An 85,914-nucleotide genomic window follows, 5' to 3' on the forward strand; every position below is an offset into this window, starting at 1 on the left:
AAGCCCCCACCACGCTCGAAGGCGCCATCGCCCAGCTCGAACGCCGCCTGGCCGACGAACCCGGCAGCGTCGAGGGCTGGGTGCTGCTCGGCCGCAGCCGCATGGCGCAGCAGCGCTGGACCGAGGCGCGCGACGCCTTCGCGCGGGCCTACGCGATCTTGCCCAACGAACCGGACCTGATGGTCGAGTACGCCGACGCGCAGATGCGCGCCGCGCCCGACGGCCGTTTCCCCGACAGCGCCACGCGCCTGCTGGAGCAGGTCGTCGCCGCCGCGCCGTCGCACCAGCGCGGCCTGTTCTTCCTCGGCGCACAGCGCCTGCAGGCAGGCCAGCCGGCCGAGGCCGCCGAGGTGTGGGGCCGCCTGCTGCCGCTGCTCGACCCGCAAACCGCGCTGGCGCTGAAGCCGCAGCTGGACCAGGCACGCGAACTGGCCGGCCTGGCGCCGCTCGAGGACGCGCCCGTTGCCGCGGGCCCCACGATCACGGTCACCGTCGCGCTCGCGCCCGCCCTGGCCGAACAGGTGGGTGACGGCAGCGTGCTCTACGTCTTCGCCCGCACCGCCGATGGCGCGGGCCTGCCGGTGGCGGTGAAGCGGCTGCCGGCCACCGGTTTCCCGCTCACGCTGACGCTGTCGGACGCCGACGGCCTGATGCCAGCGCAGAAGCTTTCGATGCAGTCGGAAGTCCGCGTCCTGGCGCGCATCTCGAAGTCGGGTGACGCGGCCGCCGCGCCGGGCGACCTCGAGGCCACCGCCGTGACGCTGGCCGTCGCCGACGGCGCCCGCGCCGAGCTGGTGATCGACCAGGTGCTGCCGTGAGCGAGGCGATCCCGCCGGGTACGCGCTTCGTCGCCCTGCCCTCGCCGTTTCCGTTCAAGCGCGGCGGCGCGCTGCACGGCGCGCGCATGGCCTGCGAAACCTGGGGTGAATTGAACGCCGCGCGCGACAACGCGGTGCTGATCTTCACCGGGCTGTCGCCGAACGCGCACGCCGCGTCGAACGCGGGCAACCACGAGCCGGGCTGGTGGGAAGCGATGCTGGGGCCGGGCAAGCCGATCGACACCGACCGCTGGTTCGTCGTCTGCGTGAACGCGCTCGGCAGCTGCAAGGGCTCCACCGGCGCGGCGTCGATCAACCCGGCCACCGGCCAGCCCTACCGCCTCGACTTCCCCGACCTCTCGATCGAGGACGGCGCCCGCGCGGCCCACCACGTCGTGCAGTCGCTGGGCATCGAGCGCCTGGCCTGCGTGATCGGCAACTCGATGGGCGGCATGACCGCGCTGGCCTTCCTGCTGCTGCACCCGGGCGCGGCGCGCACGCACATCAATGTCTCGGGCAGCGCGCAGGCGCTGCCGTTCTCGATCGCCATCCGCTCGCTGCAGCGCGAGGCGATCCGGCTCGATCCGAACTGGAACCAGGGCCTCTACGACGAGCACGCGTATCCGGAGAACGGCATGCGCATCGCGCGCAAGCTGGGCGTGGTGACGTACCGCTCGGCGATGGAGTGGGACGGCCGTTTCGGCCGCGTGCGCCTGGACAGCGAGTGCCGCGAGGACGATCCCTTCGGGCAGGAGTTCGAGGTCGAGCGCTACCTCGAGGGCCACGCGCGCCGCTTCGTGCGCAGCTTCGACCCGAACTGCTACCTGTACCTGGGCCGTTCGATGGACTGGTTCGACGTGGCCGAGTACGGCAACGGCGATGTTCTGCGCGGGCTGGCGAACATCAAGCTCGAACGCGCGCTCGCGATCGGCGTCCACACCGACATCCTCTTCCCCCTGCAGCAGCAGGAGCAGGTCGCCGACGGCCTGCGCGCCGGCGGCGCCGATTCGGAGTTCCTGCCCCTGCCCTCGCCGCAGGGCCATGATGCGTTCCTGGTCGACATCGACCGCTTCGGGCCCGCCATCGCCGGGTTCCTCGCGAAGATCTAGCGTTACTAGTTTGAACGCGGATCAAAGCGGAAAAGGCACGATCAGAGCGGATGAGGGAGCCTGGATTGGATTGAGGCCAGTGCCTGACCAGGTCGCTGGCTCCAATTTCAGTTAATCCGCTTTTATCCTGCGTTTTCCGCTTTGATCCGCGTTCAAAAAAGAAGGCCCGCTTTCGCGGGCCCCTTCGATCACAAATGAACCTGGTTCATTTGGGTGGTACCGGTGATAGGACTCGAACCTACACGACATCGCTGCCAAGGGATTTTGAGTCCCCCGCGTCTACCATTCCGCCACACCGGCACGTTGGCGCGGGGATTATAGCTCAGGCCGCTTCGTCGAGGCCGAGCTGGCGGTCGGCCTTGGTGTACCAGCCGTCGGCCGCGGGGTGGAAGTGCGCGCAGCAGGTCAGGGCCTGCTTGTAGATGTGCAGGGACACCGCGATGTCGGTGGCGCTGGGGTTGCGGATGGTGTGGTACTCGTGCGGCGGGATCAGGCTGCCGGCCGAGCCGGCGCCGGCCAGCGTGGTGCCCACGGGCTCGAACTGGAACCGGTCGCCGTCGCGGCCGCGCAGGTCGTACTGGGTGATCTCCAGCTGGCCCTCGACGATGCCCTCGACGCACCACACGCCGGAATGATCGTGGATGGCGGTGCCCTGCCCCGGGCCCCAGGTCATGGCCACCACGCTGAAGCCGGTCAGCTCGCAGCGGTAGAGCTCGCGGCGGGCGTAGTGGTCGGCCACGGGCTCGAGCACGCAGGCCGGCAGGGTCATGGCGCGCTTGCGGATCAGCTCGGAGAGGCCGTTGCGGATGCAGTCGGTGGTCTGGCGCTGGCAGTCACCGGTGACCGCCGCGTTGATCATCGCGATCAGCTTGTCGCTGCCGGGGAATTCGAGGGCCAACATGGCATCACCAGGGGTTTCGGGATGGCCGGCAGTTTACCACCGCCCTTTCACGCCGCCTTGAGGGGCGTCAAAGCCGCCCGGGCCGCGGCCAGGGCCACCAGCCGCGCCCGGTCAGGGCGTAGCGGTCGGCCGCCTGCTCGAAACGGTTGCGGTGGCTGATGCCGCCGCAGGCGAAGTACAGCGGCAGGAACAGCGGCCCCAGCGCCAGGTACTGCAGCACGTGGGCGCGCTCGTGGTCGCCCAGCCTCACCTGCTGGTCGCGGCCGCCGCGGGCGCGGCAGGCGTAGGTCACGGCCGGCTCGTCCAGGCTGCCGCCGGTGTGCAGGATCACGTTGCCCAGGGTCAGCGCCCCGCCCGGGCCCCAGGGATAGCGGTGGAACACCAGCGCCGCATCGGAGAACCGGGCGCGGGCCCCGAAGGGCACCCCGGCCAGGCCCGCCAGCAGGCCCGCCGCCGTCACCGGGCTGGCCCAGGCCAGCCCCAGCGTGGCGAGCAGCATCCGCGCGAGGCCGACCAGCAAGGGCACGGCCTTACTGGCCGCCCCAGATCAGCCGGGCCAGCGCTTCCGCGTGGTCGGGCGACAGCTGGGTGGCGTTGTGCGTGAACGCATTGATGGCCCAGCAGGCGTCGGCGTCGGGCGCCGAAAGGGGGTCCTGCAGCACGCGCTGCAGGCGCGCGACGTCGTTCTGGTTGAAGCGGCCGCCCAGCTCCATCAGCGCGCGCTCGCGCGCCGGCTGGTCGACCGGGCGCTCGGGCAGGTCGTTGACCTCGGCCTTGAGCGCCGCCAGGTAGAAGCGCCAGAAGTTGAGGTGGTGGCGCGGCGGCAGGCGCTCGAGGGCGCTCTGGACGTCGGCGCCCAGCACCCGGTCGAAATCGTCCTTGGGCCGCATCAGCTTGGCGCAGTTGGCCTGCTGCAGGCGCGGGATCACGGCCGCCATGGCCCGGGTCACCGAGATCAGCTGCGCGGAATCCAGCGAACGGGCGCCCCGGCGCAGCGCGGCGTCCATTTCCGCGTACAGGCCCTTGCTGGTGAACGTGCCGGCGAAGCGCTCGCGCAGCTGCGGATCGGCGTTGAACTGGTCGACGAACTCCTGCTGCTGCGCATGCAGCGCCGAGCCGGGCGCATACGGGTTCCTTACCTCGCCGCTGGAGATGAGCAGCACCGGCTGGTCCTTGAGCAGCGACTTGCCCACCACGGCGGCACCGACCACCAGCGCCAGGATCAACAGCAGCTTCTTCATGCCTTGCCCGCCTTGCGCGCGTTCGAATGAGGGCGCCGATGCTACCACCGCGCGCTTGTCCCGGACCGCCGCGGTCTGCCAACCTAGCCGCTTGGTACAAGGGGACTAACATGGACCAGCCCGACGCCGCGGCCACGCCCGGCACCGACGATCCGCTGCAGCTTCCCAAGCGCACCACCCCGACCTGGGACATGGAGCTGCTGATCTCGGGCGCCACGGTGTTCGGCCTGCTGCAGCTGCCGGCGCTCACCGATCGCTTCATGTTCAACATGAGCAACGGCAGCGCCATGGAGCTCGGCGGGCTGGTGATGGCGCTGTGGGTTTATGCCAAGTTCGCGCTGCTGACCCTGATCGGCACCTTCATCGCCCACCTGGCCCTGCGCGGGCACTGGGTGGCGCTGGTGGGCCTGAATTCGGTCTATCCGGGCGGCATCCGCTGGGAAAACATGGCCAAGCGCATGGGCCCGCACTACATCGAGGCCAGCCGTGACAAGTGCGGCGAGATGTCGGAGCTCATCGAGCAGGCCGACAACCGCGCCAGCCGCGTGTTCGGCGTGGGCTTCGGGCTGGCGGTGGTGATGCTGATGCCCATGGTGATCGTGACCCTGGGCGCCGCCCTGATCTGGATCTTCCTGGCGCTGGGCGGGCCGCGCGGCAACGCCACGTTTTACGCGGTGGTCGCCGTTTTCCTGCTGCTGTTCCTGCCCTTCGGCGCGCTGGTGGCCTGGGACCGGCGGCGCGGTGCGCGCGCGCCCGCGGGGTCCCGCGAGGCCCGCTGGCTGCAGCGCGGCTTCCGGTTCTATGTGGCGCTGGGGTTCAACCGCGGCAACAACCCGCTGCTGATGCTCTTCGTCAGCAACGAAGGCGGCCGCCTCACCGGCTGGCTGGTGGGCATCACGATGGCGCTGATGATGGCGGTGGTGAGCTACCAGGCCTTCGCGGCGCGCGTCGGCTGGGGCTTCGGTGACTACCCGGGACTGCCGGACGACCGGGTCATGACGCCCAACACCCTGCTGCCCATGCACTACGCCAGCCAGCGCGGCGACGCGGTGATCCTGGTGCCGCCGCCCTACATCCCCGATCCGCTGGTGCGCGGCCCCTACCTGCGCGTGTTCATTCCCTACCTGCCCTCGCGCCACACGCTGGGGATGCAGCGGCGCTGCCCCGACGCGCTGGCGCGGGACGATGCCGGCGGCGATCGTGCGCGGCTCGACTGCCTCGCGCGCATCCTCGACCTGCGCATCGACGGCCAGCCGGCCGCGGTACCGCTCGATGCCGCCGAGGATCCGCAAACGGGACAGCGCGGGCTGCTGGCGATGATCCCGGTGTCGGGGCTGGCCGCCGGCCGCCACGAGCTCACGGTGATGCCGCCAACCGGAAAGGAGCGGGCCCCGGTCGACGCGGACACTAAGCCCTACCGCATCCCGTTCTGGCGCTGATCAGGCCTCGCGCGCGGGATCGGCCAGGGCCAGCGCGCCCAGCAGCACGCCGGCCTGGGTGCGGTTGCGCACGCCCAGCTTCTCGAAGATGGCGCTCATGTGCGCCTTCACCGTGCGCTCCTGGATGCCGAGTTCGTCGGCGATCTGCTTGTTGAGCCGGCCTTCCGCAACGCGCGCCAGCACCTTGAACTGCTGCGGGCTGAGCGTGGCCAGACGCGCGGCGGTCTCGCGGTCGCCCGCTTCGGCCGGGGCGCCCTTCACCGCCTCGCGCAGCGCGGGCGGCAGCCATTCCTCACAGGCCAGCACGGCGCGCAGGCCGGCCTGGAGCTCCGACAGGTCGGCGCGCTTGGTGAGGTAGCCAGCGGCACCGTAGGCGAGCGCGCGGCGAATGGTGACGGGGTCGTCGTGCGCCGAGATCATCGCCACGGCCACGCCCGGATGCTCGGCGCGCAGCGAGGCCAGGCCGACCAGGCCGTGGCTGCCGGGCATGTGCAGATCCAGCAGCACGAGGTCGGTGTCGGGGTGCGCGGCGAGTGCCGCCTGCACGCCCGGCAGGTCTTCGGCCTCGTGGATCGTCGCTTCGGGCAGCACGCCGCGCACCGCCTGCGTCAGCGCGAGGCGATACAGCGGATGGTCATCGGCAATCAACAGTCGCGTCATGGTCCGATTCTATCCGCATCCCTGGCCCGCGCCCTGTGGGAGGGACTTCAGTCCCGAGGCTTTCCGGCGAAAGGCTTCGGGACTGAAGTCCCTCCCACAAGGAAGGCTGAACGCAAGTTCGAGGTTCACCGAGCGTTCGGGGTGCCGGCGGCAGGGTCGTGTGCACATTCCTTTCCCGGAGATCCCGCCATGAAGACCCTGCTCTCGCTCGCCCTGCTGGGCACGCTTTCGGCCGGCGCCGCCGTCGCGCAGCAAACCACGGGCGCGCGCGTCGATTTCGAGGCCAGCACCGGCCCCGTCACCGTGCAGTCGGTGCAGCCGCCGCTGCCCAACGCCAGCGACTACGACGCGACCGTGGCGCAGCTGGACAAGAACGGCGACGGCGTCGTGGTGCGTTCGGAAGTGCCCGAAACCCACGCCCTGGCCAGCGAGTTCCGCCTGGTGGACACCGACCGCAACGGTCGCATCACCGACGCCGAACTCGCCAGCTGGAAGTAGCCCTTCTTTTCATTGCGCGGTCCAGCCGCCGTCGATGGGGATGGCGGCGCCGGTGAGGTTGTGCGACTGGCGGCGGCAGAGCCATAGCACCGTGTCGGCGATTTCGGCGGGCAGCGACATGCGGCCGCTGGGCTGCTTCTCGCGCAGCAGTTCGCGCACGCCGGCGTCGCGGTCGCCGCCGATGGCTTCGGCGCGGGCGGCGATCTGCGGTTCAATCAGCGGCGTCTCGACCCAGCCGGGGCAGACGCAGTTCACCGTCACGCCGCCGGTGTCGCGCGAACCGGCGCCGGCGTACTCGAGCCCGGCCACCTTGCTCATGCCCACCAGGCCGAACTTGCTGGCGACGTAGGGCGATTTGTTCACCGACGCCACCAGGCCGTGCACCGAGGCGATGTTCACCACCCGCCCGTAGCCGCGCGCGGCCATGCCCGGCAGCGCGAGGCGCATGGTGTGGAAGGCGGCGCTGAGGTTGATGGCGATCAGCTTGTCCCAGGTGGCCGCCGGCATCTCGGCGATCGGCGCCGTGTGCTGCACGCCGGCGCAGTTGACCACGATGTCGGCGGGGCCCCAGTCGGCCAGCGCCGCCATCATCGTTTCGATGGCGCCGGCATCGGACAAATCGGCGTCGAAGTGGCGCGCGTCCGGTGCACCCGCCAGGCGCACGGCATCCACCGCGGCGGCCACCTGCGCGGCGCTGCCCAATCCATTCACCGCCACCCGCGCGCCGGCGGCGCCGAGGCCCTGGGCAATGGCCAGGCCAATGCCCGAGGTGGAGCCGGTGACGAGGGCGACGCGGCCCTCGAGGAAGCGATCGGTCATGGCGGGCTCCTGGCGGCGTAGGCGAACCGCCACCCTAGCAGTGCCCGCACGGCCGGCGCGTCGTACCAAGGTACGATGCCCCGCCCGGTCGCCGTTGCTAAGGTCGGTGCATGAACGCCAAGACCACCCTGCCCTCCCGCCCCCTGCCCGCGCGCACGCCGCCGGCCTGGGACCGCCGCCGCCGCGCGACGCTGGCCTCGCTGCTGGCCCTGGGGCTGGCGGGCTGCGCCGGCCACGCCGCACGCACGCCCTCGCTGGACCTTGATGCCGGCATCGCGATGCAAACGCATCGCGACGGCGATGACCTGCTGACCGCCGGCCTCGGCGAAACCGGCTTGCGCACCGCGACGCCACCCGCGTTCGCCGACCCGGCGCAGCCGACCGCGGCCGAGCTGCGCCGGCGCGCGATCTGGACCAACTGGCGCGGCATCGCCGACCTGTCGCCGGGCGGCGGCTACGCAGAGGTCTACGGCGCGCTGGCACCGGTGCCCGGCCGCGAGTACCACGCGCTGGTGCGCCTGCCGGGCCGGAACCAGCCGCACCGCGTGATGGTGCAGGTGCCCGATGGCTTCGATGCCGGGGCGCGCTGCGTGGTGGTCACCGCGTCCTCCGGCTCGCGCGGCATCTACGGCGCGATCGCGCTGGCCGGCGCCTGGGGCCTGCCGCGCGGCTGCGCGGTGGCCTACACGGACAAGGGTGCGGGCACCGGTTACGTGGACACCCGCGATGGCCGCGGCTTCGGCCTGGACGGCCGGCTGGCCGAAGGCGACACACCGGTCGAGTTCCGCGTGCCCGCGACCAGCGTCGCTTCCGGCGCCAGTATCGAGGACGACACGGCGGCCCCGGGGTCGGCGATTGCCACCAGCAGCGCCGCGGATATCGGGCTGCCGATCGCGGTCAAGCATGCCCACTCCGGCGACAACCCGGAGGCCGACTGGGGCCGCCACGTGGCGCAGGCCGCCGAGTTCTCGCTGCAGGTGCTCTCGCTGGCGTATCCGGACGCCGGCCCCTGGACCTTCGACACCACGCGCGTGATCGCGGTCGGCGTTTCCAACGGCGGTGGCGCGGTGCTGCGTGCGGGCGAACGGGACGGGCCGCACTTCGATGCGGTCGTGGCCGTGTCGCCGAACATCCTGCCCGGCGACGGCGGCCGCGCGCTTTACGACTATTCGAGCGATGCCGCGATCTGGATGCCTTGCGCGCTCAATGCCCGCGCCTACGACGGCGTGATGCTGGCGCGGCCCGGCGGCGCACCGGCGCCGGCCGGCTTCGCGCGCTGCACCTCGCTGCGCGCGGCGGGCCTCGTCGACACCGACGACTCCGCTGCGCAGGCCGAGGCCGCGCGCCGGCACCTGCTGGCCGGCGGCTGGACCGACGAGGCCATCGCCGCGGGCGTGCTGAGCAGCAACTTCGACCTCTGGCGCGCGGTGAATGCCACCTACGCGTCGGCGTACGCGCGCACCGGCCCGGACGCCATGCCCTGCGGCTTCTCCTTCGCCATGCTCGACGCGTCGGGCCAGCCGCGCGCAGCCACCGCCGCCGAACGCGCGGCCTGGTGGAGCGACGGCAGCGGGATCCCGCCCGGCAACGGCATCGTGCTGCGCGACCCGCGGGCCGAAGGCGGCGACCCGACGCACGCGGGCAACCTCTGCCTGCGCGGCCTTTGGGATGACGCCGAAGGCCCGGTGCGCGCCGGCATCGAACAGACCCGCGCCGCGCCGCCGCGCCCTGGCCTGCCGGTGATCGTGGTGCACGGCGCCGACGACGGCCTGGTGCCGGAAGCGTTCAGCGGTGCGGCCTACGCCCGCTGGGCAGCCCAGGACGGCGGCACGGTCCGCTACTGGCGCGTGCGCAACGCCCAGCACTTCGACGCCTTCCTCGGCCTGCCGGTGCTGGCCATGCGCTACGTCCCGATGCTGCCCTACGGCTACCGCGCGCTGGATGCCGCGTGGGCGCACATCGCGGAAGGCAAGGCGCTGCCGGCCAATGCCGACATCGCCACCACGCCCCGCGCCTTCGTCGATGGCGCCGTGCAGCCGCTGCGCGCCGAGAACCTCGGCGAAATGCCGTAACCCCCTGTGGGAGGGACTTCAGTCCCGATGCGTTTCGACGAGAAGCATCGGGACTGAAGTCCCTCCCACAGGACGCCGGGTCAGCGGGCGAGCAGGCGGGCCATGACGGACTTCAGCGCGAGCGGCTTCAGCGGCTTGTGCAGCAACACGCAGCCCGCGGCCGCCACCGCCTCGCGCACGTCGGTGCCATGGTCGGCGGTGATGACCACGCAGGGGCGCGGCGGCATCACCGCGGCCAGGCGTTCGCGCAGCATCAGGCCGGTCTGGTGGTCGCCGAGGTGGAAGTCGAGCAGCACCAGGTCGGGCGTGGCGGCCGCGACCAGGCGCAGCGCTTCGTCCGCGTCGCGGGCGGCCAGCACTTCGCACTGCCAGCCCTGCAGCAGGGCCTGCATGCCGCGCAACACGTCGGCGTCGTTGTCCACCACCAGCACGCGGCTGCGCGGCGGCTCGGGCGCCGGCGGCTCAGGCCTCGCGGCGGGCGCCGGTGCCGGCGCGGCGCGCGGCACTTCGATCGAGAACACCGTGCCCTTGCCGGGCCATGAGCGCAGTTTGAGCGGCAGGCCGAGCAGCCGGGCGACGCGCTCGGCGATGGCGAGGCCCAGGCCCAGGCCCTGCCCGCCGCGGTCGAGGCGGCGGAACTCCTCGAAGATCACCGCCTGGTCGGCCTCGGCGATACCCGGGCCGGTGTCCCAGACCTCGATCGCGAGGCAGTCGCCGCGCCGGCGGCAGCCGATCAGGATGCGGCCGCGCGCGGTGTAGCGCACCGCGTTGCCGAGGAAGTTCTGCAGCACGCGCCGCAGCAGCTGCGGATCGGTGTGCACCCAGGCGCGGCAGGCCACGGTGTCGAGCGGCAGCGACTTCTCCGCCGCCAGCACCCGGAACTCCGCGGCCAGCGGCAGCACCAGTTCGTCGAGGCGGAAGGCCTGCGGCTTGGGCGCCATGCCGCCGGCGTCGAGCCGCGAGATGTCGAGCAGCCCGCCCAGCAGCGATTCGGCCGAGCCGAGCGCGCCGTCGATGTTGGCCAGCGCCGCCTGGTGCCCCGGCTCCGAGAGCTGCGGCGAGAGCGCATGCACGAACAGGTGCGCCGCGTTCAACGGCTGCGCGAGGTCGTGGCTGACCGCGGCCAGGAAGCGGGTCTTGGCGCGGTTGGCGCGCTCGGCCTCGGCCTTGGCGCCGGCCAGCTCGGCGGTGCGCTCGGCGACGCGCTGCTCGAGCGTCTCGGCCACCGACTTGAGCTCGGCCTCGCTGCGCCGGAACGCGGTGACGTCGGTGAAAGTCGCCACGAAGCCGCCGCCCGGCATCGGCGTGCCGCGGATCTCGACCACGGTCTCGCCCAGGCGGCGTTCGGTGACGTAGGGCGTGCCCGCGCGCATGTGCGCCAGCCGGCGCTGCACGGCGTCGCCCGCTTCGCTGGCCTGCACCCGGCCGCGGGCGACGTTGTGCGCCACCAGCTCGGACACCGGCACCCCGACCTGCAGCAATTCGGGCGGGTAGTCGAAGAGTTCGGCATACGGCCGGTTCCAGGCCACCAGCCGCAGTTCGGCGTCCACCACGCTGATGCCCTGGCTCATGTTCTCCAGCGCCGCCTCCAGCACGCGCTGGTTGAAGCGCAGCGCCTGCGAGGCCTCGCCGACGATGGTGGCCACGGTATCGAGGTCGCGGCCCTGCTCGCGGCGCGCGGCGTCGAGTAGCAGCCGTGCCGACGCCGCGCCCAGCACGGCCGCCAGTTCGCGTTCGACCCGCTGCTGCACCTCGGCGGCCACCGCACCGTCGCCGCTGGCGCCGGCCAGCGCCGCTTCGACCCGCGGCTGCGGCAGGAACCGCGTGGCGACGGCGCGCAGCCCGTCGCGCGTCAGCGTCGCGCCCTGGCCGCGGTCCGGCAGCACATCCAGCCGCGAGGCCAGCGCCCAGGTCACCAGCGCCCCCGCGACCAGGCTCAGCACCGTCGCACGCGCGATCCGGCTCCACTCGCCCAGCCCGAACATCGCGTCCGGCGCCAGCCACGCCAGCCCGAACGGACCGTCGACCAGCCAGCCGCCGCGATGCGCCGCGGCCTCCGCCAGCGCCGGCACCAGCAGCACCCAGATCCACATCGCCACTGCGGCCAGCAGGCCCACCAGCACCGCGCGCGGCGGCGTCTGCGGCCGCCACACCGCGAAACCGACCGCGGGTGCCAGCGTCGCCAGCCCCGAGAACGACAGCGCGCCGATGTCGGCCAGCGCATCGCTGCCGGCGATCGCGCGGCTGTACAGCCAGGCCAGCAGCACCACCACCAGGATGCCCACGCGCCGCTGCATCAGCACCGCGCCGCGCAGGTCGGCGCCGCGGCCCCCGCCCAGGCCCCAGGCGCCGCGCACCAGCAGCGGCGCCAGCCAGTGGTTGGAGATCATCACGCTCAGCGCCAGCGTCGACAGGATCACCATGCCGGTGGCCGCGCTCAGGCCGCCGAGGAAGGCCAGCAGCGCCAGCCCTTCCTGGCCCTGCGCCAGCGGCAGCGCCAGCACGTACAGGTCGGAGGGCACGCCCATCGGCGCCAGCAGCGCATCACCGGCGCGCGCCAGCGGCAGGATCGGCAGCGCGATCAGCAGCATGTACAGCGGGAACAGCCAGCGCGCCGTGCGCAGCTGGCCCTCGTCGCGGCACTCGACCACGCCGACGTGGAACTGGTGCGGCAGCGTGAACATCGCCAGCGCCCCCAGCAGCACCAGCGCCGGGAACCCGCTGGCGCCGTCGGCCGGCGGCGGCACCGGCGGCACGTCCGGCAGGTCGAGCCCGAACCCGACGAAGGCGCCCAGCGCCAGCATCGCGCCCAGCTTGAGCAGCGACTCCACCGCCATCGCCAGCACCAGCCCGCGGTTGTGCTCGACCGCCGAGGCGCGGCGCGCGCCGAACAGCATCGCGAACAGCGCCATCGCCAGCGCCACGTACAGCGCGCTGTCCTGCCACGGCGGCGGCGACAGGTCGGAGGCGCGCGTGAGCAGCCCGTAGCTCATCGCCACCGCCTTCAGCTGCAGCGCGATGTAGGGAACGATGCCCAGCATCGCCACGAAGGTGACCACCGCGGCCAGCCACGAATTCTTGCCCAGCCGCGTGGCGACGAGATCGGCAAGCGATGTGGAGTTGTGCTCGCGCGCCAGCCGCAGCAGCTTCAGCAGGAAACCGAAGCCGAACACGTAAAGCAGGATCGTGCCGAGGAAGGTGGGCGGGATCGGCCAGCCCGAGCGCTGCGCCTGCGTCACCGTGCCGTAGAAGGTCCACGAGGTGCAGTAGACCGCCAGCGACAGGCTGTACACCGCCGGCCACTGTTTCGCGAGCAGGCCGGGCCGGCGCTCGGCCCACAGCGCGGTGCCGAACAGCAGGCCGAGCCAGACCAGGCCCGCGCCGATGACGAAGGCGTCGGTCAGCACGGCGCGCTACCCGCGGCTACGGCATCGCCACGGCGAAAGCCCACCCGCGCGACCGCTGGCCGCGCCGGCCGTCGTGATCCGGCCCCGTGTAACCCCCTCCGTCCGAGCATGCCTTGGTATTCAGCCGCAGATCGTTTGATCGCTTTCGAGGATACCGCACTGCCCGCCGGGGCAGGTCGGCCAGGCGTGCGCGGTGCGGTCCGCGGGCGAAAAAAGACGGGCCGCTTGCGCGGCCCGTTGGGATATTCCCCGGGGAAACCGATGCCTCAGAAGTCGTAGCGGGCCGACAGGCTGTACTGGCGCGGCGGGCCGTAGAAGCCGGTGACGACGCCGAGGGCCGCGTTGAGGTTGTAGCCAGTGGTCCGGTATTCCTTGTCGGTGAGGTTGGTGCCCTGCAGCGAGAAGGACCAGCTGCCGCCGGTGTTCCAGATCACGCCGGCGTTCACCAGGCCGTAGCCATCCTGGGTGATCGGCAGCGCGCCGGTGCGGACGATCTCGGTGGTGGCGACCACGTCGTCCTGGTAGCTGTAGCCCACGCGCGCGGCCAGGTTGCCGCCGTTGGCCAGGTCGGTGCGGTACTCGACGTTGATGGCGCCCGAGAACTCGGGGGCGTTGGTGAACTCCTGCTCGTCGGCGATGTTCAGGCCGGCGTAGATGAATTCGTCGTACTCGGCGTCGAGGAAGGCCAGGTTGCCGCTGACGAGCCAGTTACGGGTCGGCAGCCACTGGTACTCGACCTCCAGGCCCTGCACCGTGCCCTTGCCGGCGTTGGTGAAGTCGCCGAAGAAGGCATCGTTGGTGCCGTCGCCGTTGCTGTCGTAGCTGGTGAACACCGACAGCTGGATATCCTCGTACTTGTTGTGGAAGGCCGAGAGGTTCAGGAACAGGCGCTGGTCGAGGAAGGACATCTTGGTGCCCACCTCGAAGCTGTCCACGACCTCGTCGTCGAAGGGCTCGGCCGAGCGCGGCACCGCCGTGGCCTGGGCGCGGATGTTGTAGCCGCCCGACTTGAAGCCGCGGGTGGCCAGGCCGTACACGAGGATATCGTCGGTGGCCTGGTAGCCCAGCGAGACCTTCGGCGCGACGTTGGTGAAGTTGATGGTGCGGTCGAAGTCGGCCACCACCGAGATCGGCGTGGTGTAGGTGTTGTTGCTGTAGCCGCGGTTGAGCACGTCGGCGCGCTTGTCCTCGTCGGTCCAGCGCACGCCGGCGTCGAGCTTCCACTTGTCGCTGATGTCGAAGCTCCAGTCGCCGTAGACCGCGATGGAGTCGGTGTAGACCGTGCCCTGGGTGTCGCCGAACAGCAGGCCGAAGAAGTTGTTCAGGACCTGGCCGCCGGCCTCGCCGTCGAAGTAGTACACGCCCATCACGCCGCGGGCGCGGCCGCCGCCGTCGTAGTTGAACTGCAGCTCGTGGCTGATTTGCTCGTCGCTGTAGAACGCCTTGACGTCAGCGATGGTGGCCTGGGTGGTGTCGAAGTCGATGTTGGTCTCGGTATCCGACTCGCGGCGGGCGCTGACGAACTTGAAGCCCCAGTCGTCGCTGATGCGCCAGTTGGCCACGGCCGAGACGCCGGTCATCGAGGTGTCGTTGACGTTGGGCATGCCGTTGCGCACGTCGTAGCGGCTGGCCATCGGCGGCGCGCCCGGCACGAAGCGGTTGGCCGACAGCATCTTGGCGCCGCGCACGCCGGACTGGTCGTCCATCCAGTCGAAGGCCACCTGGATATTGAAGTCGTCGCTGATGAAGGCGCCGACCTGGGCGCGGGCCGCCAGGATTTCCTTGTCGCTGACGTCCTGGCCGGTGACGGTGTTCTCGCCGAAGCCGTCGCGGTGCAGGCTGGCGACCGCGACCCGGGCGCGCAGCGCGTCGGAACCCAGCGAACCGCCGATGGCGCCCTTCACGTCGAGCTGGCCGTAGTTGCCCACGGTGGCCTGGGCCATGCCCGTGGTGTCGGCCGAGAGGCCGCGCGAGATGTACTTGATGGCGCCGCCGACGGTGTTCTTGCCGTACAGCGTGCCCTGCGGGCCGCGCAGCACCTCCACGCGCTCGACGTCGAACACGTCCAGCAGCGCGCCCTGCGGGCGGGCGATGTAGACGTCGTCGAGGTAGATGCCCACGCCCGGGTCCACGCCCCACAGCGGGTCGGACTGGCCGACGCCGCGGATGTAGGCGGTGACGGTGCTGCTCGAGCCGCGGGCGGCGTAGACGGTGAGATTGGGCACCTGCGCGTCGAGGTCGCCGAGGTCGCGGATGTTGAGCTTGTCGATGCTCTCGGCGGTGAAGGCGGTGACCGCCACCGGCACTTCCTGCAGCGTCTCCTCGCGCTTGCGGGCCGTGACCTGCACCGCATCGAGGGTCACCGCCTCGCTGGACGGCGCCGCGGCCGGGGCCGACTGGGCCTGCGCCTGCGCGGCGGCCAGGGAAAGGGTGAGGCCGATGGCCAGGCTGAGGTGGTTGCGCTTCATTCGTTATCCCCTTGCAACGCGGTGGGCAGGCCGGGATGGCCGGATGCCGTGAAGACTATGCGTCGGCCCGGGCGGCCGGCACTGTACCTTGGTACAAGTGGCCGGCGCGGCGGCGGCTGGGGACACTCGGGGCCTTGCTTGGAACCGGGAACCGAAGGCATGTCCTTCCTGATCGTGCTCGCCGCGCTGTGCTTCCTGATGCTGGTCGCCTACCGCGGCTACAGCGTCATCCTGTTCGCGCCGGTGGCGGCGCTGGGCGCGGTGCTGCTGACCGACCCGAGCCTGGTGGCGCCGATGTTCACCGGGCTGTTCATGGACAAGATGGTGGGCTTCCTGAAGCTCTACTTCCCGGTGTTCCTGCTGGGCGCGATCTTCGGCAAGCTGATCGAGGTCTCGGGCTTCTCGAAGTCGATCGTGGCCGCGACCATCCGCCTGTTCGGGCCGGACCGGGCGATGCTGTCGATCGTGGCGGTGTGCGCCGTGCTGACCTATGGCGGCGTGTCGCTGTTCGTGGTGGTGTTCGCGGTGTATCCGTTCGCGGCGGAGCTCTTTCGCCAGGCCGACATCCCCAAGCGCCTGATCCCCGGCACCATCGCGCTCGGCGCCTTCACCTTCACCATGGATGCGCTGCCCGGCACGCCGCAGATCCAGAACATCATCCCGACCGGCTTCTTCGGCACCGACACCTGGGCCGCGCCGGTGCTGGGCACGATCGGCGGCCTGTTCATCCTGGCGCTGGGCATGGTGTACCTGGAATCGCGCCGCCGCGCCGCGCGCCGCGCCGGCGAGGGCTACGGAACCGACCTGAAGAACGAACCCACGCCCTTCGCCGGCGACCGGCTGGCCAATCCCTGGGTCGCGCTGCTGCCGCTGGTGCTGGTGGGCGTGAGCAACAAGGTCTACACCGTGCTCATTCCGCGCATCTACGGCGACAGCCACGAATTCGCGCCCTCGGTGATCGGCAACGCCGCGCCGGTGGTGCAAGAAGTCAGCCGCATCGCCGCGATCTGGGCGGTGGAGGGCGCGCTGCTGACCGGCATCGCCGCGGTGCTGGTGCTGGCCTGGAAGCCGGTGACCGCCCACTTCGCCGAAAGCACCCAGCCCGCCATCGGCGGTGCACTGCTGGCCTCGATGAACACGGCCTCCGAGTATGGTTTCGGCGCCGTCATCGCCGCCCTGCCCGGCTTCCTGGTGGTGGCGAACGCGCTGGGCTCGATCCCGAACCCGCTGGTCAACGAAGCCATCACCGTGACCGCCCTGGCCGGCATCACCGGCTCCGCGTCGGGCGGCATGTCCATCGCCCTGGCCGCGATGGCCGACACCTTCATCACCAATGCCAACGCCGCCGGCATCCCGATGGAGGTGCTGCACCGCGTGGCCTCCATGGCCAGCGGCGGCATGGACACCCTGCCCCACAACGGCGCCGTGATCACCCTGCTGGCCGTGACCGGCCTGACCCACCGCCAGGCCTACAAGGACATCTTCGCCATCACGATCATCAAGACGTTGGCGGTGTTCGTGATCATCGGCGTGTTCTACGCCACCGGGTGGGTGTGAGCCCCGGACCTGACGACACCCGAGGCCTCGTGCTAGCTTCCTAGCCCAATGCGACGGGCAGGAAGCGTGGAGCACCCGCGATGATCGACTGGCAGCGAGGCGACGCAGGGCACCCGGCCCGGGAGGCGAAGCGTGGCCCCGTGGAACCGCCCGCCGAAGCGGCGGCCCGGCGACACCGGCAGGGACGCCGCGTCACCATGATGCTGGTGTCCGCCCTGTTGCTGTCCCCGGCGCTACCGGGATGCACGGTCGACATCGGCACCTCCGCCGATGTGGCGCCGAAAATGCGCGAAGCCACGACCGATGAGCAATTGGCGGCGCACGCGGCCGCCGACCTGATCATCGCCGCGATCGACGATGAGGACTGGGACCGCGTCTGGAACCAAGCATCGACGGTACTGAAGAAGCAGACGTCGAAGTTCGCGCTCAAGGCCGTGCCGCTGGCTGCGCGGGGAATGTTCGGGGACTTCCTGGGCAGGAAGCCGCTCGGATACGCATTCCCGGAGACCATCGAGGGATTCCCGCCCGGCCGGTTCGCCGTCGTCGTCTACGCGGCTGACTTTTCCCGGGTGCGAGGCACCCACGAAAGCGTCGTCCTGGTCTGGGAGGACGACACCTGGCGTCTGGGTGGCTACTGGGTCAGGCAGGTGCCAGGGGCCGGCAAGACCCCCTGAGCCAAGGGCGAGCGAAAAAGGCCGCGACATGCCAAGTTCGGGTTGGTTGGAATGCGGGTGGTCATGCCCGACAAGGACAGAGCAATGAAGTCGAACTCGACCGGGGCGGCAAGGCCATGCCCCTGATAGTCCTGATGCTTTGCGTCGGCGTCGCCTCGACGCTGCCCGTGCTGGTGACGGCGCTGGTCGCGCGTGCGCTGGGCGTGGGCGTGCCGCAGATCGCCGCCGGTGTGGGCCGTCCCCGGCTGGAGTGGACGCTGGGAGGCACCGCGGTCTTGGTGACGCCCTGGCTATTCGCCTCCTCATGCACGTTCAAGGACCACGACGATCCGGACCTGGCCGCGGACGCCCCGGGGCGTCCCTTCGGCGAGGTGCATCCCGTGCTTCGCGCGCTGGTGGTCCTCTCGGGTCCGCTGGTGGTATTGGCGCTGTGCCTTGCGGCCGCGGGACCGGCGGCAGGCGCGGCCTTCGCGCAGGGCTTCGGGCAGATCACCGACGGCGCCCTGGATCCGCTTGGCCAGGCACAGGCCTACCTCGGCCGCTACGGACAGGCAGCCGACGCCGCGCCCTTCGCAACCGGCGTGCTGCTGCTGGCCAAGCTGATGGCATTCTCGCTGCTGCCACTGCCGCTGCTCGCGGGCGGCAACAGCCTGCTGCAGCTGGTGCGGTGGAAGCGCCTGGCGCTGCCGCCCTGGGTCGGTCCGGTGCTGCAGGTCAGCCTGCTGCTGATCCTGGCGATGGTCGTTTCCTGGACGGTCGCCTTGGCCGTTTTCCTGTTCGGCTGAGGCCGTCGCCATGAAGCAATCCCTTGCCCTGGTCAGCCTGCTCGTGCCGGACTACGACGAAGCCATCGCCTTCTACGTCGGCGTCTTGGGCTTCACGCTGGTGGAGGATACCTACCGGCCCGAGCAGGACAAGCGCTGGGTGGTGGTGGCGCCGCCGGGCTCGTCCGGGACCGGCCTGCTGCTGGCGCGGGCGGCCAACGACGAGCAGGCGGCGCGCATCGGCAACCAGGCCGGCGGCCGGGTTTTCCTGTTCCTTTGCACCGATGATTTCGACCGCGACTTCGACGCCTACCGGGCGCGCGGGGTCGAGTTCGTGCGGGCGCCGAGGCAAGAGGACTACGGCAAGGTGGCGGTGTTCCGGGACGCGTGGGGCAACCTTTGGGACCTGCTGCAGCCGTCGTGAACCGCGGCCAACGGCGCGGCGCGTCCGCTTGTCGCCCCTTTGCGCGGGATCGTCCGCCCCGGCATCCGCGCTTGCCGCTCAGCCAGTCGCCGCCGATCCAGGTTTCGGCTAGTCCTTGGTGCGCGTCTTCGATACGGCGGCCATGATGCCCACACCCAGCACGATGAGGCAGGTGATGCCGATGTAGAGCGTCGGGATGCCCGCGGTGACCATCGCCCAGGCGATGCCGGCGACGACCAGCGCGAGGCCAATGAGGAACAGTGCGAATGACATGGTGCCCTCTCCAGTCTGGAAGCCCGGGCACGGAGCCGGTTCCTTCGCCGTCTTGGCGGCGTGCGACGTTTATCGCAGCCCCGGCCTGAACGGACCGGGAGTCGCCCGGGGCGCGGGTCGGCGAGGGTTCAGCAGATGCGCCTTGCAACCGAAGGTGCCGGGCGGCCGGTCGCGCTGGCTACTCCGGCGGCCGGGCCACCGGCAGGGTCCAGCCGCGCCGGATCGCGAACAGGCGCAGGCCGGTGCAGGTCACGATGCCGGCGGTGACCACCCAGGCCACGGGCCAGCCCAGCGCCGTGCCCAACACCACCACGCCCGCGCCCGCCAGCGCGGCGATCGCGTAGAGCTCGGCCTTGAGCACGGTCGGCACCTGGGCCACCAGCACGTCGCGGATCATGCCGCCGCCGATGCCGGTGAGCATGCCCAGCAGCATCGCGCCGACCGGGCCGAGGCCGAAAGCCTGCGCCTTCAGCGCGCCCGCCACCGCGAACACGCCCAGGCCCAGCGCGTCGATGCTCTGCACCGGGTTGCGCCAGCGCTCGATCGCGCCCGCGCGCCAGAACGTGAGCAGCCCCGCTGCGATCGAGATCGCCACGTAGCGCCAGTCCTGCAGCGCCGCCGGCGGCGTCGCGCCGATCATCGTGTCGCGCATCACGCCGCCGCCGTTGGCCGCCACGAAGGACAGCACCAGCACGCCGAACAGGTCGAGCCGGTGGCGCACGCCGACCAGCGCGCCGCTGAGCGCGAACACGAAGGTGCCGACCAGGTCGAGCGTGACGAGCAGATAGTCCATGCGGGCCTCCCTTGGCCGGGCACTTTACCAGCGCGGCGCGGGCCGGGCTCAGTCGGGCACGTGGATGCGCGCCTTGATGTGCTTGAGGTTGGCGACGATGGTGAAGGTCATCACCACCAGCAGCGCCCACGAGCTCCACTTGCCCACGTGCACCGCGGCCCAGGCCCCGAGCTGGTTCGGGTAGCTCCAGACGCGGAAGAAGGTGCTGATGTTCTCGGCGATCCAGATGAAGAAGCCGATCAGCACGAAGGCCAGCAGCAGCGGCATGCGGCGGTCGCGGTCGAGCGGGCGGAACACGACGGTCGAGCGTGCGTATAGCCCCAGCGCCGCGGCCGCGAGGTACCAGCGGTAGTCGCCGATGTAGTGGTGGGTGAAGAAGTTGGCGTAGATCAGGCTCGCCACCAGCGCCGCCATCCAGTGCGGCGGATGGTGCAGCACGCGCAGGTCGAACAGCCGCCAGGCCTGGATGATGTAGCTGCCCACCGCCGCGTACATGAAGCCCGCGAACAGCGGCACGCCCAGCACCTTGGTCACGCCGGCGTCGGGATAGCTCCAGGAGCCGATCGACGGCGAGGTCTTGAACACCTCCAGCGCGAAGCCCACGGCGTGGAACAGGCAGATCGCCTTGAGCTCGTCCCAGGTCTCGAGCTTCGCGACCAGCATGAACGCCTGGATCGCCAGCGCCGCGACCAGTAGCACGTCGTAGCGGGCGATGCCGAACAGCCCCTCGCGCGGCACGGTGAACACGGCGGCGAAGAACAGCACGACGAACAGGCAGGCGCGCGCTTCCTTGATGCCGAAGTACAGGAACTCGCGCAAGAAGCGCGGCAACCTTTCGAGCCAGGGGTGCGGGCGCTGGCCCGTCAGGTGGTCATCGATGGCGGCCAGCGTGGGGAGGTTCACGGGACGCGGGGGCTCAGGGCTTGGGGATGCGGATGGTCTTGCTGATCATCAGCGATCCCGACACGGCGTACAGCAGCACCAGCGGATGCAGCTCCCAGCCCAGGCGCACGCTGCCGAACCAGAGCGCGTCGCCGATGTGGCCCTGCCAGGTGGCCACCGCCAGCACGATCACCAGCGCCAGACTGGTCGGGATCGGCGTGCCTTCGAAGTAGCGCACCTTGCCCTCGTCGCCGGTAAGCGACTCGGCGGTGACGTTGTAGCGCGCCAGCCGGCTGACGCCGCAACAGACGAAGTAGGAAAGCACCACCCAGTCCCAGCCGCCCTGCATGCCGCAGGCGTAGGCCAGCGCGGCGGGCGCGACGCCGAAGGAAATCACGTCCGACAGCGAGTCGAGCTCGCGCCCGAGCGTGGACGCGGTGTGCCGGTGCCGCGCGACCCAGCCGTCGAGCGCGTCGAAGATGAAGGCCAGCGGGATCAGCGCCATGCCCCACAGCAGGTCGGCCTGGCGGCCATCCTGCAGGAAGCGCATCGCGGCGAAGACCGCACCCGTGCCGCAGAACGCATTGCCCAGCGTCAGCCAGTCGGCCAGGTGGAACCCGCGGATCATCGAGAAATGGCGCTTCATGCCCCGACTCTACCAGCGCCCGCTACCCTGTAGGAGAGACTTCAGTCCCGAAGCTTTTCGGCGAAGGGCTTCGGGACTGAAGTCCCTCCTACAGGGACCGGGCAAAGAAAAAGCGGGCCGAAGCCCGCTTTTTCGTTCAGCCAGGGGAAGCGAAGGCTTAGACGCCCTCGCCCTCTTCCACGGCCTTGATGGACAGGCGGATGCGGCCCTGCTTGTCCACTTCCAGCACCTTGACCTTGACCACGTCGCCTTCCTTGAGCTTGTCGGAGACCTTCTCGACGCGCTCGTTGGAGATCTGCGACACATGCACCAGGCCGTCCTTGCCCGGGGCGATGGTCACGAACGCACCGAAGTCCATGATCTTGGCGACCTTGCCTTCGTAGATGCGGCCCGGCTCGACGTCGGACGTGATCTGCTCGATGCGCGCCTTCGCGGCCTGGGCGGCGGCGGCGTTGACCGAGGCGATGACGATGGTGCCGTCGTCCTGGATGTCGATCTGGGTGCCGGTTTCCTTGGTGATGCCCTGGATGGTGGCACCGCCCTTGCCGATCACTTCGCGGATCTTGTCCGGGTGGATCTTGATGGTCAGCAGGCGCGGCGCGTACTCGGACAGCTCCGAGCGCGGCGCGGTGATGGCCTTGGCCATCTCGCCGAGGATGTGCAGGCGGCCCTGCTTGGCCTGGGCCAGTGCGACCTTCATGATCTCTTCGGTGATGCCGTCGATCTTGATGTCCATCTGCAGCGCGGAGATGCCGCCCTGCGTACCGGCCACCTTGAAGTCCATGTCGCCGAGGTGGTCTTCGTCACCCAGGATGTCGGACAGCACGACGTAGTCGGCGCCTTCCTTGACCAGGCCCATCGCGATGCCGGCAACCGGCGCCTTGATCGGCACGCCGGCGTCCATCAGGGCCAGCGAGGAACCGCAGACCGAGGCCATCGACGAGGAACCGTTGGACTCGGTGATCTCCGAGACGACGCGGATGGTGTACGGGAACGACTCCATCGACGGCATCACGGCCTGGACGCCGCGGCGGGCGAGGCGGCCGTGGCCGATCTCGCGGCGCTTCGGGCCCATCATGCGGCCGGCTTCACCGACCGAGTACGGCGGGAAGTTGTAGTGGAACAGGAAGTGGTCCTTCGACTCGCCTTCGACGGCGTCGATGATCTGGCCGTCGCGCGCGGTGCCGAGGGTGGCGACCACGATGGCCTGGGTCTCGCCGCGGGTGAACAGCGAGGAGCCGTGGGTGCGCGGCAGCACGCCGGTCTTCACGGTGATCGGGCGCACGGTGTCGAGCGCGCGGCCGTCGATGCGGACCTTGGTCTTGAGCACCGACTCACGCATGGTGCTGTACTCGAACTCGCCGAATTCCTTCGACAGCTCGGCCAGGTTCCAGCCGTTGGCCTCGGCCTGCGGCTTCAGCGACTCGATGACTTCCTTCTTGAGCGCCGAGATGGCGTCGCGACGGGCCAGCTTGTCCTTGATCTGGAACGCGGCGGCCAGCTTGTCGCCGATGGCGGCCTTGAGCGCGTCGATCGGGGCCTGCGCCTTTTCCGGCGCCTTCCAGTCCCAGCGGGTGACGCCGACTTCGGCGACCAGCTCGTTGATGGCCTTGATGACGGTCTGCAGCTGCTGGTGGCCGAACATCACGGCGCCCAGCATCACGTCTTCGCTCAGCTCCTTGGCCTCGGACTCGACCATCAGCACGGCGCCCGCGGTGCCGGCGACGACCAGCTCGAGGTCGGAGGTCTTGAGTTCGGTGGTGGACGGGTTGAGCAGGTACTTGCCGTTGGCGTAGCCCACCTTGGCGGCGCCGATCGGGCCCGCGAACGGGATGCCCGACAGGGCCAGCGCGGCGGAGGCGCCGATCAGGGCCGGGATGTCGCCGTGGATCTCGGGGTTCATCGACATCACGGTGGCGATGACCTGGACTTCATTGCGGAAGCCCTCGGGGAACAGCGGGCGGATCGGGCGATCGATCAGGCGGGAAACCAGGGTCTCGCGCTCGGTCTGGCGGCCTTCGCGCTTGAAGAAGCCACCCGGGATGCGGCCACCGGCGTAGAACTTCTCGATGTAGTCGACGGTGAGCGGGAAGAAGTCCATGCCTTCCTTCGCGTTCTTGTTGCCGACCGCCGTCACCAGCACGACGGTGTCGTCGAACTTGACGATGACCGAGCCACTGGCCTGGCGGGCGATCTCGCCCGTCTCGAGGGTGACCTGGTGCTGACCGTACTGGAACGTCTTGGTTACTTTCGCCACGATGATGTATTCCTCTTTTCGGATTCAGTCCGACGGGCACCCTGCCCGGCGGTGGCGCATCCGGGGAATTCAAAGCCCCCAAATGCAACGCGGCGCATCACTGCGCCGCGTCTTTATTGCTTGCCTTAGCGGCGCAGGCCCAAGCGCTCGATCAGCGTCTGGTAGCGCGCCTGGTCCTTCTTCTTCAGGTAGCCCAGCAGCGAACGGCGCTGGTTGACCATCTTGAGCAGGCCGCGGCGGGAGTGGTGGTCCTGCTTGTGCGACTTGAAGTGGTCGGTCAGGTGGTCGATGCGGGCGGAGAGCAGGGCGACCTGGACTTCCGGCGAGCCGGTGTCGTTGGGGACGCGCTTGAACTCTTCGATGATCTTGGCGGAATCGATGGACATGGTGTTTTCTTCTCGGTGATGCGCAGCCTGCAGGAACGTCGCCAGGATTGGCGCCGCACCGCGTGGCCCGCCGGTTGGGAGGTGCTCGTGAAAGCCGCGAAAGTTTAACGGAAGGCGCCTTTGCGGACAAGGCTTTAGGCGGCACGGACGCGGCCGGGCGCGGGCTTCAGGAGGCCGAAGCCCAGCGGAACAGGCGCTTGGGCCAGAGCTGGCCGTCTTCACGCCACTCGCCGAGGCCGAGGGAGCGGCCGTTTTCGTCCAGCAGGTTCACGGTGAACGGCTTCGGGACTGAAGTCCCTCCCACAGGGGGCTCGCCGGGCCCCTGTGGGAGGGACTTGAGTCCGGAAACGGCCTGGCCCTGCCCCAGCCGGCGCGCCTCGTCCGGGCCGACCACGGCCGCCGGCCAGTGCGCCAGGCCGGCCTCGACCGGCAGCAAGCGTGACTCCAGCGCGCCCTCCCCGCCCGCCGCGGCCGTGGTCTCGAGGGCCTCGAAGGTGTGCATCACAGGCGGGTTGAAGGGTTCGACCCAGGTCCGGCGCAGCGCGGTGATGTGGGCGCCGCAGCCGAGGGCCTCGCCCAGGTCGCGGGCCAGGCTGCGGATGTAGGTGCCCGAGCCGCAGGTCACGGCCAGGCGCAGGCGGTCGCCGTCCAGGGCCAACAGGTCGATGGCTTCGACGTCCACCTCGCGCTCGGCGACCTCGATGGTCTCGCCGCGGCGGGCCTTGGCGTACAGCGGTTCCCCGCCCTGCTTCAGGGCCGAATAGATCGGAGGACGCTGCAGTATCCTGCCCAGGAAGGGCTGGAGCGCCGCCTGCACGGTGGCGTGGTCCAGCGCCGGCACCGGCCGCTCGCGCAGCACCTGGCCATCGGCGTCGTCGGTGTCGGTGACCTGGCCCAGCCGCACTTCGGCCTCGTAGGCCTTGCGGCCGCCCAGCAGCAGGCCGGCGATCTTGGTGGCTTCGCCGAAGCACAGCGGCAGCAGGCCGGTGGCCAGCGGATCGAGCGCGCCGGTGTGGCCGCCCTTCTCGGCGCGGTACAGGTGGCGCACGCGTTGCAGGGCCTGGTTCGAGCTCAGGCCGGCGGGCTTGTCGAGCAGCAGGATGCCGTCGAGCGGGCGGAAGACGGTGCGGCCCACGCGCGGGCCTCAGTCCTCGGCGGGGCCGGGCGGGTTGTCGCGCAGCAGCTGGTCGATGCGCTCGCCCTTGTCGACCGAATCGTCGTAGAAGAAATGGATCTCGGGCACGTGGCGCATGCGCACGGCCTGGCCCAGGCGATAGCGCAGCTCGGGCGCGATCTCCTTCAGGCCCTTGACCGCGGCCGGGCCCTGCTCGCCGATCAGCGCGGTCACGAAGACCTTGGCGTGGGCCAGGTCGCGCGTGACCTCGACGTCGGACACGCTGACCGAGGGCAGGCCGAACTCACGCACGGCCTGGTGCACGATCTGGCCGATGTCGCGCCGCAGCTGGGCCGCGACGCGGTCGGTGCGATGGAAGCTCTTCTTCGCCATGGGCTCGCGCGCGCCTTACAGCGTGCGCTGGACCTCGATGCGCTCGAAGCATTCGATCTGGTCGCCCGGCTGCACGTCGTTGTAGGCCTTCACCGCGATGCCGCACTCGGTGCCCGAGCGGACTTCCTCGACGTTGTCCTTGAAGCGGCGCAGCGACTCCAGTTCGCCCTCGAACACAACGACCGAGTTGCGCAGCACGCGGATCGGCTTGTTCTTGCGCACGGTGCCCTCGACCACGAGCGAACCGGCGACGGCGCCGAACTTGGAGCTGCGGAACACGTCGCGCACTTCGGCGATGCCGAGGATCTCTTCGCGGATCTCCACGCCCAGCAGGCCGGACGCGACCTGCTTCACCTGGTCGATGACGTCGTAGATGATCGAGAAGTAGCGCAGGTCGAGGCCATTGGTCTCGATGATGCGGCGGGCGCTGGCGTCGGCGCGGACGTTGAAGCCGATGATCACGGCCTTGGAGGTCGCGGCCAGGGTGGCGTCGGACTCGGTGATGCCGCCGACGCCCGAGCTGATCACGTTGATCTTGATCAGGTCGTTCGACAGCGCCACGAGGGCCTGGCGCAGCGCCTCGACCGAACCCTGCACGTCGGCCTTGACCAGCAGGTTGAGGTTGGCCTGGTCCTTGTCCTGGCCCATCGAGGCCATGATGTCTTCCATGCGCGAACCGGCGGTGGCGACCAGGCGCGACTCGCGGCGCTTGGCGTCGCGCTGCTGCGCGACTTCCTTGGCCAGGCGCTCGTCGGCCACGACCACGAAGTCGTCGCCGGCGTCGGGCACGCCCGACAGGCCCAGCACCTGCACCGGGATCGACGGCTCGGCCTGGTCGGTCTGCTTGCCGTTCTCGTCGAACAGCGCGCGGACGCGGCCGTAGTGCACGCCGCAAACCAGGTAGTCGCCCTTCTTGAGCGTGCCCTGCTGCACCAGCACGGTGGCGACCGGGCCGCGACCCTTGTCGAGCGCGGATTCGATGACCACGCCGGTGGCGCGGGCGTCGTACACCGCGGTGAGTTCCATCACCTCGGCCTGCACGGCGATGGCTTCCAGCAGCGCGTCCACGCCCATGCCGGTCTTGGCCGAGATCGGCACGAACTGCACGTCGCCGCCCCACTCTTCCGGCACCACTTCAAGCTTGACCAGGCCCTGCTTGACGTTGTCCGGGTTGGCTTCCGGCTTGTCCATCTTGTTCACGGCGATCAGCAGCGGCACCTTGGCCGCGCGCGCGTGGTTCACCGCTTCCACCGTCTGCGGCATCACGCCGTCGTCGGCCGCGACCACCAGCACCACGATGTCGGTGAGCTTGGCGCCGCGGGCGCGCATGGCCGAGAACGCCGAGTGGCCCGGGGTGTCGAGGAAGCTGATGACGCCCTTGTCGGTCTCGACGTGGTAGGCGCCGATGTGCTGGGTGATGCCGCCGGCTTCGCCGGTGGCCACCTTGGTGCGGCGGATGTAGTCGAGCAGCGAGGTCTTGCCGTGGTCGACGTGGCCCATGATGGTGACTACCGGCGGGCGGGTCTTGCGCTCGCCCTGCACGTCTTCCTGGTGCGCGACCAGCGCGACCTCGGCGTCGTCCTCGTTGGCCTTGCTGGCGCGGTGGCCGAGCTCCTCGGTCACCAGCACCGCGGTGTCGTGGTCGATGACCTGGTTGATGGTGGCCATCACGCCCATCTTGAACAGCGCGCGCACCACTTCGCCGCCCTTCATGGCCAGCTTCACGGCCAGGTCGGCCACGGTGATCGAATCACCGATGTAGACGTCGCGGACGATCGGCGCGGTCGGGCGCGAGAAGCCGTGGGCACCGCTGGCGGTGCGCGAGGGCTCCGGGCCGCGGACCTTGCTCTTCTTGCGGTTGCCGGCGGCGCCGCGGCGGGCGCGCTCGGAATCGGTGAGGTGCAGCTGGCCGGCCGCGAAGCGGCTGGCCTGGCCCTCGTCGCCCTCGTTGTCGACCATCGCGTGCGAACCGCGCACGGTCTTGCCCTTGGGCGGCGTCTGCTTGGCGGCGCCGGGACCCGGCTTGTTCGGGCCGGTCGGGGCCGGGCGCGCGGGCGCGGGCGCCGGCTTGGGCGCAACCGGACGGGCCTTGCGCGGCTCGTGGATGATGATCTGGCCGACCGGGCCCGGCGCGGCGGCGCGCGGCGACGGCTTGGGCGGCGCGACTTCGATTTCCTCTTCGAACTCCGGCTCCTCGGGCTCGACGGCCACCGGCGCGTTGCGCGCGGCTTCCTCGGCCTTCAGGCGGGCTTCCTCGGCGTCGCGCTCGAGCTTGCGCTTGCGGTCGGCTTCGCTGAGCGCGGCCAGTTCGGCGTCGTTGCGGGCCTTGGATTCCTCGAGCTTGCGCAGGGCCTCCTGGCGCTCGTCGGTCACCGGCGCCTCGGTCTCGTCGCGCTTGACGTAGGTGCGCTTCTGGCGGACCTCGACGGTGACCGTGGACTTGGTCTTGCCGGCGCTGACGGTCAGCTCTTCCTGCTTGCGTCGCTGCAGGGTGATCTTCTTGGGCACGGCTGCTTCCGCCGGCTTGTCGTCCTTGCCGTGGGTGCGGCGCAGGAAGCCGAGCAGCTTCATCTTCTCGGTGCTGCTGACCACCTGGTCCGGCCCGCTGAAGGTCATGCCCGCACCCGCGAGCTGCTCGAGCAGCTTCTCGGTGGGCATACCCAGCACTTTGGCCAGCGAAGCAACGGTGACTTCAGACATTGGTTGGTGATTCCTTGGGGCGGCGCGCCGGGGCGCGCGTGGTGGTGCGGGGAACGACTTGGAACAAACGCAGGCGGGGCGATTACTCGAACCAGTGTGCGCGCGCGGCCATGATCAGCTTGGCGGCGCGATCGGCGTCCATGTCCTCGATGTCCGTGAGGTCGTCGGTGGCCAGGTCGGCGAGGTCGTCGCGGGTGACGATGCCGCGGCCGGCCAGGGTGTAGGCCAGCGCTTCGTCCATGCCGTCGAGCGACAGCAGGTCGTCGGCCGGCTTGTGCTCCTCGATCTCTTCCTCGACCGCCAGCGCCTCGGTGAGCAGCGCGTCGCGGGCGCGGGCGCGCAGCTCCTCGACGATGTCGTCGTCGAAGCCTTCCACCGCCAGCAGCTCGGCGGCCGGCACGTAGGCGATTTCCTCGACCGTGCTGAAGCCTTCGGCGACCAGGATGCCGGCGATTTCCTCGTCGACCTCCAGCTTGTCCATGAACAGCTGGCGCGCGGTGGCCTGCTCGGTCTCGGACTTGGCGGTGACCTGGTCCTGGGTCATCACGTTGAGCTGCCAGCCGGTCAGGCGGCTGGCGAGGCGGACGTTCTGGCCGCCCTTGCCGATGGCCTGGGCCAGCTTGTCCTCGGCGACCGCGAGGTCCATCGAGTGCTTCTCTTCGTCGACGATGATCGACTGCACCTCGGCCGGGGCCATGGCGTTGATCACGAACTGCGCCGGGTTGTCCGACCACAGCACGATGTCGATGCGCTCGCCGTTGAGCTCGTTGCTCACGGCCTGCACGCGCGAACCGCGCATGCCGATGCAGGCGCCGATGGGATCGGTGCGGTGGTCGTGGGCGAGCACGGCGATCTTGGCGCGGTCACCCGGGTCGCGGGCGGCGGCCTTGATCTCGACCAGGCCCTGGCCGACTTCCGGCACCTCGAGCTTGAACAGCTCGATCATGAATTCCGGCGCGGTGCGGCTGATGAACAGCTGCGGGCCGCGCTGCTCGGCGCGCACGTCGAGCAGGTAGCCGCGCACGCGGTCGCCCGGGCGCAGCACGTCGCGCGGGATGGCCTTGTCCTTCGGGATGAAGGCTTCGGCGTTGCCGCCGAGGTCGACGAACACGTTGCCGCGCTCGACGCGCTTGACGATGCCGTTCACCAGCTCGCCGACGCGGTCGCGCCAGGCGTCTAGCACCTGCGCGCGCTCGGCCTCGCGGACGCGCTGGACGATGACCTGCTTGGCGGCCTGGGCGGCGATGCGGCCGAACTCGGCGTTCTCGACCTGCTCCTCGATGAAGTCGCCGACCTGGGCGCCTTCCTTCTCGTCGACCGCGTCCATCAGGCGGATCTGGCGCTCGGGCGACTCCATCACGACGTCGTCGGCCACCACTTCCCAGCGGCGGAAGGTCTCGTAGCTGCCGTCCTTGGGGTCGATGGACACGCGCACGGACACGTCCTGCTCGTGGTAGCGCTTCTTGGCGGCCGAGGCCAGCGCGGCCTCCATCGCCTCGATGATCACGGCGCGCGGCACGCCCTTCTCGTTGGCCACCGCTTCCATCACCAGCAACAGTTCCTTGCTCATCTTTTCCAGCTCCGTCAGGGGTGGTTCGACCGCCCCGGGGTTTTGATCAGGATTCTTTCTTGGCCTTGCGGCGGGTGCCGCCCGGGCCGGTGGGCTTGGGCTGGGCCGCCAGGCCCAGGGCGACCAGGTCCGGGACCAGGCGCGCCTTCTCGATGTTGTCGTGCGGCACGCGCATGTCGCCCGCCTCGTGCGCCAGCAGCACCACGTCGCCTTCGACGCCGGTGATGCGGGCGATGAAGCGGCGGCGGCCGTCCTGGGCCATGCGCAGGGTCAGCTTGGCCTGCTCGCCGACGAAACGGCCGAACTGCTCGGCGGTGAACAGCGGGCGGTCGATGCCGGGCGAGGACACTTCCAGCGTGTACTGCGAGGCGATCGGGTCCTCGACGTCGAGCACCGCGGCCACTTCGCGGCTCACCGCCTCGCAGTCCTCGATGCCGACCAGGCGGCCGGGCGCATCGATGTACAGGCGCAGCAGCGCGCTGTGGCCGGTGGGCGCGAACTCGATGCCCAGCAGCTCCAGGCCGAGGGCCTCGACCGTGGGTGCGAGCAGATCGCCGATTTCAGTCGCCTTGCCGGTCATCGGGTCGGTCCTGTGCCTTTGCGTTTGCGGAATTTCGAAAACAAAAAAGGGCCGTGAGGCCCTTTTCCGGTACATCCAGGTTCCGGCTTCCCGGGGCCGCCAACTGGGCCGACCCGAGGGAAAAAGCCTTGGCAATGAGTCCTTTCGGTTCAAGGCCAGAAACTGGTAGCGGGGGCAGGATTTGAACCTGCGACCTTCGGGTTATGAGCCCGACGAGCTGCCAGACTGCTCCACCCCGCAGCAGTAGACGCGCATTATAGGGGGGCCGGCGAAGCCGGCGCAAGCCCAATGATGATCGAGCGGTTCAGGCGACCGGGAACGCGACCCGGCACCAGGCCAGGATCCACTCCGCGAACAGGCCCAGCACCAGCAGCGCCACCGCGTTCACCGCGAACAGTACGCGCACGTGGCCGTCCGGATGGATGCGGGCGCCCTCGCCTTCCGGCTCGTCGAAGAACATCACCTTGACCAGGCGCAGGTAGTAGAAGGCGCCGACCACGGCCGCCACCACGCCGACGATGGCCAGCCACAGCAGGCCGGCATCCACCGCCGCGCGCAGCACCTCGAGCTTGGCCCAGAAGCCCAGGAAGGGCGGCACGCCGGCCAGCGAGGCCATCACGAACATCACCAGCGTGGCCTGGGTCGGGTTGCGCGCCCACAGGCCCTTGAAGTCGGCGATGTCCTCGGCCTCGAAGCCCTTGCGAGACAGCAGCAGGATGGCGCCGAAGGCGGCGGTGGACATCACCGCGTAGCTGATGGCGTAGAACATCGCCGCCGAATAGCCCACCTGCCCGCCCTGGGCCAGGCCCATGAACAGGAACCCGACGTGCGAGATGGTCGAGTACGCCAGCATGCGCTTGAGGTTGGTTTGCACCAGCGCCACCAGGTTGCCGATCACCAGCGACAGCGCCGCCAGCCAGGCCACCATGTCCTGCCAGTAGGCATCGACCGGACCGACGCCGGACTCGAGCAGGCGGTAGGCCATGCCGAAAGCGGCCAGCTTGGGCGCCGAGCCGATGAACAGGGTGATCGCGGTCGGGGCGCCGTGGTAGACGTCCGGCAGCCACATGTGGAACGGCGCCGCGCCGAACTTGAAGGCGATGCCGACCAGCATGAACACCACGCCGAACAGCAGCAGCGTGCGGTCGCCGGTGCTGGCCGCGGCGGCATGGATCTCGCCCAGCTGCAGGCTGCCGGTGGCGCCGTACACCATGGACATGCCGTAGAGCAGCATGCCCGAGGCCAGCGAACCGAGCACGATGTACTTCATCGCCGCCTCGGACGAGCGCGGGTTGTCGCGGTCCATGCCGACCAGGCCGTAGCTGCTCAGGGCCAGCAGCTCCAGGCCCAGGTACAGCACCAGCATGCTGTTGGCCGAGATCATCAGCATCATGCCCAGCACCGAGAACAGGCCGAGCGCGTAGAACTCGCCCTTGAACAGCCCGCGGTCCTGCAGGTAGGGCTTGGCGTAGACGAAGGACGCGCCGGCCACCACGTACACGGCGAGCTTGAGCACGTCGCTGGCGGTGTCGCGCACGAACAGGTCGGCGAAGCCGTACACCGGCGCCATCGCCATGTCGCGCGCGGTCAGCACCGCCGCCGCGGCCAGGATGAACAGGGCCAGGAAGTGGGTCAGGCCGCGGCGCTGGTCGGACAGGAACAGGTCCACCATCAGCAGCGCGAAGGCCGCGCCGCAGACGAAGATTTCCGGTCCCAGCGGTACCAGGTCGGCGAGGGTGGGCATCGGCAAGGCCATTCGGGTTCCCTTACAGCTTGGTGGCGGCGAGCTGGGTGAGCAGCTGCGCGATCGGTGCTTCCATGAGGTCGGTCAGCGGCTTGGGGTAGACGCCCAGCGCCAGCGTGCCGAGCGCGAACACGCCCAGCACCAGGACCTCGCGGCCGTTGACGTCGGTCAGCTCGGCGACGTGGTGGTTGGCCACCTCGCCGAAGATCACGCGCTTGACCATCCACAGCGTGTAGGCGGCGCCCAGGATCAGCGTGAAGCCGGCCGCGAAGGCCACCCACACGTTGTGCTGGAACGCGGCCAGGATGACCATGAACTCGCCGACGAAGCCGGACGTGCCCGGCAGGCCCGAGTTGGCCATCGCGAAGAACACGAAGAAGGCGGCGAACCAGGGCATGGTGTTGGCCACGCCGCCGTAGTCGCGGATCATGCGGCTGTGCATGCGGTCGTAGACCACGCCCACGCACGAGAACATCGCGCCGGAGATGAAGCCGTGCGAGATCATCTGCACCATCGCGCCCTGCAGGCCCAGCTGCGCCGCGTCGGTGCTGCCCAGCTCGCGCACCAGCGCGAAGGCGATGAAGGTGCCGAGGGTGACGAAACCCATGTGCGCGATCGACGAGTACGCGATCAGCTTCTTCATGTCCTCCTGCACCAGCGCCACCAGGCCGATGTAGACCACGGCCGCCAGCGAAAGCGCGATCACCAGCCAGGCCCACTCCTGCCCCGCGTCGGGGACGATCGGCAGGGTGAAGCGCAGGAAGCCGTAGCCACCGATCTTGAGCATGATCGCCGCCAGGATCACCGAGCCGCCGGTCGGCGCCTCGACGTGGGCGTCCGGCAACCAGGTGTGCACCGGGAACATCGGCACCTTGACCGCGAACGCGGCGAGGAAGGCGAAGAACAGCCAGGCCTGCTCGGTGGCGGTGAGCTTGAGGGTGTAGAGGTCGGCCAGCATGAAGCTGGGGTCGCCCGCCTCCACCGTGCGCAGGTACAGGTACACCAGGCCGATCAGCATGAAGACCGAGCCCAGGAACGTGTACAGGAAGAACTTGATCGACGCGTACACGCGCTTCGGGCCGCCCCAGACGCCGATGATGATGAACATCGGGATCAGCATGCCTTCGAAGAACACGTAGAACAGCATGGCGTCGAGCGCGGCGAACACGCCGACCATCAGGCCCTCGAGCACCAGGAAGGCGGCGAAGTACTGGTGCGCGCGGCGGTCGATCGACGTCCACGAGCCCACCAGCACCAGCACCGAGGTCAGCGTGGTCAGGGCGATCAGCGCGATCGAGATGCCGTCCACGCCCAGGGCGTAGCGGATGTCGAAGCTGGGGATCCAGGCGCGGTCCTCGACGAAGCGCATCGCCGGCGACGAGACGTCGTGGCCGGCGAACAGCAGCAGGCTGGCGGCGAAGGTCGCCAGCGCCACCACGAGGGCGAACACCTTGCCCTGGTTCGCACGCGCGTCGCCGAAGGCCAGCGTGAGCAGGCCGCCGAGGATCGGCAGCCAGATCAGCACGCTCAGCAGGGGCCAGTTGGCATCCATCAGGTCTTCCTTGTGGGTCTCAGGCGCCGATCGTCCGCACCAGCACCGCCAGCAGGACGATGAGGCCGATGATCATGGCGAAGGCATAGTTGTAGAGGCGGCCGGTCTGGACGTGGCGGACGATGCCGGCGATGCGGTCGACCAGCACCGCCGAGCCGTTCACCAGCAGGCCGTCGATCAGGCCGGCGTCGCCGCGCTTCCAGGAGAACTTGCCGAGCTTGATGCCGCCGCCCGCGAAGCCCTTGATCCACAGGTCGTCGAAGCCGTACTTGTTGTCCAGGATGCGGGTGAGGAAGGCGCCGGGCTTGCTGGCGCGCATCTTCGTGGCGGTGTCCGGGAAGTACAGGTACAGCACCGTGGCGGCGGCGAAGCCGGCGAAGGCGATCCAGAACACCGGCGAGGCGTAGAAGTGCATGCCGAAGCCGACCGCGGCCGACAGCCAGCCGTGCTCGTCGTGCCACAGCGAGTTCGCGGCCAGGGCGACGGTGTCGTGCGCCGGCAGCACCTCGATGGCACCGCGGAAGAAATCGCCGAACAGCATCGGGCCGACCGTGAAGAAGCCGATCAGGATCGAGGGGATGGCCAGCAGGATCAGCGGGATCGTGACGACCTTGGGCGACTCGTGCGGCTCGACCGGGCCGTGGTGGCCGTGGTCGTCGTGCGCATCGCCATGGTGGGCGTCGGCATGGGCGTCGTGGCCGTGGTCGTCGTGGCCATGGGCCTCGACCTCGCGGAAACGCTCCTTGCCGTGGAAGGTCAGGTAAAGCAGGCGGAAGCTGTAGAAGGCCGTGACGAACACGCCCAGCATCACCGCCCAGTAGCCGTAGGTCTGCACCCAGCCGCCGGTCTTGGCCGCCTCGCCCGCCGCCACGATGATCGTGTCCTTGGAGAAGTAGCCCGAGAAGAACGGCGTGCCGACCAGGGCCAGCGTGCCGATCAGGCTGGTGACGTAGGTGATCGGCATGTACTTGCGCAGGCCGCCCATCTTCCGCATGTCCTGCTCATGGTGCATGCCGATGATCACCGAGCCCGCCGCCAGGAACAGCAGCGCCTTGAAGAAGGCGTGGGTCATCAGGTGGAACACCGCGGCCGAGTAGGCCGACACGCCCAGCGCGACGGTCATGTAGCCCAGCTGCGACAGGGTGGAGTACGCGACCACGCGCTTGATGTCGTTCTGCACGATGCCGATCAGGCCGGTGAACAGGGCCGTGGTGGCGCCGATGAACAGCACGAAGGCCAGCGCCGCCTCGCTCTGCTCGAACAGCGGGGACATGCGCGCGACCATGAAGATGCCGGCCGTCACCATGGTGGCGGCGTGGATCAGGGCCGAGATCGGCGTCGGGCCTTCCATCGAGTCCGGCAGCCAGACGTGCAGCGGCACCTGGGCCGACTTGCCCATCGCGCCGATGAACAGGCAGATGCAGATGAAGCTGATGATCTGGACCTGCACCGGGTTCGCCAGCACCTGCCAGGTGTGGCCGAACAGCGCCACCTGCCCCGACCACAGGGTGAAGGTGTCGTTGAGCGAGGCGTTGGAGGCCTGGGCGAAGGCGGTGGCGTAGTCGAGCGTGCCCAGCCACATCAGCACGCCGGCGATGCCCAGCAGGAAGCCGAAGTCGCCGACGCGGTTGACCAGGAAGGCCTTGAGGTTGGCGAAGATCGCGGTCGGCCGCTTGAACCAGAAGCCGATCAGCAGGTAGGACACCAGGCCCACTGCTTCCCAGCCGAAGAACAGCTGCAGGAAGTTGTTGCTCATCACCAGCATCAGCATGCTGAAGGTGAACAGCGAGATGTAGCTGAAGAAGCGCTGGTAGCCCGGGTCCTCGGCCATGTAGCCGATGGTGTAGACATGCACCAGCAGCGACACGAAGGTCACCACCACCATCATCATCGCGGTGAGGCTGTCGACCATGAAGCCGACGTGCGCCGCATAGCCGCCCACCTGGAAGAAGGTGTAGACGTTCTCGTTGAACGGCGCGGCGCCGCCCACGGCGAACTGCCAGAGCACCTGGCACGACAACGCGCAGCTGACCGCGACGCCGAGGATGGTGGCCCAGTGCGCGCCCGCGCGGCCCACCTGCTTGCCGAACAGGCCGGCGATGGCGGCGCCGACCAGCGGCGCCAGGGCGATGACCAGGAGCGTGTTCATGGAGATCATGGCGCGCTCAGCCCTTCAGGGAATCGAGTTCGGCGACGTTGATGGTCCGCTTGTTGCGGAACAGCGTCACCAAGATGGCCAGGCCGATGGCGGCCTCGGCGGCGGCCACGGTCAGGATGAAGAACACGAAGATCTGGCCCGAGACGTCGCCGAGGAAGCGCGAGAAGGCCACGAAGTTGATGTTCACCGCCAGCAGCATCAGCTCGATGCACATCAGCAGCACGATGACGTTCTTGCGGTTGATGAAGATGCCGGCGACGCTGATGCAGAACAGCACCGCGCCCAGCGCGAGGTAGTGGCCGAGGCTGATCACGGGTTGCCCTCCTGGCGGGGTTCGGACGGCACCTTGACCAGGCGCACGCGGTCCTCGGCGCGCACCGCCACCTGGCGGCTGGCGTCCTGGTGCTTGGTGCCCGGGCGGCGGCGCAGGGTCAGCATCACCGCCACCACCAGGGCCACGGTCAGGATCACGGCCGCGATCTCGAACGGCAGGATGTACTTGCTGAACAGGGTCTCGCCGATCCACTGCAGGTTGGTCTTGCCGGCCGCGGCCGCCGGGTCCACCGACGACAGGCCGACTTCGAAGCGCTTGCCGCCGATAAGCAGCACCATCTCGGCCGCCATCACCACCACCACCGCGCCGGTCAGCGGCAGGTAGCGGGTGAAGCCCTCGCGCATCGGCGTGGTGTTGATGTCGAGCATCATCACCACGAACAGGAACAGCACCATCACGGCGCCGATGTACACCAGCACTAGCACCACGCCCAGGAACTCGGCCTGCAGTAGCAGCCACAGGCAGGCGGTGGAGAAGAAGGCGAGCACCAGGCTGAGCACCGCGTGCACCGGGTTGCGCGCCAGGATCACGCCTAGCGCCGCCAGCACGGTGATGGCGGCGAAGGCGTAGAAAGCGAAGAGTTGGTAGGTCATGGGTTCGTCCCCTGCCTCAGCGGTAGGCCGCGTCGACGGCGCGCCGCTCGGCGATTTCCGCTTCGAAGCGGTCGCCGATGGCCAGCAGCTGCAGCTTGCCGACCACGTTCTCGCCGCGCTTCTCGAAGTGGTATTCGTGGATGTGGGTCTCGACGATCGAGTCCACCGGGCAGCTTTCCTCGCAGAAGCCGCAGTAGATGCACTTGAACAGGTCGATCTCGTAGCGCGTGGTGCGGCGCGAGCCGTCCGCGCGCGGCTCCGAATCGATGGTGATCGCCAGCGCCGGGCAAACCGCCTCGCACAGCTTGCAGGCGATGCAGCGCTCTTCGCCGTTCGGGTAGCGGCGCAGGGCGTGCAGGCCGCGGAAGCGCGGCGACTGCGGCGTCTTCTCGTACGGGTAGTTGAGCGTGTAGGTGGGCTTGAACATGTAGCCCAGGGTCAGCTTCAGCCCGGCCAGCAGCTCCAGCAGCAGCAGGCTCTTGAGGTAGTTCTTGATCTGGTTCATAGCGTCCTCAGGCCCCGACCGTGAACCAATTGTTGTAGGCCATGATGGCGGTCACGAAGATCCAGGTGATCGTGATCGGAATGAAGATCTTCCAGCCCAGGCGCATGATCTGGTCGTAGCGGTAGCGCGGGAACGAGGCGCGGAACCAGACGAAGCAGAAGGCGAAGAACGCGAACTTGAGCGCCAGCCACCACCAGCCCGGCTCGCCCAGGAAGCCCCAGGACGGCGGGAACGGCGACAGCCAGCCGCCCATGAACAGGATCGAGGTCAGCAGGCTGACCAGCATCATGTTGGCGTACTCGGCCAGGAAGAAGATCGCGAAGGCCGAACCGGAGTACTCGACGTGGAAGCCGGCGACGATCTCGGACTCGCCCTCGGCGACGTCGAAGGGCGCGCGGTTGGTCTCGGCCACGCCGGAGATGAAGTAGATGACGAACAGCGGGAACAGCGGCCACATGAACCACTCGCCGATGCCGAGGCTGCCCTGCTGCGCGTGCACGATCTGGGTGAGGTTCATGGTGCCGGCGGCGACCAGGACACCGACCAGGGCGAAGCCCATCGCGATCTCGTAGCTCACCACCTGGGCCGCGGAACGCAGCGAACCGAGGATGGCGTACTTGGAGTTCGACGCCCAGCCGCCGACGATGATGCCGTACACGCCCATCGAGGTCAGGGCCAGCAGCACCAGCAGGCCGGCATCGACGTCGGCCAGCACCACGCCCTCGTCGAAGGGGATGACCGCCCAGGCCGCGAACGCCGGCGCCAGCGCGAGCAGCGGCGCGAGGCGGAACAGCAGCGGGCTGGCGTTGGCCGGGATCACCAGCTCCTTGAACAGCATCTTGAACACGTCGGCGAAGGCCTGGATGACGCCGATGCCCAGGAAGCCGCCGATGTACTGCGGGCCCTGGCGCACGTGCATCCAGCCGATCACCTTGCGCTCGAACAGGGTGAAGAAAGCCACGCCGATGGTGATCGGCAGGACGATGACGATGATCTTGGCCAGGGTCCAGGCCACCAGGCCCAGGTCGCCGTAGGCCAGGAGGAAGTCGCGGATCGCGTCGATCATCTCAGGCTCCCACCACCGCGAGGCGCGCGGTCGGCGACATCGGTGCCGTGGCCTCGTAGCCGTTCTCGATCCACACCGCGCCCTTGGCCACGCGCGCGCTGATGGCCACCGGCAGCGCCGCGCTGCCGATGCCGTCGCCGACCTTGGCCATGCCGCCCTCGGACAGGCCGCGCGACAGCGCCTCTTCCGGGTGCAGCACGATACGGGCGCCGTGGGTCAGCGGGTGCGCGTTGAGCGCCGCGGCGCGACGCAGCACCGCGTCGCCGCGGTAGATCGGCGTGCTGGCGATGCGCTCGAGGCCTGGGTCGGCCTTGCCGGCTTCGGCCAGGCCGCTGCCCTGCCCCGGCGCCTGCGGCGCCAGCGCGGCGCGCAGGCCGTGCAGGTCGGTGAATTCGAAGCCCGGCAAGCCCAGCTGGCCGCCGAAGGCGCGCAGCACGCGCCAGCCGGCGCGCGCCTCGCCCGGCAGCTTGCCGCCGGCCTGGGTCGCCTGGTCGGTGCCGTCGAGGTTGGTGAGCGTGGCTTCGATTTCGGGGAGCAGGCCGATCGGGAGGATGACGTGCGCGAGTTTCTTCAGCTCGTCGCTGGCGTAGGCGGCGAACGCGAGCACCTGGGCCGAGGCCAGCGCCTTGAGCGCCTGCGCGCCGTGCGCGAAGTCGTACTGCGGCTCGATGCCGTACAGCACGTAGGCCGGCAGCGGCTGCGCCAGCATGGCGCCGGCGTGCTTGCCCTGCCCCGTCGGACGCACGCCGTGGCGCGCCAGGCCGATGGCATTGGCGCCCTGCGGGATGCGGTTGAGCTTCGCGCCCGTGGCGGTCGCCAGCGCGCGCGCGGCGGCGCGCAGCCAGGAGGCCTGGGCGTGGTTCTCGGCCAGCTCGCCCAGCACGATCACGGCGTTGCCGCCGGCCTTGGCCAGCGCCTCGGCCATGGCCTTGGCGGCGTCGTGGTCCTGCGCCGCGATGGCGGCGGGCAGCGAGGCCCCGGCCGCCTGCGCGACCGCGGCAAGCGCGCCCGGCAGCTGCGAGGGCGCGACGATACGCTTGCCGGCGACGGCAAAGGTGGTCTCGAAATCAACCGGGTTGATGGCGAACACCTTGGCGCCGCGCTTGCCGGCCTTGTGCAGGCGCTGGTGCAGCAGCGGCAGTTCGTGGCGCAGGTTGCAGCCGACCAGCAGCACGGCGTCGACGGTGTCGAAGGCGGCGGCGGGCAGTTCGAAGGTTTCAGCGAAGGCGGCGTCGGCGAAGTCGAGCGCCTTCAGGCGATGGTCGACGTGGCCGGTGCCCATGCCCTTGGCCAGCGCGGCCAGCAGCGCGCCTTCCTCGTTCGAAGTGGCGGGATGCGCCAGCACGCCCAGCGATTCGCCGGCGTTCTTCACCAGCTTGGCGGCCTGCGCCAGCGCCTCGTCCCACGAGGCTTCGCGCCAGGCGTCGCCCTCGCGCAGCAGCGGGCGGGTGACGCGGTCGGCGGCGCCCAGGCCCTGGTGCGAATAGCGGTCGCGGTCCGACAGCCAGCACTCGTTCACGGCCTCGTTGTCGCGCGGCACGGTGCGCAGCACTTCGCCGCGGCGGGCGTGCAGGTAGAGGTTCGAACCCAGCGCGTCGTGGTAGCCCAGCGATTCGCGGGCGACCAGCTCCCAGGCGCGGGCGCGGTAGCGGAAGACCTTGTTGGTGAGCGCGCCGACCGGGCAGACGTCGATGACGTTGCCCGAGAGTTCGGTCATCAGCGGCTTGCCGTCGTAGGTGCCGATCTGCAGGTGCTCGCCGCGGTTCATGCCGCCGAGCTCGAAGGTGCCGGCGACGTCGGCCGTGAAGCGGACGCAGCGCGTGCACTGGATGCAGCGGGTCATGTCGGTGGCGACCAGCGGGCCCAGGTCCTCGTCGGCGACCACGCGCTTGCGGTCGACGTAGCGCGAGACCGAGCGGCCGTAGCCCATCGAGACGTCCTGCAGCTCGCACTCGCCGCCCTGGTCGCAGATCGGGCAATCGAGCGGGTGGTTGATCAGCAGGAACTCCATGACGTTGCGCTGCGCATCGAGCGCGCGCTTGGTCTGGGTGGTGACCTTCATGCCTTCCATCACCGGCGTGGCGCAGGCCGGCGCGGGCTTGGGCATCTTCTCGACGTCCACCAGGCACATGCGGCAGTTGGCGGCGATCGGCAGCTTCTCGTGGTAGCAGAAGCGCGGCACCGGGATGCCGGCCTTGTCGGCGGCCTGGATGATCATCGAGCCCTTCGGCGCGGTCATCGCGACGCCGTTGATCTCGATGTTCACCACGTCCGGCGCGGCGTTCGGGGCGGTCGGCTGGGCGCTCATGCGGCCTGCTCCGTGGCGGCGGCGACCTGGCCCTTGGCGAGGTCATCCACGTAGAAACGCTTGTTGACGATGGCGTACTCGAACTCGCTCCAGAAGTGGCGGAGCATGCCCTGCACCGGCCACGCCGCGGCTTCGCCGAAGGCGCAGATGGTGTGGCCTTCGATCTGGCCGGCCGCGCCCTTGAGCATGTGCAGGTCGTCCAGCGTGGCCTTGCCTTCGACGATGCGGGTCAGCACGCGGTACATCCAGCCGGTGCCCTCGCGGCAGGGCGTGCACTGGCCGCAGGACTCGGCGTAGTAGAAGCGCGAGATGCGGTGGCAGGCGCGCACCATGCAGGTGGTCTCGTCCATCACCACCACCGCGCCCGAACCGAGGCCCGAACCGGCCTTCTGGATCGAGTCGTAGTCCATGGTGCAGGCCATCATGGTGTCGGCCGGCAGCACCGGCATCGACGAACCGCCCGGGATCACGGCCTTGAGCTTGCGGCCGCCCTTGACGCCGCCGGCCATCGCCAGCAGCTCGGAGAACGGGGTGCCGAGCCGGATCTCGAAGTTGCCCGGGTTGTTGACGTGGCCGGAGACCGAGAAGATCTTCGGGCCGCCGTTGTTGGGCTTGCCCAGGCCCAGGAACCACTCGGCGCCGTTGCGCACGATGGCCGGCACCGAGGCGTAGGTCTCGGTGTTGTTGATGGTGGTCGGGCGGCCGAACAGGCCGTAGTTGGCCGGGAACGGCGGCTTGAAGCGCGGCTGGCCCTTCTTGCCCTCGAGCGACTCCATCATCGCGGTCTCTTCGCCGCAGATGTAGGCGCCGGCGCCCAGCGCGGCGTGGATGTCCACGTCGACGCCCGAGCCCAGGATGTCCTTGCCGAGCCAGCCGTGGGCGTAGGCTTCCTTCAGCGCCTCCTCGAAGTGCTCGAAGGGCTCGTGGTGGAACTCGCCGCGCAGGTAGTTGTAGCCCACGGTGCAGCCGGTGGCGTAGCAGGCGATGGCCATGCCCTCGATCACCGAATGCGGGTTGTAGCGCAGGATGTCGCGGTCCTTGCAGGTGCCCGGCTCGGACTCGTCCGAGTTGCACAGGATGTACTTCTGGCCGGGCGCGCTGCGCGGCATGAAGCTCCACTTCAGGCCGGTGGGGAAGCCCGCGCCGCCGCGGCCGCGCAGGCCCGACTGCTTGACCATCTCGACCACGGCCGCCGGATCCATCTTCTCGCTCAGGATCTTGCGCCAGGCGGCGTAGCCGCCGGTCTTGAGGTAGTTCTCGTGCGACCAGGGCTTGTCGAAGTGCAGCGTCGTGTAGACGACGTTGTGCTCCTGCGGCGCCGGACCGACCGGGCCGTAGCCTTCCGAATAGTGGGAGTGGTGCGCCATGGCCCGACTTACTCCAGTCCGTCCAGAAGCGCATCCACCTGGGCGGTGGTGAGCTTCTCGTGGTAATGCCCGTCGATCAGCATGACCGGCGCGGCGGCGCAGGCGGCCACGCACTCTTCCTCGATCTTCAGGAAGATGCGGCCGTCGGGGGTGGACTCGCCGTGCTTGATGCCGAGCTTGCGCTCGCAGTGACGGACCATGTCCTCGGCGCCGTTGAGCCAGCAGCTGATGTTGGTGCAGATCGCGACCTTGTGCCGGCCGACCGGCTCGAGGTCGAACATCGAATAGAACGTCGCCACTTCGTAGGCCCACACCGGCGGCAGGCCCAGGTACTTGGCGGTGGCGGCGATGATCTCGTCGCTCAGCCAGCCGCCGTTCTGCTCCTGCGCGGCCATCAGGCCCTGGATGACGGCGGAGCGCTTGCGGTCGGGCGGGAACTTGGCGACCCAGTGGTCGATGTGCGCGCGCGTGCCGTCGGACAGCGCGACCATCGGGTCGACGTCCTGGCAGGCAGCGAAGTTTCCGGTTGCTTTCATCGGTCAGGTAACCCTTAGCGGTCGATTTCGCCGAAGACGATGTCGTAGGTACCGATCATCGCCACGACGTCGGGCAGCATGTGGCCGCGCACGATCGCGTCCATGGACGAGAGGTGGGCGAAGCCGGGGGCGCGCAGCTTCAGGCGGAAGGGCTTGTTGGCGCCGTCGGAGACGATGTACGCGCCGAACTCGCCCTTGGGCGCCTCGACCGCGGCATAGGCCTCGCCGGCCGGCACGCTGTAGCCCTCGGTGAAGAGCTTGAAGTGGTGGATCAGCGCTTCCATGTCGTCCTTCATTTCCGCGCGCGACGGCGGCGCGACCTTGAAGTTCTTCACCATCACCGGGCCCGGGTTGGCGCGCAGCCACTGCACGCACTGGGCGATGATGCGGTTGGACTGGCGCATTTCCTCGACGCGCACCAGGTAGCGGTCGTAGCAGTCGCCCTGCACGCCGACCGGGATGTCGAAGTCGACACGGTCATAGGCGGCGTACGGCTGCTTCTTGCGCAGGTCCCAGGCCAGGCCGGAGCCGCGCAGCATCGGGCCGGTCATGCCCCAGGCCAGGGCCATGTCCACCGGCACCACGCCGATGCCGACGGTGCGCTGCTTCCAGATGCGGTTGTCGGTGAGCAGGGTCTCGTACTCGTCGACGCGCTTCGGGAAATCCTTGGTGAAGGCGTCGAGGAAATCGAGCAGCGAGCCCTCGCGCCATTCGTTGACGCGCTTGAGCTCGGCGCCCTTGCGCCACGGCGACTCGCGGTACTTGGGCATCGCGTCCGGCAGGTCGCGGGCGACGCCGCCGGGGCGGTAGTAGGTGGCGTGCATGCGCGCGCCCGAGACCGCCTCGTAGCAATCCATCAGCTCTTCGCGCTCGCGGAAGGCATAAAGGAACACCGCCATCGCGCCGAGGTCGAGGCCGTTCGAGCCGATCCACATCAGGTGGTTCAGGATGCGGGTGATCTCGTCGAACATCGTGCGGATGTACTGCGCGCGGATCGGCGCCTCGACGCCCAGCAGCTTCTCGATGGCGCGCACGTAGGCGTGCTCGTTGCACATCATCGAGACGTAGTCGAGGCGATCCATGTAGCCGATCGACTGGTTGAACGGCTTGGACTCGGCCAGCTTCTCGGTGCCGCGGTGCAGCAGGCCCACGTGCGGGTCGGCGCGCTGCACGACCTCGCCGTCCATCTCCAGCACCAGGCGCAGCACGCCGTGCGCGGCCGGGTGCTGGGGGCCGAAGTTGAGGGTGTAGTTGCGGATTTCCTGGGTCATGGCCGGGTCAGTCCTTGCTCGGCCGCTCGGAGGCGGCCTGCTGCCAGCGCGAGTCCTCGCGCACGACGCGCGGCACGCCCACGCGGGGCTCGATCGAGACCGGCTCGTACACCACGCGCTGGCGCTCGGCGTCGTAGCGGACCTCGACGTTGCCGGTCAGCGGGAAGTCCTTGCGGAACGGGTGGCCGACGAAGCCGTAGTCGGTGAGGATGCGGCGCAGGTCCGGGTGGCCTTCGAAGACGATGCCGAACAGGTCGAAGCACTCTCGCTCGAACCAATTTGCCACGGGATAAACGTCCACCAGCGACGGCACCACGGGCAGGCTGTTGTCGGCGGCGAAGCAGCGCAGGCGCAGGCGCTTGTTGGTGCGCACCGACAGCAGGTGCACCACCACCGCGAAGCGGCGCTCGGGACCGTTGCCGCGCGGGCGGTCTTCCCAGTTGAAGCGACCAGGACCGGCGTTGCCCTCGATGCCGCGCGAGAAGCCCTCGTCGGTGACGTCGGTGGTGTCCCACTCGTCGGTGCCGTAGCCGAGGTAATCGACGCCGCAGAGGTCGCTGAGCTGCTCGAACGAGAGTTCCGGGTCGTCGCGCAGCAGGCGCGCGGCGTCGGCGAAGGAATCCGGCGTCACTTCGACGGTGGTCTCGCCCAGCGCCTCGTGCACCGACACCAGCCGGTCCTGCAGGCGCGCCTTGAGGCGCTCGGTGAAGCTCGTGGTGGTTTCGACCATGGCGTCGGCTGGGTCCTTAGCGGGCGATGGTGTTGGTGCGGCGGATCTTCTTCTGCAGCTGCAGGATGCCGTACACGAGCGCCTCGGCGGTGGGCGGGCAGCCCGGCACGTAGATGTCCACCGGCACCACGCGGTCGCAGCCGCGCACCACCGAGTACGAGTAGTGGTAGTAGCCGCCGCCGTTGGCGCAGCTGCCCATGGAGATCACCCACTTCGGGTCGGGCATCTGGTCGTAGACCTTGCGCAGCGCCGGGGCCATCTTGTTGACCAGGGTGCCCGCGACGATCATCACGTCGGACTGGCGCGGCGACGGGCGGAAGATCACGCCGTAGCGGTCGAGGTCCAGGCGCGAGGCGCCGGCGTGCATCATCTCGACCGCGCAGCAGGCCAGGCCGAAGGTCATCGGCCACATCGAGCCGGTGCGGGCCCAGTTGACCAGCGTGTCGACATTGGTGGTGACGAAGCCGCGCTCGAGCAGCGGGTTGTCGCCTTCCGGGCGCAGGATGTCGTCCACCGAGCCGATCGGCTCGGGGTTGTTCATCACGCGCTTGATGGTGGAGGTCACTCCCATTCCAGCGCTCCCTTCTTCCAGACGTAGATGAAGCCCAGCACCAGCAGGCCGATGAAGATGCCCATCTCGGTGAGGCCGACGATGCCCAGCTGGCGGAAGTTCACCGCCCACGGGAAGACGAAGGCGATTTCCAGGTCGAAGATGATGAACTGGATGGCGATGAGGTAGTAGCGCACGTCGAACTGCATGCGCGCGTCCTCGAAGGCCTCGAAGCCGCATTCGTACGGAGAGAGTTTTTCGCTCGAGGGGCGCTTCGGGCCGAGGGCCCAGCCCAGCACCAGCAGGACGATGCCCAGGCCGGTGGAGACGAAAAGGAAAAGCAGGATCGGCAGATATTCGCCCAGCACGCGCGCTTCCTCACCATGCGCCCGTGGGCGCGTTCGCGCCGCCGCTCCAGCTTCGCCGGGCGGCAGCCCGTCCATCAGATTGGTGCCCAAGGGGGGACTCGAACCCCCACGACTTACGTCGCTACCACCTCAAGGTAGTGCGTCTACCAATTCCGCCACCTGGGCAGGTGTGCCTCGAACCGGCGTGGCCGGTGCGAAGGCGAGAGATTGTACCAGCCGATCAGCCGCCTTGGCTGCTTTTTTCGGCGTTTTCGACCGGCTTTTCTTCCACCGGGGCGGCGTCGGCCGGAGCGGCCTCCACCGGCGCGGCATCGGCCGCGGGAACTTCGGCCGGGACGTCCGCCGCCGGGATCACGGGGACTTCACCCGCCGGCGCATCGGCCGACGGGATCGCGCCGGTGGCCGGCACTTCCGACATCACGCCGAGGTCGTCTTCGACCGGGGCGACGTCGATGGTACGGGTGGCGTTCCAGGCCATGCCCAGGCTCATCGCCATGAAGATGGTGGCGAGCCACTTGGTCGCGGTCGAGAGGAAGTTCGCCGAACCGCGCGCGCCGAACACCGTGGCCGAGGCGCCGCCGCCGAAGCCGGAGCCGGCCGCCGCGCCCGAGCCGCGCTGCATGAGGATGAGCACGATCATGGCGATCGCGACCAGCACGTAGATGACACTGACGATGGTGAGCAGCATGGTCTTGGTCTGTTACCTCGCCGCCGCGGCGACGATTGCCAGGAAATCCTGGGCCACGAGGGACGCGCCCCCGATCAGGCCGCCATCGACATCGGGCTGGGAAAACAGCTCGGCGGCGTTGGCGGGTTTGACGCTGCCGCCGTACAGCAGCGGGAGCGAGCCGGCGATTCTAGCATCGAGTGCACGCAGTTCGCCACGGAGGAAGGCGTGGACCTCCTGGGCCTGCTCCGGGCTGGCGGTCCGGCCGGTGCCGATGGCCCAGACCGGCTCGTAAGCCAGCACCGCGCCCTCGAAGCCGGCGATGCCGACCAGGTCCAGCACCGGCTGCAGCTGGCGCTGCAGGGCCCACTCGGTATGGCCGGCCTCGCGCTGGCCCAGGGTTTCGCCCACGCACAGCACCGGCACCAGGCCGGCCTGGCGGGCGGCCTGGAATTTCTCGGCCACGCGCTCGCTGTCTTCCTCGTGGTACTGCCGGCGCTCGGAATGGCCGACCAGGACGTAGCGGCCGCCGACGTCGCGGATCATCCGGCCGGCGGTCTCGCCGGTGTAGGCGCCCTGGTCGTTCACGTCCAGGTCCTGGGCGCCGAAGGCGAGGCCGGAGCCGGCGTAGCGGTCGGCCAGTTCGCCCAGGTAGGGCACGGGCGGCATCACCACCACGTCCACGCCGGCCGGTCGCGGGGCCGCGGCCAGGGCGTCCACCAGGCCGCGGGCGAAGGCGCGGTCGCCATGGAGCTTCCAGTTGCCGGCAACGATTCTCTGGCGCATCGGGGCTTCCTGCGTCGGGAAAGGCCGCAAGGATACCGCGCCCGGCTAGGGGCTGACGATGTCCCGGTGCATCGGCGCCAGCCGCCGCAGCAGCTGGTTCTGGGCGCGGAACGGGATGCCGCGCGCGTCCATCGCGTCCTGCAGGTCTTCCACCAGGGCGTTGAAGTCGGCCTCGGTGATGCCAAGCCCGGCATGCGATTCGGCCATGCTGCGGCCGGTGTAGATGCAGGGCCCGCCGAGTTCGACGCAAAGCTGCTCGACCAGGCGGTCGTTGAGGTTCACCAGGTCGGTTTCGACGAAGCCGGCGTTGATGCGCTCGTCCTCGAGGATGCGCACCAGCAGCTCCTCGACCAGGGCCTCCACGCCGGCCTGGCCGCCGAACTGTTCGTACAGCGAGGTGCGCGGCGTGGTGGCGCAGGCCGCCAGCAGCAGCAAGGGAAGCGCGAGGGCGAGTCGGTTCATGCGCCTACCACACCACAGCCCTGCCCCGGGCTCAAGCCTCGGCCGCGTCGAAGCGCCGGCACCAGGCGTACAGCTCGGCGCCCGCCAGCGGCGCGCTGAACAGGTAGCCCTGCACCATGTCGCAGCGGTACTTCGCCAGCAACGCCAGGCTGGAGTCGCTCTCCACGCCCTCGGCGATCACCGACAGGCCCATGTTGTGGCCCAGCTCGATGGTGGAGCGCACGATCACCGCGTCGTCGCTGCCCTCGGTCATCTGCATCACGAAGCTCTTGTCGATCTTGAGTTCGTCCACCGGCATGCGCTTGAGCTGCGCCAGCGAGGAATAGCCGGTGCCGAAGTCGTCGATCGACAGCCGGATGCCGCCCGCGCGCAACCGGTGCAGCATGCGCACGGCGTAGTCCACGTCGCGCATCAGCGCGCCCTCAGTGACCTCGAGGATGATCTTCGCCGGCGGCACCTTGTGCCGGCGCTGGCAGTCGTGGATGAATTCCGGCAGGTCGGCGTCCATCAGGTCCATGGCCGAAAGATTGATCGCGACCCCGAGGTCCAGGCCGTCGGCGCGCCAGGCGGCGTTCTGGCGCAGCGCCTCCTCGAGCACGAAGCGCGTGAGCTCGTGCACGAAGCCCGAGCGCTCTGCCAGCGGGATGAATTCGTCCGGCGGCACCTGGCCCAGGGTCGGATGTTGCCAGCGCAGCAGTGCCTCGACGTGCCGCACCCGGCGGCTGGCGAGGTCGACCTTGGGCTGGAACTTCAGGCTCAGCTCGCGGCGCACGACCGACTGCCGCAGGTCGCCCATCAGCGCCAGCTGGCGCAGGTGCACCTCGTCGCGCCCGGGCTGGTACACGGCGACGCCGCTGCGCGTTTCCTTGGCGTCGTAGAGCGCGATGTCGGCGCGGCGCAGCAGGGTCTGGGCGTCGTCGCCGTGGTCGGGCGAGAGCACCAGGCCGATGCTGCAGTCGAGGTTGATGCGGGTGCTGGGCAGGTCCAGCGGCTCGCGCAGCTGCGCCAGCAGGGCGCGGGCGCGGCGCGGGGCGTGCCCGAGCTCGACCTCGCCCATGATCACCATGAACTCGTCGCCGCCCAGGCGCGCCACCAGGTCGTCCGGGCGCACGGCCAGGCGCAGGCGCTTGCCCACTTCCTGCAGCACCTGGTCGCCGAAGCCGTGGCCCAGGGTGTCGTTGATTTCCTTGAAGCGGTCGAGGTCGAGCATCAGCACCGCGCAGGCGTGGCCGTCGGGGCGCGGCGCGGCGAGGGTCTGCTCCAGGTGGTCGCGGGCGCGGGCGCGATTGGGCAGGCCGGTCAGGGCGTCGTGGTTGGCCTGGTGCAGGATGCGCTCCTCGCGCGCGGCGATGCCCTGCTGCATGTGGCCCAGGGCGCTGGCCAGCCCGGCGATTTCGTCCTTGCCGCGGGCTTCGATGGGCTGGCTGTAGTCGCCGGCCTGGATGCGCTGGGCCGCTTCGGCCAGGCGGACCACCGGCCGGCTGATGCCTCGCCCCAGCACGCCCGCCAGGCCCAGGGCGATCAGCGCCGAGAGGCCAGAAAGCAGCAGGATGCGGTCCTGCAGGGTTGCGTACGGCGCCATCGCTTCGTCCAACGAACCCTGCAGCACCACCCGCACCGAATCCGCGCCGGACACCGGCTCGGACAGGGCGAAGTAGCGGTCCCCGGCCAGGTCCATCGGGCGGATGCGGCGGTCCGGCGCCAGCGCGGCCGGCGCCACGCCGGCGAGCGCGGCGCGCGCGGCCGGGTCGAGGCTGGAGGCGTGCACCACCAGCGCCCCGCCCTCTTCCCGCGCGAAACTGGCGTGGATGCCGGTGAGGCCGCGGAAATCGCCGGCGTAGGCATCGCCGAAGGTGGAGCCGATCGCGACCCAGCCGATCTGGTCGGGCGCCAGCACCGGCAGCAGCGCCACCACCTGCAGGCCGTCGCCGAAATCCACCACCGACAGCGCGAAGCCCTCCTCCCGCGCCTGCGCCACCAGCGGCGCCAACGCCCGGGCCTGAGCGGCGGCGTCGGCGCCCTCGAGGCCGGCGCGCCAGTCGCCGTCCGGACCGAGCAGCACGGCCGCGTCCGCGCCGATGCGCGCGGCCTGGTTGCGGAGCGCCGAGGCCATCGTGGCGGCATCGCCGCTGGCGACCGCGGCCTTGAAGCCGAAGTCATCCGCCAGCACCAGGGTCGATTCCAGCAGCTGGCGGCTGCGGGCGTCGAAGAAGCGCTGCCACACGCGTTCGGCCACCGCCAGCTCGTCCGCGAGCTGCGTGCTGACGCTGCGGCCAGTGGCCACGTGCACCACCGCGAAGGTGGCCAGCTGCGCCGCCAGCACCACCAGGATCAGCAGCGCGACGATCCGCGATTGCAGGCGCCAGCGCATCAGTCGTCCTGGCGCAAACTGCGCAGGCGATCCTGCAGGGCGCGCAGGCGGTCGCTGCCGCGGCGGTCGGGCGGCGGCGGGCCGAGGGCCAGGGTGATCGCCAGTCCATTGCCGCCGGCACGCAGTTCGACCGGCCGTTCGACCGGCGCGGCCAGGCGCGCGTGCCAGACCCGCAGGGTGTAGCGGCCGGGCGGCGCCGACAGCGTGAGCGCGCCATCGGCGCCGGACTTGCCGAAGTGCGGGGTGTCGAGCACCACGATGTAGCCGATCATCCAGTCGTGGATGTTGCAGCCCACCACCACCACGCCGGGCTTGTCGAACAGGATCGGCGCCCGCGGGGTGCCCGCGTACAGCGGCAGCTCGAAGGGTTTGGGCGTCGAGAAGGAATAGACCTGGTGCTGCACCTGGTCGGAGTTCGGGAAACTGACCGCGGTGCCCACCTGCACCGGCAGCACGCCGGGCACGAAGGCGGAGTCGCGCTGGTCCATCACCGCGAAGGCGCCGGGCGCCTCGCGGGCGGTGGCGTGCAGGCTGGCGACGGCGTCGGCAACCGGCTGGGTGCCGTCGCCGAGGGTGAGCGCGAGGTCGGCGGCGCGGGCGGCCGGGCTGATCGGGACGGCGACGAGCGCCGCGGCAGCGAGCGCCGCGGAGAGGTAGTGCCGGATATTCATAACGCCCCCTTCCGCCGGCGAGCCGCGCCGGATGACGCGATTAGCTGCCAGTCCCGGTGATAATGGCGCGAAACCAGGCCAGCCGGCCGCCACGGAGTCCACGAAACATGACGCAGTCCCCGGTTCGCGGCCACGCCCTGGTCACCGGCGCCTCCAGCGGCATCGGCGCCGCCATCGCCCGCGAATACGCCGCGCGCGGCGTGCCCCTGGTCCTGGTCGCGCGCCGCGCCGAGCGCCTGCAGGCGCTGGCGGCGGAACTATCGGCCAGGGTGGACTGCGTGGTGATCGCCGCCGACCTGGCCGACCCCGCCACGCCGGCCCGCCTGTTCGAAGAGACGACGTCGCGCGGGCTGTTCATCTCGACCCTGGTCAACAACGCCGGCTACGGCGTCCCCGGCCGCTACCTGTCGGCCGACTGGAAGACCCACGCCGACTTCATCCAGGTGCTGATGACCTCGGTGGCCGAACTCACGCACCGCTACCTGCCGGCGATGGAAGCCGCGGGCCACGGCCGCATCCTCAACGTCGCCTCGCTGGCCGGGCTGGTCCCGGCCACCGCCGGCCACACGCTCTACGGCGCGACCAAGCTGTGGCTGGTGCGTTTCTCGGAGTCACTGGACCTGGAAATGAAGAAACACGGCGTGCACGTCACCGCCGTCTGCCCCGGCATGACCTACACCGAATTCCACGACGTCAACGGCATGCGCGAGAAGGTCAACCAGCTTCCTAAGGGCATCTGGCTCACCAGCGCCAAGGTCGCCAAGCTCGCCGTCGATGCCGTCGAAGCCGGCCGTCCGCGCGTGATCACCGGCCGCACGAACAAGCTCCTGGCGGCCCTGTCGAAGTACCTCCCCGACCGCCTCGCCAGCGCCCTGATTGCGTCGCGTTCGAAGGATTTCCGCGATGCGGAGTGAAGATCGGAACGCGCTAAAAGAAGAAGGAACTAGTGAAGAGGAACCAGGAACTAGAGAAGAGCGGCCGGACCGCGCCGCTTCTACTAGTTCCTAGTTCCTCTTAACTAGTTCCCAAAAAAAGGGGTCAGAGTGAATATTCGTTTGAAACGAATATTCACTCTGACCCCTTTTTCCGCTCTGCCCCCTTTTTCCGGTCTTCAGACCAGTTTGATCTCGCGCAGTCTCTCCAGCAAATACTCGTGCGCGGTAATCGGCGTCGGATAGCGATCCGGGTTGCCGGCGTCCACGCAGCCCGGCAGGGTCTTGATCAGGAAGTCCGGGTTCGGGTGCAGGAAATACGGGGTGGAGTACCGCGGCTTGCGCGCGGCCTCGCCCGGCGGGTTCACCACGCGGTGGGTGGTGGACGGGTACACGTGGTTGCTCAGGCGCTGCAGCATGTCGCCGATGTTGACGACGATGGTGTCGGCGTCGGCGGTGAACGGCACCCACTCGCCCTTGCGCGACAGCACTTCCAGGCCGGCGGCGCTGGCGCCGACCAGCAGGGTGATGAAGTTGATGTCCTCGTGGGCGCCGGCGCGCACGTTCGGGATGTCGTCGGCGGTGATCGGCGGGTAGTGGATCGGGCGCAGGATCGAGTTGCCGAAATTGGTCTTGTCGGCGAAGAAGTCGGCCGGCAGGTTGATGTGCAGGGCCAGCGCCGAGAGCACGCGCGAACCCAGCTGGTCGAGCGCGGTGTACAGGCCGTAGGCCACTTCCTTGAACTCGGGGATCTCGGCCGGCCACAGGTTCGGCGGCATCACGTCGGCGTACTTCGAGTCGCGCGCGATCTCGCGGCCCACGTGCCAGAACTCCTTCAGGTCGAAGTGCTTGGCGCCCTTCGCGGTCTCGATGCCGAACGGCGTATAGCCGCGGGCACCGCCGCCGCCGGGCACGTGGTACTTCTTCTTGACGTCCTCGGGCAGCGCGAAGAAGCGCTGGAACACCTCGTAGGCGCGGTCGATCTGCGCCTGCGGGATGCCGTGGTTGCGGATGCCGGCGAAGCCCCACTCCCGGTAGGCGGCGCCGAGCTCGGCGACGAAGGCGTCGCGGTCGGTGTCGAAGCGCTGGATGTCGAGGGTGGGGATGCTGGCGGTCACGGTCGGGATTCCGGAAAGTGGCGTGGGGTGGATTCTAGGCCCGGCGGCGTGAGCCGGGCATTGACGCGGCTCAAGTGGCGGCGCGGACGACCTCGGCCAGGCGCTCGAGCACCTGCCGCATCAGGCCGTCGTCGTCGGCCTCGACGGTGACGCGCACCACCGGCTCGGTGCCGGACGGGCGCAGTACCAGGCGGCCGCGGCCGGCCAGGGCGGCCTCGGCCTCGGCGCGCGCGGCCTGCACGGCGGCGCTGTCGAGCGGCTTCACGCCCGGGGCGACCCGGACGTTGACGGTCTGCTGCGGCAGCGGCTGGTAGCCGGCCAGGGCCTGCTGCAGGGACTTGCCGCGGCGGCGCAGCACTTCGATCACCTGCAGCGCGCTGACGATGGCGTCGCCGGTGCTGGCGCGGTCCAGGCACAGGATGTGGCCCGAGGCCTCGCCGCCGAGCACGCCGTCGTGCTCGACCAGGGCCTGGTGCACGTAGCGGTCGCCGACCCGGGCGCGCAGGAAACCAATGCCCTGCTCGCCCAGCGATCGCTCCATCGCGTAATTCGTCATCAGGGTGCCGACCACCGGACCGCGCAGGCGGCCGCTGGCGTGCCAGTCGCGCGCAAGCAACCAGATCAGGCCGTCGCCGTCCACCAGCTGGCCCTGCCCGTCCACCATCAGCACGCGGTCGCCGTCGCCGTCGAAGGCGATGCCCAGGTCGGCGCCGGTCTCGCGCACCCGCGCCATCAGCGCCGCCGGGTGGGTGGAGCCAACGCCGTCGTTGATGTTCAGGCCGTCGGGCGCGTTGCCGATGCACTCGACCACCGCGCCGAGTTCGGAGAACACGCGCGGGGCGACCTGGTAGGTGGCGCCGTGGGCGCAGTCGAGCACCACGCGCATGCCCGAGAGCACGAAGTCGTCGGGCACGGTGGACTTGCAGAATTCGGCGTAGCGGGCCATCGCGTCGGTGACGCGCGAGGCCTTGCCCAGCGACGCCGAGCCAACCGTGGCGAAAGGCTTGTCGAGCTCGGCCTCGATCGCGGCTTCGAGCGCGTCGCCGAGCTTCTCGCCCTGGGCCGAGAAGAACTTGATGCCGTTGTCGTGGTGCGGGTTGTGCGAGGCGCTGATGACGATGCCGGCATCGGCGCGCAGCGAGCGCGTCAGGTAGGCCACCGCCGGGGTCGGCATCGGTCCGAGCAGGCGCACGTCGGCACCGGCGGCGACCAGGCCGGCCTCCAGCGCCGCCTCGAACATGTAGCCGGAGATGCGCGTGTCCTTGCCGATCACCACGGTGACGCCGTCGCGGCCCTGCGCCGCCAGCACCCGGCCCGCGGCCGCGCCCAGGCGCAGCATGAAATCGGCCGAGACCGGCCATTCGCCGACCCGGCCGCGGATGCCGTCGGTGCCGAAATACTTGCGGTCCGCCATCCCGGTCAGGCCGCGCCGTTGCCGTTGGCGGGCGCGTCGGGCGCCGGCATCGGCTGGCGCATCATCAGCGCCAGCAAGGCGGAAAGTTTTTCACGCATCTGGCGGCGGTCGATGATCAGGTCCACCGCGCCGTGCTCGACCAGGAACTCCGAGCGCTGGAAGCCCTCGGGCAGCGTCTCGCGCACGGTCTGCTCGATCACGCGCGGGCCCGCGAAGCCTATCAGGGCCTGCGGCTCGCCGACGTTGATGTCGCCCAGCATGCCCAGCGAGGCCGACACGCCGCCGGTGGTCGGGTGCGTGAGCACCGACACGAAGGGCAGCCCCGCCGCGCGCAGGCGGCCCAGCGCCGCCGAGGTCTTGGCCATCTGCATGAGCGAGAACAGGCCCTCCTGCATGCGCGCGCCGCCGGTGGCCGAGAAACACACCAGCGGGCAGCCGATCGCCAGCGCGCGCTCGGCGGCGAGGGTGAACTTCTCGCCCACCACGGAGCCCATCGAGCCGCCCATGTACTTGAACTCGAACGCGGCCACGCAGATGTCGTGGCCCTTGAGCTTGCCCTGCACCGCGACCAGCGCGTCGCGCTCGCCCGTGGCCTTCTGAGCGGCCTTGATGCGGTCGGCGTACTTCTTCTGGTCCTTGAAGTGCAGCGCGTCCACCGGGCCGAGCGCGGCGCCGATCTCCTCGCCGCTGTCGTCGTCCAGGAACGCGACCAGGCGCTCGCGGGCGCCGATGGCCATGTGGTGGCTGCACTTGGGGCAGACCCGCAGGTTCTTTTCCAGCTCGGGGCCGTAGAGGGCGGCGCCGCAGCGGTCGCATTTCTCCCACAGGCCCTCGGGCACGGCGCGCTTGCCGCCGCCCTCGGTGCGGATGCGGGACGGCATCAGTTTGGTCAGCCAGCTCATTCAGCCACCGGTCTTGTTCGGGTCGGGAAGTTTAGCCCGAATGGCCCCGGCCGGAAGGCCCCCGCCCGGCCGCGCTCAGGCGTGGGCGTCCAGGGCGGCACGCAGCGGGGCCAGGAAGGCGCCCGCGCGGCTCGCGGCGTCCCCGGGCGAGGCCGCGCCCGCCAGGGCATCCACCAGCGCGCTGCCGACCACGATGCCGTCGGCGGCCGGCGCCAGCGCCGCGGCCGAGGCGGCGTCGCGGATGCCGAAACCGACCAGCACCGGCACGTTCGCCTGCCGGCGCAGGTCGCCGGCCTTGGCCAGCACGGCCGCGGTGTCGAGCTGGCCGCCGCCGGTGACGCCGGCGAAGGACACGTAGTACAGGTAGCCCTGCGACTCGGTCGCCAGCCGCGCGAGGCGGTCGGGCGTGGTGGTGGGCGCGGCCAGCGAGATCAGGTCGAGCCCGGCGGCGTTGAAGGCGGCGCGGGTCGGCCCGGCCTCTTCCGGCGGCAGGTCGACCAGCAGCACGCCGTCCACGCCCGCGTCGGCCGCGGCCTTCGCGAAGCGCTCGGCGCCCCACATCTCGACCGGGTTCAGGTAACCCATCAGCACGACAGGCGTGTCGGCATCACGGCCGCGGAACTCGGCGACCGCGGCCAGGATGTAGCGCAGCCCCGCACCGCGCTCGATCGCCCGCTCCGAGCTGCGCTGGATCACCGGCCCGTCGGCCATCGGATCCGAAAACGGCACGCCCAGCTCGATCACGTCGGCGCCGGCCGCGACCAGCGCGTGCATCACCGGCACGGTCGCTTCCAGCGAGGGATCGCCGGCGGTGACGAACGGCACCAGCGCCTTGCGCTTGGCGGCCTTGAGACGGGCGAACTGGGTGCTGATGCGGGTCATCGGAGGTGAGTCCAGGAGAAGGGAGGACGGAGAGACGGGCGGGAGAGGAGATGAGGCAGAGATGAGGAGCCAGGAAATAGTGGGTAGGAGGTAGGAGGTAGGAGGTAGTGGGAGCGGTGCCGACGCGAGCCCGCCTTTCACTATTTCCTATCTCCTATTCACTATTTCCTGCTCTTCTAACGCGCTCAGTCGGCCCTCAAAGCGCAATGCCCTCGCGGCGGGCGATCGTGAAGATGTCCTTGTCGCCGCGGCCGGACAGGTTGCACAAGACCAGCGCGTCCTTCGGCAGGCCACGCGCGATCTTCATCGCCTGGGCGACGGCGTGGCTGGACTCGAGCGCCGCGAGGATGCCCTCGGTGCGCGCCAGCAGGTGGAAGGCTTCCATCGCCTCGTCGTCGGTGATGCCGGCGTAGGTGGCGCGGCCGCTGTCCTTGAGGAAGGCGTGCTCGGGGCCGACGCCGGGGTAGTCGAGGCCGGCGGAGATCGAGTGCGTCTCGGTGATCTGGCCGTCGTCGTCGCAGATCACGTAGGTGCGGTTGCCGTGCAGCACGCCCGGGCGGCCCGCGACCAGGGAGGCCGAGTGGCGGCCGGTCTCGACGCCGTCGCCCGCGGCTTCGGCGCCGACCAGGGCCACGCCCTTGTCGTTGAGGAACGCATGGAACATGCCGATGGCGTTGCTGCCGCCGCCGACGCAGGCGGTGACCGCGTCGGGCAGCCGGCCGTATTCCTCGAGCATCTGCGCCCGCGACTCCTGGCCCACCACCGCGTTGAAGTCGCGCACGAGCTTGGGATACGGGTGCGGGCCGGCGACGGTGCCGATGATGTAGAAGGTGTCGTGCACGTTGGTGACCCAGTCGCGCATCGCCTCGTTGAGCGCGTCCTTGAGCGTCTTGCTGCCCGAGGTCACCGGCACCACGGTGGCGCCCAGCAGCTTCATGCGGAACACGTTCGGCGCCTGGCGCTCGACGTCGGTGGCGCCCATGTACACCACGCATTCCAGGCCCAGGCGCGCCGCCACCGTGGCCGAGGCCACGCCGTGCTGGCCCGCGCCGGTCTCGGCGATGATGCGGGTCTTGCCCATGCGCTTGGCCAGCATGCCCTGGCCGATGGTGTTGTTGATCTTGTGCGCGCCGGTGTGGTTGAGGTCCTCGCGCTTGAGCAGGATGCGCGCTCCGCCGACGTGGGCGCTCAGCCGCGCCGCTTCGTAGATGGGGCTGGGGCGGCCGACGTAGTGGCGGTAGTCGTGGCGCAGCTCGGCCAGGAACTCCGGGTCCTTGCGGTACTTCTCGTACGCCGCCTCGAGCTCGCGCAGCGGGCCGATCAGCGTTTCGGAGACGAACACGCCACCGTAGCGCCCGAAGTGCCCGGCCGCGTCGGGCCAGGCGCCGAAATCGGCGATGTCTTCGGCCCGGGGGATGTCATTCATGGCTGCTGCGGTCTGCACGTCTAACCTCGTCTACGAATTGCTGCATCTTGTCGCCGTCCTTGGTGCCCGGCGCGCTCTCGATCCCGCTCGACACATCGACGGCGTAGGGCCGCGCGGTGCGGATGGCCTGGGCCACGTTTGCGGCCGACAGGCCGCCGGCCAGGAAGACCGGCTTGCCCAGCGGCGGGATGGTGGTCCAGTCGAAGCGCTCGCCGCGGCCGCCGGCCTGGCCGGGGCCGTGGCCGTCGAGCAGGAAGGCACTGGCCGAAGGGTAGCGTTTCCGCGCCATCGCCGCATCGTCGGCGCCCTGCCCCATCGGCACGGTCTTGATGAAAGGCAGGCCGAAACCGCGGCAGAACGCGTCGTCCTCGCTGCCGTGGAACTGCAGCAGCGTGGGCCGAAGGATCTTGATGGCGGCGGCCACTTCGCTGCCGGGGTTGTCCATGAACAGCGCCACCGCATCCACCAGCGGCGGCACCGCCTGGCGCAGGCCCTCGAGCTGCTCGAGCCCGAGCCGGCGCGGGCTGTTGGCCGCGAACACGAAGCCCAGCGCATCCACGCCCAGCTCGACCGCCAGCCGCACGTCGCCGGGCCGGGTCATGCCGCAGAATTTGATGCGCGTCCTCATGCCGGCATTGTAAGCCCGCCACGTGCGTGCGCCGTGTACGCCCGCTGTGGGAGGGACTTCAGTCCCGAAGCTTTCGGGCAAGAAGCTTCGGGACTGAAGTCCCTCCTACAGGGGGCGGGTCCGGGTCAAAGCGTCACTTCGGGGGGCAGTCCCCACTCGGCGGGATAGCGGGGGCCGAGGAAGACGAGGCCGCTCGAGGGCGCGGTGGGCCCGGCGACCGTGCGGTCGCGGCCGGCCAGCAGTTCGGCGACCCAGGCCTCGGGCTGCTCGCCGCGGCCCACCAGCAGCAAGCTGCCGACGAAGTTGCGCACCATGTGGTGCAGGAAGGCATTGGCCTGCACTTCCATGATCACCCGGTCGTCCTCGCGCCAGACCCGGATAGCGTGCACGTTGCGGTTCGGGTGCGGCGCCTGGCAGTGCACGGTGCGGAAGGCGCTGAAGTCATGCTCGCCGACCAGGGCCTGCGCCGCGCGGTGCATCGCGTCGGCATCGAGCGGCTGGCGCTCCCAGGTGAGGTACTCGCGCTGCATGGCCGGGCGCATGCCCCGGTTGAGGATCGTGTAGCGGTAGCGCCGCGCGCGCGCCGAGTAGCGGGCGTGGAAGTCCTGCGGCATTTCCTGGCACCACAGCACCGCGATGCTGCCCGGCAAGCGGCTGTTGGCCCCCTGCCGGAACGCGAACGGCGTGCGTCCGGAATCGGAATCCAGGTGCACCACCTGGCAGCGCGCGTGCACGCCGCTGTCGGTGCGACCCGCGCAGACCACGTCGAGCGGATGGTTGGCGACGAAGGACAACGCCTTCTCCACCTCGGCCTGCACCGAGGCACCGTGCGACAGCCGCTGCCATCCCTGGAAGCCGCTGCCGTCGTACTCGATGCCCAGTGCGTAGCGCAGTTAGCCGATGTCCTTGAGCAGGCGGGCGGCCTCGGCGCGACCGGCCGGACCGGCCTCGGCCAGCACTTCCTCGAGCATGCCCTTGGCACCCTCGACGTCGCCGATGTCGAGGTAGGCCTTGGCCAGCTCGATCTTGGTGGCGCTGCCGTCGTCGTCGCCGTCTGCGGCCGGGTCGGTCGCGAATTCGGCGGTGAAGTCGGGCTCGGCGCTGAAATCAGGCTCGGGCTCGAACGCGGGTTCCGGCGCGGGCGTCGGTTCGGGGGCCGTGAGGCGGACGCCGGCGCCGCCGCTGGTGATGCGGGCCCAGTCCTCGTCTTCGTCGACGGGCGCGGCCGGCGCGGGCGCGGCCGGCGCGATCGACCCCAGGTCGTCCAGGTCGGCAGCGGACGCGGGCGCCGGCGGCGCGGCGGACGCGGGCTTCGCGGTCGCGGCCATCACGCCGGTGTCGCCGAAGCGCGGCGTGTTCCACCCCGCCTGGCTGAACAGCGCATTGCCCGGCGCCAGCGAGGCGCCCATCACCACGGCCTCGCGCCAGCGCGGGTCGAGCGTGCTGCGCACCTGGATGCGCATGGCCTGCGCCGCGCGCTCGTACTCGGCGGCTTCACCGCGCGAGTAGTGGTAGCGCAGCAGGCCGATGTGGGCCTCGAGGTCGTTGGGGCGTTCGCGCAGGGCCTTCTGCAGGCGCTGCAGGTTCTCGTCCACCACGACGTCGGACGCCGCTTCGTCGGCAGGCTCCGGCTCGGCCGCGGCGGGGCCGGGGCGCGCAGCGCCCGGCAGGCTGGCGCGCACCGCGTCATCGTCGGAGATGCGCCGCGACGGCACCGGCAGCGGCGCCTTGCTGCGGCGGCCGCGCAGGGCCAGCACCAGGCCGCCGAGCAGGACCAGGCCGGCGCCGGCCAGCACCAGCGGATTCAGGTACCAGGGCGTCGGTGCCGGCGCCGCGGGGGCCGGTTCGGCCGCGGCGGTGTCGGCGGCCGGGGCGGGCGTGGGCTCCGGCGCGGGGGCCGGGGCCACCGGCTCGGGCTGGCCCAGACGCTCCTGCAGGGCCTTGAGCTGGCTGTCCTGGAGTTCGACCAGGCGCTCGCTGTCGGCCTGTTGCTCGTCGAGTTCGGTGAGCTGGGAGCGCAGTTCGGCGACTTCCGACTGGCGGGCCGCGAGGTCTTCGCGGGCCTGGGTCAGCTCGGCGCGCAGCTCGGCGCCGGTGCCGGCGCCGCTGGCGCCCGACTGGAGGCCGCGGGCGGCCTGCTCTTCACCCGAGGGCGGGACGATTTCGAGGCGGCCGTCGGCGGGCGCGCTGGCGCCGGGACGCGGCGCGGGACGCGACGGCGCCTCGGCCACCGACTCGGCCGGCTGCGGCACCGGCTGGCGACGCGCCTGCCAGGCACTGGCCTGCTCGCGCACCAGCGCGGCGGCTTCCTCGGCCCCGAGCTGCAAGGCCTCTTCGCGCGCCGGGATGCGGAGCACGGCGCCGCGTTTGAGCTGGTTGATGTTGTCGTCGATGAAGGCTTCGGGGTTGGCCCGCTGCAGCGCCAGCATCATCTGGTTGATGGTGACCGCGCGGTCCTGGCGCGCCGCGTTGGCGATGCTCCACAGGGTCTGGCCTTCGCTGACCGGGCCATAGCTGTCGGCCGCGGCCGGCGCCGGGGCGGGCGGCGGCGGTGCCACCGGGGCCGGCGTGGGCGCCGCGGCGACCGGCTCAGGGGCGGGTTCCGGGGCAGGCTCGGGTACCGGGGCCGGCGCGGGGTCGGCCGGCTGGGCGGCGACTTCGGGCTCCGGCTCCGGCAGCACCGGCTCCGGGCTGGGTGCGGGTTCGGGCGGCAGCGGCTCGGCGGCGGGCGCGGGCGCTTCCGGCGGGATGTCGGTGACGGTCAGCACCGGCTCGGGATCGGCGACCGGGGTGGTTTCGACCGGCTCGGGCAGCGGCGCCGGCGGCGGCGCGACGTAAGGCGCGGGCGCGGCGGCGACCGGCGCCTCCAGCGGGCGGATGACCGCCGGGGCGATGTAGGGCGGATCGACCAGGGCGCTGTATTCGCGCACCACGCTGCCGCGGCCCCAGTTGGCCTCGATCAGGAAGGTCAGGAAGGGCTCGGTGAAGCGCGAGGCGGTGGTGACCAGGATCACCGGCTGGCCGGCGGCATTGCGGCCGACGCTCATCTGCAGGTTGGCGGTGAGCCCGACCGGGCGCTCGAGGCCCACGCGGGCGAAGGCCTCGGGCGAGGCCAGGCGAACCTCGAGCTCGTCGAGCTCGCCGGGCGCCGCCGACAGGATAGGGATCTCGGCCACCAGCGGCTCGTTGAGGCCGGACTTGACCTGGATCGGGCCCAGGCCCAGCGCGTGCGCGCTGGACGCGCCCAGGGCCAGTGCCAAGGCGAGCGGTAGCTGCAGATGCCGTTTATTCACGCTTCAAATCTCCCCGTGGAAGGCTGGCGCGACCACTCCCCTGCAGCGGCCCCGACGGTGTCACCGCGTGAATATACCGGTCAGCCGGTCGCTTTGACCACGAGTTCCGCGACCTGCACCGCATTCAGGGCGGCGCCCTTGCGGATGTTGTCTGCGACGATCCACAGGTCCAGGCCGCGCGGGTGCGACAGGTCCTCGCGGATCCGGCCGACGTACACGGGGTCGCTGCCCGCGGCGTGGGTCACTGGCGTCGGGTAGCCGCCGGGCCCGCGGTCGTCCACGACCTCGACGCCCGGGGCGGCCTCGAGCAGGGCGCGCGCGTCGGCCGCCGAAAGCTTGGTGCGGGTCTCGAGGTGCACGGCCTCGGAGTGGCCGTAGAACACCGGCACCCGCACCGCGGTCGGGTTCACCTGGATCGCGGCGTCGCCGAGGATCTTCCGGGTCTCCCAGACCATCTTCATTTCCTCGCGGGTGTAGCCGTTGTCCATGAACTCGTCGATGTGCGGGATCAGGTTGAAGGCGATCTGCACCGGGAACTTCTTCGGCTCGTGGGTCTGGAAGCCGAGCATGGCGGCGGTCTGGCGGCCCAGCTCCTCCATCGCGCTGCGGCCGGCGCCCGACACCGACTGGTAGGTGGCGACGTTGATGCGCTCGATGCCGACGGCGCGGTGGATCGGCGCCAGCGCGACCAGCATCTGCATGGTCGAGCAGTTGGGGTTGGCGATGATGCCGCGCGGGCGGTTCGCGATCGCTTCCGGGTTCACTTCGGCCACCACCAGCGGCACGTCGTCGTCCTGGCGGAAGGCCGAGCTGTTGTCGATGACGACCGCGCCGGCGGCGGCGAACTTCGGCGCGAATTCCTTCGACACCGAGCCGCCGGCCGAGAACAGCGCGATGTGCACGCCGGCCGGATCGAAGGTGGCGAGGTCCTGCACGACGATCTCGCGCGCGCCGTACTTGATCTTCTCGCCGGCCGAGCGCTCGCTGGCCAGCAGGTGCAGGGTGCCGACCGGGAACTGCCGCTCGGCCAGGATGGACAGCATCGCCTCGCCCACCGCACCGGTGGCGCCGACGATCGCAACGTTATAGGTCTTGCTCATGGTTCTTGTGCTTCCAGGGGTTCGCGTTTCGAACGCGGATCAAAGCGGAAAATTCGGATAAGGGCGGATACAGCAAACCAAAGTGGGCCTCGGCGACGCAGGGGCCACGAGCGCGAACGCTCAGCGACCGGGACGCGACCGAGGCATGGGTTTTCGAGCACCCAGCATCGTCTTGGATCCGCTCTTGTCCGACGTTTCCGCTTTGATCCGCGTTCGAACCGTGCTCACGCACCACCGCCCGGAACCACGGGCACGACGGGCCCCACGTCGCCGCACTGGGCGCGGTGGCGGAGGGCCTGGTCCATCAGCACGAGGGCCAGCATGGCTTCGCAGATGGGCGGGGCGCGCAGCCCGACGCAGGGATCGTGGCGGCCGGTGGTGATGACCTCGACCGGCTGGCCGGTGGTGTCGACCGTGGCGCCCGGCAGGCGCAGGCTGGAGGTGGGCTTGAACGCGACCGAGCAGGTGATGTCCTGGCCGCTGCTGATCCCGCCGAGGATGCCGCCGGCGTGGTTGCTGGCGAAGCCGGAGGGCGACATCAGGTCGCGGTGCTCGGTGCCCTTCTGCGTCACCGCGCCGAAGCCGGCGCCGATCTCGACGCCCTTCACCGCATTGATGGACATCATGGCCGCGGCGATCTCGGCGTCGAGCTTGCCGTAGATCGGCTCGCCCCAGCCCGGCGGCACGTTGCGGGCGATGACGTCGACGCGCGCGCCGACCGAATCGCCGGACTTGCGCAGCGCGTCCATGAAGGCCTCGAGCTCGGCCACCTGCGAGGCGTCCGGCCAGAAGAAGGGATTGCCCTCGATGGCCGACGCGTCGAAGGCGCGCGGGCGCAGGTCGGCGATCTGCGACACGTGCGCCTGCACGGTGATGCCGTGGCGATCCAACAGCCACTTCTTGGCGATCACCGCCGCGGCCACGCGCATCGTGGTCTCGCGCGCCGAACTGCGGCCGCCGCCGCGCGGGTCGCGCAGGCCGTACTTGTGCAGGTAGGTGTAGTCGGCATGGCCGGGGCGGAACTGTTCGGCGATCTTCGAATAGTCCTTGCTGCGCGCGTCGGTGTTGCGCACCAGCAGGCCGATCGGGGTGCCGGTGGTGACGCCCTCGTACACGCCGCTGAGGATCTCGACCTCGTCGGCCTCGTGCCGCTGCGAGGTGTGGCGCGACTTGCCGGTGGCGCGGCGGTCGAGGTCGGCGCGGAAGTCTTCCGGCGCGATGGCGATGCCCGGCGGGCAGCCGTCGATAACGCAGCCGATGGCCGGCCCGTGGCTCTCGCCGAAGGTGGTGACGCGCAGCAGCCGGCCGAAACTGTTGTCGCTCATGCGGCGGTCAGGCCCGGCGGGCGTCGGCCAGGACCTTGATGCGCGCGTGGTGCGCGACCAGGTCCTCGCGCTCGGCGACGAAGATGCCCATCTGCCCGACCTTGAACTCGACCCAGGCCAGCGGCAGCTCGGGCAGCAGCTCGACCAGGGCGCGCTCGCTCTCGCCCACTTCGCAGATCAGCAGGCCGTTTTCCGACAGATGGCGCGGGGCGTCGCGCAGGATCTCCAGCGCGAGGTCGAGGCCGTCGTCACCGGCGCGCAGGCCCAGCTCGGGCTCGTGCGAATACTCCGGCGGCAGCGCGTCGGTCTCGGCGTGGGTGACGTAAGGCGGGTTGGTGACGATCAGGTCGTAGACCTCGCCGTCGAGGTTCTTGAACAGGTCGGACTGGATCAGGCGCACGTTGTCGGCGTGCAGCCGCACCTTGTTCTCGAGCGCCAGCGCCAGCGCATCGTCGCTGAGGTCGACGCCGTCCACGGCCCAGTGCGGGTTGTAGTGCGCGGTGGCGATGGCGATGCAGCCCGAGCCGGTGCACATGTCGAGCACGCGGTTCACCTCACGGCCGCCCAGCCAGGGCTCGAAGCCGGCCTCGATCAGTTCGGCGATCGGCGAGCGCGGCACCAGGGCGCGTGAATCGGTCTTGAAGCTCAGGCCGGCGAACCAGGCCTCGCCGGTGAGGTAGCAGGCCGGGATGCGCTCGTGGATGCGGCGCTCGAACAGCGCCAGCACCGCCGCGCGCTCCTCCGCCACCAGCTTGGCCTGGCCATAGGCCGGGCCAAGGTCGGGCGGCAGGTGCAGGGCGTGCAGCACCAGCTGGGTGGCCTCGTCCAGGGCGTTGTCATGCCCGTGGCCGAAGGTCAGGCCGGCGGCGCCGAACCGGCTGGCGCCGTAGCGGATGAAGTCCACGATGGTGACGAGTTCGATCGACATGTGCCGTAAGCCCTTGCAATGCCGCGAGTATAGCCGCGCGCCCGCTATAATTGCCGCCTCGCCGACCCCCGGGACACGCCGTGTTCAACCGCACCACCCTGCTCATCCTCGTCGCCGCGCTCGCCGCCGGCCTCGGCCTCTGGGCCGCCCAGGTCGCGCTGGTGCCGTCGCCGGCCGCGCCGTCGGCCAGCGCGCCCGCCGCCCCGGCCGTCGACCCGGCGCAGCTCAAGGCGGTGCGGCTGTTCTCCAGCCCGCGCCCCCTGCCCGCCTTCGCGCTTGAGCAGTCCGACGGCACGGCGCTGGAGCCGGCCGAACTGCAGGGCCGCTGGACCGTGGTGTTCCTGGGTTTCACCCACTGCCCGGATGTCTGCCCGACCACGCTGTCGGAGCTGGCGCAGTCGCAGAAAGCCTGGGCCGACCTGCCCGAAGCCCGTCGCCCGCAGGTGCTGTTCGTGTCGATCGACCCCGAACGCGATACTCCGGCCAGGACCGGCGAGTACGCCGCCTACTTCCACCCCGCCACCCTCGCCGCCACCGGCAGCCCGGGCGCGCTGCAGGCCTTCACCGGCAGCCTCGGCCTGGTCTACATGAAGGTGGAAACCGACGCGGGTGACTACACCATGGACCACTCCTCGGCCCTGGTGGTGATCGATGCGCAGGGCCGCCAGGCGGGCCTGATCCGCCCGCCCTTCGTGCCGGCCGACATCGCCGCCGACCTCGCCCTGCTGTCGGAGGTGGCGCCGTGAGCCCGAAGGTCTTCCTGCAGTACGTGCTGCCGCACCGGCTGCTCTCGCGCATCGCCTACGCCGTGGCGCGCACGCGCGCCGCCTGGTTCAAGGACTGGCTGATCCAGCTGGTGGTGCGCAAGTTCAACGTGGACATGGCCGAGGCCGCCGACCCGGTGGCCACGAACTACGAGCACTTCAACGCCTTCTTCACCCGCGAACTCAAGCCTGGCGCGCGCACCGCCGACGCCGACCCGCGCACGCTGCTGATGCCGGCCGACGGCAAGATCAGCCAGGCCGGCCGCATCGAGGCCGGCCGCATCTTCCAGGCCAAGGGCCAGGCCTTCACCGCCGCCGAGCTGCTGGGCGACGAGGCGATGGCCGCGCCCTACGCCGACGGCTGGTTCGCGAACATCTACCTCTCGCCGCGCGACTACCACCGCGTGCACATGCCGTGGAAAGGCAGGCTGGTCGAAACGCTGCACGTGCCGGGCAGGCTGTTCACCGTCGCGCCCTGGGGCGTGCAGGCGATCCCGCGGCTGTTCGCGCGCAACGAGCGCCTGGTCTGCCACTTCGATACCGACTTCGGGCCGATGTGCTCGGTGATGGTGGGTGCGCTGCTGGTCTCGGGCGTGGAGTCGGTCTGGAACGGGGAGGAAATCCCGCCCTACGCGCACAAGCCGGTGCGCCGCGACTGGCGGGGCAAGGACATCACGCTCGACCGGTTCGCCGAAATGGCGCGCTTCAACTACGGCTCGACGGTCATCCTGCTGTTCCCGCGCGACGCGGTCACGCTCGACGCCTTCGCCACCGAAACCCCCACCCGCGTTGGGCAGCGCCTCGGTCTGATTCGCTGAGGTTATGGCGCCGGTGTCACCGCGGAAGCGAAGGTCGCTTTCTCCGACATAAAGGCTTCACGGAGGAGAAAGCGACCTTCGCTTCCGCGGTGGCCCCGGCGCCGAGGCCGAGGGCGGCAGAAAACTCTGGGGTGCGCCCTGCAAGCGGGCGAGGATAGACTGGGGCCATGGGTAGCCAGCATCACATCCGGTTGTTCCAGACCGTCGAGCATGCCTGCGGGTATTGGCCGGAGCGCCTGTCTCGGGATTTGATCATCGACCCGACGGACCCGTACTTGCCGACCCTGTTCGGGCGCGCCCTCGCTATGGGCTTCCGGCGCTCGGGCGGGCATGTGTACCGGCCGCACTGCGTGGGATGCCGCGCCTGCATCTCGGTGCGCATCCCCGTGCGCCGGTTCGAACCCAACCGCGCCCAGAAGCGCTGCCTCGCCCGCAACGCCGACCTCGAGGTGCGCAGCGTGGCGGCCCGGCGCACGGCCGAGAATTTCGCCCTGTACAAGCGCTACCTCGACACCCGCCATGTCGGCGGCGGCATGGACGACCCGGCGCCCGGGAACTTCGACAGCTTCCTGGCCTGCGGCTGGAGCCCGACCGAGTTCATGGAGTTCCGGCACGACGGCCAGCTGCTGGCCGTGGCCGTGACCGACGTGGTGGCCGACGCCCTGTCCGCCGTGTACACGTTCTACGCGCCCGAGCAGGCCGCCCGCAGCCTGGGCACCTACGCCATCCTGCGCCAGGTGCAGCGGGCGAAGGACGAGGGCCGCGAGCACCTCTACCTCGGGTTCTGGCTCGATGGCCACCCGAAGATGGCCTACAAGCGCGGCTACCGGCCGCTGGAATTCCTCGACGGCGCTGAATGGAAGCCGATGCCGGAATGATTGGCCTGCCCGGGCGGCCGCGCTTCGGGCACAATCGCCGCGCATGAGACCCCTGACCTTCCTCGGGCTGCTGTCGCTGGCCCTGCTCGCCGGCTGCCGCGGCCATGCCCCGGCCGCCGCCACCGCGGAGCCCACCATGACGCTGCGCGTCGCCACGTTCAACACTTCGCTCTACGACGAGAACCACGGCGGCCTGATCGAGCGCCTGGACCAGGGCGACGACGATGCCCGCAAGATCGCCGCGACGCTGCAGGCGGTGCGGCCGGACGTGGTGCTGCTCAACGAGTTCGACTTCGACGCCGCGGGCCGCGCGGCCGACCTGTTCCAGTCGCGCTACCTGGGCGTGGCGCAGGACGGCGGCGAGCCGATCCACTACCCGCACCGCTACTTCGCCGAGGTGAACACGGGCGTGCCCAGCGGGCTGGACCTCAATGGCGATGGCCGGATCGGCGGCGAGGGCCGCCAGCACGGCGACGACGCCTGGGGCTACGGCCTGCACCCGGGGCAGTACGGGATGCTGGTGCTGTCGATGCACCCAATCGACGCCGCGGCGGTGCGCAGCTTCCGGCTCCTGCGCTGGAGCGCGATGCCGGGCGCGCTGGCGCCGAAGTTCCCAGACACCGGCAAGCCCTTTTATCCGCCCGAGCTCTGGCGGCAGGTTCGGCTGAGCTCCAAGTCGCACTGGGACCTGCCAATCGACACGCCGCTGGGCCGGCTGCACCTGCTGGCGGCGCACCCGACGCCGCCGGTGTTCGACGGCCCGGAGCGGCGCAACGCCGCGCGAAACCACGACGAGATCCGACTGTGGGCCGAGTACCTCACGCCGGGCGACAAGCCCTGGCTGTGCGACGACGCCGGCCGCTGCGGCGGCCTGGCCGAGGGCGAGCGCTTCGTGATCGTCGGCGACTACAACGCCGACCCCGCCGACGGCGCCAGCTTGCCGGGAACGATCCAGCAGCTGCTCGAGCACCCGCGGGTGCTGCGCTTCGCGACCCCGCGCAGCGAGGGCGCGGTCGAGTCGGCGGAAAAGGTCGGCGCCGGCAACGTCGGCCAGAAGTCCTCGCCGGCGCACGACACCGCGTCGTTCGGGCCGCGCAACGGCAACTACCGGGTCGACTACGTGCTGCCCTCGGTCGGGCTGCAGGTGCGCGACGGCGGCGTGTTCTGGCCGCGCGAAGGCGAGCGCGGCTTCGGGTGGCTGCAGGCCACCGACCACCGGCTGGTGTGGGTGGACCTCGAGTCGCCGCGCTGAGGCTGGCCGCGGCGGGTCCCGGGCCCTCGTCGCGCGGCGGCGCGTTCAAGCAAGCGTCAGCCGCGGGGGCTAGGATGGAATTCCGCCCGCCGACCGAGAAGGACACCCCGCGATGAAGATCTCCCGTGCGAAGCCCGCCGCCCGCAAGGCCGCTCCCCGCCCCGCCGCGAAGAAAGCCGCGAAGAAGAAATCCGCCGCCAGGCCTGCGCCAAAAGCCGCCGCCGCGAAATCCGCGACCCGCAAGCCCGCGGTGAAGAGCGCGACGAAGAAGGCAGGCGCTGCCGGCCGGGCCGCGGCGAAGAAGCCGGCATCGAAAAAGCCTGCTTCGAAGAAAGTTGTCTCGAAGAAAGTGGCATCGAAGAAGATCGCCGCGAAAAAGGCCGCTCCGAAGAAGGTCGCCTCGAAGAAGATCGCTCCGAAGAAGGTCGCTACGAAGAAGGCCGCCTCAAAGAAGGCCGCCTCGAAGAAAATCGCTTCGAACAGGGCCGCTCCGAAGAAGGTCGCCACGAAGAAGATCGCTTCGAACAAGGCTGCCCCGAAGAAGATCGCTCCTAAAAAGGCCGCACTGAAGAAAGCCGCGCCGAAGAACGCCGCCCCCCGGAAGCTCGCCGCGCCAAAGGTCCCACCGAAGACCCCTGCCCCGGAGACGGCGGCCACGAAACCGATCCCGGCGCCGGCGCCCGTCGCCACCCCCGCCATAGCCTCGCCCACGGCCTCGCCCCATTCGGCCATGCCGGTGCACCCGCAGGCCACGCCGCACGTAGGTCCGGAGCCGGTGATTTCCTCGAAGGCACGCCAGCGCCTGCCCAAGGGCGGCCACGGCGACGCGCCCTCGCAGGTCCACGGCCTGCCGCTGCTGCATCGCCGCGGCGTACGCGGCCACTGAAACGCGCGGGACGCGTCCGGCCGCCCGCGGCCGGGCGCGCGCTCAGCGCAGCGTGACGCCCAGCGCCGCGGCGGCGCGGCGCGCCTTGGCGCGTGCGGTGTCCACGTCTTCGTCGCGCGCCAGCGTCACCGCGACGCGCCGGTGTCCTTCCACCCGCGGCTTGCCGAACAGGCGCAGCGCGGTGTCGGGCTCCACCAGCGCCGCGTCCACGTTGTTGAACTCCGGCACGCCGTGGCCAGTGGCCAGCACCGCGCATGACGCCGACGGACCCAGCGTACGGATGTTCGGGATCGGCAGGCCGAGGATGGCGCGCGCATGCAGCGCGAACTCGCTCAGCTCCTGCGACACCAGCGTCACCAGGCCGGTGTCGTGCGGCCGCGGCGACACTTCGCTGAACCACACCTCGTCGCCCCGCACGAACAGCTCGACGCCGAACAGGCCATGGCCGCCCAGCTCGTCGGTGATCGCGCGCGCGATGTCCTGCGAACGCTGCAGCGCCCGCGCCGACATCGGCTGCGGCATCCAGCTCTCGCGGTAGTCGCCGTCCACCTGCAGGTGGCCGATCGGGTCGCAGAAGCTGGTGCCGTCGCGGTGGCGCACGGTCAGCAGCGTGATCTCGTAGTCGAAGCGGATGAAGCCCTCGACGATGCAGCGGCCCTGGCCGGCGCGCCCGCCGGTCTGGGCATACTCCCAGGCGGCGTCGATGTCGGCCTCGCTGCGCACGGTGCTCTGGCCCTTGCCGGACGAGGACATCACCGGCTTCACCACGCAGGGCAGGCCGATGGCGGCCACCGCCGCGCGGTAGTCCTCGCGCGTATCGACGAAGCGGTAGGGCGAGGTCGGCAGCCCGAGCGTCTCGGCCGCCAGGCGGCGGATGCCTTCGCGGTCCATGGTCAGGCGCGCGGCGCGCGCGGTGGGCACCACGTGCAGGCCCTGGTCGGCCTCGAGTTCGACCAGGGTGGGCGTGTGGATGGCCTCGATCTCGGGCACCACCAGGTCGGGCTTCTCGTGCGCGATCAGGTCGCGCAGCGCGGCCGGGTCGAGCATGTTCAGCGTGTGGCTGCGGTGCGCGACCTGCATCGCCGGCGCGTCGTCGTAGCGGTCGGCGGCGATCACCTCGACGCCCAGGCGCTGCAGCTCGATCGCCACTTCCTTGCCCAGCTCGCCCGAGCCCAGCAACAGCACGCGCCGGGCACCGGCCGACAGCGGAGTTCCGAGGGTGACGGGGCGCGGGTCGGTCATGGCGGCGGGATTCCGGCGGGAAAGCCGGGAGTGTAGCTGTGGGAGGGACTTCAGTCCCGATGCCGTTCGCCGGAAAGCATCGGGACTGAAGTCCCTCCCACAGGGGGTTTCTGGCATGCTTCGCGCTCACCCCACGGGTCCTGCATGTCCTCCGTACGCGCCGCCGCCACCGCCCTGCTGTTGCTGGTCCCTGCGGTCGCGATGGGCGCGCGCTGGGGCGAACCCGAGGCGATGGGGCTGGTCACCGAGGCCGCCATCGACGAAATCAGCGGCCTCGCCGCGGCCCGCCGCCACCCCGGCCTGTTCTGGGCGCACAACGACAGCGGCAACACCGCCGAGCTGCACCTTGTCGACGAGCGCGGCCGGCGCCAGGCCAGCGTCGCCACGCCCGGCGCGCCGAACCTCGACTGGGAGGACATGGCCTCCTTCCACCGCGACGGCCGCGATTACCTGCTGGTGGCCGACACCGGCGACAACGGCGGCATCCGCCGCACGCTGTCGCTGCACGTCTTCGAGGAACCCACCGACCTGTCCCAGCCCGCCACGCTGGCCTGGACCCAGCACTTCCGCTGGCCCGACGGCCCGCGCGACTGCGAGGCGGTGGCGGTCGATGCCGTGCGCGGCGAGGTGCTGCTGGTCTCGAAGAAGCGCGTTCCCGCCGAATTGTTCCGCGTGCGCCTGGGCCCCGGCGACGGCGAACAGGTGGCCGAGCTGGTCGGCACCCTGCCCGGCATCGAGCAGCCTGACGCCAGCGACCTCGGCCGCAGCCCCATCTACGGCCGCTACCGCGCGCAGATCACCGCGGCCGACCTGAGCCCGAACGGTCGCGTGCTGGCGGTGCTCAACTACCGCGCCATCCACTTCGTGGTGCGCGGTCGCGACGGCGACTGGGGTCCCGGCCTGGCCGGCAAGCTGCCCCACCTCATCCTGCCCTGGCTGCCGCAGGCCGAGGCCATCGCCTTCTCCGTCGACGGCCGCAGCCTGACCGTCGCCAGCGAGCAGCTGCCCTCGCCGGTCATCCGCTTCCGGATCGAACCCAAGGCCAAGTGATTGATCCGGCGGGGTTCCTGCCCCATCGGGCGAGGCCTCGTCCGGCACATTGCATTTAGATATCTTTTTGATATCTTGGCCGCAGTCCACGGGAGAGTCCCCATGAAAGAGCAGAGCGTCAGTTCCATCCCCGGCATCCCCTTCCTGCTCGGCCTGCTGGTGGCCATGGCGGGCACGGCGGCGCTGTTCATCCTCGGCCTTCGCGACCAGGACGGCCTGTTCATCGCGGCCGGCGTGGCGCTGGGCATCCTCGAGTTCTTCCTGCTGTTCGGCTTCTACATGGTCGAACCGAACCAGGCCGCCGTGCTGAGCCTGTTCGGCAAGTACGTCGGCACCTGCAAGGACCAGGGCCTGCGCTGGAACAACCCCTTCTTCTCGGCCAAGAAGGTCTCGCTGCGCGTGCGCAACTTCGAGTCGGGCAAGCTCAAGGTCAACGACCTCGACGGCAGCCCGATCGAGATCGGCGCGGTGGTGGTGTGGCAGGTGGTCGATTCGGCCGAGGCGGTCTACAACGTGGATGACTACGAGAGCTTCGTGCACATCCAGTCGGAGGCCGCGCTGCGCGCCATGGCCACCAGCTATCCCTACGACCAGCACGAGGACGGCAAGATCTCGCTGCGCAGCCACGCCGCCGAGATCGCCAAGCACCTGACCGAGGAAATCCAGGAGCGCCTGGCCCAGGCCGGCGTGACGGTCGGCGAAGCGCGCATCAGCCACCTCGCCTACGCACCGGAAATCGCCCAGGCCATGCTGCAGCGCCAGCAGGCCGGCGCGATCATCGCCGCGCGCACCCGCATCGTCGAAGGCGCGGTGAGCATGGTCGAGATGGCGCTCGAGCAGCTCTCCGCCCGCAAGGTGGTCGACCTGGACCCGGAGCGCCGCGCGGTGATGGTGAGCAACCTGCTGGTGGTGCTCTGCGGTGAGCGCGGCACCCAGCCCGTGGTCAACGCCGGCTCGATCTACTGATGGGCGGCATGGACGGCTGGATGCTGGTCGGCGCGGCCCTGCTGCTTACCGCCCTGCCGGGCCTCGGCCTGGGCCTGGTGCTGGTCACCGGGCTCTGGCGGCCGCGCCAGCTCGAGGGCGCGACCGATCCGGACCAGCTGCGCCGCAGCGTCGGCTTCCGCGCGCTGGCGGTGGCCGGCGCGGTGGCGGCGCTGGGCGTGGCGATGCTGCTGTTGCGGGGATAACCGGTGGCTGAGAAGAAGGCCTACCCGCTGCGCATGAACGCCGAAGTGCTGGACGCCCTCCAGCGCTGGGCCGACGAAGAGCTGCGCTCGGTGAACGCCCAGATCGAATACCTGCTGCGCGACGCCCTGCGCAAGGCCGGGCGCCTGAAAGCGCCCGGCGACGACGAACCGCCCGCGGCAGGCTGACTGCACCGCCCCACGCCCCGACCGACGCCTGCCGAGATTCCGCCATGTTCCGACGCCTCGCCCTTCCCCCGCTCGGCAAGCCGCCGATCGTCTTCGCCGTGCTGGTGGGCGGCCTGCTGCCGATCGCGATCGCGGTCGGCGTGGTGCTGCAGGTCAGCGCCGAGAAGATCTCGCCCGCGATGATGCTGCTGGTCCAGGCCGGGGCCGCGGCCGTCTCGCTGGCCATCGTGCTGCCGATGTGGCGGCGCGAGGCCGCCTTCGACGGCAAGCACCTGCGGGTGAAGGCGACGTACTACACACGCCAGGCGGCGCTGCCGGAGTTCGACCTCGCCGCGGCCCGCGTCGTGGACCTGCGTGAGCACACCGAGTTCAAGCCGGTGCTGAAGACGAACGGGTTCTCGGTGCCGGGCCTGCAGGCGGGCCACTTCCGGCTGCGCGACAAGCGCGCGGCGTTCTGCCTCGTCACCGATCCGGCCCGGGTGCTGTGCCTGCCGCATGCCGACGGCCGGCTTTGGATGCTCAGCCTCACCCACCCGCAGGCGGTGCTCGACATCCTGCGCCGCGCGGCCGCGTGACGCCCCTCCGTCCGCCCGCTAAGCTGACCGCATGCACGCCCTCGACTGGCACCTCGTCAACAGCGACCTGATCGAAGCCCTGCCCTCGCGGCTGCTGCGCGACCGCGTGCGCGCCAACGCCGACGCCCGCGCGCTGGCGCAGGCACCCTGGCTGCTTCGCCGCAAGCGCGACGGCCGCTTCCTCGCCACCACGGGCAACGGGCGCTTCACCGCGCTGGTGCCGCAACTGGCCCGCGAGCCTGGCCTGGCCGACATCCTCGCCGCGCTGTCCGCCCCGCACGAGCGCGCTGGCCGCCCCTTCGAACTGCCGCTCGACGGCCTGCTCGCGCACCTGCATTCACTCGGCCTGGACGAGAGCTACGGCGACGCCGTCGGCCTGCCGCTGGTCGCCGAACCCGCGCGCCTGGAATTCGCGGGCCACGACCGCTACCGCCGCCCGCTGTGGCTGCTCGACCCGGCCGCGCGGGCCTGGCGCCGGATGCGCGCCGCGGCGCAGGCCGAGGACATCGCGCTGGAGGCGATCTCCGGCTACCGCAGCCACGCCTACCAGCTCGGCATCTTCGAGCGGAAGCTCGCGCGCGGGCTGACGCTGCCGCAAATCCTGGCCGTCAACGCCGCGCCGGGCTTCAGCGAGCACCACGGCGGCTGCGCCATCGACATCGGCACGCCCGGCCAGCCGCCCGCCGAGGAATCCTTCGAAGCCACGCCGGCCTTCGCGTGGCTGCACCGCCGCGCCGGCGATTTCGGCTTCCGCATGAGCTACCCGCGCGGCAACCCGCACGGCATCGTCTACGAACCCTGGCACTGGCGCTGGCACGGCGTGCGCGGGGCGCACGACACGTGACTTCCCGGCCGCGCCGCCGCCCACAGACATAGGTCTGCGGCCCGACTCAGGAGCGTCATCCTGACCACTGATGTCGGGTCGCAGACCTATGTCTGTGTGCGACGTCGCCCCGGAAGCCGGTCGCACACCGGAGTGAGGTCAAGTGCAAGAGCAAAAGCTACAGCAGCGCCCAGCGGCCGAGGAGAGGAGCGATGCGCCTGGCCCTTCGTGCGCTACGCGCACGCTTGCTCTCTTCTTTTGACCTCGGTCCGGTGTACGACGGGCCTTCGGGGCAACGTCGCACGCACGACTAGTACTTCTGAAGTGAAGGGCAGGAGGCCCGTAACGGCCGACGTTTGCTGCCAGGGACGGGGCGCCAGCAAGACGGCGGGCAGAAGTACTAGTCGTGCGGGCGGCGGCGCTGCCGCGAGGCCACGGTGTAAAGCGGTTCGTGCGCAAGGCGCACGCCGGGGTCAGTCCTGGGAGCGTTTGACGGGGGGCTTGGCGGGCGTGGCGGCGTCGACGATGCGCCAGAGGTAGAGGCCGGCGAGCGTGCGGTACGGGCCCCAGGGTTCGCCGCGTTCGGCCAGGACCTTGGGCTTGGGCATCTCGTCGAGCTTGTCGAGCAGCTGCGCGCCCTTGCGCACGCCCAGGTCGTCGACCGGCAACACGTCGGGGCGGCCGAGGCTGAACATCAGCATCATCTCGACCGTCCAGCGGCCGATGCCGCGCACCGCGGTGAGGCGCTCGATGATCGCAGCGTCGTCCATGCCCGCCATCTCGCGCGAGGTCGGGATCTCGCCGCGGGCGTCGCGCGCGGCCAGGTCGCGCAGGGCCAGGGTCTTGTTGCCCGAGACGCCGCAGGCGCGCAGCGTGGGGTCGTCGATGCGGCCGAGGGTGTCGGCGTGCAGCTTGCTGGCGCCGATGGCCACTTCGACCCGCCCGACGATGGTGGCGGCGGCCTTGCCCGAGAGCTGCTGGTAGAGGATGGCGCGGGCGAGTGCGTCGGTGGTGTCGAAGGGCTTGCGCCAGCGTGCGGCGACGTCGAGCGGGCCGATGCGGTCGATCCAGCGGCCCAGCTTGCGGTCGCGACGGCGCAGGTGCGCAGCGGCGTCATCGAGGTCGAATCCACGCGGGTGGCGGGCCATGGCTAAGCGCTCGTGCGAAGGGCGTCTACGGCCAGCGTAAGCCAAGCCAGCATCATCAGCATGCCGCCGGCCGGAGCCAGCGTCGTCGGCGTGTCGGCGAACACCGCGCCGAGCAGGCTTCCGGAAAACAGCAGCACGCCCGACGCGAGCGCCGTGAGCGCGACGAGGCAGAGGCGCGAGGCGGCGGGCCTGGCCAGCACCAACAGGGCAAGTCCGTGGCCGAACAGAAACAGGGCGGCCAAGCCGGCGCGCCGGGCGTCGTCGTCCGCCAGCCCGTGGCTGGCATAGGCGCCCAGGCCCACGGACGCGGCGCAGGCGATGGCGCCCAGCGCCGCCAGGCCGCGGGCCAGCGCGGTCACCGGGTGCCGGCCAGGTAGTCGTTGCGGCTGCGCATCAGCGGCGCGGCCTTGTAGGGCGGCAGCAGGAACTGGCGGCCTTCGAAGCTGGCCTGCCAGGCATCGACCCGCGCGCGAAGCGCGGCGACGCGTTCGGCGGGCGATTTCGTCGCGTCGCCGCGCGTGTCATCGGCATCGGCGGCGACGACAGCGTCGTCGCCGGCGTCGTTGGGGGCGGCCTCGCCGTCCGCCGTGTCCTGGGGGTCGCCCTCGCCCGCGCCAGCTTCCGCGGCTTCGGCATCCTTTGCGGCCTGCGCGGCCGCGACCGCATCGGCCTGCTCGAACCACGCCAGCGCCTGCGCCTCGTCCAGCGTGGCCGTCAGCCGCGCCCAGGTGCCGCGCTCGTCGCGCCAGGCGGCGACGCGCACGGAAACGCCATCCACGCCGATGAAATCGACGACCTGGGTCGCCCCGGTGCCGGTGTCGGTGGTCAGGTCGTCGAAGGGCAACTGGTCGGTGAACCCGGCGGTGCCGTTGCCGGCGTCCGGATCGGTCATCGCGGTGGGCGGCAGGCCGTCGAGGCTGAAGCGGTCGTCCACGCGCGAGAGTCGGAACGCGCGCGCGCCGGCCGGCGCGATGCGCACTTCCTCGATGCGCGCCATCGGAATGTCGACCAGGCGGCGGTCGAGCCAGTCGGTTGGCTCGCGCGCCGGGCCGATGTCCTCGTCCAGCAGCCAGGCCTGCGGGTCGTCGCCGACGCGCACGTAGCTGCCGCCGAGCGAGGGATGGTTGTTGCCCACCACCAGCCGCACCGGGTCGCCGCTACCGGCCAGGCGCAGTTCGGCGCCCTTGGCCCCGGGCGCGGCGACGTCCTCGACGCCGAGGCGCGCGTGCAGGTCGGGATTGCGAGTCTTGGGCTCGATGCGCCGGGCCCCGGCGAGCCGGAACAGCGCGCGGCTCACTTCGCGCTGGTTGGCGGGCCAACCGTCGCGGTCGGGCATCACCCAGGTGCCGTCCCGCTTCTCGATGCGCACCAGCGGCTGGCCGCCGGCGCCCACCACTTCGATGGCGTCGATGGCCTCGACCCGCGCGTCAAAACCCGGCAGCAGGCGACCCGCTTCTTCCACCGCACCGGTGGCCTGGCGATCAAGCAGCCACCACGCCGCGCCGGCCAGGCCGGCCACCACCACCGCCGCCAGCACCAGCTGCCGCGGACGCATGGCTCAGGCCCCCGCCGTGCGGCGGCGCGACCAGCGGCGCCAGGCCAGGCCCAGCGCCACCAGCACCACCAGCGCCGGCATGCCCAGGATGTTGATCAGCTTCAGGCGATCGCCCAGCGCTTCGATGTCGGCGTTGAGCCGGTGCTGCACGTCGCGCAGCTCGCGGCGCATCCGCAGCTTCTCGTCCTGGAAGCGCAGGATCTCGGCCTGCTGCTGCGCGCTCAGCGCCTGCGCCTGGCCGTCGGCGCCCGGCTGCTGCAGCGCGGCCAGCTGCTGCTCGAGCTCATCGAGCTGCTGCTGCAGGCGCTGCTCGCTGCTGCGGTAACGGGCCTCGGCGCTGCGGCGCAGGGCCGCCACGCGCTCGAACGGCCGGGTGGCCGAGGCGCGCGTGCGCACCGCGATCAGGTCGGCGTTGCCGACCAGGTTGTCGACCGCGTTGTAGACGAAATCGCCGTTGCCGGCGAAGGCGTTGTAGACCGGCTGGCCGAGGAAGTCGTTCACCTGCACCCACAGGCGGTCGGCCAGCACGTCGGTGTCGGCGACCACGACCAGGTTGACCGGCGCGAGGCTCTCGGCCAGGTGTTTCTCGCCGCTGCGGCCGGGGAAGGCGCTGCGCAGCGGGCCGGTGAAGCGCGCGGCGATCACGTGCGGCTGGCCGCCTGGGCGGAAGCCTTCGCGCAGGCGGTCGGGGTCGGCAACGGCGTCGCGCACGGCGGTCACGTCGCCCAGCGCGGACGCGCCGGAGCTTTGCGCCAGCGGCTCCATCGCCAGGGTCGATTCGCGGGTCAGGCCGAGCGCGCCGGCGCTGGAGACGTTCAGCGTCTGCAGTTCGCCGGTCACCACGTCGTCCTGGTTCAGCGCTTCCTTGCCCAGGCCGAGCACGGCCAGGTGCCGCACCGGCAGGCCGTTGGGGTCGTGCTGCACCTGCAGGGCGTGCTTCTCGTCCAGCACCAGGCGGGTCGGGTCGTACTGGATGCCCCAGGCCTGAAACAGCGCGGGCAGGTCCGAGCTGCGCGGGATCGCCACCGACAGCGGGTCGAGCGGATCGATCGCGGATTCATCGGCCTCGGAATCCGGATCCACGAACACCAGCAGGCGGCCGCCGCGCATCACGAACTGGTCGATCGCGTACAGCGTGTCCTCGGGCAGCTCCTTCGGGTGCACCACCATCAGCAGGTCGACGTCGCCGGCGATGTCGGTGGGGTTGCCCTGCAGGCGACGCAGCTCGAACAGTTCGCTGACCTGGCGATCCACCACCCAGCCCGGGCCACCGCGACCGGTCGGGTCCATGGTCGGGCCGGTCGGCAGGCCGCTGATCAGCCCGACCACGGGCTGCGCATCTACGCTGAGCGTGGAGATCAGCTTGGCCACGTCGTATTCGAGAAAGGCTTCCTTGTCCGGCTGGATGAAGGGCATCACCGTCTCACCGTCGGTGCTGTTGACGCCCACCAGGCCGAAGAACAGCTTGTCGCCGCTGGTGCCCAGCGGGATCGACTGCAGGCCGTAAGCCTCCGCCTCGTCCTCGGCCTCGGAGAACGGCTCGGGGTCGATGACCTCCAGCGTGACGTTGCCGCCGCTGCGGGCCGCGACTTCCTCGAGCAGCTCGCGCACCCGGGTGGCGAAGACGCGGAACTGCTGCAGCTCGCGGGTGGCGTGCTCGGAGTAATAGAGCTTGAGCCGCACCGGCTCCTCGATCCGGCCCAGCAGGTTGCGGGTGCCGTCGGACAGCGTGTACAGGCCCTTGTCGGTCAGGTCGAGGCGGGCGCCGCGCAGCACCACGGAATTGAGCGCCACCAGGGCGACGAAGCCCAGCGCCAGCAGCGCCAGCGCGACCAGGGGAGCGGAACGTCGGGACAGGATCTTCATGGCGTTCAGTCGGCTTTCTTCAGGTCGATCACCAGCACCGTGGCGGTGAGCCAGGCCGCGATGCACAGCAGGAAGAACACCACGTCGCGCAGGTCGAGCACGCCGCGGCTGATCGCCTGGAAATGGGTCAGGAAGCTCAGCCCCGCGAAGGCGTCCACCCACGGCTGCGGCGCCCAGCCGCGCACCAGGTCGAGCGCCATCGGGAAGCCGGCCAACAGCAGCAGCAGGCACACCACCACGGTGAGGATGAATGCCACCACCTGGCTGCGGGTCGCCGCCGACAGCGCGCTGCCGATGGCGAGGAAGGCGCCGGCCATCAGCCAGCTGCCGAGATAGCCCGCGAAGATCACGCCGTGGTCGGGATCACCGAGCCAGGCCACCGTGACCCACATCGGGAAGGTCAGCACCAGCGCCAGGCCGAGGAAGGCCCAGGCCGCGAGGAACTTGCCCAGCACCGCCTGCCACAGCGCCAGCGGCAGCGTCAGCAGCAGCTCGAGCGTGCCGGACTTGCGCTCCTCGGCCCACAGCCGCATCGCCACCGCGGGCGCCAGCAGCAGGTAGAGCCAGGGATGGAAGCGGAAGAAGGGCTGCAGGTCGGCCTGCCCCGCTTCGTAGAAGCCGCCGAGGTAGAAGGTGAACGCCCCGGCCAGGGCCAGGAAGATGACCAGGAACACCGCCGCCAGCGGGGTGGCGAAATAGCTGGCGAACTCGCGCCGGAACACCGACAGCACCGCGCTCATGCCTGCGCTCCTTCGGTGGTGATGCGGCGGAAGACTTCGTCGAGCCGGCCGCGCTCGGGCTGCAGGCCGCTGAACGCGACGCCGCGCTGGCGCAGCCGTTCGGCCACCGCGTCGGCGGCGACGGGCCGGCCCTGCGGGAACACGTAGAGCCGGCCGTCCACCGCATCCTGGTGGAAGCCGCTGACGCCCGGCATGCCGTCGAGCGCGGCGCGGGCGGCGATGCTGTCGCCGGCGAGCAGCGACACGGCGCCCTGGTAGCGCGAACGCGCCAGCAGCTCGGCCGGCGTGGCGTCGGCCAGCACCTTGCCGCGGGCGACGATCATCGCGCGACTGCACACCGCCTCGACTTCCTCGAGGATGTGGGTGGACAGCAGCACCGTGCGCTCGCGCGCGAGCTCGCGGATCAGGCTGCGCACCTCGTGCTTCTGGTTCGGGTCGAGGCCGTCGGTGGGCTCGTCGAGGATCAGCGCGGGCGGGTCGTGCAGGATCGCGGCGGCCAGGCCGACGCGGCGCTTGAAGCCTTTGGAAAGCGTGTCGATCGGCTGGTGCAGCACGCCCTCGAGTGCCAGCCGCTTGAGCACCGACTGCATCCGCTCGCGCCGGTGCGCGCCGGTGAGGCCGCGGACGTCGGCGACGAAACCGAGGAAACCGGACGGCGACATCTCGCCGTAGCCCGGCGCGCCCTCGGGCAGGTAGCCCAGCGCGCGGCGCGCGGCCATCGGCGCGGCCTGCACGTCGTGGCCGCAGACCTTCGCGGTGCCCGACGTGGGTGCCAGGAAGCCGGCGATCATCTTCATCGTGGTGGACTTGCCGGCGCCGTTCGGGCCGAGGAAGCCCAGCACCTCGCCGGGCTCGACCTTGAAACTGATGCCGTCCACGGCCAGCAGGCGGCCGTAGCGCTTGTGCAGGGCGTGTGCCTCGATCATCGGGGGCGTGTCTCGCTGGATTCGGTTTCGGTGGGCGCCCGGGCAGGCGACCCCGGAAACGACAGGGCGGGCACTCGGCCCGCCCTGCGGTGTTGCTTAGGCGGCGGCCGCTTCGGCCTCGGCCTCTTCGGCGGCCGGGGCGGGCTCGGCGGCCTCGTCCTCGGGCAGCGGCGCGATCACGCGCGGCGCCGGGGCATCGACGCCCGGCACGACCACCGGCCAGTAGACGTTGAACTCGGCGTCTTCGGCCAGCATGTCCTTGATCTCGCCGAGGTACTCCTCGAACGGACGATCGGTCGGCTCGTGGCCGCGGACCAGGGCCCAGGCACGGACCAGGTCGCGGATGCGGGCCAGGCCCGGCGACGGACCGACGTAGCTGGACTTGGCGACGCGCATGGCCGGCAGCTGGGCGTACACGACCGGGCCTTCGACCTCGACCTCGAAGGTTTCCAGCGGCGCGTTCGGATCCACGGCCGGGGCCGGGGCCGGGGCGGCCTCGGCAACCGCCTCGGCGGCCTCGCCCGCTTCACCGTCGGCGGCGGCCGGGGCGGCCGGGCCGGTGCCCTTGCGGCGGATCGGCATCACCACGTCGAAGGCGTAGCTGTCGGAGCCGAACTCGTTGGTGACGATGCGCATCGGGCCGGCGGGCTCGAGCTCGTTCTTCTCCATCACCTGGTCGATCCACTTGCGCTGGTTCGTCATCGCCAGGGCGATGTCGTCGTTGGCGCGCTTGGCGGCGGTGGTGACGAGCAGGACGTTCTGCGCGGGCAGCTCGGCGATCTCGAAGCCCGGCTCGTGCTGGCTGTAGTCGAAGCGCGGGATCGTGGCCAGCAGGTTGCTCAGCTTGGTCAGGCCACGCTTGATGTCGGCGCCGACTTCGCTGTTCACGTACAGGGTGCCGGCGTAGCGACCGAGCAGGTCATAGCCGTAGTCCACCGAGTAGCGCTGGGTGATCTCGATGTTCTGGTTGCGCTGGCCGGTCCGCTCGAAGCGGAAGGTCATGGTCTTGTTCTTGCCGCGGCCCGGGGTGTCGAGCGCATAGACGATCTTCTCGCCCGGCACGATTTCCTTGATCTCCCACTTGCCCGAGCCGATCGAATGCTGGCTGGAGCTGAAGGCGAGCGCGGCGCCGACGCCGGACTCGGGACCCGAGGCGGTGAGCTGCATGCGCGGGTCGTGGTTGATCAGCGCGTTCCAGTCCTTGAACCGGGTGAAGCTGCTGAGGATGTCGTTCACGGTGGACATCGGGCGATTGGTCTCGACCGAGTGCGACACGGTGCGCGAGGCGGGCAGGAACAGGCCGATCACCACGAACAGGGCGATGACGATCAGCAGGGAAATAATCCACTCAATAACTCGGGTCATTCGGAAGCTCTCCAGGAACGGCCCTCGACTGGTCCACATGCCCAATCGCAGGAACCCGGGAGGATAACAGGTCAGCCCGCCGCCCGGCAGGGGGCGGCGGGAAATCGCCGGAAACCGCGCAGCGGCGCGGGTTCCGGGCCTAGACCAGCTTGAGCTCGAAGGCCTTGAGCACGGCCCGGGTGCGGTCGCGCACGCCCAGCTTGGACAGGATGTTGGAGACGTGGTTCTTCACGGTGCCTTCAGCCACGCCGAGGGAGTTGGCGATCTCCTTGTTGGAGAAGCCGCCGGCCATCAGGCGCAGGATCTCGGTCTCGCGATCGGTCAGCGGATCGGGCTGGTCGAGGCTGACGAATTCGTTCTGCAGGCCCTCCAGGCCCGAGAGCAGGCGCTGGGTGACGGCCGGCTGCACCAGCGAGCCGCCGTCGGCGACGGTCTGGATGGCGTTCACCAGCTGGTCCAGCGACACGTCCTTGAGCAGGTAGCCGCGGGCGCCGGCGCGGATGCCGGCCAGCACCAGCTGGTCGTCGTCGAAGGTGGTCAGGATGATGGTGGGCGGCAGCTGCCCCTTCGCCGTCAGCGCCTGCAGGGCCTCGAGGCCCGACATCACCGGCATGCGCATGTCCATCAGCACCACGTCGGGCTTGATTTGCGGGATCAGCTCGACCGCCTGGCGGCCATCGCCGGCTTCGGCGACCACCTCGATGCCATCGGCGAGTTCGAGCAGGGATTTGACGCCCTGGCGTACCAGGGTCTGGTCGTCGACCAGGCAGACACGGATCATGCGGCGTTCTCCAGGGGCAAGCGGATGTCGAGCGCGAAACCCTGACCGCGCCCGGTGATGATATCGACCCGGCCGCCGTGGGCGGCGAGGCGTTCGCGCATGCCGCGCAGCCCGTTGCCAGGCACGGCGTCGCCCTCGATGCCGCGGCCGTCGTCGCGGGCCTGGATGCGGGCCTCGCCGGCGTCGCGGGCGATCGTGAGCCAGAGGGTGGACGCGCCGGCGTGGCGCACGGCATTGGTGATGATTTCCTGCGTGCAGCGCAGCAGCACGTGGGCCCGCTCGGGGTCCTCGATGGTCAGCGGCTCGGGCATGTCCAGCCGGATGTCCAGCGCCGGCACGCCCTCGACCAGGGTGCGGATGGCGCCGCTGAGGTCGATCGCGCCCTCGTCGCGCATCTCGCTTACCGCTTCGCGCACGTCGGTGAGCAGCAGCTTGGCCAGGGTGTGGCTCTGGCGCACGTGCTCCTGGGCGCGGCCCTCGGTGAGGTGGCCGGCCACCTCCAGGTTCAGGCTCAGCGCGGTGAGGTGGTGGCCGAGCAGGTCGTGCAGCTCGCGCGAGATGCGCACGCGCTCGCTCATGCGCGAACTCTCGGCCAGCAGGGCGCGGGTGGCGCGCAGTTCGGAATTGAGCCGGCGCTGGTCCTCGCGGGCCTCGGCCTGCTGCTTGGCGACCAGGCCGATCACCATCGCGAAGCTCGAGTAGCCCACGTACAGCATCGCCTGCAGCACCGCGAAGCCCGGCGTGTAGCCCTCCATCCGGCTGAACACCGGCACCAGCGCGCCGTGCTGCAGGATCAGCCACAGCACGCCCACGGGCAGCGGCACCAGCCAGGGGATGACGCCGGCGATGATCAGCATCAGCACCGCGCCCATGCCGGTGCCGGTCTGGTGGCTGACCACGATGGCCGACAGGGTCAGGGCCGCGAGCAGCAGCGCATCCACCAGCCGCGGCCGGCGGGCGCCAAGGGCGCGGGTCACCTGCCAGTAGATGACGCCGAAGGCCAGGTAGGCCAGGCTGGCCAGCGTCAACCCGGGCGTGGCGAGGCCCTGGGCCGAATCCGAGGCATCGGCCGGGAAGTGCCAGGTGAACACGATCAGCGGGATGCCCACCACCGCCCAGGTGAACAGGCCGGCGTAGCGCAACAACTGGGTGTGGGAGAGGCGGTTCAGCATGCCGGCATCATAGGCCGGCGGCGGACCCGGCGGGCCACCCCGGAAGTCATGCCTGCGAGGATTTCCCGGCGCCGCCCCGGGGGACGGCGCCCGTGCGATAATCCCGTCCCGATCGCCCGCCGGGTTCCCCCGCCCGCGGCCCTCACGCCATCGGAGTCCGAAAGACAATGCCGATCACCATCCGCGACGTGCGCGAGCACGAGCTGGATTCCGTACTTGCCCTGAACAACGCGGCCGGGCCGTCCATCCTGCCGATGGACGCCGCCAAGCTGCGTTTCTTCTGGGAGCACGCCGAATACTTCCGGGTCGCCGAACAGGACGGCCTGATCACCGGGTTCCTGGTCGCCCTGTCGCAGGACGCCCCGCACGATAGCCCGAACTTCCGCTGGTTCAAGGACCGCCACCCGCGCTTCCTGTACGTGGACCGCATCGTGATCGCCCGGCCCCGCCGCGGCGGCGGCCGCGGCCGCATGTTCTACGCCGACGTGCAGAGCTTCGCCGAGGTGCGCTGGCCGCAGCTGTGCTGCGAGGTGTTCCTGCAGTCCGGCAACGACCCGGCCCTGCTCTTCCACGGCAGCTTCGGCTTCCGCGAGGTCGGCCAGCAGGTGATGCCCGGCACCGACATCCGCGTCTCGATGCTCATGAAGGAGATGTGCAGCCATCCCTTCATCGCCGAGACCTACGGCACGCGCCTGCCCGACCAGCCCTGGCTCGCGGCGCGCGCCCTGCCCGGCCGCCTCGGCGCCCTGGCGACGGGAACCTGAGCATGGCCGCCAACCCCCTCGACTACGAACAGGCCGGCGAACTGAAGTTCGGCCAGGTCGGCATCGCCAACCTGCGCGTGCGCACGCTCGATCCCGAGCGCCTCGGCGCCGAGATGGCCGAGCGCGTGCAGCGCGCGCCGAAGCTGTTCGCGCGCGCTGCGGTGGTGCTCGATTTCGGCGGCCTGAGCCGCTGCCCGGACGCCGCCCAGGCCCGCGCGGTGGTCGACGCGCTGCACGCGGCCGGCGTGCTGCCGGTGGCCCTGGCCTACGGCACCCGCGAGATGGACGAGCTGTCGCAGGCCGTGGGGCTGCCGCTGCTGGCCAAGTTCCGCGCGTCCTACGAGCGCGATGGCGAGTCCGAGCCGGCCGCGCCGCCGCCGCGCCGGACCGCCGCCGCGCCCGAGCCCGCCCCGGCGCCGGCCGCCGCGCCGGCGCGCGCCGCCGAACCGGGCCTGATGCACGTGCATCCGGTGCGCTCCGGCCAGCAGGTCTACGCCCAGGACCGCGACCTGACGGTCTGCGCCACCGTCGGCGCCGGCGCCGAGGTCATCGCCGACGGCTCCATCCACGTCTACGGCGCCCTGCGCGGCCGCGCCCTGGCCGGCGCCGGCGGGCTGGCCTCGGCCCGCATCTTCTGCCGTGAATTCCACGCCGAGCTGGTCGCGGTGGCCGGGCACTACAAGGTGCTGGAGGAAATCCCCAAGGACCTGCTCGGCAAGGCCGTGCAGATCTGGCTCGAGAATGACAAGCTGCACCTGGCGCAGCTCGACTGAAACCCCATTAGAAGCGCGCCCAAAGCGCACCGTTACGGAGAAGAACATTGGCTGAAATCATCGTTGTGACCTCGGGCAAGGGCGGCGTCGGCAAGACCACCACCAGCGCCAGCATCGCCTGCGGCCTGGCCAAGGCCGGCAAGAAGACCGCCGTGATCGACTTCGACGTCGGCCTGCGCAACCTCGACCTGATCATGGGCTGCGAGCGCCGCGTGGTGTACGACTTCGTCAACGTCGTGCACGGCGAGGCCAACCTCAAGCAGGCGCTGATCAAGGACAAGCGCTTCGACAACCTGCACGTGCTGGCCGCGTCGCAGACGCGCGACAAGGACGCCCTGACCAAGGAAGGCGTGCAGAAGGTGCTCGACGACCTCGTCGCCGACGGCTTCGACTACATCGTGTGCGACTCGCCGGCCGGCATCGAGAAGGGCGCGTTCCTGGCGATGTACTTCGCCGACCAGGCGGTCGTCGTGGTCAACCCGGAAGTGTCCTCGGTGCGCGATTCCGACCGCATCCTGGGCCTGCTGGCCAGCAAGACGCGCAAGGCGGAGGACGGCGGGCGCGTGCGCGAGCACCTGCTGCTCACCCGCTACAGCCCGCAGCGCGTCGAGAACGGCGAGATGCTGTCGATCACCGACGTCGAGGAAGTGCTCGGCCTGAAGACGATCGGCGTGATTCCCGAATCCGGCGACGTGCTCAACGCCTCCAACAAGGGCGAACCCGTCATC

General features: G+C 70.3%; 82 protein-coding genes, 3 tRNA genes and 1 pseudogene (1 of these 86 cut by a window edge). 25 read left to right on the forward strand and 61 right to left on the reverse strand.

Features of this window, described 5'->3' with window-relative positions:
* Both VFV21_RS00510 and metX read left to right on the forward strand, forming a co-directional pair.
* On the forward strand, nucleotides 1-818 hold the 3' portion of the coding sequence (locus tag VFV21_RS00510; RefSeq protein ID WP_329667621.1) for a tetratricopeptide repeat protein. The gene continues 181 nt to the left of window position 1, outside the view; the window shows 818 of its 999 coding nt (coding positions 182-999); its start codon lies off the left edge, out of view; its stop codon occupies nucleotides 816-818.
* On the forward strand, nucleotides 815-1,927 hold the full coding sequence (gene metX, locus VFV21_RS00515; RefSeq protein WP_329667622.1) for a homoserine O-acetyltransferase MetX: 1,113 nt from the start codon (nucleotides 815-817) through the stop codon (nucleotides 1,925-1,927). Before VFV21_RS00510 ends, metX begins: the two co-directional genes overlap by 4 nt.
* 214 nt (nucleotides 1,928-2,141) lie before the next feature.
* On the opposite strand, the gene VFV21_RS00520 is transcribed toward metX, so the two are convergent.
* The 4 genes from VFV21_RS00520 to VFV21_RS00535 form a co-directional block, all read right to left on the reverse strand.
* Nucleotides 2,142-2,227, reverse strand: a tRNA-Leu gene (locus VFV21_RS00520).
* Nucleotides 2,228-2,249: 22 nt separating this feature from the next.
* Nucleotides 2,250-2,828, reverse strand: a complete 579-nt coding sequence (locus VFV21_RS00525) for a cysteine dioxygenase family protein (protein ID WP_329667623.1) — start codon at nucleotides 2,826-2,828, stop codon at nucleotides 2,250-2,252.
* A 67-nt stretch (nucleotides 2,829-2,895) separates the two neighbouring features.
* Nucleotides 2,896-3,327: a hypothetical protein gene (locus tag VFV21_RS00530; RefSeq protein ID WP_329667693.1), complete on the reverse strand. Its 432-nt coding sequence runs from the start codon at nucleotides 3,325-3,327 to the stop codon at nucleotides 2,896-2,898.
* A 31-nt stretch (nucleotides 3,328-3,358) separates the two neighbouring features.
* The gene (locus tag VFV21_RS00535) at nucleotides 3,359-4,069 is read right to left on the reverse strand and encodes a hypothetical protein (protein WP_329667624.1); all 711 of its coding nucleotides are present in this window, start codon (nucleotides 4,067-4,069) and stop codon (nucleotides 3,359-3,361) included.
* A 110-nt stretch (nucleotides 4,070-4,179) separates the two neighbouring features.
* Between VFV21_RS00535 and VFV21_RS00540 the strand changes: the two genes are divergently transcribed.
* Complete coding sequence (locus VFV21_RS00540) at nucleotides 4,180-5,508, forward strand: hypothetical protein (protein ID WP_329667625.1); 1,329 nt, start codon at nucleotides 4,180-4,182, stop codon at nucleotides 5,506-5,508.
* Here VFV21_RS00540 and VFV21_RS00545 read toward each other — a convergent pair whose 3' ends face one another.
* Nucleotides 5,509-6,168, reverse strand: coding sequence for a response regulator transcription factor (locus VFV21_RS00545; protein ID WP_329667626.1), 660 nt, complete (start codon nucleotides 6,166-6,168; stop codon nucleotides 5,509-5,511).
* A gap of 189 nt (nucleotides 6,169-6,357) precedes the next feature.
* Here VFV21_RS00545 and VFV21_RS00550 point away from each other — a divergent pair, with 189 nt between their 5' ends.
* Entirely contained in the window at nucleotides 6,358-6,666 is a 309-nt protein-coding gene (locus VFV21_RS00550) for a hypothetical protein (protein WP_329667627.1), read from the forward strand.
* A 9-nt stretch (nucleotides 6,667-6,675) separates the two neighbouring features.
* Here the strand turns inward: VFV21_RS00550 and VFV21_RS00555 are convergent, their stop codons facing one another.
* Nucleotides 6,676-7,485 (reverse strand): 3-hydroxybutyrate dehydrogenase, encoded by an 810-nt coding sequence (locus VFV21_RS00555; RefSeq protein WP_329667628.1) that lies wholly within the window; start codon nucleotides 7,483-7,485, stop codon nucleotides 6,676-6,678.
* A 110-nt stretch (nucleotides 7,486-7,595) separates the two neighbouring features.
* On the opposite strand from VFV21_RS00555, the gene VFV21_RS00560 reads away from it, so the two are divergent.
* Nucleotides 7,596-9,557 carry a 3-hydroxybutyrate oligomer hydrolase family protein gene (locus VFV21_RS00560; RefSeq protein WP_329667629.1) on the forward strand — a complete coding sequence of 654 codons (1,962 nt, stop codon included), beginning with the start codon at nucleotides 7,596-7,598 and terminating at the stop codon, nucleotides 9,555-9,557.
* 80 nt (nucleotides 9,558-9,637) lie between these two features.
* Here VFV21_RS00560 and VFV21_RS00565 read toward each other — a convergent pair whose 3' ends face one another.
* Entirely contained in the window at nucleotides 9,638-12,964 is a 3,327-nt protein-coding gene (locus VFV21_RS00565; RefSeq protein ID WP_329667630.1) for a hybrid sensor histidine kinase/response regulator, read from the reverse strand.
* A 266-nt stretch (nucleotides 12,965-13,230) separates the two neighbouring features.
* A complete protein-coding gene (locus VFV21_RS00570; protein ID WP_329667631.1) occupies nucleotides 13,231-15,432 on the reverse strand; it encodes a TonB-dependent receptor in 2,202 nt (733 codons plus the stop codon).
* 159 nt (nucleotides 15,433-15,591) lie between these two features.
* Between VFV21_RS00570 and VFV21_RS00575 the strand changes: the two genes are divergently transcribed.
* From VFV21_RS00575 to VFV21_RS00590, 4 genes are all read left to right on the forward strand, one after another.
* Nucleotides 15,592-16,989, forward strand: coding sequence for a GntP family permease (locus VFV21_RS00575; RefSeq protein ID WP_329667632.1), 1,398 nt, complete (start codon nucleotides 15,592-15,594; stop codon nucleotides 16,987-16,989).
* 80 nt (nucleotides 16,990-17,069) lie between these two features.
* On the forward strand, nucleotides 17,070-17,663 hold the full coding sequence (locus VFV21_RS00580; protein ID WP_329667633.1) for a DUF4019 domain-containing protein: 594 nt from the start codon (nucleotides 17,070-17,072) through the stop codon (nucleotides 17,661-17,663).
* A gap of 116 nt (nucleotides 17,664-17,779) precedes the next feature.
* Entirely contained in the window at nucleotides 17,780-18,448 is a 669-nt protein-coding gene (locus VFV21_RS00585; protein ID WP_329667634.1) for a hypothetical protein, read from the forward strand.
* 10 nt (nucleotides 18,449-18,458) lie between these two features.
* A complete protein-coding gene (locus VFV21_RS00590; RefSeq protein WP_329667635.1) occupies nucleotides 18,459-18,851 on the forward strand; it encodes a VOC family protein in 393 nt (130 codons plus the stop codon).
* Nucleotides 18,852-18,959: 108 nt separating this feature from the next.
* Here the strand turns inward: VFV21_RS00590 and VFV21_RS00595 are convergent, their stop codons facing one another.
* The 32 genes from VFV21_RS00595 to VFV21_RS00750 form a co-directional block, all read right to left on the reverse strand.
* On the reverse strand, nucleotides 18,960-19,124 hold the full coding sequence (locus VFV21_RS00595) for a hypothetical protein (RefSeq protein WP_329667636.1): 165 nt from the start codon (nucleotides 19,122-19,124) through the stop codon (nucleotides 18,960-18,962).
* 178 nt (nucleotides 19,125-19,302) lie between these two features.
* Nucleotides 19,303-19,917: a trimeric intracellular cation channel family protein gene (locus VFV21_RS00600; protein WP_329667637.1), complete on the reverse strand. Its 615-nt coding sequence runs from the start codon at nucleotides 19,915-19,917 to the stop codon at nucleotides 19,303-19,305.
* Nucleotides 19,918-19,965: 48 nt separating this feature from the next.
* Nucleotides 19,966-20,820: a DUF817 domain-containing protein gene (locus tag VFV21_RS00605; protein ID WP_329667638.1), complete on the reverse strand. Its 855-nt coding sequence runs from the start codon at nucleotides 20,818-20,820 to the stop codon at nucleotides 19,966-19,968.
* A 13-nt stretch (nucleotides 20,821-20,833) separates the two neighbouring features.
* Entirely contained in the window at nucleotides 20,834-21,445 is a 612-nt protein-coding gene (gene pssA, locus VFV21_RS00610) for a CDP-diacylglycerol--serine O-phosphatidyltransferase (protein WP_329667639.1), read from the reverse strand.
* 157 nt (nucleotides 21,446-21,602) lie between these two features.
* Nucleotides 21,603-23,702: a polyribonucleotide nucleotidyltransferase gene (pnp, locus tag VFV21_RS00615; RefSeq protein ID WP_329667640.1), complete on the reverse strand. Its 2,100-nt coding sequence runs from the start codon at nucleotides 23,700-23,702 to the stop codon at nucleotides 21,603-21,605.
* Between the two features lie 125 nt (nucleotides 23,703-23,827).
* Nucleotides 23,828-24,088, reverse strand: coding sequence for a 30S ribosomal protein S15 (gene rpsO / locus VFV21_RS00620; protein WP_329667641.1), 261 nt, complete (start codon nucleotides 24,086-24,088; stop codon nucleotides 23,828-23,830).
* A 166-nt stretch (nucleotides 24,089-24,254) separates the two neighbouring features.
* Nucleotides 24,255-25,223 carry a tRNA pseudouridine(55) synthase TruB gene (gene truB / locus VFV21_RS00625; protein ID WP_329667642.1) on the reverse strand — a complete coding sequence of 323 codons (969 nt, stop codon included), beginning with the start codon at nucleotides 25,221-25,223 and terminating at the stop codon, nucleotides 24,255-24,257.
* A 9-nt stretch (nucleotides 25,224-25,232) separates the two neighbouring features.
* Nucleotides 25,233-25,595, reverse strand: a complete 363-nt coding sequence (gene rbfA, locus VFV21_RS00630) for a 30S ribosome-binding factor RbfA (RefSeq protein WP_034209932.1) — start codon at nucleotides 25,593-25,595, stop codon at nucleotides 25,233-25,235.
* Between the two features lie 15 nt (nucleotides 25,596-25,610).
* Nucleotides 25,611-28,295 (reverse strand): translation initiation factor IF-2, encoded by a 2,685-nt coding sequence (gene infB, locus VFV21_RS00635; protein ID WP_329667643.1) that lies wholly within the window; start codon nucleotides 28,293-28,295, stop codon nucleotides 25,611-25,613.
* Nucleotides 28,296-28,377: 82 nt separating this feature from the next.
* A complete protein-coding gene (gene nusA / locus VFV21_RS00640; RefSeq protein ID WP_034209930.1) occupies nucleotides 28,378-29,865 on the reverse strand; it encodes a transcription termination factor NusA in 1,488 nt (495 codons plus the stop codon).
* A 46-nt stretch (nucleotides 29,866-29,911) separates the two neighbouring features.
* Nucleotides 29,912-30,445, reverse strand: a complete 534-nt coding sequence (rimP, locus tag VFV21_RS00645; RefSeq protein WP_329667644.1) for a ribosome maturation factor RimP — start codon at nucleotides 30,443-30,445, stop codon at nucleotides 29,912-29,914.
* A 163-nt stretch (nucleotides 30,446-30,608) separates the two neighbouring features.
* Nucleotides 30,609-30,685 (reverse strand) — tRNA-Met (locus VFV21_RS00650).
* 64 nt (nucleotides 30,686-30,749) lie between these two features.
* Entirely contained in the window at nucleotides 30,750-32,189 is a 1,440-nt protein-coding gene (gene nuoN, locus VFV21_RS00655; protein ID WP_245593925.1) for an NADH-quinone oxidoreductase subunit NuoN, read from the reverse strand.
* Between the two features lie 22 nt (nucleotides 32,190-32,211).
* The gene (locus VFV21_RS00660) at nucleotides 32,212-33,741 is read right to left on the reverse strand and encodes an NADH-quinone oxidoreductase subunit M (RefSeq protein ID WP_329667645.1); all 1,530 of its coding nucleotides are present in this window, start codon (nucleotides 33,739-33,741) and stop codon (nucleotides 32,212-32,214) included.
* 19 nt (nucleotides 33,742-33,760) lie between these two features.
* Nucleotides 33,761-35,899 carry an NADH-quinone oxidoreductase subunit L gene (gene nuoL / locus VFV21_RS00665; RefSeq protein WP_329667646.1) on the reverse strand — a complete coding sequence of 713 codons (2,139 nt, stop codon included), beginning with the start codon at nucleotides 35,897-35,899 and terminating at the stop codon, nucleotides 33,761-33,763.
* 7 nt (nucleotides 35,900-35,906) lie between these two features.
* On the reverse strand, nucleotides 35,907-36,212 hold the full coding sequence (gene nuoK, locus VFV21_RS00670) for an NADH-quinone oxidoreductase subunit NuoK (protein WP_034209925.1): 306 nt from the start codon (nucleotides 36,210-36,212) through the stop codon (nucleotides 35,907-35,909).
* Nucleotides 36,209-36,826, reverse strand: a complete 618-nt coding sequence (locus tag VFV21_RS00675) for an NADH-quinone oxidoreductase subunit J (RefSeq protein ID WP_329667647.1) — start codon at nucleotides 36,824-36,826, stop codon at nucleotides 36,209-36,211. The genes nuoK and VFV21_RS00675 overlap by 4 nt, the downstream gene beginning before the upstream one ends.
* Nucleotides 36,827-36,842: 16 nt before the next feature.
* A complete protein-coding gene (nuoI, locus tag VFV21_RS00680) occupies nucleotides 36,843-37,331 on the reverse strand; it encodes an NADH-quinone oxidoreductase subunit NuoI (RefSeq protein ID WP_034209923.1) in 489 nt (162 codons plus the stop codon).
* Between the two features lie 7 nt (nucleotides 37,332-37,338).
* Nucleotides 37,339-38,397: an NADH-quinone oxidoreductase subunit NuoH gene (nuoH, locus tag VFV21_RS00685; RefSeq protein WP_329667648.1), complete on the reverse strand. Its 1,059-nt coding sequence runs from the start codon at nucleotides 38,395-38,397 to the stop codon at nucleotides 37,339-37,341.
* A gap of 1 nt (nucleotide 38,398) precedes the next feature.
* Complete coding sequence (nuoG, locus tag VFV21_RS00690; protein WP_329667649.1) at nucleotides 38,399-40,705, reverse strand: NADH-quinone oxidoreductase subunit NuoG; 2,307 nt, start codon at nucleotides 40,703-40,705, stop codon at nucleotides 38,399-38,401.
* Entirely contained in the window at nucleotides 40,702-42,072 is a 1,371-nt protein-coding gene (gene nuoF, locus VFV21_RS00695) for an NADH-quinone oxidoreductase subunit NuoF (RefSeq protein WP_329667650.1), read from the reverse strand. Before nuoF ends, nuoG begins: the two co-directional genes overlap by 4 nt.
* Nucleotides 42,073-42,080: 8 nt before the next feature.
* On the reverse strand, nucleotides 42,081-42,608 hold the full coding sequence (nuoE, locus tag VFV21_RS00700; RefSeq protein WP_329667651.1) for an NADH-quinone oxidoreductase subunit NuoE: 528 nt from the start codon (nucleotides 42,606-42,608) through the stop codon (nucleotides 42,081-42,083).
* A gap of 14 nt (nucleotides 42,609-42,622) precedes the next feature.
* Entirely contained in the window at nucleotides 42,623-43,879 is a 1,257-nt protein-coding gene (locus VFV21_RS00705) for an NADH-quinone oxidoreductase subunit D (protein ID WP_329667652.1), read from the reverse strand.
* Between the two features lie 7 nt (nucleotides 43,880-43,886).
* Nucleotides 43,887-44,609, reverse strand: coding sequence for an NADH-quinone oxidoreductase subunit C (locus tag VFV21_RS00710; protein ID WP_329667653.1), 723 nt, complete (start codon nucleotides 44,607-44,609; stop codon nucleotides 43,887-43,889).
* A gap of 16 nt (nucleotides 44,610-44,625) precedes the next feature.
* A complete protein-coding gene (locus VFV21_RS00715; RefSeq protein ID WP_034209917.1) occupies nucleotides 44,626-45,180 on the reverse strand; it encodes a NuoB/complex I 20 kDa subunit family protein in 555 nt (184 codons plus the stop codon).
* Entirely contained in the window at nucleotides 45,171-45,527 is a 357-nt protein-coding gene (locus tag VFV21_RS00720) for an NADH-quinone oxidoreductase subunit A (protein ID WP_290889533.1), read from the reverse strand. Before VFV21_RS00720 ends, VFV21_RS00715 begins: the two co-directional genes overlap by 10 nt.
* A gap of 80 nt (nucleotides 45,528-45,607) precedes the next feature.
* Nucleotides 45,608-45,692 (reverse strand) — tRNA-Leu (locus VFV21_RS00725).
* A 55-nt stretch (nucleotides 45,693-45,747) separates the two neighbouring features.
* Nucleotides 45,748-46,215, reverse strand: a complete 468-nt coding sequence (gene secG, locus VFV21_RS00730; RefSeq protein WP_329667654.1) for a preprotein translocase subunit SecG — start codon at nucleotides 46,213-46,215, stop codon at nucleotides 45,748-45,750.
* 12 nt (nucleotides 46,216-46,227) lie between these two features.
* Nucleotides 46,228-46,980: a triose-phosphate isomerase gene (gene tpiA, locus VFV21_RS00735; protein ID WP_034209914.1), complete on the reverse strand. Its 753-nt coding sequence runs from the start codon at nucleotides 46,978-46,980 to the stop codon at nucleotides 46,228-46,230.
* A 45-nt stretch (nucleotides 46,981-47,025) separates the two neighbouring features.
* A complete protein-coding gene (locus VFV21_RS00740; RefSeq protein ID WP_329667655.1) occupies nucleotides 47,026-47,442 on the reverse strand; it encodes a group 1 truncated hemoglobin in 417 nt (138 codons plus the stop codon).
* A 31-nt stretch (nucleotides 47,443-47,473) separates the two neighbouring features.
* A complete protein-coding gene (locus tag VFV21_RS00745; protein ID WP_329667694.1) occupies nucleotides 47,474-49,816 on the reverse strand; it encodes a putative bifunctional diguanylate cyclase/phosphodiesterase in 2,343 nt (780 codons plus the stop codon).
* Entirely contained in the window at nucleotides 49,813-50,484 is a 672-nt protein-coding gene (locus VFV21_RS00750) for a methylamine utilization protein (RefSeq protein WP_329667656.1), read from the reverse strand. Before VFV21_RS00750 ends, VFV21_RS00745 begins: the two co-directional genes overlap by 4 nt.
* 107 nt (nucleotides 50,485-50,591) lie before the next feature.
* On the opposite strand from VFV21_RS00750, the gene VFV21_RS00755 reads away from it, so the two are divergent.
* Nucleotides 50,592-51,398, forward strand: a complete 807-nt coding sequence (locus VFV21_RS00755) for an SDR family oxidoreductase (RefSeq protein ID WP_329667657.1) — start codon at nucleotides 50,592-50,594, stop codon at nucleotides 51,396-51,398.
* Between the two features lie 197 nt (nucleotides 51,399-51,595).
* Here the strand turns inward: VFV21_RS00755 and VFV21_RS00760 are convergent, their stop codons facing one another.
* From VFV21_RS00760 to prmB, 11 genes are all read right to left on the reverse strand, one after another.
* On the reverse strand, nucleotides 51,596-52,534 hold the full coding sequence (locus tag VFV21_RS00760) for an isopenicillin N synthase family dioxygenase (protein WP_329667658.1): 939 nt from the start codon (nucleotides 52,532-52,534) through the stop codon (nucleotides 51,596-51,598).
* Nucleotides 52,535-52,604: 70 nt separating this feature from the next.
* Nucleotides 52,605-53,948 (reverse strand): phosphoglucosamine mutase, encoded by a 1,344-nt coding sequence (glmM, locus tag VFV21_RS00765; RefSeq protein WP_329667659.1) that lies wholly within the window; start codon nucleotides 53,946-53,948, stop codon nucleotides 52,605-52,607.
* Nucleotides 53,949-53,953: 5 nt separating this feature from the next.
* A complete protein-coding gene (accD, locus tag VFV21_RS00770; protein ID WP_329667660.1) occupies nucleotides 53,954-54,850 on the reverse strand; it encodes an acetyl-CoA carboxylase, carboxyltransferase subunit beta in 897 nt (298 codons plus the stop codon).
* Between the two features lie 75 nt (nucleotides 54,851-54,925).
* Nucleotides 54,926-55,732 carry a tryptophan synthase subunit alpha gene (gene trpA / locus VFV21_RS00775; RefSeq protein ID WP_329667661.1) on the reverse strand — a complete coding sequence of 269 codons (807 nt, stop codon included), beginning with the start codon at nucleotides 55,730-55,732 and terminating at the stop codon, nucleotides 54,926-54,928.
* 196 nt (nucleotides 55,733-55,928) lie between these two features.
* A complete protein-coding gene (gene trpB / locus VFV21_RS00780) occupies nucleotides 55,929-57,158 on the reverse strand; it encodes a tryptophan synthase subunit beta (RefSeq protein WP_329667662.1) in 1,230 nt (409 codons plus the stop codon).
* Nucleotides 57,151-57,786, reverse strand: coding sequence for a phosphoribosylanthranilate isomerase (locus VFV21_RS00785; protein ID WP_329667663.1), 636 nt, complete (start codon nucleotides 57,784-57,786; stop codon nucleotides 57,151-57,153). The genes trpB and VFV21_RS00785 overlap by 8 nt, the downstream gene beginning before the upstream one ends.
* A 125-nt stretch (nucleotides 57,787-57,911) precedes the next feature.
* Nucleotides 57,912-58,679: a tRNA pseudouridine(38-40) synthase TruA gene (gene truA / locus VFV21_RS00790; RefSeq protein ID WP_329667695.1), complete on the reverse strand. Its 768-nt coding sequence runs from the start codon at nucleotides 58,677-58,679 to the stop codon at nucleotides 57,912-57,914.
* The gene (locus tag VFV21_RS00795; RefSeq protein WP_329667664.1) at nucleotides 58,680-61,079 is read right to left on the reverse strand and encodes a FimV/HubP family polar landmark protein; all 2,400 of its coding nucleotides are present in this window, start codon (nucleotides 61,077-61,079) and stop codon (nucleotides 58,680-58,682) included. It abuts the gene before it with no gap.
* A gap of 80 nt (nucleotides 61,080-61,159) precedes the next feature.
* Nucleotides 61,160-62,179, reverse strand: coding sequence for an aspartate-semialdehyde dehydrogenase (locus VFV21_RS00800; protein ID WP_329667665.1), 1,020 nt, complete (start codon nucleotides 62,177-62,179; stop codon nucleotides 61,160-61,162).
* A gap of 224 nt (nucleotides 62,180-62,403) precedes the next feature.
* Entirely contained in the window at nucleotides 62,404-63,504 is a 1,101-nt protein-coding gene (gene aroC, locus VFV21_RS00805) for a chorismate synthase (protein ID WP_329667666.1), read from the reverse strand.
* A gap of 7 nt (nucleotides 63,505-63,511) precedes the next feature.
* Complete coding sequence (prmB, locus tag VFV21_RS00810) at nucleotides 63,512-64,432, reverse strand: 50S ribosomal protein L3 N(5)-glutamine methyltransferase (RefSeq protein WP_329667667.1); 921 nt, start codon at nucleotides 64,430-64,432, stop codon at nucleotides 63,512-63,514.
* An 80-nt stretch (nucleotides 64,433-64,512) separates the two neighbouring features.
* Here prmB and VFV21_RS00815 point away from each other — a divergent pair, with 80 nt between their 5' ends.
* The 6 genes and pseudogenes from VFV21_RS00815 to VFV21_RS00840 all read left to right on the forward strand — a co-directional run bounded on the left by VFV21_RS00815 (nucleotide 64,513) and on the right by VFV21_RS00840 (nucleotide 69,030).
* Complete coding sequence (locus VFV21_RS00815; RefSeq protein ID WP_329667668.1) at nucleotides 64,513-65,178, forward strand: SCO family protein; 666 nt, start codon at nucleotides 64,513-64,515, stop codon at nucleotides 65,176-65,178.
* Nucleotides 65,175-66,014 (forward strand): archaetidylserine decarboxylase, encoded by an 840-nt coding sequence (gene asd / locus VFV21_RS00820; RefSeq protein ID WP_329667669.1) that lies wholly within the window; start codon nucleotides 65,175-65,177, stop codon nucleotides 66,012-66,014. The genes VFV21_RS00815 and asd overlap by 4 nt, the downstream gene beginning before the upstream one ends.
* A gap of 167 nt (nucleotides 66,015-66,181) precedes the next feature.
* A complete protein-coding gene (locus VFV21_RS00825; RefSeq protein ID WP_329667670.1) occupies nucleotides 66,182-66,892 on the forward strand; it encodes an arginyltransferase in 711 nt (236 codons plus the stop codon).
* A gap of 43 nt (nucleotides 66,893-66,935) precedes the next feature.
* Nucleotides 66,936-68,144: an endonuclease/exonuclease/phosphatase family protein gene (locus VFV21_RS00830; RefSeq protein WP_329667671.1), complete on the forward strand. Its 1,209-nt coding sequence runs from the start codon at nucleotides 66,936-66,938 to the stop codon at nucleotides 68,142-68,144.
* Nucleotides 68,145-68,256: 112 nt separating this feature from the next.
* A pseudogene (locus tag VFV21_RS00835) lies at nucleotides 68,257-68,811 on the forward strand (hypothetical protein); the annotation flags it as partial.
* Between the two features lie 63 nt (nucleotides 68,812-68,874).
* Nucleotides 68,875-69,030 (forward strand): hypothetical protein, encoded by a 156-nt coding sequence (locus VFV21_RS00840; RefSeq protein WP_329667696.1) that lies wholly within the window; start codon nucleotides 68,875-68,877, stop codon nucleotides 69,028-69,030.
* Nucleotides 69,031-69,072: 42 nt separating this feature from the next.
* Here the strand turns inward: VFV21_RS00840 and purT are convergent, their stop codons facing one another.
* Nucleotides 69,073-70,272, reverse strand: a complete 1,200-nt coding sequence (gene purT, locus VFV21_RS00845) for a formate-dependent phosphoribosylglycinamide formyltransferase (protein ID WP_329667672.1) — start codon at nucleotides 70,270-70,272, stop codon at nucleotides 69,073-69,075.
* A gap of 144 nt (nucleotides 70,273-70,416) precedes the next feature.
* On the opposite strand from purT, the gene VFV21_RS00850 reads away from it, so the two are divergent.
* From VFV21_RS00850 to VFV21_RS00875, 6 genes are all read left to right on the forward strand, one after another.
* Nucleotides 70,417-71,322 carry a hypothetical protein gene (locus VFV21_RS00850; protein WP_329667673.1) on the forward strand — a complete coding sequence of 302 codons (906 nt, stop codon included), beginning with the start codon at nucleotides 70,417-70,419 and terminating at the stop codon, nucleotides 71,320-71,322.
* Between the two features lie 102 nt (nucleotides 71,323-71,424).
* Complete coding sequence (locus tag VFV21_RS00855; RefSeq protein ID WP_329667674.1) at nucleotides 71,425-72,288, forward strand: SPFH domain-containing protein; 864 nt, start codon at nucleotides 71,425-71,427, stop codon at nucleotides 72,286-72,288.
* An 8-nt stretch (nucleotides 72,289-72,296) separates the two neighbouring features.
* Nucleotides 72,297-72,512 carry a hypothetical protein gene (locus VFV21_RS00860; protein ID WP_329667675.1) on the forward strand — a complete coding sequence of 72 codons (216 nt, stop codon included), beginning with the start codon at nucleotides 72,297-72,299 and terminating at the stop codon, nucleotides 72,510-72,512.
* A gap of 3 nt (nucleotides 72,513-72,515) precedes the next feature.
* Nucleotides 72,516-72,698 (forward strand): Arc family DNA-binding protein, encoded by a 183-nt coding sequence (locus VFV21_RS00865; RefSeq protein ID WP_329667676.1) that lies wholly within the window; start codon nucleotides 72,516-72,518, stop codon nucleotides 72,696-72,698.
* Between the two features lie 44 nt (nucleotides 72,699-72,742).
* Nucleotides 72,743-73,273 carry a hypothetical protein gene (locus tag VFV21_RS00870; protein ID WP_329667677.1) on the forward strand — a complete coding sequence of 177 codons (531 nt, stop codon included), beginning with the start codon at nucleotides 72,743-72,745 and terminating at the stop codon, nucleotides 73,271-73,273.
* A 31-nt stretch (nucleotides 73,274-73,304) separates the two neighbouring features.
* Nucleotides 73,305-74,117, forward strand: a complete 813-nt coding sequence (locus VFV21_RS00875) for a M15 family metallopeptidase (RefSeq protein ID WP_329667678.1) — start codon at nucleotides 73,305-73,307, stop codon at nucleotides 74,115-74,117.
* A 452-nt stretch (nucleotides 74,118-74,569) separates the two neighbouring features.
* Here the strand turns inward: VFV21_RS00875 and VFV21_RS00880 are convergent, their stop codons facing one another.
* The 9 genes from VFV21_RS00880 to VFV21_RS00920 form a co-directional block, all read right to left on the reverse strand.
* Nucleotides 74,570-75,244 (reverse strand): DNA-3-methyladenine glycosylase 2 family protein, encoded by a 675-nt coding sequence (locus tag VFV21_RS00880; RefSeq protein ID WP_329667679.1) that lies wholly within the window; start codon nucleotides 75,242-75,244, stop codon nucleotides 74,570-74,572.
* A 2-nt stretch (nucleotides 75,245-75,246) separates the two neighbouring features.
* Nucleotides 75,247-75,603: a DUF423 domain-containing protein gene (locus VFV21_RS00885; RefSeq protein WP_329667680.1), complete on the reverse strand. Its 357-nt coding sequence runs from the start codon at nucleotides 75,601-75,603 to the stop codon at nucleotides 75,247-75,249.
* Complete coding sequence (locus VFV21_RS00890; protein ID WP_329667681.1) at nucleotides 75,600-76,799, reverse strand: DUF4340 domain-containing protein; 1,200 nt, start codon at nucleotides 76,797-76,799, stop codon at nucleotides 75,600-75,602. The genes VFV21_RS00885 and VFV21_RS00890 overlap by 4 nt, the downstream gene beginning before the upstream one ends.
* A gap of 3 nt (nucleotides 76,800-76,802) precedes the next feature.
* On the reverse strand, nucleotides 76,803-78,665 hold the full coding sequence (locus tag VFV21_RS00895) for a GldG family protein (RefSeq protein WP_329667682.1): 1,863 nt from the start codon (nucleotides 78,663-78,665) through the stop codon (nucleotides 76,803-76,805).
* Nucleotides 78,666-78,670: 5 nt separating this feature from the next.
* Nucleotides 78,671-79,405, reverse strand: coding sequence for an ABC transporter permease subunit (locus VFV21_RS00900; protein ID WP_329667683.1), 735 nt, complete (start codon nucleotides 79,403-79,405; stop codon nucleotides 78,671-78,673).
* Nucleotides 79,402-80,331 carry an ABC transporter ATP-binding protein gene (locus VFV21_RS00905; RefSeq protein WP_329667684.1) on the reverse strand — a complete coding sequence of 310 codons (930 nt, stop codon included), beginning with the start codon at nucleotides 80,329-80,331 and terminating at the stop codon, nucleotides 79,402-79,404. The genes VFV21_RS00900 and VFV21_RS00905 overlap by 4 nt, the downstream gene beginning before the upstream one ends.
* A 96-nt stretch (nucleotides 80,332-80,427) precedes the next feature.
* Nucleotides 80,428-81,696, reverse strand: coding sequence for an SRPBCC family protein (locus tag VFV21_RS00910; protein WP_329667685.1), 1,269 nt, complete (start codon nucleotides 81,694-81,696; stop codon nucleotides 80,428-80,430).
* Between the two features lie 139 nt (nucleotides 81,697-81,835).
* On the reverse strand, nucleotides 81,836-82,477 hold the full coding sequence (locus tag VFV21_RS00915; protein WP_329667686.1) for a response regulator transcription factor: 642 nt from the start codon (nucleotides 82,475-82,477) through the stop codon (nucleotides 81,836-81,838).
* Nucleotides 82,474-83,649 carry a sensor histidine kinase gene (locus VFV21_RS00920; RefSeq protein WP_329667687.1) on the reverse strand — a complete coding sequence of 392 codons (1,176 nt, stop codon included), beginning with the start codon at nucleotides 83,647-83,649 and terminating at the stop codon, nucleotides 82,474-82,476. Before VFV21_RS00920 ends, VFV21_RS00915 begins: the two co-directional genes overlap by 4 nt.
* Before the next feature lie 167 nt (nucleotides 83,650-83,816).
* Between VFV21_RS00920 and VFV21_RS00925 the strand changes: the two genes are divergently transcribed.
* From VFV21_RS00925 to minD, 3 genes are all read left to right on the forward strand, one after another.
* On the forward strand, nucleotides 83,817-84,413 hold the full coding sequence (locus VFV21_RS00925) for a GNAT family N-acetyltransferase (RefSeq protein ID WP_329667688.1): 597 nt from the start codon (nucleotides 83,817-83,819) through the stop codon (nucleotides 84,411-84,413).
* Nucleotides 84,414-84,415: 2 nt separating this feature from the next.
* A complete protein-coding gene (gene minC / locus VFV21_RS00930) occupies nucleotides 84,416-85,186 on the forward strand; it encodes a septum site-determining protein MinC (RefSeq protein ID WP_329667689.1) in 771 nt (256 codons plus the stop codon).
* 47 nt (nucleotides 85,187-85,233) lie between these two features.
* Nucleotides 85,234-85,914: septum site-determining protein MinD (gene minD, locus VFV21_RS00935; protein ID WP_329667690.1), on the forward strand; the 681-nt coding region annotated here is incomplete at its 3' end.

The organism is Arenimonas sp. (assembly GCF_036275555.1).
Taxonomy (GTDB): domain Bacteria; phylum Pseudomonadota; class Gammaproteobacteria; order Xanthomonadales; family Xanthomonadaceae; genus Arenimonas.

Excerpts from the sequence above, each read along its gene's own strand:
- VFV21_RS00525 (WP_329667623.1), bottom strand. The coding sequence starts at position 2,828 with ATGTTGGCCCTCGAATTCCCCGGCAGCGACAAGCTGATCGCGATGATC.
- VFV21_RS00530 (WP_329667693.1), bottom strand. The coding sequence starts at position 3,327 with ATGCTGCTCGCCACGCTGGGGCTGGCCTGGGCCAGCCCGGTGACGGCG.
- VFV21_RS00535 (WP_329667624.1), bottom strand. The coding sequence starts at position 4,069 with ATGAAGAAGCTGCTGTTGATCCTGGCGCTGGTGGTCGGTGCCGCCGTG.
- VFV21_RS00540 (WP_329667625.1), top strand. The coding sequence starts at position 4,180 with ATGGACCAGCCCGACGCCGCGGCCACGCCCGGCACCGACGATCCGCTG.
- VFV21_RS00545 (WP_329667626.1), bottom strand. The coding sequence starts at position 6,168 with ATGACGCGACTGTTGATTGCCGATGACCATCCGCTGTATCGCCTCGCG.
- VFV21_RS00550 (WP_329667627.1), top strand. The coding sequence starts at position 6,358 with ATGAAGACCCTGCTCTCGCTCGCCCTGCTGGGCACGCTTTCGGCCGGC.
- VFV21_RS00555 (WP_329667628.1), bottom strand. The coding sequence starts at position 7,485 with ATGACCGATCGCTTCCTCGAGGGCCGCGTCGCCCTCGTCACCGGCTCC.
- VFV21_RS00560 (WP_329667629.1), top strand. The coding sequence starts at position 7,596 with ATGAACGCCAAGACCACCCTGCCCTCCCGCCCCCTGCCCGCGCGCACG.
- VFV21_RS00570 (WP_329667631.1), bottom strand. The coding sequence starts at position 15,432 with ATGAAGCGCAACCACCTCAGCCTGGCCATCGGCCTCACCCTTTCCCTG.
- VFV21_RS00575 (WP_329667632.1), top strand. The coding sequence starts at position 15,592 with ATGTCCTTCCTGATCGTGCTCGCCGCGCTGTGCTTCCTGATGCTGGTC.
- VFV21_RS00580 (WP_329667633.1), top strand. The coding sequence starts at position 17,070 with ATGATCGACTGGCAGCGAGGCGACGCAGGGCACCCGGCCCGGGAGGCG.
- VFV21_RS00585 (WP_329667634.1), top strand. The coding sequence starts at position 17,780 with ATGCCCCTGATAGTCCTGATGCTTTGCGTCGGCGTCGCCTCGACGCTG.
- VFV21_RS00590 (WP_329667635.1), top strand. The coding sequence starts at position 18,459 with ATGAAGCAATCCCTTGCCCTGGTCAGCCTGCTCGTGCCGGACTACGAC.
- VFV21_RS00595 (WP_329667636.1), bottom strand. The coding sequence starts at position 19,124 with ATGTCATTCGCACTGTTCCTCATTGGCCTCGCGCTGGTCGTCGCCGGC.
- VFV21_RS00600 (WP_329667637.1), bottom strand. The coding sequence starts at position 19,917 with ATGGACTATCTGCTCGTCACGCTCGACCTGGTCGGCACCTTCGTGTTC.
- pssA (WP_329667639.1), bottom strand. The coding sequence starts at position 21,445 with ATGAAGCGCCATTTCTCGATGATCCGCGGGTTCCACCTGGCCGACTGG.
- rpsO (WP_329667641.1), bottom strand. The coding sequence starts at position 24,088 with ATGTCCATCGATTCCGCCAAGATCATCGAAGAGTTCAAGCGCGTCCCC.
- rbfA (WP_034209932.1), bottom strand. The coding sequence starts at position 25,595 with ATGGCGAAGAAGAGCTTCCATCGCACCGACCGCGTCGCGGCCCAGCTG.
- infB (WP_329667643.1), bottom strand. The coding sequence starts at position 28,295 with ATGTCTGAAGTCACCGTTGCTTCGCTGGCCAAAGTGCTGGGTATGCCC.
- nusA (WP_034209930.1), bottom strand. The coding sequence starts at position 29,865 with ATGAGCAAGGAACTGTTGCTGGTGATGGAAGCGGTGGCCAACGAGAAG.
- rimP (WP_329667644.1), bottom strand. The coding sequence starts at position 30,445 with ATGACCGGCAAGGCGACTGAAATCGGCGATCTGCTCGCACCCACGGTC.
- nuoN (WP_245593925.1), bottom strand. The coding sequence starts at position 32,189 with ATGCCCACCCTCGCCGACCTGGTACCGCTGGGACCGGAAATCTTCGTC.
- VFV21_RS00660 (WP_329667645.1), bottom strand. The coding sequence starts at position 33,741 with ATGGATGCCAACTGGCCCCTGCTGAGCGTGCTGATCTGGCTGCCGATC.
- nuoL (WP_329667646.1), bottom strand. The coding sequence starts at position 35,899 with ATGATCTCCATGAACACGCTCCTGGTCATCGCCCTGGCGCCGCTGGTC.
- VFV21_RS00675 (WP_329667647.1), bottom strand. The coding sequence starts at position 36,826 with ATGACCTACCAACTCTTCGCTTTCTACGCCTTCGCCGCCATCACCGTG.
- nuoI (WP_034209923.1), bottom strand. The coding sequence starts at position 37,331 with ATGAACCAGATCAAGAACTACCTCAAGAGCCTGCTGCTGCTGGAGCTG.
- nuoH (WP_329667648.1), bottom strand. The coding sequence starts at position 38,397 with ATGATCGACGCGATCCGCGACTTCCTCCTGGCCTACGGCGACCTGGGC.
- nuoG (WP_329667649.1), bottom strand. The coding sequence starts at position 40,705 with ATGAGCGCCCAGCCGACCGCCCCGAACGCCGCGCCGGACGTGGTGAAC.
- nuoF (WP_329667650.1), bottom strand. The coding sequence starts at position 42,072 with ATGGCGCACCACTCCCACTATTCGGAAGGCTACGGCCCGGTCGGTCCG.
- nuoE (WP_329667651.1), bottom strand. The coding sequence starts at position 42,608 with ATGAAAGCAACCGGAAACTTCGCTGCCTGCCAGGACGTCGACCCGATG.
- VFV21_RS00705 (WP_329667652.1), bottom strand. The coding sequence starts at position 43,879 with ATGACCCAGGAAATCCGCAACTACACCCTCAACTTCGGCCCCCAGCAC.
- VFV21_RS00710 (WP_329667653.1), bottom strand. The coding sequence starts at position 44,609 with ATGGTCGAAACCACCACGAGCTTCACCGAGCGCCTCAAGGCGCGCCTG.
- VFV21_RS00715 (WP_034209917.1), bottom strand. The coding sequence starts at position 45,180 with ATGGGAGTGACCTCCACCATCAAGCGCGTGATGAACAACCCCGAGCCG.
- secG (WP_329667654.1), bottom strand. The coding sequence starts at position 46,215 with ATGCTGCTCACCATCGTCAGTGTCATCTACGTGCTGGTCGCGATCGCC.
- tpiA (WP_034209914.1), bottom strand. The coding sequence starts at position 46,980 with ATGCGCCAGAGAATCGTTGCCGGCAACTGGAAGCTCCATGGCGACCGC.
- VFV21_RS00740 (WP_329667655.1), bottom strand. The coding sequence starts at position 47,442 with ATGAACCGACTCGCCCTCGCGCTTCCCTTGCTGCTGCTGGCGGCCTGC.
- VFV21_RS00750 (WP_329667656.1), bottom strand. The coding sequence starts at position 50,484 with ATGAATATCCGGCACTACCTCTCCGCGGCGCTCGCTGCCGCGGCGCTC.
- VFV21_RS00755 (WP_329667657.1), top strand. The coding sequence starts at position 50,592 with ATGACGCAGTCCCCGGTTCGCGGCCACGCCCTGGTCACCGGCGCCTCC.
- glmM (WP_329667659.1), bottom strand. The coding sequence starts at position 53,948 with ATGGCGGACCGCAAGTATTTCGGCACCGACGGCATCCGCGGCCGGGTC.
- accD (WP_329667660.1), bottom strand. The coding sequence starts at position 54,850 with ATGAGCTGGCTGACCAAACTGATGCCGTCCCGCATCCGCACCGAGGGC.
- trpA (WP_329667661.1), bottom strand. The coding sequence starts at position 55,732 with ATGACCCGCATCAGCACCCAGTTCGCCCGTCTCAAGGCCGCCAAGCGC.
- trpB (WP_329667662.1), bottom strand. The coding sequence starts at position 57,158 with ATGAATGACATCCCCCGGGCCGAAGACATCGCCGATTTCGGCGCCTGG.
- VFV21_RS00785 (WP_329667663.1), bottom strand. The coding sequence starts at position 57,786 with ATGAGGACGCGCATCAAATTCTGCGGCATGACCCGGCCCGGCGACGTG.
- VFV21_RS00800 (WP_329667665.1), bottom strand. The coding sequence starts at position 62,179 with ATGAGCAAGACCTATAACGTTGCGATCGTCGGCGCCACCGGTGCGGTG.
- aroC (WP_329667666.1), bottom strand. The coding sequence starts at position 63,504 with ATGAGCGACAACAGTTTCGGCCGGCTGCTGCGCGTCACCACCTTCGGC.
- prmB (WP_329667667.1), bottom strand. The coding sequence starts at position 64,432 with ATGTCGATCGAACTCGTCACCATCGTGGACTTCATCCGCTACGGCGCC.
- VFV21_RS00825 (WP_329667670.1), top strand. The coding sequence starts at position 66,182 with ATGGGTAGCCAGCATCACATCCGGTTGTTCCAGACCGTCGAGCATGCC.
- VFV21_RS00830 (WP_329667671.1), top strand. The coding sequence starts at position 66,936 with ATGAGACCCCTGACCTTCCTCGGGCTGCTGTCGCTGGCCCTGCTCGCC.
- VFV21_RS00840 (WP_329667696.1), top strand. The coding sequence starts at position 68,875 with ATGCCGGTGCACCCGCAGGCCACGCCGCACGTAGGTCCGGAGCCGGTG.
- purT (WP_329667672.1), bottom strand. The coding sequence starts at position 70,272 with ATGACCGACCCGCGCCCCGTCACCCTCGGAACTCCGCTGTCGGCCGGT.
- VFV21_RS00850 (WP_329667673.1), top strand. The coding sequence starts at position 70,417 with ATGTCCTCCGTACGCGCCGCCGCCACCGCCCTGCTGTTGCTGGTCCCT.
- VFV21_RS00855 (WP_329667674.1), top strand. The coding sequence starts at position 71,425 with ATGAAAGAGCAGAGCGTCAGTTCCATCCCCGGCATCCCCTTCCTGCTC.
- VFV21_RS00860 (WP_329667675.1), top strand. The coding sequence starts at position 72,297 with ATGGACGGCTGGATGCTGGTCGGCGCGGCCCTGCTGCTTACCGCCCTG.
- VFV21_RS00870 (WP_329667677.1), top strand. The coding sequence starts at position 72,743 with ATGTTCCGACGCCTCGCCCTTCCCCCGCTCGGCAAGCCGCCGATCGTC.
- VFV21_RS00875 (WP_329667678.1), top strand. The coding sequence starts at position 73,305 with ATGCACGCCCTCGACTGGCACCTCGTCAACAGCGACCTGATCGAAGCC.
- VFV21_RS00880 (WP_329667679.1), bottom strand. The coding sequence starts at position 75,244 with ATGGCCCGCCACCCGCGTGGATTCGACCTCGATGACGCCGCTGCGCAC.
- VFV21_RS00890 (WP_329667681.1), bottom strand. The coding sequence starts at position 76,799 with ATGCGTCCGCGGCAGCTGGTGCTGGCGGCGGTGGTGGTGGCCGGCCTG.
- VFV21_RS00895 (WP_329667682.1), bottom strand. The coding sequence starts at position 78,665 with ATGAAGATCCTGTCCCGACGTTCCGCTCCCCTGGTCGCGCTGGCGCTG.
- VFV21_RS00900 (WP_329667683.1), bottom strand. The coding sequence starts at position 79,405 with ATGAGCGCGGTGCTGTCGGTGTTCCGGCGCGAGTTCGCCAGCTATTTC.
- VFV21_RS00905 (WP_329667684.1), bottom strand. The coding sequence starts at position 80,331 with ATGATCGAGGCACACGCCCTGCACAAGCGCTACGGCCGCCTGCTGGCC.
- VFV21_RS00910 (WP_329667685.1), bottom strand. The coding sequence starts at position 81,696 with ATGACCCGAGTTATTGAGTGGATTATTTCCCTGCTGATCGTCATCGCC.
- VFV21_RS00915 (WP_329667686.1), bottom strand. The coding sequence starts at position 82,477 with ATGATCCGTGTCTGCCTGGTCGACGACCAGACCCTGGTACGCCAGGGC.
- VFV21_RS00920 (WP_329667687.1), bottom strand. The coding sequence starts at position 83,649 with ATGCTGAACCGCCTCTCCCACACCCAGTTGTTGCGCTACGCCGGCCTG.
- VFV21_RS00925 (WP_329667688.1), top strand. The coding sequence starts at position 83,817 with ATGCCGATCACCATCCGCGACGTGCGCGAGCACGAGCTGGATTCCGTA.
- minC (WP_329667689.1), top strand. The coding sequence starts at position 84,416 with ATGGCCGCCAACCCCCTCGACTACGAACAGGCCGGCGAACTGAAGTTC.